Annotated in this window: 108 protein-coding genes, 1 tRNA gene and 2 riboswitches (1 of these 111 only partly in view); of the genes, 54 read left to right on the top strand and 55 right to left on the bottom strand. The window is 65.8% G+C overall.

Going from position 1 to position 111,708, the window contains the following annotated elements; translation table 11 throughout:
- On the bottom strand, positions 1-441 hold the beginning of the coding sequence (locus tag ACFC25_RS16295) for a hypothetical protein (protein WP_376046928.1). It extends 1,137 nt beyond the left edge of the window; only the first 441 of its 1,578 coding nucleotides appear in the window; its start codon is at positions 439-441; the stop codon falls past the left edge of the window.
- 212 nt (positions 442-653) lie between these two features.
- Here ACFC25_RS16295 and ACFC25_RS16290 point away from each other — a divergent pair, with 212 nt between their 5' ends.
- Positions 654-1,502 (top strand): DUF1206 domain-containing protein, encoded by an 849-nt coding sequence (locus tag ACFC25_RS16290; protein WP_376046925.1) that lies wholly within the window; start codon positions 654-656, stop codon positions 1,500-1,502.
- A gap of 31 nt (positions 1,503-1,533) precedes the next feature.
- Positions 1,534-2,019, top strand: a complete 486-nt coding sequence (locus ACFC25_RS16285; protein ID WP_376046922.1) for an SRPBCC family protein — start codon at positions 1,534-1,536, stop codon at positions 2,017-2,019.
- Positions 2,020-2,051: 32 nt separating this feature from the next.
- Here the strand turns inward: ACFC25_RS16285 and ACFC25_RS16280 are convergent, their stop codons facing one another.
- Both ACFC25_RS16280 and ACFC25_RS16275 read right to left on the bottom strand, forming a co-directional pair.
- Entirely contained in the window at positions 2,052-2,717 is a 666-nt protein-coding gene (locus ACFC25_RS16280; protein ID WP_337347372.1) for a zf-HC2 domain-containing protein, read from the bottom strand.
- Positions 2,714-3,214, bottom strand: coding sequence for a sigma-70 family RNA polymerase sigma factor (locus ACFC25_RS16275; protein ID WP_376046919.1), 501 nt, complete (start codon positions 3,212-3,214; stop codon positions 2,714-2,716). The genes ACFC25_RS16280 and ACFC25_RS16275 overlap by 4 nt, the downstream gene beginning before the upstream one ends.
- A gap of 267 nt (positions 3,215-3,481) precedes the next feature.
- On the opposite strand from ACFC25_RS16275, the gene ACFC25_RS16270 reads away from it, so the two are divergent.
- The gene (locus tag ACFC25_RS16270) at positions 3,482-4,018 is read left to right on the top strand and encodes a hypothetical protein (protein WP_337347374.1); all 537 of its coding nucleotides are present in this window, start codon (positions 3,482-3,484) and stop codon (positions 4,016-4,018) included.
- Between the two features lie 34 nt (positions 4,019-4,052).
- Here ACFC25_RS16270 and ACFC25_RS16265 read toward each other — a convergent pair whose 3' ends face one another.
- The 3 genes from ACFC25_RS16265 to ACFC25_RS16255 form a co-directional block, all read right to left on the bottom strand.
- Positions 4,053-4,811, bottom strand: a complete 759-nt coding sequence (locus ACFC25_RS16265) for a hypothetical protein (RefSeq protein ID WP_376046916.1) — start codon at positions 4,809-4,811, stop codon at positions 4,053-4,055.
- Entirely contained in the window at positions 4,804-5,382 is a 579-nt protein-coding gene (locus ACFC25_RS16260; protein ID WP_337347376.1) for a sigma-70 family RNA polymerase sigma factor, read from the bottom strand. Before ACFC25_RS16260 ends, ACFC25_RS16265 begins: the two co-directional genes overlap by 8 nt.
- A gap of 156 nt (positions 5,383-5,538) precedes the next feature.
- Complete coding sequence (locus ACFC25_RS16255) at positions 5,539-6,186, bottom strand: protein tyrosine phosphatase (protein ID WP_337352066.1); 648 nt, start codon at positions 6,184-6,186, stop codon at positions 5,539-5,541.
- Positions 6,187-6,330: 144 nt separating this feature from the next.
- On the opposite strand from ACFC25_RS16255, the gene ACFC25_RS16250 reads away from it, so the two are divergent.
- Entirely contained in the window at positions 6,331-6,969 is a 639-nt protein-coding gene (locus ACFC25_RS16250; protein ID WP_376046912.1) for a DUF5655 domain-containing protein, read from the top strand.
- 153 nt (positions 6,970-7,122) lie between these two features.
- Here ACFC25_RS16250 and ACFC25_RS16245 read toward each other — a convergent pair whose 3' ends face one another.
- Positions 7,123-7,977 (bottom strand): hypothetical protein, encoded by an 855-nt coding sequence (locus ACFC25_RS16245; RefSeq protein ID WP_337347379.1) that lies wholly within the window; start codon positions 7,975-7,977, stop codon positions 7,123-7,125.
- 190 nt (positions 7,978-8,167) lie between these two features.
- On the opposite strand from ACFC25_RS16245, the gene ACFC25_RS16240 reads away from it, so the two are divergent.
- From ACFC25_RS16240 to ACFC25_RS16230, 3 genes are all read left to right on the top strand, one after another.
- Positions 8,168-11,710, top strand: coding sequence for an SNF2-related protein (locus ACFC25_RS16240; RefSeq protein WP_376046908.1), 3,543 nt, complete (start codon positions 8,168-8,170; stop codon positions 11,708-11,710).
- Positions 11,711-11,844: 134 nt separating this feature from the next.
- Complete coding sequence (locus tag ACFC25_RS16235) at positions 11,845-13,953, top strand: DUF222 domain-containing protein (RefSeq protein WP_376046906.1); 2,109 nt, start codon at positions 11,845-11,847, stop codon at positions 13,951-13,953.
- 145 nt (positions 13,954-14,098) lie between these two features.
- Entirely contained in the window at positions 14,099-15,121 is a 1,023-nt protein-coding gene (locus tag ACFC25_RS16230; protein ID WP_376046903.1) for a glycoside hydrolase, read from the top strand.
- 211 nt (positions 15,122-15,332) lie between these two features.
- Here ACFC25_RS16230 and ACFC25_RS16225 read toward each other — a convergent pair whose 3' ends face one another.
- Positions 15,333-16,622 (bottom strand): ammonium transporter, encoded by a 1,290-nt coding sequence (locus ACFC25_RS16225; protein WP_337347382.1) that lies wholly within the window; start codon positions 16,620-16,622, stop codon positions 15,333-15,335.
- Positions 16,623-16,947: 325 nt separating this feature from the next.
- Positions 16,948-17,622, bottom strand: a complete 675-nt coding sequence (locus ACFC25_RS16220; RefSeq protein ID WP_376046900.1) for a helix-turn-helix domain-containing protein — start codon at positions 17,620-17,622, stop codon at positions 16,948-16,950.
- A gap of 87 nt (positions 17,623-17,709) precedes the next feature.
- Here ACFC25_RS16220 and ACFC25_RS16215 point away from each other — a divergent pair, with 87 nt between their 5' ends.
- Entirely contained in the window at positions 17,710-18,270 is a 561-nt protein-coding gene (locus ACFC25_RS16215; protein ID WP_376046897.1) for a dihydrofolate reductase family protein, read from the top strand.
- An 18-nt stretch (positions 18,271-18,288) separates the two neighbouring features.
- On the opposite strand, the gene ACFC25_RS16210 is transcribed toward ACFC25_RS16215, so the two are convergent.
- The 8 genes from ACFC25_RS16210 to ACFC25_RS16175 all read right to left on the bottom strand — a co-directional run bounded on the left by ACFC25_RS16210 (position 18,289) and on the right by ACFC25_RS16175 (position 27,956).
- Complete coding sequence (locus ACFC25_RS16210; RefSeq protein ID WP_376047029.1) at positions 18,289-19,584, bottom strand: allantoate amidohydrolase; 1,296 nt, start codon at positions 19,582-19,584, stop codon at positions 18,289-18,291.
- 72 nt (positions 19,585-19,656) lie between these two features.
- The gene (locus ACFC25_RS16205; protein WP_376046894.1) at positions 19,657-20,826 is read right to left on the bottom strand and encodes an FAD-dependent oxidoreductase; all 1,170 of its coding nucleotides are present in this window, start codon (positions 20,824-20,826) and stop codon (positions 19,657-19,659) included.
- Positions 20,827-20,835: 9 nt separating this feature from the next.
- Entirely contained in the window at positions 20,836-22,197 is a 1,362-nt protein-coding gene (locus ACFC25_RS16200) for an FMN-binding glutamate synthase family protein (protein ID WP_376046891.1), read from the bottom strand.
- A 9-nt stretch (positions 22,198-22,206) separates the two neighbouring features.
- Positions 22,207-22,947, bottom strand: a complete 741-nt coding sequence (locus ACFC25_RS16195; protein ID WP_376046888.1) for a protein glxC — start codon at positions 22,945-22,947, stop codon at positions 22,207-22,209.
- Complete coding sequence (locus ACFC25_RS16190; protein ID WP_376046885.1) at positions 22,935-23,843, bottom strand: glutamine amidotransferase; 909 nt, start codon at positions 23,841-23,843, stop codon at positions 22,935-22,937. The genes ACFC25_RS16195 and ACFC25_RS16190 overlap by 13 nt, the downstream gene beginning before the upstream one ends.
- A 42-nt stretch (positions 23,844-23,885) precedes the next feature.
- Complete coding sequence (gene glnT, locus ACFC25_RS16185; RefSeq protein WP_376046882.1) at positions 23,886-25,262, bottom strand: type III glutamate--ammonia ligase; 1,377 nt, start codon at positions 25,260-25,262, stop codon at positions 23,886-23,888.
- 198 nt (positions 25,263-25,460) lie between these two features.
- Positions 25,461-25,910, bottom strand: coding sequence for a hypothetical protein (locus ACFC25_RS16180; protein WP_376046879.1), 450 nt, complete (start codon positions 25,908-25,910; stop codon positions 25,461-25,463).
- Between the two features lie 9 nt (positions 25,911-25,919).
- Positions 25,920-27,956, bottom strand: coding sequence for a primary-amine oxidase (locus tag ACFC25_RS16175; RefSeq protein ID WP_376046876.1), 2,037 nt, complete (start codon positions 27,954-27,956; stop codon positions 25,920-25,922).
- 121 nt (positions 27,957-28,077) lie between these two features.
- On the opposite strand from ACFC25_RS16175, the gene ACFC25_RS16170 reads away from it, so the two are divergent.
- From ACFC25_RS16170 to ACFC25_RS16160, 3 genes are all read left to right on the top strand, one after another.
- Positions 28,078-28,668 (top strand): TetR/AcrR family transcriptional regulator, encoded by a 591-nt coding sequence (locus ACFC25_RS16170; protein WP_337352054.1) that lies wholly within the window; start codon positions 28,078-28,080, stop codon positions 28,666-28,668.
- A 78-nt stretch (positions 28,669-28,746) separates the two neighbouring features.
- Positions 28,747-29,844, top strand: coding sequence for a D-TA family PLP-dependent enzyme (locus tag ACFC25_RS16165; RefSeq protein ID WP_337352053.1), 1,098 nt, complete (start codon positions 28,747-28,749; stop codon positions 29,842-29,844).
- A 153-nt stretch (positions 29,845-29,997) separates the two neighbouring features.
- Positions 29,998-30,954, top strand: coding sequence for a helix-turn-helix domain-containing protein (locus tag ACFC25_RS16160; RefSeq protein WP_337352052.1), 957 nt, complete (start codon positions 29,998-30,000; stop codon positions 30,952-30,954).
- A gap of 120 nt (positions 30,955-31,074) precedes the next feature.
- Here the strand turns inward: ACFC25_RS16160 and ACFC25_RS16155 are convergent, their stop codons facing one another.
- From ACFC25_RS16155 to ACFC25_RS16145, 3 genes are all read right to left on the bottom strand, one after another.
- On the bottom strand, positions 31,075-32,553 hold the full coding sequence (locus ACFC25_RS16155) for an APC family permease (protein WP_376046871.1): 1,479 nt from the start codon (positions 32,551-32,553) through the stop codon (positions 31,075-31,077).
- Between the two features lie 146 nt (positions 32,554-32,699).
- Positions 32,700-34,016 carry a flavin monoamine oxidase family protein gene (locus tag ACFC25_RS16150; RefSeq protein ID WP_376046868.1) on the bottom strand — a complete coding sequence of 439 codons (1,317 nt, stop codon included), beginning with the start codon at positions 34,014-34,016 and terminating at the stop codon, positions 32,700-32,702.
- 10 nt (positions 34,017-34,026) lie between these two features.
- On the bottom strand, positions 34,027-34,371 hold the full coding sequence (locus tag ACFC25_RS16145; protein WP_337352049.1) for a cupin domain-containing protein: 345 nt from the start codon (positions 34,369-34,371) through the stop codon (positions 34,027-34,029).
- 180 nt (positions 34,372-34,551) lie between these two features.
- Here ACFC25_RS16145 and ACFC25_RS16140 point away from each other — a divergent pair, with 180 nt between their 5' ends.
- Both ACFC25_RS16140 and ACFC25_RS16135 read left to right on the top strand, forming a co-directional pair.
- On the top strand, positions 34,552-35,139 hold the full coding sequence (locus ACFC25_RS16140) for a TetR family transcriptional regulator (RefSeq protein WP_337352048.1): 588 nt from the start codon (positions 34,552-34,554) through the stop codon (positions 35,137-35,139).
- A 144-nt stretch (positions 35,140-35,283) separates the two neighbouring features.
- Positions 35,284-36,693, top strand: a complete 1,410-nt coding sequence (locus tag ACFC25_RS16135; RefSeq protein WP_337347399.1) for an aldehyde dehydrogenase family protein — start codon at positions 35,284-35,286, stop codon at positions 36,691-36,693.
- Positions 36,694-36,730: 37 nt separating this feature from the next.
- Here ACFC25_RS16135 and nagB read toward each other — a convergent pair whose 3' ends face one another.
- Genes nagB through ACFC25_RS16120 form a run of 3 tightly spaced genes read right to left on the bottom strand, consistent with a single transcriptional unit; the run spans position 36,731 to position 40,074 of the window.
- On the bottom strand, positions 36,731-37,543 hold the full coding sequence (gene nagB / locus ACFC25_RS16130; RefSeq protein WP_337347400.1) for a glucosamine-6-phosphate deaminase: 813 nt from the start codon (positions 37,541-37,543) through the stop codon (positions 36,731-36,733).
- Positions 37,524-38,831: an N-acetylglucosamine-6-phosphate deacetylase gene (locus ACFC25_RS16125; protein WP_376046863.1), complete on the bottom strand. Its 1,308-nt coding sequence runs from the start codon at positions 38,829-38,831 to the stop codon at positions 37,524-37,526. The genes nagB and ACFC25_RS16125 overlap by 20 nt, the downstream gene beginning before the upstream one ends.
- Positions 38,821-40,074 (bottom strand): PTS transporter subunit EIIC, encoded by a 1,254-nt coding sequence (locus ACFC25_RS16120; protein ID WP_337347402.1) that lies wholly within the window; start codon positions 40,072-40,074, stop codon positions 38,821-38,823. Before ACFC25_RS16120 ends, ACFC25_RS16125 begins: the two co-directional genes overlap by 11 nt.
- 186 nt (positions 40,075-40,260) lie before the next feature.
- Between ACFC25_RS16120 and ACFC25_RS16115 the strand changes: the two genes are divergently transcribed.
- From ACFC25_RS16115 to ACFC25_RS16095, 5 genes are all read left to right on the top strand, one after another.
- On the top strand, positions 40,261-40,491 hold the full coding sequence (locus tag ACFC25_RS16115; RefSeq protein ID WP_337347403.1) for a PTS glucose/sucrose transporter subunit IIB: 231 nt from the start codon (positions 40,261-40,263) through the stop codon (positions 40,489-40,491).
- Positions 40,488-41,012: a PTS glucose transporter subunit IIA gene (locus tag ACFC25_RS16110; protein ID WP_337347404.1), complete on the top strand. Its 525-nt coding sequence runs from the start codon at positions 40,488-40,490 to the stop codon at positions 41,010-41,012. The genes ACFC25_RS16115 and ACFC25_RS16110 overlap by 4 nt, the downstream gene beginning before the upstream one ends.
- Before the next feature lie 5 nt (positions 41,013-41,017).
- On the top strand, positions 41,018-41,737 hold the full coding sequence (locus ACFC25_RS16105) for a GntR family transcriptional regulator (RefSeq protein ID WP_376046858.1): 720 nt from the start codon (positions 41,018-41,020) through the stop codon (positions 41,735-41,737).
- 54 nt (positions 41,738-41,791) lie between these two features.
- A complete protein-coding gene (locus ACFC25_RS16100; RefSeq protein ID WP_376046855.1) occupies positions 41,792-43,705 on the top strand; it encodes an alpha-amylase family glycosyl hydrolase in 1,914 nt (637 codons plus the stop codon).
- A gap of 105 nt (positions 43,706-43,810) precedes the next feature.
- Positions 43,811-44,668: a prephenate dehydratase gene (locus ACFC25_RS16095; protein WP_376046853.1), complete on the top strand. Its 858-nt coding sequence runs from the start codon at positions 43,811-43,813 to the stop codon at positions 44,666-44,668.
- Here the strand turns inward: ACFC25_RS16095 and ACFC25_RS16090 are convergent.
- Positions 44,650-46,581: an FAD-binding monooxygenase gene (locus ACFC25_RS16090; RefSeq protein ID WP_376046850.1), complete on the bottom strand. Its 1,932-nt coding sequence runs from the start codon at positions 46,579-46,581 to the stop codon at positions 44,650-44,652. The two genes, ACFC25_RS16095 and ACFC25_RS16090, sit on opposite strands and share 19 nt — an antisense overlap.
- Before the next feature lie 224 nt (positions 46,582-46,805).
- Between ACFC25_RS16090 and ACFC25_RS16085 the strand changes: the two genes are divergently transcribed.
- The 6 genes from ACFC25_RS16085 to ACFC25_RS16060 are packed head-to-tail and all read left to right on the top strand — an operon-like array spanning position 46,806 to position 53,252.
- Complete coding sequence (locus ACFC25_RS16085; protein ID WP_376046847.1) at positions 46,806-48,308, top strand: fumarylacetoacetate hydrolase family protein; 1,503 nt, start codon at positions 46,806-46,808, stop codon at positions 48,306-48,308.
- Positions 48,301-48,993, top strand: coding sequence for a GntR family transcriptional regulator (locus ACFC25_RS16080; protein WP_337352040.1), 693 nt, complete (start codon positions 48,301-48,303; stop codon positions 48,991-48,993). The genes ACFC25_RS16085 and ACFC25_RS16080 overlap by 8 nt, the downstream gene beginning before the upstream one ends.
- 43 nt (positions 48,994-49,036) lie before the next feature.
- Entirely contained in the window at positions 49,037-50,551 is a 1,515-nt protein-coding gene (hpaE, locus tag ACFC25_RS16075; RefSeq protein ID WP_376046844.1) for a 5-carboxymethyl-2-hydroxymuconate semialdehyde dehydrogenase, read from the top strand.
- Positions 50,552-50,580: 29 nt separating this feature from the next.
- Complete coding sequence (hpaD, locus tag ACFC25_RS16070) at positions 50,581-51,663, top strand: 3,4-dihydroxyphenylacetate 2,3-dioxygenase (protein WP_376046841.1); 1,083 nt, start codon at positions 50,581-50,583, stop codon at positions 51,661-51,663.
- Between the two features lie 3 nt (positions 51,664-51,666).
- Positions 51,667-52,452: a 2-oxo-hept-4-ene-1,7-dioate hydratase gene (hpaH, locus tag ACFC25_RS16065; RefSeq protein ID WP_337347413.1), complete on the top strand. Its 786-nt coding sequence runs from the start codon at positions 51,667-51,669 to the stop codon at positions 52,450-52,452.
- On the top strand, positions 52,437-53,252 hold the full coding sequence (locus tag ACFC25_RS16060) for an HpcH/HpaI aldolase/citrate lyase family protein (protein ID WP_376046837.1): 816 nt from the start codon (positions 52,437-52,439) through the stop codon (positions 53,250-53,252). Before hpaH ends, ACFC25_RS16060 begins: the two co-directional genes overlap by 16 nt.
- Positions 53,253-53,306: 54 nt before the next feature.
- On the opposite strand, the gene ACFC25_RS16055 is transcribed toward ACFC25_RS16060, so the two are convergent.
- The 7 genes from ACFC25_RS16055 to ACFC25_RS16025 all read right to left on the bottom strand — a co-directional run bounded on the left by ACFC25_RS16055 (position 53,307) and on the right by ACFC25_RS16025 (position 59,355).
- Positions 53,307-53,678 (bottom strand): hypothetical protein, encoded by a 372-nt coding sequence (locus ACFC25_RS16055; RefSeq protein ID WP_376047026.1) that lies wholly within the window; start codon positions 53,676-53,678, stop codon positions 53,307-53,309.
- 273 nt (positions 53,679-53,951) lie between these two features.
- Positions 53,952-54,377 (bottom strand): heat shock protein transcriptional repressor HspR, encoded by a 426-nt coding sequence (locus ACFC25_RS16050; RefSeq protein WP_376046834.1) that lies wholly within the window; start codon positions 54,375-54,377, stop codon positions 53,952-53,954.
- 15 nt (positions 54,378-54,392) lie between these two features.
- Positions 54,393-55,364: a DnaJ C-terminal domain-containing protein gene (locus tag ACFC25_RS16045; RefSeq protein WP_376046831.1), complete on the bottom strand. Its 972-nt coding sequence runs from the start codon at positions 55,362-55,364 to the stop codon at positions 54,393-54,395.
- Positions 55,365-55,461: 97 nt separating this feature from the next.
- The gene (locus tag ACFC25_RS16040; RefSeq protein WP_376046828.1) at positions 55,462-56,169 is read right to left on the bottom strand and encodes a nucleotide exchange factor GrpE; all 708 of its coding nucleotides are present in this window, start codon (positions 56,167-56,169) and stop codon (positions 55,462-55,464) included.
- A 2-nt stretch (positions 56,170-56,171) separates the two neighbouring features.
- Positions 56,172-58,049 (bottom strand): molecular chaperone DnaK, encoded by a 1,878-nt coding sequence (dnaK, locus tag ACFC25_RS16035; protein ID WP_376046825.1) that lies wholly within the window; start codon positions 58,047-58,049, stop codon positions 56,172-56,174.
- 221 nt (positions 58,050-58,270) lie between these two features.
- Entirely contained in the window at positions 58,271-58,501 is a 231-nt protein-coding gene (locus ACFC25_RS16030) for a hypothetical protein (RefSeq protein WP_337347419.1), read from the bottom strand.
- Between the two features lie 122 nt (positions 58,502-58,623).
- Positions 58,624-59,355, bottom strand: coding sequence for a WHG domain-containing protein (locus tag ACFC25_RS16025; protein ID WP_337347420.1), 732 nt, complete (start codon positions 59,353-59,355; stop codon positions 58,624-58,626).
- 129 nt (positions 59,356-59,484) lie between these two features.
- On the opposite strand from ACFC25_RS16025, the gene ACFC25_RS16020 reads away from it, so the two are divergent.
- Positions 59,485-60,414 carry an NAD-dependent epimerase/dehydratase family protein gene (locus ACFC25_RS16020; protein WP_376046820.1) on the top strand — a complete coding sequence of 310 codons (930 nt, stop codon included), beginning with the start codon at positions 59,485-59,487 and terminating at the stop codon, positions 60,412-60,414.
- Positions 60,415-60,452: 38 nt separating this feature from the next.
- On the opposite strand, the gene ACFC25_RS16015 is transcribed toward ACFC25_RS16020, so the two are convergent.
- Positions 60,453-62,663 (bottom strand): MMPL family transporter, encoded by a 2,211-nt coding sequence (locus ACFC25_RS16015; RefSeq protein ID WP_376046817.1) that lies wholly within the window; start codon positions 62,661-62,663, stop codon positions 60,453-60,455.
- A gap of 211 nt (positions 62,664-62,874) precedes the next feature.
- Between ACFC25_RS16015 and ACFC25_RS16010 the strand changes: the two genes are divergently transcribed.
- The 5 genes from ACFC25_RS16010 to ACFC25_RS15990 all read left to right on the top strand — a co-directional run bounded on the left by ACFC25_RS16010 (position 62,875) and on the right by ACFC25_RS15990 (position 67,856).
- Complete coding sequence (locus ACFC25_RS16010; RefSeq protein WP_376046814.1) at positions 62,875-63,399, top strand: MarR family winged helix-turn-helix transcriptional regulator; 525 nt, start codon at positions 62,875-62,877, stop codon at positions 63,397-63,399.
- 109 nt (positions 63,400-63,508) lie between these two features.
- Entirely contained in the window at positions 63,509-64,327 is an 819-nt protein-coding gene (locus tag ACFC25_RS16005; protein WP_337347424.1) for a methyltransferase domain-containing protein, read from the top strand.
- A gap of 109 nt (positions 64,328-64,436) precedes the next feature.
- The gene (locus ACFC25_RS16000; protein ID WP_376046810.1) at positions 64,437-65,060 is read left to right on the top strand and encodes a LysE family transporter; all 624 of its coding nucleotides are present in this window, start codon (positions 64,437-64,439) and stop codon (positions 65,058-65,060) included.
- 136 nt (positions 65,061-65,196) lie between these two features.
- Positions 65,197-65,754: a low molecular weight protein-tyrosine-phosphatase gene (locus ACFC25_RS15995; RefSeq protein WP_376046807.1), complete on the top strand. Its 558-nt coding sequence runs from the start codon at positions 65,197-65,199 to the stop codon at positions 65,752-65,754.
- The gene (locus tag ACFC25_RS15990) at positions 65,751-67,856 is read left to right on the top strand and encodes a chorismate-binding protein (RefSeq protein ID WP_376046804.1); all 2,106 of its coding nucleotides are present in this window, start codon (positions 65,751-65,753) and stop codon (positions 67,854-67,856) included. The genes ACFC25_RS15995 and ACFC25_RS15990 overlap by 4 nt, the downstream gene beginning before the upstream one ends.
- 8 nt (positions 67,857-67,864) lie before the next feature.
- On the opposite strand, the gene cls is transcribed toward ACFC25_RS15990, so the two are convergent.
- Entirely contained in the window at positions 67,865-69,340 is a 1,476-nt protein-coding gene (cls, locus tag ACFC25_RS15985; protein ID WP_376046801.1) for a cardiolipin synthase, read from the bottom strand.
- A 93-nt stretch (positions 69,341-69,433) separates the two neighbouring features.
- On the opposite strand from cls, the gene ACFC25_RS15980 reads away from it, so the two are divergent.
- From ACFC25_RS15980 to ACFC25_RS15970, 3 genes are all read left to right on the top strand, one after another.
- Entirely contained in the window at positions 69,434-70,378 is a 945-nt protein-coding gene (locus ACFC25_RS15980; RefSeq protein ID WP_376046798.1) for an aminodeoxychorismate lyase, read from the top strand.
- 209 nt (positions 70,379-70,587) lie between these two features.
- A complete protein-coding gene (locus ACFC25_RS15975) occupies positions 70,588-71,628 on the top strand; it encodes an NAD(P)-dependent alcohol dehydrogenase (RefSeq protein ID WP_376046795.1) in 1,041 nt (346 codons plus the stop codon).
- Between the two features lie 149 nt (positions 71,629-71,777).
- The gene (locus tag ACFC25_RS15970) at positions 71,778-72,242 is read left to right on the top strand and encodes a pyridoxamine 5'-phosphate oxidase family protein (protein ID WP_337347430.1); all 465 of its coding nucleotides are present in this window, start codon (positions 71,778-71,780) and stop codon (positions 72,240-72,242) included.
- A gap of 38 nt (positions 72,243-72,280) precedes the next feature.
- Here the strand turns inward: ACFC25_RS15970 and ACFC25_RS15965 are convergent, their stop codons facing one another.
- The gene (locus ACFC25_RS15965) at positions 72,281-72,988 is read right to left on the bottom strand and encodes a TetR/AcrR family transcriptional regulator C-terminal domain-containing protein (protein WP_337347431.1); all 708 of its coding nucleotides are present in this window, start codon (positions 72,986-72,988) and stop codon (positions 72,281-72,283) included.
- A gap of 290 nt (positions 72,989-73,278) precedes the next feature.
- On the opposite strand from ACFC25_RS15965, the gene ACFC25_RS15960 reads away from it, so the two are divergent.
- On the top strand, positions 73,279-73,533 hold the full coding sequence (locus ACFC25_RS15960) for a hypothetical protein (RefSeq protein WP_376046791.1): 255 nt from the start codon (positions 73,279-73,281) through the stop codon (positions 73,531-73,533).
- Positions 73,534-73,538: 5 nt separating this feature from the next.
- Complete coding sequence (locus ACFC25_RS15955; RefSeq protein ID WP_337347433.1) at positions 73,539-73,787, top strand: hypothetical protein; 249 nt, start codon at positions 73,539-73,541, stop codon at positions 73,785-73,787.
- Positions 73,788-73,946: 159 nt separating this feature from the next.
- Here ACFC25_RS15955 and ACFC25_RS15950 read toward each other — a convergent pair whose 3' ends face one another.
- The gene (locus ACFC25_RS15950) at positions 73,947-74,615 is read right to left on the bottom strand and encodes a Rid family hydrolase (protein ID WP_376046787.1); all 669 of its coding nucleotides are present in this window, start codon (positions 74,613-74,615) and stop codon (positions 73,947-73,949) included.
- Between the two features lie 53 nt (positions 74,616-74,668).
- On the bottom strand, positions 74,669-76,273 hold the full coding sequence (locus ACFC25_RS15945) for a flavin monoamine oxidase family protein (protein WP_376046784.1): 1,605 nt from the start codon (positions 76,271-76,273) through the stop codon (positions 74,669-74,671).
- A 245-nt stretch (positions 76,274-76,518) separates the two neighbouring features.
- On the opposite strand from ACFC25_RS15945, the gene ACFC25_RS15940 reads away from it, so the two are divergent.
- Positions 76,519-77,745 (top strand): acetyl-CoA C-acyltransferase, encoded by a 1,227-nt coding sequence (locus ACFC25_RS15940; RefSeq protein WP_376046781.1) that lies wholly within the window; start codon positions 76,519-76,521, stop codon positions 77,743-77,745.
- 28 nt (positions 77,746-77,773) lie between these two features.
- Here the strand turns inward: ACFC25_RS15940 and ACFC25_RS15935 are convergent, their stop codons facing one another.
- Positions 77,774-78,277 carry a hypothetical protein gene (locus ACFC25_RS15935; RefSeq protein ID WP_337347435.1) on the bottom strand — a complete coding sequence of 168 codons (504 nt, stop codon included), beginning with the start codon at positions 78,275-78,277 and terminating at the stop codon, positions 77,774-77,776.
- Between the two features lie 106 nt (positions 78,278-78,383).
- A riboswitch (SAM riboswitch) is annotated at positions 78,384-78,497 on the top strand.
- A gap of 13 nt (positions 78,498-78,510) precedes the next feature.
- On the opposite strand from ACFC25_RS15935, the gene ACFC25_RS15930 reads away from it, so the two are divergent.
- Genes ACFC25_RS15930 through ACFC25_RS15920 form a run of 3 tightly spaced genes read left to right on the top strand, consistent with a single transcriptional unit; the run spans position 78,511 to position 80,384 of the window.
- Complete coding sequence (locus ACFC25_RS15930; protein WP_337347436.1) at positions 78,511-78,768, top strand: DUF1737 domain-containing protein; 258 nt, start codon at positions 78,511-78,513, stop codon at positions 78,766-78,768.
- Entirely contained in the window at positions 78,765-79,175 is a 411-nt protein-coding gene (locus ACFC25_RS15925) for a rhodanese-like domain-containing protein (protein ID WP_337352024.1), read from the top strand. The genes ACFC25_RS15930 and ACFC25_RS15925 overlap by 4 nt, the downstream gene beginning before the upstream one ends.
- Positions 79,176-80,384 carry an O-succinylhomoserine sulfhydrylase gene (locus ACFC25_RS15920; RefSeq protein WP_337347438.1) on the top strand — a complete coding sequence of 403 codons (1,209 nt, stop codon included), beginning with the start codon at positions 79,176-79,178 and terminating at the stop codon, positions 80,382-80,384.
- Between the two features lie 11 nt (positions 80,385-80,395).
- Here the strand turns inward: ACFC25_RS15920 and ACFC25_RS15915 are convergent, their stop codons facing one another.
- The 3 genes from ACFC25_RS15915 to ACFC25_RS15905 form a co-directional block, all read right to left on the bottom strand.
- Positions 80,396-81,172 (bottom strand): hypothetical protein, encoded by a 777-nt coding sequence (locus ACFC25_RS15915; RefSeq protein WP_376046777.1) that lies wholly within the window; start codon positions 81,170-81,172, stop codon positions 80,396-80,398.
- 28 nt (positions 81,173-81,200) lie between these two features.
- Complete coding sequence (locus ACFC25_RS15910; RefSeq protein ID WP_376046774.1) at positions 81,201-81,503, bottom strand: DUF1905 domain-containing protein; 303 nt, start codon at positions 81,501-81,503, stop codon at positions 81,201-81,203.
- 66 nt (positions 81,504-81,569) lie between these two features.
- Positions 81,570-82,472, bottom strand: a complete 903-nt coding sequence (locus tag ACFC25_RS15905) for a LysR family transcriptional regulator ArgP (RefSeq protein WP_376046772.1) — start codon at positions 82,470-82,472, stop codon at positions 81,570-81,572.
- 69 nt (positions 82,473-82,541) lie between these two features.
- On the opposite strand from ACFC25_RS15905, the gene ACFC25_RS15900 reads away from it, so the two are divergent.
- Together ACFC25_RS15900 and ACFC25_RS15895 are read left to right on the top strand one after the other, a co-directional pair.
- Positions 82,542-83,165, top strand: coding sequence for a LysE/ArgO family amino acid transporter (locus tag ACFC25_RS15900; RefSeq protein WP_337347442.1), 624 nt, complete (start codon positions 82,542-82,544; stop codon positions 83,163-83,165).
- A 111-nt stretch (positions 83,166-83,276) separates the two neighbouring features.
- Positions 83,277-83,930, top strand: a complete 654-nt coding sequence (locus ACFC25_RS15895) for a hypothetical protein (RefSeq protein ID WP_376046769.1) — start codon at positions 83,277-83,279, stop codon at positions 83,928-83,930.
- Here the strand turns inward: ACFC25_RS15895 and ACFC25_RS15890 are convergent.
- Positions 83,910-85,139 carry a glutamate--cysteine ligase gene (locus ACFC25_RS15890; protein ID WP_337352018.1) on the bottom strand — a complete coding sequence of 410 codons (1,230 nt, stop codon included), beginning with the start codon at positions 85,137-85,139 and terminating at the stop codon, positions 83,910-83,912. The genes ACFC25_RS15895 and ACFC25_RS15890 overlap by 21 nt on opposite strands.
- Before the next feature lie 263 nt (positions 85,140-85,402).
- Between ACFC25_RS15890 and ACFC25_RS15885 the strand changes: the two genes are divergently transcribed.
- The gene (locus ACFC25_RS15885; RefSeq protein ID WP_376046766.1) at positions 85,403-86,218 is read left to right on the top strand and encodes an endonuclease domain-containing protein; all 816 of its coding nucleotides are present in this window, start codon (positions 85,403-85,405) and stop codon (positions 86,216-86,218) included.
- 100 nt (positions 86,219-86,318) lie between these two features.
- Here ACFC25_RS15885 and ACFC25_RS15880 read toward each other — a convergent pair whose 3' ends face one another.
- A complete protein-coding gene (locus ACFC25_RS15880) occupies positions 86,319-87,842 on the bottom strand; it encodes a UDP-N-acetylglucosamine 1-carboxyvinyltransferase (protein WP_376046764.1) in 1,524 nt (507 codons plus the stop codon).
- 178 nt (positions 87,843-88,020) lie between these two features.
- Here ACFC25_RS15880 and ACFC25_RS15875 point away from each other — a divergent pair, with 178 nt between their 5' ends.
- Entirely contained in the window at positions 88,021-88,908 is an 888-nt protein-coding gene (locus ACFC25_RS15875; RefSeq protein WP_376046762.1) for a hypothetical protein, read from the top strand.
- Positions 88,909-88,962: 54 nt separating this feature from the next.
- Here ACFC25_RS15875 and ACFC25_RS15870 read toward each other — a convergent pair whose 3' ends face one another.
- The 3 genes from ACFC25_RS15870 to ACFC25_RS15860 are packed head-to-tail and all read right to left on the bottom strand — an operon-like array spanning position 88,963 to position 91,918.
- Positions 88,963-89,757 carry an energy-coupling factor transporter transmembrane component T gene (locus tag ACFC25_RS15870; protein ID WP_337347447.1) on the bottom strand — a complete coding sequence of 265 codons (795 nt, stop codon included), beginning with the start codon at positions 89,755-89,757 and terminating at the stop codon, positions 88,963-88,965.
- Positions 89,754-91,298 (bottom strand): ATP-binding cassette domain-containing protein, encoded by a 1,545-nt coding sequence (locus tag ACFC25_RS15865; RefSeq protein WP_337347448.1) that lies wholly within the window; start codon positions 91,296-91,298, stop codon positions 89,754-89,756. Before ACFC25_RS15865 ends, ACFC25_RS15870 begins: the two co-directional genes overlap by 4 nt.
- Positions 91,298-91,918, bottom strand: coding sequence for an ECF transporter S component (locus tag ACFC25_RS15860; protein ID WP_337347449.1), 621 nt, complete (start codon positions 91,916-91,918; stop codon positions 91,298-91,300). The genes ACFC25_RS15865 and ACFC25_RS15860 overlap by 1 nt, the downstream gene beginning before the upstream one ends.
- A gap of 64 nt (positions 91,919-91,982) precedes the next feature.
- A riboswitch (TPP riboswitch) is annotated at positions 91,983-92,125 on the bottom strand.
- Positions 92,126-92,198: 73 nt separating this feature from the next.
- Between ACFC25_RS15860 and ACFC25_RS15855 the strand changes: the two genes are divergently transcribed.
- The 3 genes from ACFC25_RS15855 (at position 92,199) to ACFC25_RS15845 (ending at position 95,415) form a co-directional block, all read left to right on the top strand.
- Entirely contained in the window at positions 92,199-92,741 is a 543-nt protein-coding gene (locus ACFC25_RS15855; protein ID WP_337347450.1) for a heme-degrading domain-containing protein, read from the top strand.
- Between the two features lie 150 nt (positions 92,742-92,891).
- A complete protein-coding gene (locus tag ACFC25_RS15850) occupies positions 92,892-95,033 on the top strand; it encodes a hypothetical protein (protein ID WP_376046759.1) in 2,142 nt (713 codons plus the stop codon).
- Between the two features lie 118 nt (positions 95,034-95,151).
- Entirely contained in the window at positions 95,152-95,415 is a 264-nt protein-coding gene (locus tag ACFC25_RS15845) for a DUF4235 domain-containing protein (protein ID WP_337347452.1), read from the top strand.
- Positions 95,416-95,438: 23 nt separating this feature from the next.
- Here the strand turns inward: ACFC25_RS15845 and mnhG are convergent, their stop codons facing one another.
- From mnhG to ACFC25_RS15815, 6 genes are read right to left on the bottom strand one after another with little or no spacing between them, the layout of a single operon-like run.
- Positions 95,439-95,849 carry a monovalent cation/H(+) antiporter subunit G gene (gene mnhG, locus ACFC25_RS15840; RefSeq protein ID WP_376046755.1) on the bottom strand — a complete coding sequence of 137 codons (411 nt, stop codon included), beginning with the start codon at positions 95,847-95,849 and terminating at the stop codon, positions 95,439-95,441.
- Positions 95,839-96,117: a monovalent cation/H+ antiporter complex subunit F gene (locus ACFC25_RS15835; protein ID WP_337347454.1), complete on the bottom strand. Its 279-nt coding sequence runs from the start codon at positions 96,115-96,117 to the stop codon at positions 95,839-95,841. Before ACFC25_RS15835 ends, mnhG begins: the two co-directional genes overlap by 11 nt.
- Entirely contained in the window at positions 96,114-96,659 is a 546-nt protein-coding gene (locus ACFC25_RS15830) for a Na+/H+ antiporter subunit E (RefSeq protein WP_376046752.1), read from the bottom strand. The genes ACFC25_RS15835 and ACFC25_RS15830 overlap by 4 nt, the downstream gene beginning before the upstream one ends.
- On the bottom strand, positions 96,656-98,260 hold the full coding sequence (locus ACFC25_RS15825) for a Na+/H+ antiporter subunit D (protein ID WP_376046749.1): 1,605 nt from the start codon (positions 98,258-98,260) through the stop codon (positions 96,656-96,658). Before ACFC25_RS15825 ends, ACFC25_RS15830 begins: the two co-directional genes overlap by 4 nt.
- Positions 98,257-98,850 (bottom strand): Na(+)/H(+) antiporter subunit C, encoded by a 594-nt coding sequence (locus tag ACFC25_RS15820; protein WP_376046747.1) that lies wholly within the window; start codon positions 98,848-98,850, stop codon positions 98,257-98,259. The genes ACFC25_RS15825 and ACFC25_RS15820 overlap by 4 nt, the downstream gene beginning before the upstream one ends.
- On the bottom strand, positions 98,847-101,852 hold the full coding sequence (locus tag ACFC25_RS15815) for a Na+/H+ antiporter subunit A (protein ID WP_376046744.1): 3,006 nt from the start codon (positions 101,850-101,852) through the stop codon (positions 98,847-98,849). Before ACFC25_RS15815 ends, ACFC25_RS15820 begins: the two co-directional genes overlap by 4 nt.
- 194 nt (positions 101,853-102,046) lie before the next feature.
- Here ACFC25_RS15815 and ACFC25_RS15810 point away from each other — a divergent pair, with 194 nt between their 5' ends.
- The 3 genes from ACFC25_RS15810 to ACFC25_RS15800 all read left to right on the top strand — a co-directional run bounded on the left by ACFC25_RS15810 (position 102,047) and on the right by ACFC25_RS15800 (position 105,219).
- Positions 102,047-103,447, top strand: a complete 1,401-nt coding sequence (locus tag ACFC25_RS15810; protein ID WP_376046741.1) for an MFS transporter — start codon at positions 102,047-102,049, stop codon at positions 103,445-103,447.
- A 102-nt stretch (positions 103,448-103,549) separates the two neighbouring features.
- Complete coding sequence (locus ACFC25_RS15805; protein ID WP_337352003.1) at positions 103,550-104,032, top strand: TrkA C-terminal domain-containing protein; 483 nt, start codon at positions 103,550-103,552, stop codon at positions 104,030-104,032.
- 5 nt (positions 104,033-104,037) lie between these two features.
- Positions 104,038-105,219: a cation:proton antiporter gene (locus tag ACFC25_RS15800; RefSeq protein ID WP_376046738.1), complete on the top strand. Its 1,182-nt coding sequence runs from the start codon at positions 104,038-104,040 to the stop codon at positions 105,217-105,219.
- A 65-nt stretch (positions 105,220-105,284) separates the two neighbouring features.
- On the opposite strand, the gene dcd is transcribed toward ACFC25_RS15800, so the two are convergent.
- Together dcd and ACFC25_RS15790 are read right to left on the bottom strand one after the other, a co-directional pair.
- The gene (dcd, locus tag ACFC25_RS15795) at positions 105,285-105,860 is read right to left on the bottom strand and encodes a dCTP deaminase (protein WP_337352001.1); all 576 of its coding nucleotides are present in this window, start codon (positions 105,858-105,860) and stop codon (positions 105,285-105,287) included.
- A 114-nt stretch (positions 105,861-105,974) separates the two neighbouring features.
- Positions 105,975-106,418 carry an SRPBCC family protein gene (locus ACFC25_RS15790; protein ID WP_337352000.1) on the bottom strand — a complete coding sequence of 148 codons (444 nt, stop codon included), beginning with the start codon at positions 106,416-106,418 and terminating at the stop codon, positions 105,975-105,977.
- 241 nt (positions 106,419-106,659) lie between these two features.
- On the opposite strand from ACFC25_RS15790, the gene ACFC25_RS15785 reads away from it, so the two are divergent.
- A tRNA-Gly gene (locus ACFC25_RS15785) sits at positions 106,660-106,733 on the top strand.
- A gap of 41 nt (positions 106,734-106,774) precedes the next feature.
- On the opposite strand, the gene ACFC25_RS15780 is transcribed toward ACFC25_RS15785, so the two are convergent.
- Positions 106,775-107,152 carry a hypothetical protein gene (locus ACFC25_RS15780; RefSeq protein WP_337351999.1) on the bottom strand — a complete coding sequence of 126 codons (378 nt, stop codon included), beginning with the start codon at positions 107,150-107,152 and terminating at the stop codon, positions 106,775-106,777.
- A 249-nt stretch (positions 107,153-107,401) separates the two neighbouring features.
- Between ACFC25_RS15780 and ACFC25_RS15775 the strand changes: the two genes are divergently transcribed.
- Both ACFC25_RS15775 and ACFC25_RS15770 read left to right on the top strand, forming a co-directional pair.
- Complete coding sequence (locus ACFC25_RS15775) at positions 107,402-107,542, top strand: hypothetical protein (protein ID WP_165478350.1); 141 nt, start codon at positions 107,402-107,404, stop codon at positions 107,540-107,542.
- Positions 107,539-108,693 carry a N(5)-(carboxyethyl)ornithine synthase gene (locus tag ACFC25_RS15770; RefSeq protein WP_337351998.1) on the top strand — a complete coding sequence of 385 codons (1,155 nt, stop codon included), beginning with the start codon at positions 107,539-107,541 and terminating at the stop codon, positions 108,691-108,693. The genes ACFC25_RS15775 and ACFC25_RS15770 overlap by 4 nt, the downstream gene beginning before the upstream one ends.
- Positions 108,694-108,747: 54 nt before the next feature.
- On the opposite strand, the gene ACFC25_RS15765 is transcribed toward ACFC25_RS15770, so the two are convergent.
- Positions 108,748-110,115: an MFS transporter gene (locus tag ACFC25_RS15765; protein WP_337347466.1), complete on the bottom strand. Its 1,368-nt coding sequence runs from the start codon at positions 110,113-110,115 to the stop codon at positions 108,748-108,750.
- A gap of 167 nt (positions 110,116-110,282) precedes the next feature.
- Between ACFC25_RS15765 and ACFC25_RS15760 the strand changes: the two genes are divergently transcribed.
- Complete coding sequence (locus ACFC25_RS15760) at positions 110,283-111,137, top strand: LysR substrate-binding domain-containing protein (protein WP_337347467.1); 855 nt, start codon at positions 110,283-110,285, stop codon at positions 111,135-111,137.
- A 176-nt stretch (positions 111,138-111,313) separates the two neighbouring features.
- On the top strand, positions 111,314-111,628 hold the full coding sequence (locus tag ACFC25_RS15755; RefSeq protein ID WP_337347468.1) for a hypothetical protein: 315 nt from the start codon (positions 111,314-111,316) through the stop codon (positions 111,626-111,628).
- Positions 111,629-111,708 lie beyond the last annotated feature (80 nt).

Genomic DNA, 111,708 nt, shown 5'->3' with positions numbered 1-111,708 from the left:
CCACCACTGCGCCTGCTCTTCGGGGCTTGCGTCCAGCATTTTGTCCAGGCCCTGCTCGAGTTCCTGCCGGTGGGCCGCCGCTTCGGCTGCCTTCTCGGTCTGCACCCTGAGCCATTCTTTGGCCTGGCTGGCCAGGGATTGGAGCCTGTCCCAGATGCTGCCGGAGCCAGCGCCCTTGCCGCCAGAGGCATTCTCCTGCTCTTCGGCATGCTTCAGAAGGATTTTGGAGTTCTCCCGGAGGCTCGACACCACGCGTTCCAGGCTGGGGCGGTGGTTGCTCGTCCAGTCCTGGCGGAAATGTTCGCCATCGGCGCCTTTCCACGGTGCCGCCTGGATCTGGCCCTGCAGCGATGTTGCCCTGCTGCTGAGGAGCGAGGCTGCCCTTTCCACCGCTTTGGCCAACTCGCGCAACTGGCTGACGTCAGCGCCGTATATGGTCATCGTGTCTCCCCAACAGAAGTGTGCGGCCCAGGGCCTGCGGTTGACCATATCGTTCCACAGCATCCCTCACGCGGCGATGGGGATCACTACCCATCGCCGGGTCGGCTTCAGCAGCGTCTCTTCCAGGGCAACCAACGGGCTGTTCGGAAGCGGGTTGACATGGCACGATTGGCCTTGTGGTGGGGGCACGCACATTCGCGCTCCCTGGGCGCTTGCACAAAGGAACGGCCATCAAAAAAGAACTAAGGCAAGCCGCAGATGCCGCGGAGGATGTCACCAATTCACGCACGTTCGAGCTGCTGGCGAGGGCCGGTTTTGCAGCCAGCGGAGTCCTTCACTTCCTTGTGGGCCTCATCGCCATCCGGCTGGCCACGGGTGGCAGCGGAAGCGCCGATTTCAGCGGCGCCGTGGCGGAGCTCGCCAGCCAGCCGGCGGGGCCTTTCCTGTTGTGGGGGAGCTTCGCGGCCTGTGCGGCATTGGCCATCTGGCAAGCCAGCGACGCGATCTTTGACTATGGCCACCTGCCCACCAAGGAAAAGGCTGGAAAAAAACTCAAGGCAGCAGCGCAGGCCTTGGTGTTTGCGGGACTTGCCCTGACGCTCGCTTCCTTTGCCCTGGGAACCGGATCCGGCGGGGATAACCAGCAGTCTGCGACCGACCTGACGGTCGGCCTGATGAAGGCGCCCGGCGGTGTGGCGGTCCTGGTCCTGCTGGGCGTGGGAATCGCAGTTACCGGTGTGATCTACGGGATCCGCGGCGTTAAGAAGTCGTTCGAAAAGCACCTCATGATGCCGGCCGACCCCCGGGCCCGCACCGCAGTCACCGTGTTGGGCGTGACAGGCTATGTTGCCAAAGGAATTGTCCTGGTCCTGACCGGACTGCTGATAGCCATCGCCACCCTGCGGGCGCACCCGGAGGAATCCACCGGCCTGGACGGCGGGCTCAAGGCGCTGCGGGACCAGCCCTTCGGCGTATACTTGCTGGCCGCGGTGGGCGCCGGGCTGATCTGCTACGGCGTCTACATGGTGGTGCGGGCCAAACTGGCCAAGATGACACAGTAACGCCATTACCCGGCCGGGCTAGGGTGGGAGCATGCCCCAGGTACGCGCCGAACGCCTCATCCGCCTCGATCCGGAGACAGCCTTCGCTTTCTCCCAGACCACCGGCGACTTCCGGCTTAAGTGGGATCCCTTCATTTCCGCCCAGGGGTGGCTCGACGGCGCGGCCGCGGCCGGAAAAGGAGTCCGCACCCGGACGGTTTCCCGCATGGGCCTGGTCATGGTCAGCGAGTACGTTTCCTTTTCCCCGCCCAGGAATGTGGGGATGACCATGGTCTCCGGGCCGTGGTTTTTTGAAAACTTCGGCGGAGGCTGGCGTTTTACTCCCGACGACGGCGGCACCCGGGCCGTCTGGAAGTACACCTTCTCCTGCCGCCCGGCATGGCTGCGCCCGGTGGCCGAAAGGATCGGCGCCTGGCTCCTTGGCAAGGAGATCAACAAACGGATCGAAGCTTTTGCCCGGGCGTGCGAGGACCCGGAGCTCGTGGCCGAATTCCACGCCTCTGCAGGGAAACCGTAGCCGCCGCCTTTTGCCCGGTTAACTGACAGCCGTTAGGGCACCGTGATCACGGCGACCGGTTGCTGGGTTGCATCCCGCAGTTCCACACTGGCGATGCTCCCGAGCTGGACGGGCGTGGCACCGGTGACCCGAATCCTGCCGCTTGGCGTGGCGGTCCACGCGCACGCCCGGTCCTCCCCGCCGTCGCGGTCCCGGATCCACAGCGACAGCGTCCCGTCCAGCGGCATGCTGCTGCCGCTCACGGCCAGCTCGGTTCCCCACGTTTTCCGTGCCAGGTCCACGCTCAAACGCAGGCCGTCCCCGGACTGGACCGAGTAACTGGCGTCCGGCTGCGGCGGACGGTTGAGAACAGGCCCGGCGGCGAGGCCGAGGGCAAGGCAGGCGGCGGCCACGGCGCCCACCAGCGCCGACCACCGCCGTCGTGATGTCCGACGGCGGGAGGCGAGTTCGTCCAGAATGGCCCGGGGCGGGGACGCAGCAGGTTCCTTTGGCGCGGCAGTGCGTTGGGCTGCGGTGAGCGCCACTGCGTCCGGGACGGGGACTGCATCCAGCAAGGCGGGCAGGCTTTCCAGCTCGGCAAGTTCCGCCCGGCAGTCGGCGCAGTTCTCGAGGTGGGCTTCGAAGCGCTGCGAATCGGCCGGGTCGAGGCCGCCGAGGAGGTAGGCGCCCAGCAGCTGGTGCGGATCGGCGGCATTCACCGTTCCACCCCCATTTCATCAAGGATTGTCCGGAGGGCGCGGACCGCATAGAAAGCCCGGGATTTCACGGTTCCGCTGGGAATGTTCAGCTGCAACGATGCCTCGTTGACGGTGAAGCGTCGGTAATGCAGCGCCACCAGGACGTCGCGGTGTTCGGCGCTGAGGCGCAGGAGGGCCTCCTCCATCAGGACGCGGTTGAGCAATTCATCCACCCGCTCCGCTGCTTCGGCGGGATCGGTGAGTTCACGTTCCAGCGCCTCGGCCGGCCGTCGCTGGGCCTTACGGTAGTTGTCGATCATGATGTTGCGGGCTGTCCGGAACAGGTAGCTGCGAAGGCTGCCGGTGATCTCCGGGGCCTGCTGCCAGACACGGAGCACCGTCTCCTGGACCACATCCTCGGCCAGCTGCGGATCGCGGGAAGCACTGAGGACAAAGCGGCGCAAGGCCGAGCCGTGGTCGCGGTAGATCGCGGCCACTACGTCCTCATCGAGGGGCATGCCGGCGCCTCCTGTCCCTGATACTCGTCGCCAGTTAGTGTCCGTGATCCCGGCCCTGAAACGCGGAACGGTCTCTCCATGTGCAGATTCACGCTTGCACATTCGGCTGATACGACGTCCGCAGTCCACAAACGGTTCATCGCTGGCGGACACCCTGCCGGCGGAACCGAGGAGAGTATCTGCCTTTTGAACCATTCTTCACCTTGGCGCGTCTTACGGGTTAGCGTCCGGTGATCCGACGCCGGGCCCCAGCCGAGGAGCATTCCCATGAAACAGCATCTGGGCACCGGTCTTGCCGCATTGGCCCTTGTGGCCGCCCTGGCAGGCTGCGGGGGCAGCCCGGGAACTACCAGCACCACAGCCGCGGCTACTCCCTCGGCGACCAGCCCCGCTCCCGCCTCACCCGCGGCGACCGGCAGCCCAACCGCGGCGGCCGCCGTCGACCTCAGGACAGCAACCTCCAGCGCCGGCACCATCGTTGTGGACGCCAAAGGCATGAGCGTTTACTTCTTCACCAAGGACGTCAAGGATTCCGGCACCAGCGCGTGCACGGGAGCCTGCCTTACGATGTGGCCGCCGGTCCTCAGCACCGCGGCAACGCCGTCGGCGGAGGGCGTCAGCGGAACCCTGGGCACTATCGCCACGCCGGACGGTGCGAAGCAGGTGACCCTGAACGGACTGCCGCTGTATTACTACGAGCAGGATAAGAATCCGGGCGACATCCTGGGGCAAGGCGTGAGCGACGTCTGGTACCTGGCGAATCCGGCAGGCGAAATGATCAAGACGGCGTCTACAGGCTATTGACGCTTTCGCCGCTTCGACGCGCTGATTCCGGCTGCTACGGATGAACGGTGGGTACTGGGACCGGAGGCGTGGCCGGCACCGGCAGGGTTGCCGGCTGATCCTCACTTTTCAGCGGTCCACCAGGAACACCCGGCGTGACATTCTCCGGCACGGGAAGGTTCGGCAGCGGAACTGACGCCGGATTCGTCGGAGCAGGTGTGTGCTTCGGACCCTTGCCGTCCCCTGATTCCGGGGCAGGAGTTGCGGACGCAGCGCTGGTTGCCGGCGCGGCGGGCGCCGATGCGGGAGGGCCCTGCTGTGCGGGAGCAGGAACCGGCGTCCCAACCGGAACGGGTGCGGGACCGCCACCCGCGTTAGCCATGAATGATGTCACGGCGTGGTGAAGCTGGCCAAAGGAATCACGAATGCCCTGGTCGGCGGCAACGGCAACCGCTCCGCCTGCCGCCAAGGAGGCCGCCAAAGACAGCGTCGTAAGGGTGATCCTGCGCTTGGCACGACGGCGGGCGGCCAGCTCGTCGGTGACAGCTGCTGGAGATGCTGCTTGCGGCTCCGGACGTGCCGCCGCGTCGGGGACTGCCGCCAGGAGTGTGGTGGCAGCCTGTTCAGCCCCCTCAACCTTTTCAGCCGGCGGCGCCATCAGTGCTGCTACCGCGGCGGACGCCTGGGGCTGTGCGGCGGCGAGGCCGCGGAGGTGAAGCAGTGCAGGGCGGAGATCAGTGTCGTCGTCGAACCCTGCTTCCCGGAGCAGCCGGTCGACCGTTCCGTCGTTGCGGGAGCCTGCGGTGTCACTCATGATCTGCCTGGTTTCTTTTCAGAGTCTGGTCCTTGAGGTTTTGCAGGGCCCTGCGCTGGAGCTGCTTGATGGCACCTGGGGACTTGCCCATGATGCCGGCCACCTGTTCGATGGAGAGGTCGGCCACCACCCGCAATGCCAGGACTTCGCGGTGGTCCTCGGCCAGTCCTTCCAGCAAGTGGGCTGCGCCGTCGCCGTGGCCCAGCACGTGGTCTTCCGCCGACGCAGTGCTGCGGCCGTCCTGCAGGGGGTCGTACGGGGTGAAGTCGGGCCTGCGCTCAACGCGACGGTAGTAGTCAACCATCCGGGCGTGCGCAATCGAGAAAACCAGCGATTTGGCGCCCTGCAGCCCGCCGGTCAACTCACCGATCTTGGGGTAGAACGCCAGGAAGACGTCCTGGGTGACAGCTTCGGGATCATCCACGCCCCGGGCCTTGAGGTAGCCGAGCACAGCGCCGGAAAAAGTGCGGTAGACAGCGCCGAAGATCACGGCCGGATCAACGCCGGCTGTGTCTGCGAATATCTCGATATTTTCTTCGGCCAAAGTGTCTAGCACCAGTGGCTCCTCCATCCCGGGCGGTGGACCACTACATCCCGGTTTCCGGAGCGGACGGTTCCGCTGCCTCTGTGGACTGCCTCTCGGACTGCCGTTTGAACGGCGTCATGGACTGCGGGAAATCCGGCCCAAGGGGCGCGATTCCCGCAGTCCAGACTAGCCGACCAGGTCCTAGCGGGCCGAAACGGCGGGTGCGTCCGCAACGTCGCCGGGCACGGCGGGCACGGCCGGTACGGCCGGAACTGCGGGCTCGCCGTCGACACCGGGAACAGCCGGAACCGCAGGAACGGCGGGAAGCTCGGGACGCTCAGCCTTGACGGCGGCGGAACCCTCTGCTGCCGCGGCGGCGTCAGCGGAAGCAGCACCCTGCGCGATGACGTCGGCGCAGAAGGCGTCAACGTTGGCTTCGCCCTCGGCGGCGATCACCAGCGAGGAGAAGCCTTCGGAGGCTTCGTTGAGCCCACCGTTGGTGAAGGCGGTGCAGAGGCCGAAGGCTGCGGCGCCGGCTGCGTCCACAGCGGTGCCTGCCGCGGCGGAGACCTTGGCTTCAGCGGCGATCTCGTCGTCGGACACGGCTGCTTCGCCGGTCACTGCTGCATCGCCGGAAGCGTCGAGGTCTGCGCCAGCGGCAGCTGACTCCACAGCGTCGGCTGCCAGCTTCGGGGCCGGGGCGCCAAGCAGCTCATGGGCGGTCTGCTGGGCTTCCGCCGGGAGGGCGCCGGTTGCAGCAGCAACGCCGGTTCCGCCGACGGCCAGGGTGCCTGCTGCCAGGACTCCGGCGGCGACTTTGCTGGTGGCGAGAACAGTGAACAACGACATAGAGATACTCCAAAACCTAGAGAACAATTCAGATCCGGTTCCGTGGGGAACCCATCACCCCCTACATCGCTGGCCGGAACGAAAAAGTTACGGCTGCCCCAAAGTTTTTCCTCGCGCCCCGCTGACCAGCACTACGATCGAAGCATGCCCAACGCCCAGGAACCCCGGAAAACCGCCAAAACCTGGCAGACCATGGTGGACAGCAATCAGGCTCTGTTGCTTCGGAAGACTGGCCAGGACGTTGGCTATTGGGCTGGGCAGGCACGCAGCGCCGGAATACAGAACGACGCCCAGCTCCGCGCCTGGATGCGCGATGAGCACGGCGTCACCGGCTATGCCCAATACGCCGTGTCCTGGGAGCTGTTTGGATACCCGGATTTTATGCTCCGCGACGCCGACGAACTGATCGAGGGCCAGTACGCCAACCACCCGCAGCTGCGGCCCATCGCGGACGCCATCCTTGCCTGGGCTTCCGCCACCGAGGGCGTAGAGATCCAGATGCGCAAGGGCTACGTCTCGCTCCACAGCCCGCGCCGGAAGTTCGCCCAAGTCACCCGGACCACGAACACGGCCGTGGATGTGACTCTGCGGCTGGACACACAGCGGCTGGAGTCAGCGGCCCTGGACGCTTCAGGCCTGGACGCCGCCGCTGGAGGCCGTTTGGAAACCGTCAAGGTCCGCGCCGACGACGCGTTCGACCACCGCGTCCGCCTCACGTCCGCGGACCAGGTGGATGAGGAACTCCTGCAGATACTGGCCGGGGCCCTGGAGCAGAACCGCTAGGCAAGCCCGACGGCGGGTTCCCGGCTCGCTCTGGCACCGCACCCGCCGTCGAACTCGCGGGAACGGCGCGAGTTCGCGGGATCGTTCCCGCGAACTCGGTCCGTTCCCTCGAACTGGGCGAACCCAACCAGCCCCGCGCCGAGGGCGAGAGTCCTACGCGTCGACCATCTCGTCGTCGTCGGCCTCTTCAAACTCGACGGCGGCGACGATTTCCTGAGTCACGGGGTCGATCATGAAGGCTTCGTCGTCGTCTTCGACCATGATGAAGTCGCCGTGGTCCGTGCTGAAGTGCCAGGCCAGCGTCTTCTCGCCCTGGTGCAGGTAATTGGGGTCCCCCATGGTGATCTTCTGCAGCGCGTAGCCGACAATGTTGCACAGCTCGCGGATGATGATTTCGAAGTCCGGCGCATCCTCCAAGGCCTCGGCGTCGGCCTTGGCCTGGCGTTCGGCAAGGTTAGGGATGGACGCAACGCGCTCCGCGATGTAGGCAGTGAGCCCGTCTTCGTCCAGCACCAGCAATGACTCCTGGCCGCGGAGCCAGGCAGCGTTCAGTGCGGTGATGTTCTCGGTTTCCAGGAGCTCCTCGAACTCGCCGTCGAGCTCTTCCAGGGCAAGCACGCCTTCGGTCGGCTCCTCGTCGTCATCCAGGGCGCCATCGAGGTACCGCTCAACGTCCTCCTCGGACAGGGCATCGAACGCCTCAACGGTCCGGTTGAACAGGTCCAGGTGGGCAGTGGCACCCATGCTGGCCATGCCTTCGCGGACCAGGGTGTCCGTTTCGTCGCGGTTCAGGGAAGTGAATACGTACTGCGCGAAGCCACCCTCAAGGGACTGGGTGAGGTAGAAATCCACGTAATAGCTGCGGATGGCCACGGGAGAAATTTCGTCAGTCTGGAGGAGTTCGCGGTGCATGGCGTCAACCACCAAAACGTTCGCGTCCACCACCTCCTCATCAGCTGCTTCGATGCTGCCGGTGGTCAGAACAACGGGTTGCTGGCTCGCGGTCATGGTAATCCTCACTGCGTAAGCGGGTGGTGCTCGGAACACTTTTCACGCTACGTGGGCGGGGTGCGCGCCCGGTTGAGGCCAAGGTGAACGTCAGGCGAAGTTTGGGCGCCCGTTCCGGCGAACTAAGATGGATCAGATAACCATCGATCGGACACGGGTCCACCGTGGCCAGCTGAAAGTAGCGCGCACCATGCCATCCCAACCGGACGAGAGTGCGGCACTGGCAATACAGACACCCGCCATTAACGACCGCTCCCTCGCGGCCGGGCTGGCGTATGCCATGGGCAGCCGTGTTTCCGGGATTTCCTTCGACGCCGCCACCGGACTGATGCTGGGCAAAGTCCGGGGTGGCTCCGACGTCCCTTACTCCACCACGGCCAAGCTAGTCCGGAAAACAGGCGGCTGGAGCTGCACCGTTGGGGTCTGTAGTTGTCCCGTCCGCAAGGATTGCAAACACGTGGCCGCGCTGCTCTTCGCCGCCGAGGACAACCCTGCCATACGCGTCCAGCTCCTGGCCCCGGCGGAAGTTTCCCGCCTCTCCCGCCAACCCGCCAGCCTCGACCTGGCCGACTGGGAGCAGGCCCTGAGCCCGCTCATTTCCCAGCCAGGCATCACCCAATCAAGCAACGGCATCCCGTTGGCCCTCCAGTTCGAGATCGAGGAGCCTGCTCCGCACTTCTCCTACACAGGCCGCCGCGACCCGCTGCGCAGCGTGCGCCAACTCAAGGCCCGGCCCGTGATTATGGGAACCAAGGGCAAGTGGATCCGCGGCGACGTCTCCTGGAACACCCTCAGCTACCTGAATTTCCGGCGCGAATGCAACGAGGCGCATATCGAGTGGATGCAGACGTTCCTCGCCGCGCACACCGCTGCCGCCAACCGGCTGCACAACTCCTCCGCCCTGTGGCTGGGCCTGAATACCTTCGCGGGCAAAAACATGTGGGGCCTGCTCGCCGACGCCAAGAAGATCGGCCTCGCCCTGGTCCACAGCCGCGGCACCGAGCCGGTGCGGCTCGCGGAGTCTCCCGCCGCCGTCGGGCTTAACCTGAGCCGCTACGGCTCCCCGGTGAGTGGGGATGCTGTTTCCGGGCCCAAGTCGGGAACTGACGACGACGGCGGGCTGGAACTTGCGCCCACCATCACCGTTGAGGGGGAAGAGGTTGATCCGGCGTCGGTGGGAACCATCGGCCGCCCTGCGCACGGCATCTTCCTGACCACGGGCGGCGAAACGCTGCCCGGAGCGCCGGCGGACAGCGTGATCACCCTGGCCCCGCTGGAAAGCGGGCTCAGCGAGGAACTGCTGACGTTCGTCACTGCCGGCAGTACCCTGCATATCCCGGCCAAGGACGAGACCCGCTTCCTCACCGGTTTCTACCCGAAGCTCAAGCAGGCCGCCCGGGTCACCGCGAAAGACGAATCGGTGGAGCTTCCTGCCCTGGCCATCCCCACCCTCTCGCTGCTGGCCAATTACGGCGCCGACCACCGGGTCCGGCTGCACTGGGAGTGGCATTACAAGACCGGAAACCTGGTCACCGCCCAGCCTCTGTGGCGGCACCCCGGCGACCACGGCTACCGCGACGACACCGCCGAGGCCCGCATCCTGGAGGGAATCGGCCAGCCGTGGAACGTGGTCCCTGCGCTGGGCGAGTCGGCCACCGCCGGCTGGGGAACCCCTCGCCTCGCCGCATCCGTTGAGCTGAGCGGCCTGGACACGCTGGCCTTCACCGAGGACGTCCTGCCCGTGCTGCGGCAGGCCCCTGACGTGGCCGTGGACACCGCCGGGGACATCGCCGACTACCGCGAGGCCGAGGAAGCACCAGTGGTTTCCATCTCCACCAAGGCCACGGAGCAGCGCGACTGGTTCGACCTTGGCATCCAGATCTCGCTGGAGGGCCAGCCGGTGTCGTTTGCGGCGGTGTTTTCCGCGCTGGCAGCGGGCCAGACCAAGATGCTCCTGCCCAGCGGCGCGTACTTCTCGCTGGACCTTCCGGAACTGCATCAGTTGCGTGCCCTGATCGAGGAAGCCCGCTCGCTGCAGGACAACAAGGATGCTCCGCTGCAGATCAGCCGGTTCCAGGCCGGGCTGTGGGACGAGCTCGCGCACCTGGGCATAGTGGACCAGCAAGCCGCGGCCTGGCGCTCGGCGGTTGGCGGTCTGCTTGAGGGCGGGATCGAAGGCCTGCCGCTTCCTTCATCGCTCAATGCCGAACTGCGGCCGTACCAGCTTGAGGGTTTCAACTGGCTTAGCTTCCTGTACAAGCACAGCCTGGGCGGTGTCCTCGCGGACGACATGGGCCTGGGCAAGACCGTGCAGGCCCTTGCGCTGATGTGCGCGGCGAAGGAGCACGGCGCTCTGTCTGGAGACGGGGTGCCCTCTGGCGGCGCTTCCGCTGGCGTCGGAACCATCGCGGCCGACGGAACTCCCACCGTTTCCGGAACTCCCGCGGCCTCCGGAACACCCACCGTTTCCGGAACTCCCGCGCCCGACGGCGGCACTCCCTTTTTGGTGGTTGCCCCCACCAGCGTCGTGGGTAACTGGGCGGCGGAAGCCGCACGTTTTGCGCCAGGCCTGACGGTTCGGACCGTGAGCGAGACTTTTGCTAAGAATGGCCAGGACGCGGCCGTTGAACTGGGCGGCGCGGATATCGTTATCACTTCGTACGCCCTGTTCCGGATCGACTACGACTCCTACGCCTCCAAGACGTGGGCTGGGCTGGTGCTCGATGAAGCCCAGTTCGTGAAGAACCACCAGTCAAAGGCTTACCAGTGCGCCCGGAAGCTGCCCGCGGTATTCAAGCTGGCCATCACCGGTACTCCGCTTGAGAACAACCTCATGGAGTTCTGGGCTCTGACGTCCATTGTGGCGCCTGGTCTGTTCTCAAGCCCCAAACGGTTCGCCGAGTACTACCAGAAGCCGGTGGAAAAGAACGGCGACAAGGCGCAGTTGGACAAGCTCCGCCGCCGGGTCCGTCCACTGATGATGCGGCGCACCAAGGACCAGGTCATCCAGGACCTGCCGCCCAAGCAGGAGCAGATCCTGGAGGTGGTGCTGAACCCGCGGCACCAGAAGGTCTACCAAACGCATCTGCAGCGTGAGCGGCAGAAGATCCTGGGGCTGATCGAGGACGTGAACAAGAACCGCTTTACGATCTTCCAGTCGCTGACCTTGCTGCGGCAGCTCAGCCTGGACGCGTCACTGGTAGATCCGTCGCTTTCGGGGGTCCGATCGTCGAAGCTGGACGTGCTGTTCGAGCAGCTGGAGGATCTCGTGGCCGAGGGCCACCGTGCGCTGATCTTCAGCCAGTTCACTGGTTTCCTCGGCAAGGTCCGGGAACGGCTTGTGGAGGAGAAGATCGAGTTCTGCTATCTCGACGGCGGCACCCGCAACCGTGGCGACGTCGTGAATGAATTCAAGAACGGCACCGCGCCGGTGTTCCTGATTTCGCTGAAGGCCGGCGGATTTGGACTCAACCTGACCGAGGCTGACTACGTTTTCCTGCTGGATCCGTGGTGGAACCCGGCGTCCGAGGCGCAGGCCGTGGACCGCACGCACAGGATCGGCCAGGCCCGGAACGTGATGGTGTACCGGCTCGTTGCCAAGGACACGATCGAGGAAAAGGTCATGGCTTTGAAGGCCCGGAAGTCGCAACTGTTCGCGGATGTCATGGAGGGCGACGCGCTGTCCGGCGGTTCGATTACAGCCGAGGACCTCGCCGGGCTGTTCAAGGACTGATCCAGTTTCGGGGACTGGGCCTGTTCGAGCCCGTCCGACAACCTCCCCGTCTCCTTTAGGAAGGGGCTGGGAGGTTATCCACATAGCGTGATTGCTGGGCTGTTTTTGTTGGCGGGTCGCTGGATGATGGGGGTATGGGGATCCCGGGTGTTGAGGAGGCGGTGGAGGCTTTCGAGGCTGCTGCTGCGGAGTTTGCTGCCTTTGTGCGCCGGGGGCTGGGTGGCCGCGCTTCCCAGACGGATTCCGGGACGGGTTCCTTGATGGGTTCCGGGGGTGGTGATCCTTTGCGGGGGCAGGCGGATGCGTGTCTGGACGGGCTGGGCGGTTCGGTCCGGGTGGACGCGATGGTGGCGGCGTTCAGGGTGCGCCTGGCCGCCGCGTATGCGGGGAAGGCTGCGGCCCTGGACGGCCCGGTCAGGAGCCCTGGGGAACACACGGCCCAGGAGATGGGTGTGGTGTCCGAGGTCGCCTGCGCCCTGACGGTGAGTGAACGCTCGGCTTCTGCGCTGTTGGCGCAGGCCCATGAACTGACCACTGCCCTGCCGCTGACGCTGGCCGCCTTGCAGTCCGGGGACGTGTCGTGGCAGCACGCGCGGGTCATGGTCGATGAAACCACCGGCCTGGATGCGGCCGGGGCGGCGGCGTTGGAGGCCCGTTTCCTGGGCCCGGACGTTCCGGACCGTGCCCGGGAGTGCCCGGCCGGTGAGCTGGTCCCGTCCCGGTTCCGGGCCAAGGCCAGGACCTGGCGGGAACGGCACCATCCGGTGAGTATCGAAAAGCGCCACGCCAGGAATGTGTTGGACCGGCGGCTGGAGTACGTCCCGGACCGGGACGGCATGGCCTGGCTTTCGGCCTACCTGCCCGCGGACCGGGCAGCCGGGATCTGGAACGGCATCACCGCCACCGCACGCACCCTCCAAGGCCCGGCCGAGACCCGCACCATGACCCAGCTCCGCGCCGACATCGCCGCCCAACTGCTCCTCAGCTCGGGCACCGGCACCACGGCCAGCCCGGCCGAGGGCAGCACAGACACAGCAGCCGGCAGCCCCAGCACCAATAACGTCGGGGCGGGCACCAGCGGCTACTCCAGCACGGCAGGCAGTACCCCGGCCCGTGATGCCACCGCAGGCAGCCGCGCCCCGGACCGCGACGTCTCGGCAGGCAGCCGTGCCCCGGACCGCGACGTCTCGGCAGGCTGCCCCGCGGGCCCCGACCTTACCGCTGGTAGTTCCCCGGACAGCCATGGCGGCGCTGGAAGCGTCCTGGCCACCGGGACCATGGCGGGCATCGACGTCCTGGCGGGCCGTGTCGAAACCAAGGGGACAGCGGCGGGCAACGAAGCCGTGGAGGGCCGTGCCCCTGTCCCGGACGGGATCGACGGTGGCCGGGTCCCGTCGCCGGCGGCGCAGGTCCTCGTGACCGTGCCGGTGTTCGCGCTGATGGGCCTCACGGACGAACCAGCCACCCTCGACGGGTACGGGCCGATCCCGGCGTCGATGGCCCGCCACCTGGTCGCCGACGGCGCCGGCTCGTTCCACCGCGTCCTGACCGACCCCCGGAACGGGGCACCACTGGAGATCGGCCGCCAAAGCTACCGGATCCCCGCCGCGATGCGCCAATGGCTGAGAATGCGCGACGGCAAATGCCCCTTTCCCGGCTGCTCGAACCAGTCCCTGGACAACGAAGCAGACCACCTCCTGGCCTGGGCCGACGGTGGCACCACCGGCATCAGCAACCTTGGCCAACCGTGCCCTAAGCACCACCGGCTGAAACACACCACCGCCTGGACACCCACCGAAGCCAGCATCGATAAACCACCCGGCTGGACCTCACCCACCGGCCGCCACTACCAAAGCGAACACCAGGACTGGGAACCACCCCAATGGCCACCCCAGATGCTGAATCAGCTTCCTAATCAAGCACTCAGCCCTGCCCTGTCTGGAGAAATCCTGTCAGGAGAAATCGGGCCTGGCGAAATCCTGCGGCCTGACGAACTCCCGCCCTCAGACAACCCTGCCTCAGATGTCCCGCACCTCGGCGCCGTCCCCGAATGTCCGCTGCCTGAAGGGCTGTTCCCTGACGGGACGTTACCTGAAGGGCTGTTACCTGACGGGACGTTACCTGACAGAGCCAGGCTCAAAGATCCCATGCCCGTGTGGGGCTCGGCAGTGGTGCCCGCCGAACTAACCAGGCCGATCGAACCGGGCCCAACTAACCGGGCCGGACTAACCTTGCCGAACTAACCGGGCCCGGATTCGGACCCGGAGGAATGCGGCCGGGACGGTGCATCCCGCTACGAGGACAAACCATGAACCCCTAGCTACGGGAAAGCACTTTCCCGCATATGCTGTACGGAAATCCGACCCGCCCGTCCACCTGGAGACTGCCGTGCGCCCCGAATCAACAACCTGTGGCTCAATCAGCCACCCTGAAGCCCCTGACGTCGTCGCCCTCAACCCTGACGCCTTCAAGACCCCTTACCGGGATCCTGTCTGGGACGGCCCCACCGATCCCGTCCTGGTTCCGGACCACCTGACCGGCGATTGGGTACTCTTCTATACCCAGCGCCGGGCCACGCAAACAGGGCTGACTGGCGTCGAATGGGTGCACGGCACCGAAATCGGGATGGCCCGCTCGTCCGACGGTGGACTCACGTGGGCCTATCAGGGCACCGTGGATGGACTCGTCCCGCCGGGAACGGAACGGCCGGCAACCCTGTGGGCGCCCGACGTCGTACGGATCGGCGACCAATGGATCATGTACCTGACAGTCTTGGGCGGCCGACGGACCGACTGGACCGGCAGCGCCGCCATCGTTCAGCTCGCCAGCAACGACCTGGTCACCTGGGAGTACCTAGGTGCTATCGGCTTGGACTCCCCGCGCGTCATCGACGCGGCGGTCGCCCTGTGCGGCGACGGCCGATACCGGCTCTGGTACAAGGACGAAGCCCGGGGATCCAACACCTACAGCGCCGTTAGCAGCACGCCTGCCGATCCGTCGTCGTGGGTTCTTGAGGGGCTGACCATTCCCGGGAGCCCCCACGAAGGACCCAAAGTTTTCAAGCTTGAGGACCAGTTTTGGATGATCGTCGACGAATGGCGTGGGCAGGCGATCTACCGCTCGGAGGACGCCGCTGGCTCCTGGACCCGGCAGGAATACCTTGACGGCCTCATCCTGACCGATCCAGAAACGGCCGACGGCGGTCCAGTAGCGGGCAGGCACGCCGACGTTGTGCCGCTGGAACCGTCAGCTGAAGGCAAGGAGCGCGCGCTGATCGTGTACTTCACGCATCCCCACTGGAACGGCGAGGACATCGACGCCATGACAGCGGACCCCAAGACCCACCTCAGCCACGTCCGCGCTGCCGTTTTGGAGGTCCACGACGGCAACCTGGTCTGCATCAACGTCTGAGGCAGTAACGCCTGAGGCAATAAACGACTAAGGCAATAAACGACTAAGGGCCGAACTGCGGAACTATAAGCCAGCAGCTGCTGACACCGGTCCACTGTTCGGCCCATCGCCGGACTCGCGTTCCGGGCGGTGCCGATGGCACCACCCGGACTGCTGTTAAGGGATAACGCGTGCTAGGGACGCGTCCCCTGCTTATCAGGCCCGCTGGCGATCAGGCCCGCTGCGGCGAGCCGAGTTCCACGGGGTCTTCGTCCGTGAGGTACGCGAGTTCCGAGTGGGCAGCGAGGTCAATGCCGCGCATTTCGTCCTCGGGCTTGATCCGCAGGCCGATGATCCGGTCGAGAATCTTAGCCAGGATCCACGTAATGCCGAACGAGTACACGAGGACCGTAACCGTGGCCAGCGCCTGGACGCCCAGCAGTTCAACGCCGCCGCCGTAGAAGAGTCCGCTCACCCCGTTCGGGGCTGCATCGGTGGCGAACAGGCCGATCAGCAGGGTGCCGATGATGCCGCCCACGAGGTGAACGCCCACGACGTCGAGCGAGTCGTCAAAGCCGAGGCGGAACTTCAGCTCGATGGCCAAGGAGCAGACAGCGCCCGCGATGGCGCCGATGGCAAGTGCGCCAAGCGGGCTGACAGCACCACAGGCCGGCGTGATGGCAACGAGGGCCGAGATCAGGCCGGACGCTGCACCCATGCTGGTGGCCGCGCCGTGGCGGAGCCGCTCGACAAGTGCCCAGGCGAGGAGCCCGGCAGAAGCTGCGACTGCTGTGTTGAGGAAAACCACCGAAGCGGACTGGCCGGCGGAGAGCGCCGAGCCTGCGTTGAAGCCAAACCAGCCAACCCAAAGCAGACCGGCGCCAACGAGCACCAGCGGCCTGCTGTGCGGCTTCGTGTGTTCCATCTTGGGCCAGCCGGAGCTCTTGCCCAGGACCAACGCCAGAGCCAGGGCTGCCGCGCCGGCGTTCATGTGCACCGCGGTGCCACCGGCGAAGTCAATCGCCTTGATCCCGCTCGCGATCCAGCCGCCCGTGACGCTGCCGTCAGCCGAGGAGAAGGCAAAGACCCAGTGCGCGATGGGGAAGTAGACGATGGTTGCCCAGATTCCGGCAAACAGCATCCAGGCGCCGAACTTCATACGTCCGGCTGCCGCTCCCGCAACCAGGGCCGTAGTGACACACGCGAAGAACAGCTGGAACGCGGCAAAGAGGATCACCGGAATAGAGGCTGCCTCGTCGGCGGCGAGCAGCTGTCCCATGCCCGGGAATTCCGTGACGTCCCCGATGAGCCCCAGGCCGCCTACCGAATTTCCGAAGGCCATCGAATACCCGAAGAGCGCCCAGAGCACTGCCACCAGGCTCGCGCCGCCAAAGCACATCATCATCATGTTGAGAATGCGACGAGACCCCACCATGCCCCCGTAAAACAGGGCCAGGGCGGGGATCATCATACAGACCAGCGCAGAGCTGGCCAGAATCCATGCGACATTTCCCGAATCCATGGGAAACCCCTTTCGTGATGCGAAGAGAGAACGGAAATTGCCCGTGAGAGCCGCTCCGAAAGGAGGGACGCGGAGTCAGTACCACGTTCATCGGAGGGCAGCTATTGCCGTCTGGTTCCAACTGTATGGCGGGACTTTCGCCGTGGGTTTCCGGCCGGTTAAATCAACGTTTCAGTCACGGGCACGTGAGTTTCACACGTCTCATGAACGCACTTTGGATCGAACGCGCTGTGGATTCAGGAATGCTGCCGTACTTCGCTGCCGGAAATCGGACGGCAACATGGGCCGGAATACGTGCGGGATCACGGTCCGAAACACGGGCGGATTACTTGGCAGAAATGGCCAGGAACTTGATGGGCAGCTCAAGCAGTTCCAACGGCCCATGAGGGCCCTCGCCGTCCAGCAGGAGTGAGTCGCCGGCTTCCATCGTGTACTCGTAGGCGCCGTGCCCGTAAACCATCTTTCCGGCCAACATGTAGATGAATTCCGTGCCCGGGTGCTGGAACAGCGGAAACACGTCGGATGCATCGGTGAGGGTGACCAGCGTCGGTTCGAGCGCGTCCGTCCGCCCCTTGAGAGCGCCCAGGACCCGATACTCATGGCCATGCTGGGTGCCGCTGCGAACAGTCAGGCTGCCCTGGCCGTTCTTGGTGAAGGTGGCGTCGCGGTCGGTGTCCGCCCCGCGGAACAGCGCCGTAACGGGAATTTTGAGGCCGTCCGCCAGCCGCTGGAGCGTAGTCAGCGAACACGACGTGGTTGCCGTTTCAATCCTGGAGATCATCGCCTTGGACAGACCAGTCCGGGCAGCGAGCTCGGCCGCGGACAGGCTGTTGGCGGTGCGGTAGTGCCGTACTTGCGTGGCGATGACCTGTTCGAGCTTGCCTGAAACGGCGCCAGGATCAGCTGGAGCGCCCGGGTCTACGACGGCGGCCGTACTGCCGGCAGCGGCACCGCCGGCGGTCTGTGCGGCGTCTGTTCCCTCCGGGGCGTGATTGGTCATAGGAGCCATCATAGGTGGCGGCGCCGTAGCCAAAGTCCTGCTCCGGGCCTACTGTTTTTAGGGGGCATGGAAGTGAAGGGAAGACCAATGCGGACCGTGACCTACGGTGCGGCGTGCAGCCTCGATGGCTTCATCGCCGGCAGCGACGGTGCTATCGACTGGCTGCACTTCAGCTCAGACGTCGAAAAGGTAATGGGCCAGTACTGGTCCACGGTGGATACCGTCCTGATGGGCCGAAAGACCTGGGAGTTCTCGGCCGGCCAGGATTTTAGCGCCGAGGACACCAAGGGCAACGAGGCCACCCCGGACCTGAGCGGCACCCCACCCATGACCACGTACCTTTTCTCCCGCACGTTGACAGACGCGCCGGAAGGGGTGGAGCTCGTCTCTTCCGACGCCGGCGGCTTCGTCAACCGGCTCAAAGAGCAGCCCGGCAAGGGCATCTGCCTGATGGGCGGCGGTGACCTCGCCAGCTCGCTCTTCGAAGCTGGCGCAATCGACGAGGTCAGCCTCAATGTCCATCCGGTGCTGCTGGGCTCCGGTGTCCCCTTCTTCAAGCCCCAGGCACGCCGCATTGCCCTTGAGCTGACAGAATCGCGCACCATCGACGGCGGCTGCGTGCTGATGACGTACCGCGTCAGGCACTAAGGGCGGGCAGGACAACCACTATCCGACGGCGCGTGCTTCCCCCAGCAACCCGGCCAGCGAGTCCGCGAGCGCCATGGCACCGGCCTCGGCGTCCCAGTCCTGCACCAGCTCATCAGGGGAGTGCGATACCCCTGTGGGGTTGCGGATGAACAGCATGGCGGTGGGAATCTGCGAGCTAAGGACGCCGGCGTCGTGCCCTGCTCCAGTGTCCAGGACGGGCGCGGCCGGCAGAAGCTCCTTCAGCCGGTCCCGCAGCGATGTATCGAAATGCGCCGTGGGGCTCAGTGACTCCACGGTGAGGCTGGCGGTGCAGCCTTCCTCGGCGGCCATCACCTGGGCGTTGAGTCCGATGGCTTCCACGAGGGCCGCGGTGATGGAGTCGTCCGGATGCCTGACGTCGATCCACAGGTCCACACGCGAGGCGATGACGTTGGTTCCGCCCGGGACGGGCTGGATCCGCCCCACGGTGGCCCGCGCGTCACGGTACTTCCGGGCGGTGTCGCGGATGCCCACGATGACTTTCGCGGCGGCAATCATGGGGTCCTTCCGGTCTTTCATGAGGGTGGTGCCCGCGTGGTTGCCCTCACCGGTGACCGTCAGCTTCCACCGCCCGTGGCCAAGGATCGATGAACCGATCGCCACAGGCTGGTTCAGGTCGATCAGGCCCCTCCCCTGTTCAACGTGCAGCTCCACAAACACGCCCAGCTGCTGAAGGGTCTTGTAGTCGGCACCGATGAGCCGCGGGTCCTGCCCGTTGGCGGCGGCGACGTCGGCATACGTGTTCCCGTCCGGGTCTTTCAGACGGCGGGCCTTGTCCGGATCCAGTTCGCCGGTCAGCAACCGCGACCCCAGGCAGGCCACGCCAAAGCGTGATCCTTCCTCTTCGGGGAACACGGCAATGGCAAGCGGGCGTCGGGGCCGCAGTCCGCGCGCCTTGAGAAGGTCGACGGCGACCAGCGCCGAGGCGACCCCCAGCGGTCCGTCGTACTCACCGCCGCCCGGGACAGAGTCGAGGTGGCTTCCGGTGACCACGGCGTTTCGCCGAGTGCCGGCGGCGGTGTCCCACCACGCCCAGATGATGCCGTTGTGGTCCGTGTGGACGTCCAGCCCGCGGCGCCCGGCCTCGGCAATGAACCAGCTCCGCAGCTCAGTCTCGGCGTTGGAGAACACCGGCCGGGAGTAGCCTCCGCGGGCCCTGTCGCGGCCGACGTCGGCGATATCCCTGAGCAGGCCGCTCACCGTTGCGGCGGACGGCTCTGCCGTGACAGAAGTTGCAGCGGCTGGCCGCGGCAGTGCCTGGGATGGCAGTGCCATCGCTGAGGGGGTGAAAGAAGAGATGGGGGCAGTCACGGGGGTCCGTTTCTCGAGTTGAGTGCTGGGGTGGGATCAGCGGGAGCTGACCGCCGCCGTCGCCGTCCGGAAGCGCAGCGGCACGTTCGCGTCACCGGTGGCAAGGTCAGCCGCCCATTGGCCGACTAATGGCGCAAACTTAGCCCCGTGCCCGGAGCACGGCGAGAGGATGGTGACGTTGTTGACGCGGTCGACGATGAAGTCCTCGTTGGGCGTATTCGTGAACAGGCAGGTGGTTTCTGCGTACGGCTCCGGAACCAGGCCGGGCAGGAAGCGGCGGACGTAGTCGACCACGCGACCGCGGTTGGCGGGGTCCACTTCACCGGTCTGATCGGCTGCGCTGGGGAGGAGCCGTCCCCCGTTGTATTCGGCGACCTTCTGGCCGGCAAAGCCTGCGTCCCGGCCGCCGGGAAGGCCATAAACCTGGATATCCGCCCTCTTGTGGATGAACGTGGGCCAGGAAGTGCCGACGTCGGCAACAGAGCCGGGTCCGCCGTCGTGATCCCTGTAGCGGAAGTGGAATGCCTGCTCCTGCCGCACGGTGATTTGGGGAAGCCCGGCCAGGAAGCCTGAGGGAAGCGACAACTCCCCCAGCAGCCCGGGCAGCCACCCGCCCGCGCTGATCACCACGTTTCCGGCGTCGAACGTTTCTCCCGTTGCCGAACGTAGCCGGTAGCCGGCAGCGGTCCTGTCTAGCCCTTGCAGCGGCCATCCCGTCAGCAGCCGGGCGCCGTGCCTGACCGCCTGCTCCACCATGGCGTTGACGGCGGTCTCGGCGTCGATCACTCCCGCAGCCGGGTGCCAGAGCACCTCGGTGTCGAAGGCGATCTGCGGCCAACGGCCCATGGCTTCCTCCGCACTCAGCAGCTCGTGCTCAATTCCTGCCTGCGCCAACACTCCGGCGAGCAGCCGCGGATTGCGTTCGGAACCGAAGTCGGCAGCCCCGGAGGGAGTGATCAGTTGCGAGCCGCTGTCCACGGCAAGGCCGTCCCACAGCGCCTTGGCTTCCTGCACCGCCCGGGTATAGAAGGGGTCCGGGTAGGCGTAACGGAAGATCCGGGCGGACCCGTGCGAACTGGCGTCGTGGCTTGCCGGGACGTTGCGTTCCAGGATGGTGACCTGGTGCCCGCGGGCCGCGAGCTGCCAGGCGGTAGCGGCGCCGGCCAGGCCGGCGCCCACCACTACATAGTCAGAAGAATCAGGCATGGAGCATCCCTAACCCGCGCCGGGGATCCAGCTGGTGCCGGCCAGCGGGACGCGGGCCATGGCCGAGGCCTCGATGGTCAGCGCCACGAGGTCCTCGGGTTCGAGGTTGTGCAGGTGCGACTTTCCGCAGGCCCGGGCGATGGTCTGGGCCTCCATGGTGAGGACGCGCAGATAGTTGGCCAGCCGCTTGCCCGCAGCCACCGGGTCCAGCCGGGAGGCGAGTTCCGGGTCCTGGGTGGTGATGCCGGCGGGGTCTCGGCCGTCCTGGAAGTCGTCGTAGAAGCCGGCGGCGGAACCGATGGCGGCATACTCGGCGGCATAGCGGGGATCGTTGTCGCCCAAGGCGATCAGCGCCGCGGTGCCGATCGCCACGGCGTCCGCACCCAGTGCCATGGCCTTTGCGACGTCGGCCCCGGTCCGGATGCCGCCGGACACGATCAACTGGACTTTACGGTGGACGCCGAGTTCCTGGAGTGCCTGGACGGCCTGCGGGATGGCGGCGAGGGTGGGGATGCCCACGTTTTCGATGAACACCTGCTGCGTTGCGGCGGTACCGCCCTGCATGCCGTCCACCACCACAACGTCGGCGCCGGACTTTACCGCGAGCGCGGTGTCGTAGTAGGGCCGGGACGCGCCGATTTTGACGTAGATGGGCGTCTTCCAGTCTGTGATTTCACGCAACTCGCCGATCTTGATCTCGAGGTCGTCCGGGCCGGTCCAATCCGGGTGCCGACTGGCCGAGCGCTGGTCGATGCCCACCGGAAGGGTGCGCATGCCGGCCACGCGTTCGGTGATTTTCTGGCCCAGGAGCATGCCGCCGCCGCCAGGCTTGGCGCCCTGGCCCAGGACGATTTCGATCGCATCAGCCTTGCGGAGGTCATCGGGATTCATGCCGTAGCGGGACGGGAGGTATTGGTACACAAGGTGCTTGGACTGGCCGCGCTCCTCAGGGGTCATGCCGCCGTCGCCCGTGGTGGTGGAAGTGCCCACCTCCGAAGCGCCGCGGCCCAGTGCCTCTTTGGCGTTGGCGGACAGGGCACCGAAGCTCATCCCGGCGATGGTCACCGGGGTCTGCAGGTGCAGCGGCCTGGACGCGTGCCGGTCGCCGAGGACGACGTCGGTATCGCACTTTTCGCGGTAGCCCTCCAGCGGGTAGCGGGACATGGAGGCGCCGAGGAAGAGCAGGTCATCGAAGTGCGGGACCTTGCGCTTGGCGCCCCAGCCGCGGATGTCGTAGACGCCGGTGGCCGCGGCACGCTGGATGTCCGCGATCGTGGCCCGGTCGAAAGTGGCTGATTCGCGGAGGCCGAGTTCAGCGATGTTTTGGGTGGGAGCGTTCTGCGTGTGGATCGGCTCGGAGGTGATGGTCATGGTGGGCTCCTAGTACGACGTCGAGTTGTCGACGTGGAAGTGGTAGAGGTTCCGGGCTGAGCCGTAGCGCTTGAAGTCGGCCGGGTTGTCGGTGCGACCGGCTGCGGCCAGCAGTTCGCCGAGTTCGGCCAGGTGCTCCTCTCGCAGGGGCTTCTCGATGCAGTCCGCGCCGAGCGATGCCACGGTGCCCTTGACGTAGATCCGGGCCTCATAGATGGAGTCGCCCAGGGCATCGCCGGCGTCGCCGCACACCACGAGGCGCCCGGCCTGGGCCATAAACGCGGACATGTGGCCGATGTTGCCGCCCACCACGATGTCCACGCCCTTCATCGAGATTCCGCAGCGTGCGCCCGCGTTCCCGTCGATGACCACCAAACCGCCATGGCCGGTGGCTGCCGCTGACTGGGACGCGTCGCCCTTCACATGGACCCTGCCGGACATGATGTTCTCGGCCAGTCCCACGCCGGCGTTGCCGTTGATGGTCACCTCGCCTTTTTGGTGCATCCCGGCGGCGTAGTAGCCGGCGTGCCCTTCGATGGTCACCGTCACGTCCGCATCGATGCCGACGGCGAGGCTGTGCTTGCCACCGGGGCTGGTGACGGTCCAGGACTGCCCTTCAACAGCGTTGTGCAGGGCCTGGTTGAGTTCCCGTACCGGGCTGCCGGTGAGATCGACACTGAAAGAGTCCAGGACTGCGTTCGTGCTGACGGCTGCTTCGATGCTGGCTTCGGGGGCTGTCAGAGTGTCCATGTGTAGACCTTTCCGGGTTCCGGTTCAAAGATGCGGGCGCTTTCGATGCCGGGCAGGCTTGCCAGGGCACGGTATTCGGAGGCCATAGCTACGTAGTCGTCCGTTTCGGCGATGATGGCGGGCTTGCAGGCGATGGGGTCCCGGACTATGGCCATGCTGTCAGCGGTGGTGACCACCAGGGTGTAGAAACCGTCGAAGACCTTGCCCAGGTTCACCAGCGCTTCTTCGAGGGTGTCGCCCTGCTGCAGGCGGGAGGCGACATAGCGGGCGCCCACCTCGGTGTCGTTGTCGGAGTCGAACACCACACCTTCGCGCAAGAGGCCCCGGCGGATGGTGGCGTGGTTGGAGAAGGAGCCGTTGTGCACCAGGCAGAGGTCGTCGGCCACGGAGAAGGGGTGTGATCCCCCGGCCGTCACCGCGGACTCGGTGGCCATTCGGGTGTGGGACAGTCCTTGGCTTCCGGGCATGGCTTCCAGTCCGTGCTCGGCGGCGATATCCATGGGGTGGCCAACGCTCTTCATCACGGCAACGTGCTCGCCGCGGCCGATGATGGTTGCCTCCGGGAGGGTTTCTCTGACTGCCTTCACCAGCAGGTCGGTCCCGACGGCGGCGCTCACGAGGGTGGTGTCGCCCACGACGCGGACAGAGGCGGCCGCGTCGGGCGGGAGCATTCCGTCCAAGGCAAGCTGGATCTCCGCGACGGGCAGGCCCTGGTCCTTGCCGAGGAGGCTCAGGGTTGAGGCCCCTTCCGAGACCAGGCCGGGGGTGTTGTAAACGGCCAGGCCGGCGGAGTCCGGGCCGCGGTCCACGATCTGGCACATCATGGAGGACAGGAGGCTGCCCATCCGGGGGCGCAGCAAGGGGTTGCGCAGCTGCAGCGCGGCAATTCCACACATGGTGTGTCCTTTACTTACTAGGGTTTCTCAGATCGAACGCGGTCAGATGGAGGTCAAATACGTGCGGATTTCCCAGTCGCTGACCTGGTTGTGCCAGGTGAGGAATTCCTCTTCCTTGGCATCCGCGTAGTACTTTCCGATCTCGGCGTCGCCGCTGAGGCTGGCGAGGATCACCGGGTCGCGGCGCAGGGCTTCCACGGCGTGGAGCAGCGTGGCCGGCAGCAAGTGGGCATCGGGCTTGGACTCTCCGGGACCGGACGGCATGCCCGGATCGGCAGCCTTTTCCACTCCGTCCAGGCCTGCCGAGATCGCAGTGGCGATGGCGAGGTAGGGGTTGGCCGAGCCGTCGCCCGAGCGCAGTTCGATCCGCTTGTTGTCCGGGACGCGGATCATGTGGGTGCGGTCGTTACCGCCGAACGAGGCCTTCCGCGGCGACCAGGTGGCACCGGATGAACTGGTGGTGGCACCCGAGCGCTTGTACGAATTCACCGTCGGCGCCAGGAAGGCCTGCAGTGCAGGCGCATGTTCCAGGATGCCGGCGATGAATGAGTAGGCGAGCGCTGACAGCCCAAGGCCGCGGCCGCCGTCGTCCGTTTGACCGTCATTGCCGGGGAACAGCGCCTCGACGCCGGACCACAGGGACAGGTGGAAGTGCAGGCCCGTTCCGGTCCGGTCAGTGAACGGCTTGGGCATAAACGTGGCCGTCATCCCGCCCTGTTCCGCCAGGATATTGAGGATGTAGCGGAGGCTGACTACCCGGTCCGCGGTGGTGAGCGCATCCGCGTAGTTGAAGTTCTGCTCGAACTGGCCCGCTGCGTCCTCGTGGTCGTTGGCGTAGTTGCCCCAGCCCAGCGAGTTCATCGCCTCGGAGATGGAGGTGAGGTGGTCATACATCCGTGTGACGCCGCGGGCGTCGTAGCAGGGGCGGGGGGAATCGTCGCGCGCGTCCGCGGTACTCAGCGTCCCGTCGTCGTTCTTGTGGACCAGGAAGTACTCCACCTCGGCGCCAATTTTTGCCTGCATGCCCTGCCCGGCCAGGCGGGCGAGGGTGTTCTTCAGGATGACCCGCGGCGCGTACGGCCAAGGCTGGCCGTTGACGTGCGGATCGCAGTGGACGATGGCCAGGCCCTCCTTGATGAAGGGGACCGGGGTGAAGGAAGCAAGGTCCGGGACGGCGATAAGGTCCGCGTCCTGCGGTTTCTGGCCGATGAGCCCTGCCGCGTAGCCGGCGAAGCCCATGGCCCCGGATTCCAGTTCGTCGGCCGCTTCCACGGGAACCAGCTTGGCGCAGGGCTTGCCGGTCATGTCCACGAAGGTGGCAAGGATGAAGCGGACATCGTGCGCGCGGGCGATGTCCGCCAGGGAAATTCTGTCAGTAAGGGGCGAAGCGGATACAGCAGGGGTTGCGACACTTGTCATCGAAACATTCCTGTCCGGTTGGTGTTAGCTACTAGTAAACCTTGTTGAATCACAGTAGCCAAACCGGCATTACAGGCGTCGGACGGGAATGTTAAAAGCACGTTTCGCCCAGGACCGCTTACTCAGACCCGTCTCCGGCCGCGCCCTCCCAACTAAGTAGCAGCAGATGTCGTTATGAGCGCAAAACGACATCTGCTGCTACCTACATGGGTGGGGGACGGATCTTAGGCGGGCGACCAGGGTTGCGGCAAGCAAGGCCGTCGTAAGTTCCAGGGCTATGACCAGCAAGAGTCCGCCGGCGCTGCTGACGCCCGCAACGTTCGACGCCGTAATGTTCGACGGCGGCACTCCAGCATGCGCGTGACCTGCGGTTCCGCTGCCCACCAGCAGCAGTCCATGGACAGCACCCATGGATCCGGCACACACCATGACCCTGCGCAGCGCAGCCACCCGACCGTGCCGCCAGATATGCAGGGCGCACGGCAGGCAGACAGTTGCTAGCGCCAGCATGAGCATGCTCAACCATGGTCCGTGCTGGTTTTGGACGGCAAGCCAAACGTGCGCGGCGCTGGAGCCTGCCACCACCGCGGCGCAGAACCGTGAATGCAGGACGGGCCCGCGACTGCGGGCCCGTCCTGTAAAGGTCATCGGGTTTACCTAGCCGTGGCAGCTGGCAGAGCTGGTGCCGGAACCGGCACCAGCGTCACTGTGGCAGCTGCCGGCCGTGCCTGATCCGGCGGTGCTGGCGGGAACGTCCAGGACGGGGCTGCGGTCGAAGAAGCCTTCGGGCCGCAGCTTGAAGCCGGCCGTGTCCACCGGCATGATCGGCCAGTCCTCCACGCGCGGGAAATGCGTGAGCCCGAAGGTGTGCCAGACGACAATGTCCTGGCCGTCGATCTCGCGGTCCTGGGCGACGTACGCCGGAAGCCCGGCGCCGCCGGGGTGCTGGTTGACGAAGTCGCCCGTGGGGTAGCGCTCGTCGTCGGCGTAGCGGGTGACCCAGAGGTCCTTGGTGGCAAAGGCGGCGCGCCGTGAAATGGACGAATCCGGATCTGCCAGCAGCGTGGGCTGGTTCTGGGAGTGGAGCTTGTAGCCCACGGGTTCGCCGAGCCGGTTGCGGGATTCCGGGTTGGAAATGATCCAGGTCCGGCCAGCCCGGGCATCGGCCTCACGGACCGCTTCCGATTCGCGGGTGAGCAGCGTCCGCTTGCGGGAGAAGGCGTTGCCCCGCTCGTTCCCCTCCCCCAGGGGCTGGCGGACCACGTCTTCTTCTTCCACGCGGTTGGTGAAGCCGTCAATGGCCATGTCCAGCCGCGCACTGAAAAGATGCTGATGGAAGGGCGCACCCAAGCCCGGGGCCAGTTGGGAAATGTTGTCCGAGCCGCCCTCGGGGAACGCGCTGGTGAAGACGACGCCGGTGGCCTTGGCTTCGAATTCGATGGTGCCGTCCAGGTACAGGTACCAGTAGAAGCCGTAATCGTAGTTGCCGATGGTGGTGAAGAACGAGATCACGAGGCGGCGGTTGCGCCGGGTGTAGTTGATCCCGGTCCAGAGATCGCTGTGCTTGGCCAGGATGCCCCAGTCCTCCTCGTGCATGCAGATGCCATTGCGGATCTCACGCGGGTTGCCGAAGGAGTCGGAAATGACGGGGCTGAGGTAGGTGATGTCGCCGAGGCAGTCGCAGCCGAGCTCCAGGGAGTTGGCGTACTGGCCGACTAGGTATTCGCCGGTGTCGAAGTAGTTCTGCCAGGACCGGATCGGCGACGGATCGCCATACGGAACCACCATCTCGGCAATAGAGGCCCGGTTGATGATGGGCCTCAGCCGGTCGCCGTCCTGGAACGCGATATTGTGCAGCACTACGCCTTCGCGGACGTCGAAGCCGACGTCGAGGCTCCACTTTTCCCATTCCACATGGTTGCCGCCGGTGACTGTGAAACTGGGACCCTCGGGCTGGGTGACGCTGATGGGTTTTTGGGTAGTGCGGAGCGGGCCGGTCAGTTCGGGATCCGTGTAGTTGCCGTGCTCTGTCGGCACCGGCATGGCCCCGAGATCCAGCACCCGGGTGACCTCCTTGTTGACCACGTCAACATACGCCACGAGCCCATCCACGGGGTGCGCCCAGGCACTGTCCTCTGGGAAGTCCTGGACAAACGCCAGGCCACGAAGGATGCGGCGGCCCTTCTCCTCCGGGTACTCGAAGACACCGGCCGACAGCGGGGCAACCCGGACTTTGCTGACGTCGAGCCCCCGCTCTGAGAGAGCCTTCAACCAGCGGTCGTCTGTTGCCAGTAGCGCCTCCACCACTTCGAATTCCTCTTCAAGGACGGGAAGCTCGCCGGTGACGGCAGTGTCCAGTTCGACGGCGGACACCACTTCCTGCCGGGTCACGGAGACCACCGCATCCGTCGGCGCACCGCCGGTGATGTCGTGGATGAAGATCCGGAACCTGCGGTCCTCGGTGGGGCTCCCGACGGCGGCGGTACTGGCGGCGGCAGCACCGCCGTCGTGCGTCCCCGCGTTGCGGTTCGCGACGGCGGTAGTCCCCCGGGCGGGATCCAGCAGGCCCAGGTAGGCGATACGCTTCTCCGGACCCAGGTGGCCGGCAGCCCGCAGGATGGCTTGGACATCGGTGATTTCGCCGTCCGATGCCAGGCGGTACGGGGTAGCTGTGTCAGCTGTTGCAAGTGTCATGGGTGACCTTTGTCCGGGACCGTGGCTGGTCGGAATTTTTATTTTCTATAGTTGTAGAGAATAAGCGTCCGTAAGATGGCTCACAAGAGTCTGAGCGAAATATTTCCGGGGAGCGGCAGCCGTGCCAAAGATTGTTGACCATGACGAGCGCCGGCTGGAACTGGTGGATGCCACGTGGCGGATCATCGCCCGGCTGGGCATTGAAGGCGCCACCATGCGGGAGATCGCCCTGGAGGCAGGCTTCGCCAACGGGGCACTCAAACCGTATTTCCCTACGAAGGACACCCTCCTGGAGTTCGCGTTCGGGCACGTCTTCAACAGGACCAACCAGCGCATCGCCGAAGTGACCGAAGGCAGAACCGGACTCCCGGCACTGCGGGCATTCTGCCTGGAGGTGCTCCCGCTGGACGACGAGCGGGTCAATGAAGCGCGGATCGTCATCCCGTTCTGGCAGAAGGCGATCAACGATCCGCAGAAAGCCGAGATCCACCGGCAGTCCATGGAGGAGTGGCTTGCAGCCATCCGGCAGTACCTCGCGGAGGCGCGTGATGCGGGGGACGTCCGCTCCGCCGTCGACGACGCCACGCTGGCGAGCCAGCTCCTGAACATGCTGCTGGGCGCCCAGATCGGGGCAGCTCTGGCCACCACCCCCGGCGCCGATCCGGGGCTCGCCGATCAGCTTGAGGGCTATCTGGCCCTGCTGGCCGGATAGCTGAGCCCAGCCAAAATCCGCCCATCCCAAATCCAGCCCGCCCGGCACAACCCGGACCCCAGCCAGGAGAGCTCTGCCATGACCATTCCCCCTGAGATCGACACACCAGACATCATGATCGACATCGACATCCTCGAGAGGAACATCGGCCGGATGGCAGCGGCTGTCCGGGAGAAGGGCCTCGCCCTCCGCCCCCACGCCAAGACGCATAAGATCATCGAGATCGCCGCCCGCCAGTTGGACGCCGGAGCAGCAGGCCTGACGGTGGCAACCATCGGCGAAGCGGAAGTGTTCGCCGCGGCAGGGGTCGGCGACATTTTCATCGCCTACCCCCTCTGGATCTCGCCACAAAAGGCCGACCGGCTCCGGCGCCTGGCGTCAACGGCAACCATCGCCGTGGGAGTGGACTCCGCGGCGGGGGCAACCATGCTGGGAGCCGGCCTCGGCGAAGCGGCCGGGAGCGTCAGCGTGTTGGTGGAAATCGACAGCGGCCACCATCGCAGCGGCGTCAGTCCGGAGGCCGCTGCCCCGGTTGCAGAAGCCGCATCGCGGGCCGGGCTGCAGGTTGCGGGGGTTTTCACGTTCCCGGGCCACAGCTATGCCCCCGGGATGCCGGCGGAGGCAGCCGTGCAGGAACAAGAGGCGCTGCGCTTGGCCGCGGCATCCCTGGCGGCGGCGGGCTTCGAAGCGACTCGCCGCAGTGGAGGTTCCACCCCTACGGCGCTCCTGACCGAGGGATCCGCGGCAACCGAAGTGCGCCCCGGCGTCTACGTCTTCGGCGACGCGCAGCAACTGGAACTCGGACGCTGCGCCGTGGAGGATATTGCGCTGACGGTCGCAGCCACCGTGGTGAGCCACCATGTGACTGCCCCGGACGCCCCCGCGCGTTTCATCATCGACGCCGGCACCAAGATCCTGGGGAGCGACCGGCCGGCCTGGGCCACCGGCTTCGGCCGCCTGATCGACCATCCGGATGCCCGGATCACCGCCCTTTCGGAGCACCATGCCACGGTTGAGTGGCCCGAAAGCGGGACCCGCCCGCCCCTCGGTGAGCGGCTGCGCATTGTCCCCAACCACGTCTGCCTGGCGATCAATCTGGTGGACGACGTCGCGGTGACCAGCAACGGCGTCCTGATTGACCGCTGGACCGTCGCTGCAAGAGGCAAGAACAACTAGACAGTCACTGGACGCCGGCGCCCCATAAAAGGAAATCTTTTTTCGCCCACTGTTGAAAAAAGATCGTCTCCGGCGTTAACCTGATGGGACTGTGTTCCAGGACACAGCCATCGGGGAACCCACGTTTGCGGCCATCCGTCGTCAGGAACATCCATGCCAGCAGCAGTCCAGCCCGCCAGCCAGAACCTCACGTCCAGCGTTGCGGAGACGTTCGACCACTGGAAACACCTCGTGGCAGAGTCCTTCGTGCCGCTCGCGGCCCGGACAGCAGACGTTGACGGGTTCCGCGGGCAGATGCGCGCCCGTGTGCTGGACCGGATGTCCGTCGTCGAAGTCTCGGCAACCTCCCACGAGGTCCACCGCACGCCTGCCCTGATTGCGCAGGCCGGCGAACGCTACTTCAAGCTCAACCTCCAGTTGGAGGGCACGGGACTGCTGATCCAGGACAACCGCGAAGCCCTGCTCCGCCCAGGCGACCTGGCCATCTACGACACCAACCGCCCGTACACCCTCGCCTTCGAGGACGAGGCGCGGATGATGGTGGTGATGTTCCCGTGCGATGCCCTCTCGCTGCCCACGGATTACGTGGGCCAGCTCGCGGCAGTCCGGATGGCCGGCAGTACCGGACTGAGCGGGATCGTGGGGCAGTTCATCCGGCAGCTGTCGGAGAACCTTGAGGTCCTGAGCGGTCCCAGCGGCTCGCGGCTGGCCACGAACGCCCTGGACCTCGTGTCCACCATGCTGCACGCCGAAATGGATATCGCGCCGGACCGGATGAAGCCGCAGGCGCTCCTGGCCGTGTCGGTACGCGAATACATCGAGGCCAACCTGTCGGATCCCCAGCTGTCCCCGGCGAGCATTGCCGCGGCACATTTCATCTCCACGCGGCACCTGCACAATGTCTTCCATGAGTCGGGGACCACTGTGGCCAGCTGGATCAGGAGCCAAAGGCTGGACGGCACGCGCCGCGAACTGCGGGATCCGCTGCATGCCGGGAAGTCCGTGGGCACTGTTGCTGCCCGCTGGGGGTTCCTCGACGCAGCGCATTTCAGCCGCATTTTCCGCGATGCCTTCGGCGTTTCCCCCAGCGACTGGCGCCGCGGCGCCTGAACAGAGTGCCTGAACAGAGTGCCTGAACAGCACGCGGAGGCCCGGCGCGGATTGATTCCGCGCCGGGCCTTTGCGCTCCCCCGTCCTCGCCGGAGGCTGCTGCTGATGTGAGGCGGCGCCTCAAACGACCCGGTGCCCGAGGGCGGCAGCACCGCGGCGGCGCTCAACGCGGGCTTCCACCAGCACACCGGCCGCGAACACCACCGGAACCGCCACCAGCAGGGCAACAGCGGTTTCTGCGCTCCCGCCGATCAGCGACGTGAAGTTGCTGAGCACGAGGTACAGGACCCACGCCAGCAACACGGACGCCAGCAGCGGCGCCAGGAGTGTCTGCCAAAGCTGCCCGTCGACCCGTTCGCGGCGGAAGAAGCCGACGACGGCGATGGAGCAGAGCATGTAGAGCACCAGGAGTGCCGCGACGGCCAGCCCGCTGAACCACGAGAACAGGGTCAGGACCGGGTCCAGCGCCAGCAGCGCGAAGGGCGCCACGAGTACGACGGCGGTGGTGGTCTGGATCCACGCGGCCGCGGCGGGTGCGCGGTGCCGGTTGGTCCGGGCAACGATCGCGGGCAGCGAACCGCGGAGCGCCAGCGAATGAAGGTAGCGGTTGATGCCATTGTGGAAAGCGATGATCCCGGCCAGCAGGGACGTGACCAGCAGGATGCCCGTGGTGATTCCTGCCCAGGGGCCGAACAACTCCACCATGGGCGTGAGCACAAAGGCGGTGGAGTCGCCGGATTCCAGGGCAGCGCCGGCGGCGTCGACCACCTGCGACGGACCGTAGTAGCTGACCAGCATCCAGGAGATGAAGGAGAAGAAGACGGCAATAACGCCGACGGACAGGTACGTTGCCCGGGCCACCGTCTTGTGGGCGTCCTTAGCCTCGGCGGAATAGATGGCCGTGGACTCGAAGCCGAACATTGATGCCACTGCGAACATAATGGCCACCCCTGGAGCGCCGGAGGCGATGGCCTCGGGCGAGAAGGAGGCTGCCAGGCTGAGGCCTTCGGGACCGCCGCCGCGGAACAGGACGGTGAAGCCGAACATCAGCAGGACTGCCACTTCCAGCCCCACCAGGAGGGCCAGGACCCGGGCGCCAAGTTCGATGTTCAGGGAACCAAGCACCTGGACACCGGCCATCGTCACGAGGGCCAGGAGCCACCAGGGAATACCGACACCCACAGACGCCAGGAGGCCGGAGAAGGCGGCGCCGTAGAGTCCGTACATGGCGGCCTGCACCGTGCTGTACGCCAGCAGCGCCAGCCATGCAGCACCGGCACCGACCTTGCGCCCGAAGGCTGCGGTGACGTAGGCGTAGAAGGCGCCGTTCGCCTGGATTTTGCGGCTCATCGCCACGAAACCGACCGCGAAAACCACAATCACGATGCCGACAATCAGGTAGGCACCCGGGGCACCGGCGCCATTGCCGAGTGCGGCCGCGAGCGGCGAAGCGCCGACGATCCCGGTGAGGGGCGCCTGGGCGGAGAGGACAAAGAACAGGATGCCCATGACGCCGATGCTGCCGGCGCGGAGGGCGGTTGAGTGCTCCGTGCGCGGAGCGGCTTCAGTGGTCCGGGACTCGGAATTCGAAATACTCATTGGATCCTTCTTAACGGTCATGAGCTCTGGGGAAGGGACGCTGCGCGAGGGGGCAGGCGCCGATGAATCCAGCATCGCAGCGGAGCCGGCCTGCGCCTTGTCCTGTAGCGATCAGTTGTTGTGCGTGAGTGCAGTGACGCCCAGGGCTACACGGGCCGGGGTTCACGATCCCGCAGGATTGCGGCGGCGGTGAGGGCCGCCTCCATGCCGCTCTCAATGGCGCCGTCGATGAATCCGCCCCACCCGTTGGCGATGTCTGATCCGGCGAAGAGGACAGCGCCGTGGGCCTCCTGCATGGCGTGCAGATGCCGGGACAGAAATCCGGTGGCGTGCATGGGCCAGGTTTCACCGGACAGCGGATCGTCCACCCAGTTGTGGCCGGCCACGCCTACCACTTCAGCATCCGGGACAAGTCGCCGAAGCTGTTCCTGGACGGCAGCCGGGTCTTCCGAGTCGATGTTTGCGGCGTCCGGACCGAATCCCACCACGATGGTGTCGCCGTCGATACCGTATTCAGCCTGGAAGAAATTCAGGGGCCAGTCGGCGCCGCCAAGGGCAACAAACGGCGGGTGGTTTCCCTTCAGCCTGATCCAGACCTTGGCCCCCTTGGACACCTGGCCGAGGCTGAGTCCTTCGTTCTTGGCTGCGGACAGGGGCGGCTCGAAGCTCACCGCGTGCATCGCGTGCAGGGGCACGGTGACTATTGCCGTCCCCGCGCTGACGCTCCGCCCGTCGGTGCTGTAGACGCTCACGGAGGTGCCGACGTCGTGGATGCGGTCCACCGTGAAACCATGTTCGACGCCGGCACCTGAGTCCGCGAGGATCGCCGCGGCCAGCGCTGCGGTGCCGCCCACGACTTTGTAGGTGGCGCAGGCCTCGAAGTTCACGGCCCAGTCGCCATTGGTCAGGGCAACCCAGCGGAGGGCCTGGGTCAGCGCCGCGTTTTCCAGCGGACCGTTGAAGTTCAGGGCCCAAAAGGATTCCAGGAGGTCGCGCTGCGTACCGGCGGGGAACTGCTCCCGGATGCGGTCCTGGACGGACACGTGGTCGATGGCTTTGAAGTCGTCGCGGGACAGTGGGCGGAAAGGCTCCGGGAAATACTTCCGGGAGTCCTGGACAAACTCCCCGTTCATTCCGCCGATGAGCCCGAGCAACTCGTCCGGGCTGCCCTCGTGGCGGCGGCCGCCTGCCCACCAGATCGCGCGCTCCGGCTCGGGGCTGGGCGTCGTGTCCAGGCCGTAGCGCTTCAGTTCGGCCCAGACGTAGGGCTGGGTCCAGTGCACCCAGGTGCCGCCGATTTCCAGGTCGCGCCCCAGCCGGCGGTCCAGCCATGTCCGTCCCCCAATGCGGTCGCGGGCCTCCACGATACGGACGGACAGGCCCTGCCTCCTGAGCTCGCGTGCTGCTGTGAGACCCGCGAAGCCGGCCCCGACCACCACAACGTCGTGCAGTTCGTTGTCCATTGCCGGCCCCTTAGGAGTAGACAAAGAATTCGACGGTGGGCGCCATCACTTCCCACCTTGTCCGGGCGCCCTTGTTGAAGGAGGCTGCGCCGCCGGCGGTGAGGTCATACGTGTCGCCGCCCTCCACCTCGATCCGGAGGTGCCCTTCCACGATTGAAATCGTCTCGTCGGCGTCGATCAGGAGGTCAAAAGGCTCCGGCGCCTCCAGCGGGGTAACGTGCCAATATCCGCAGGCGAGGGCGGGGCGGTCGCCCTCGCCAAACCGGCGGACCCATTGGACCTGACCGAGTTCGAAGGGTTCATTCTTGTTCGCGTCAAGGGCTGAGGAAGTACTGAAAGCAGGGGTTTCTGACACGTTGGCTCCTGGGTGAGGGGACCGGCGGCTGAGCCGGGCGGTGAGGGGTTTCGGGGTGAGGCAGTGGTGCGAAACGCCAACGAAGTGACCCGCGTCACCACTAAGATGAATCTAAGCAGTTGCTTAGTTTAAGTCAAGAGGCGCTGCCGGGAAGCTGGCAGCACTGGCTAGACTCGGCATATGAAAACGCCAGCCGCTCCCGCCGCACCGTCCAAGTACGGGACCGGCAAGGAAGCCCTCCTCCGGGCCGCGATCGGCGTGGTGGCGGCCAAGGGGCTACGTGGGCTCACGTACCGATCGGTGGCGGAAGCCGCTGGCGTGAACAACACACTGGTGGCCCACCACTTCGGCTCCCGCGATGCCCTGATCGCTGCGGCCCTGGACTGGGCGGCCGACCAGTCCATCAACGCCTCCCAGCTGCGGGAAGCCGCAGCCGCGGGCCATTCCTTCACGGATTCGCTCCTGGAGCTGCTGCTGGCCGAGCCTGAGCTGCAGGTCTTCCAATACGAGATGATCCTCGAGTCCCGGCGGCGGCCCGAGCTGGCTCAAGCGGTCACGGGCCTGTACCAGAACTACGTCAGCGCTCTGGCCGACGGACTCAGGGCCTCCGGGGTGACCGAAAACGTGCAGGTGGTGGCACGCACGCTGTTTGCGGCCCTTGACGGCCTCGTACTCCAATACCTGGCAGGAGTGGACCGGGCCCTCATCGCGGCGTCCCTCGATGAGGTCCACGAAGTGCTGCTCCTGCGGACCGGTCCGCAACACTGACAGGACCCCCGGGGCATCTGTTCGCCTCGCGTCAACCGCCGTTCGCGGATACACAAGACGGCCCGAGGGCGGCAGGGCAGACTCGAGGCATAGCCCCAGGCCACGCAGGCCAGTGCGCATTGCCTACTCGAAGTGGAGTAACCCATGGAAACTTACGACGCCCTGCTGGCCTCGATCACCCCGGAGTCCGGCGATACCCGGACCATCATTGACCCTGCCACCGGCACCGTCGTCGGCCACGCCCCGGTCCACACCATTGCAGACCTTGAGAATGCCGTTGCCGCCGCCAGGGCAGCCCAGCCGGCTTGGGCTGCGCTGGGCCACGACGCCCGGTCCGCCGCGCTCCTCAAAGCCGCCGACGCCGTCGAACGCTCCGCCGAGGAACTCGCCCGGCTGCTCTCCCGCGAGCAGGGCAAACCCCTCAATGGTCCCAACGCACGGTTCGAAGTGGGCGCCTGCGCCGCCTGGCTCCGGGCCGCCGCCACCATCCCCCTGAAACCCGAAACTGTGGTGGACGACGGCGAAACGCATGCCGAACTGCATTACCGGCCCATCGGCGTCGTCGGCGCCATCGGCCCGTGGAACTGGCCCATGATGATCACCGTCTGGCAGATCGCCCCCGCCCTGCGGATGGGCAACTCCGTGGTGGTCAAACCCTCCGAGATGACCCCGTTGTCCGTCCTGGCACTGATCAAGGTCATCAACGAAGAACTTCCCGAAGGCCTGCTCAACGCCGTCTCCGGCGACCGCGAGGTAGGCGCCCGCCTGGCAGAACACCCCGCCGTCGGGAAGATCATGTTCACCGGCTCCACCTCCGCCGGCCGGCAGATCATCAAATCCTCAGCCGACACCATCAAGCGGCTCACCCTCGAACTCGGCGGCAACGACGCCGGCATCGTCCTGCCCGACGCCGACCCCGCCACCATCGCCGAAGGCCTGTTCTGGGGCGCCTTCATCAACACCGGCCAGACCTGCGCCGCGCTCAAGCGCCTCTACGTCCACGACGACATCTACGACGCCGTCTGCGACGAACTCACCAAGGTCGCCGCCGCCATGCCCATGGGAGTCGGCCTGGACGAAAACAACGTCCTGGGCCCGCTGCAAAACCGGGCCCAGTACGACGTCGTGGCCGCCCTCGTGGAAGCTGCCCGCGACTCCGGCGCCCGGATCCTGCTCGGCGGAAACCCCGAGAAGGACCAGCCCGGCCACTTCTACCCCACCACCCTCGTGGCCGACATCGACAACAACAACCCCCTGGTGGCCGAGGAGCAGTTCGGCCCGGCCCTGCCGATCATCCGCTACAGCACCGTGGACGAGGTGGTGGCCATGGCCAACGGGCTCGACGTCGGGCTCGGCGCCTCCGTCTGGTCCCCCAACCTCGCCGAAGCCCGCAAGGTCGCTGCCCGCCTCGAAGCCGGCACCGTCTGGATCAACAAACACGGCGCCGTGGACCCCCGCGTCCCCTTCGGCGGAGCCAAGCAGTCCGGCTACGGCCTGGAATTCGGCGTCGAGGGCCTCAAAGCCCTCGGTATCCCCCAGGCCATCAACGGCTGACCCGAAAAATCCAGCTCAGTTCCTTAATGCGGCAGCCCTAATGCAGCGCCGGTTCCTGCATCCACGGCCTGGTGGGGGTCTGGCCGAGCTGGTCGTTGAACTCCTGGGCTTCGCGGTAGTACTCGAGCATGGAGAGCCGGGACGCGGCCGCGGGGTCCAGGAGGATCACCGCCCTGCGGTGAAGCTGCAGCACCGACGCCGGGCAGTTGGCGCTGACCGGGCCCTCCACCATTGCCTGGACGGCGGCGGCCTTGTTCTCTCCCATCGCCACCAGAACCGCCAGTTTCGCCTCACGGATGGTTCCCAAACCCTGGGTGAGGCACAGCCGGGGCACGTCGCCGTCGGGGAAGAACCGCGCGTTGTCGGCCCGGGTGGCCCCCGCCAGGGTCTTCACCCGGGTCCGTGAGGCAAGGGACGACGTCGGCTCGTTGAACCCGATGTGGCCGTTGGCCCCGATGCCCAGGATCTGGATGTCCACTCCGCCGGCGGTGGCGATCGCCGCGTCGTAGCGCTCGGCCTCGGCCACCAGGTCCGCGGCGTCCCCCTGCGGGGTGAACAACCGTTCAAGGGGCAAGTCCACGTGGTCAACGAACTCCCGGCGGATGGTGGTGCAGTACGACTGTTCGTGGTCCTTCGGCAGCCCGGCATATTCATCTAGCGTGAAGCCGGTGACCTGGCTGAAGCTGAGCCGTTCCTCGCGGTGCCGCCGGATCAGCTCCTGGTACGTGGAACTCGGCGAGCCCCCGGTGGCCAGTCCCAGGACGGCCGGACCCTGCCGGACCCTCGCCTCGATGATGTCTGCCGCCCGGGCTCCTACGTGGTCCGTGGACTCACACAGAACTATCTGCACGGTCATTCCTTTCCTGCGTTTGTGGTGTGCCTGCCCGATAGGCCTGCACGAGTTCAAGTTCTTCGTTGACTGCCAGGACGTCGGCCCGGTATCCCGCGGCGATGGCTCCCACCTGACGGGCGCCTGGGCTGTCGAGGCCCATCAGCCGGGCCGGAGTGGACGTCGCGGCGGCCACCGCATCTGCGAGCGGGATCCCCCATTCAACGCAGCGGCGGACGTTTTCCAGCAGGAAACTCGTGGCTCCCGCGATCGCTCCGGGCTCCTCCTCGTCGGCAGCAACTGCCCCTGGCGCCGGCAACAGCCGTGCCACCCGGTCCTGGACCAGCACGTCCAGGCTGCCGAGGGTGTAGTGGCCGTCGGACATACCCGCCGCGGCCATCGCGTCCGTGATGAGGGCAATCGAGCGGGGCCCCACCAGGCCGAAGACCATCCGCACGATTTCCGGGTCAAGGTGCACGCCGTCGGCAATAAGCTCCAGCACCATCTGCCCGGGCGACTGTTCGGCAGCCTGCAGCATCACCGCGACCGGCCCGGCCGCCCGGTGGCCCAGCGGCGGCATCCGGTTGAACAGGTGCGTGGCTGACCACGGGCCTGCCTGGCCGGCGCCAGCACCAGCACCAAGGACTCCCCGGGTCTGCGCCGCGGTCGCGGCGGTGTGGCCCAGCGAGGGCACCACGCCGTAGTCACGGCAGAGCCGCACCAACTCATCAAAATGAGGGGTCTCCGGGGCGAGGGTCAAAGACCGTACCGTCCCACGCCCCGCCTCCAGCCATTGCTTCAGGAGGGCCGGGTCGCCGTCGATAATCGCCGCGGGGTCCTGGGCCCCGCACATGCTCTTGGTGATGAACGGCCCTTCCAGGTGCAGGCCGGCCAGGGTGCCGTCCTGCACGAGGTCCCGCAGCACCCCGATTTGTTCCAGCAGCACGTTGGACGGCGCCGACACGAGCGAGGCAAGGACCGACGTCGAGCCTTCCGCGGCGTGATGGGCCGCGGCCATCCTGGCCCCCTCAACGTCCGCGGAGAACGTGTGCCCCACGGCACCGTGGCAATGCACATCCACGAGCCCGGGCAGGATCAGCGGCACCTGCCGGATGTCGGCGTCGAAAGTTTCCGGCAGGTCCGACGTCGGGCCGCACCACTGGATGGTCCCGCCGGCCATCATCACAGTGCCGTCGTCGATCACGGAATCCCCGGGGAGGCCGGTGACGAGGCGGCCCCGCAGCCCCACCCCGCCACCGGAGCCGCCGGAGCCGCCCGAGCTTGTGGCCGACGAAAAATCAGCTTGCATCGGCTTTGGCCATGGAGCCGTTCTCGTCGGTTTCGTCTTCGCGACCCATGGTGCGCAGGTTCCAGCGGCGGATCACAAAGCGGAACACCACGTAGTAGATGGCGGCGTAGACCAACCCGATGGGAATCAGCCACAGCGGATTTTGCGCGATGCCGAAGTTGAGGACGTAGTCGATGGCCCCGGCGGAGAACCCAAATCCGTGGTGGATTCCCAGGAAGTTGACCAGCATCATGGACGTTCCGGTCAGGAAGGCGTGGACGATGTACAGCGGCCAGGCCACGAACATAAACGAGAACTCGAGCGGTTCGGTGATGCCGGTGAGGAACGCGGTGAGGCCGGTGGAGAGCATCACGCCGCCCACGATCTTCCGCTGTGAAGGTTTGGCTTCCTGCCAGATGGCCAGGGCGGCGGCGGGCAGGGCGAACATCATGATGGGGAAGAAGCCGGTCATAAAGACGCCGGCAGTCGGGTCGCCGGCGAAGAACCGGTTCAGGTCACCGTGGGCGCCGTTGTAGTCGCCGATGATGAACCACACGATGGAGTTCAGGATGTGGTGCAGGCCCAGCGGGATCAGCAGCCGGTTCAGGGTGCCGTAGACGCCGCTGCCCACCACGGTGTTGTCAGCCACGGTGTTGCCCACGGCGGTGAGGCCGGTGTTGAAGTACGGGTAGATCAGGGCCATCACCACGCCGATGACGATCGCGGCGAAGGACGTCAGAATGGGCACCAGCCGGCGGCCGGCGAAGAAGCCCAGCCAGTCCGGCAGGGTGGTGCGGTGGAAGCGCTGCCAAAGCAACGCCGTCGTCAGGCCCATCACGATGCCGGCCAGCACGCCGTAGTTGATGACCGGATCCTTGCCGCCCTCGGGCGCGGCGCCCAGCACGAGCGGTGCCATCACCTTGAAGACGTTGGTCAGGACGAGGTATCCGACGACGGCGGCGAGGGCCGTGGATCCGTCGCCTTTCTTGGCGAAACCGAAGGAGATGCCGACGGCGAAGAGCAGCGGCAGGTTCTCGAACAGGGCACCGCCGGCGGCGCCGATGACCTGCGCGACCGTGGTCAGGGATTCGAACCTGCCCAGAAGGTCGTCCTGGCCGAGGCGCAGCAGGAGTGCGGCCGCGGGGAGGGCAGCGATGGGCAGCATCAGGCTGCGGCCGAAGCGCTGCATGTTCTGCAGGGCCTTGCCACTGCCCTTGGTCTTGCCCGGCGCCGGCGCGCCCGCTGTGGGATTTTCCGTGGTCATGATGTTCCTCGTCTCGAAGAGGGTGGTGCTTGTGCGGGGATGCTTGTTTCAGTAGAGTCTTGCTAACTGGTTATAACCAGTGACAACCATCACTGTGAAGGGCGCCGGCCTCAGTTGTCAACCTCAAGCTTCAAATTGGCTTCTGGAACCGCCGCCTTTCACCGCTTACCAACACCGGGAGTGGACATGTCCAAAGCTGAAATCATCCTCGCCGCCCTTGGCGGCGCAGAAAACGTCGAAGAGATCGAAGGGTGCATCACCCGCCTGCGTACCGAAGTGGTGGACGCAGGCCGCGTGGACGAGGCTGCCCTCAAGGCCGCCGGCGCCCACGGCGTCATGATGTCCGGCACGGTGGTCCAGGTAGTTGTGGGCCCCGAAGCCGAAAGCCTGGCCGAAGACATCCAGGACCTGATGTGAGCACGGCAGAAGTGGGCAGCCCGGACGTGAACACCCCGGAAGCAGCGACGGAAGCACCCGCCATCAGCGTCGCATCCCCGCTGCCCGGCCGGCTCATCCCGCTCAGTGAAGTGCCGGACCCGGTGTTCGCCAAGGGTCTGGTGGGCGGCGGCGCCGCCGTGATCCCCGACGACGACGCCGGCGTGGTCACCGCCGTCGCACCGCTGGACGGCAAGGTGGTCAAGGTCATGCCGCACGCCTACATCGTCCAGCATGCCTCCGGCCCTGCCGTTTTGGTCCACGTCGGCATCGACACCGTGGGACTGAAGGGCGAAGGCTTTACGGTGATCGCCCAGAAGGGCGACCAGGTCCGCGCCGGCGATCCCATGATCACCGTGGACGTGGCCCTGGTCCGGTCCAAGGATCTCAGCATGTGCAGTCCCGTGGTGATCCTGGACAGTGCCGCGGATGCCATCGAACCCCCGGCCACCGGTGGCCGGGTGGAAGCGGGCGCGCGCCTGTTCGACCTTCCCGGAAAATAGGAGTCATGGATACAGCAGGGGAACTGAAACACGTCTGGGTCAGAAGGCAACTCCAGGACCTGGTGTCCAGCACTCTGCGGCCCGGCGATGCCCTGCTGGGTGAGCGCCAACTGGAGGAGCAGTTCGGGGTCTCGAGGATCACGGTCCGGCGGGCCATCTCGGACCTGGTCCAGGACGGCGCTCTGGTCCGGATCAAGGGGAAAGGCACCTTCGTCTCCCACGGGCTGGTGCGGTCCACCCTGCATCTGGCCTCGTTCAACGAAGACATGCGGGCCGCCGGCTTTGAGCCCAGCACCCGGGTCATCAACGTGTCCACTGCGCTGCCGCCCGCGGCGGCCGCCGAGCATCTGGGGCTGGCTCCGGAAGAGCCTGCCTACCGGGTCCGGCGGCTTCGCCTGGCCAACGGAGCACCGGTCAGCGTGGACGAATCCTGGCTGCCCCCGCGGCTGGTGCCGGACCTGCTCTCCTCGGACCTGACCGGCTCCCTCTACCGGGCTTTGGCCGCCGCAGGACATCCAGTCCAACAGGCAGAACAGACGGTGGAGGCCGCCGCGGCGTCGGAGGAAACGGCTGCCCTGCTGGATATCGGGCCGGGGTCACCCGTCCTGCTGTTCAAGCGGCGGTCCTTCACGGGAACCGACGAGCCCGGCACGCCCATTGAGTACTCCATCTCGACATACCGCTCGGACCGTTACCAGGTATCCATGCGCCTGGCGCTGGGCTGACAGCGGATCCGCCCGGTTGGGGTGGCTGCAGCCGCCGCTGGTAGGTTGGCTTTCATGCATGAAACCGTCGATCTGGAAGAAGCCGCCAAGCAGCACGTCCTCAGCGTTTTGGGGGCCGATGACGGCATTCAGCGCGCCGATCCGGACTGGCAGGAGTTTGCTCGGCGGCTGGACGTTCACTTCCCTGATCTGTGCGGGCTGTTCCGTTCGCTGTATGGGACACGGCCTGACTGGCAAGACCAGTTAGGCGCCCTCGTCCTGCAGTGTGCCCGCTCGTGGCAGGAACGTTCTGCGGACCTCAAAGCGCTGGACGCCGAGCGCGAAGGAAACAGCGGCTGGTTCCAGTCCAACCGGATGCTCGGCGGGGTCTGCTATGTGGACAGGTACGCCGACAGCCTCGACGGCATCCGCGACCGGATCCCGTACTTCAAGGAGCTGGGCCTGACCTACCTGCACCTGATGCCGCTGTTCCTGGCACCGGAGCCGTTCTCCGACGGCGGGTATGCCGTTTCCAGCTACCGGGAGGTCAACCCCAAGCTGGGCACCATGGAGCAGTTGCGGGCACTGGCGTCGGAGCTCCGCGAGAATGGCATCTCCCTGGTGGTGGACTTCATCTTCAACCACACGTCCAACGAGCACCACTGGGCCCGCCGTGCCGCCGAAGGCGACCCCGAATACAGCGACTACTTCTGGATCTATCCGGACCGGACCATGCCGGATGCGTTTGAGCAGACCGTCCGGGAAATCTTTCCGGACGACCACCCCGGCTCCTTTGTCCCGCTGCCTGACGGACGGTGGGTCTGGGCCACCTTCCACACCTACCAATGGGACTTGAACTACGCCAACCCGGCCGTGTTCCGCGCCATGGCCGGGGAAATGCTGTTCCTGGCCAACCAAGGCGTGGATATCCTCCGCATGGACGCCGTTGCCTTCATCTGGAAGCAGCTCGGGACCCCGTGTGAGAACCTGCCCGAAGCACACCTGCTGCTGCGCGCCTTCAACGCCGTGTGCCGGCTCGCGGCGCCGTCGTTGCTGTTCAAGTCCGAGGCGATTGTGCACCCGGACGAGGTTGCGCTCTACATCGATCCGGCCGAGTGCCAGCTTTCCTACAACCCGCTGCAGATGGCACTGATCTGGGAGTCGCTGGCGACCCGCAACGTCTCGCTGTTGCAGCAGGCGCTCGAGCGGCGCCACAACATTCCTGACGGCACGTCCTGGGTGAATTATGTCCGCAGCCATGACGACATCGGCTGGACGTTCGCCGACGAGGACGCCGCAGAGCTGGGAATCAACGGCTTTGACCACCGCCGGTTCCTCAACGCCTTTTACGTCAACCGGCACCCCGGCAGCTTCGCCCAGGGCGTGCCGTTCCAGGACAACCCCCGTACCGGTGACTGCCGCATCTCAGGGACCACGGCTTCCCTCTGCGGCTTGGAGGACGATCCGGACCACGCAGTGGGAAGGATCCTGTTGGCCCACTCGGTCGCGTTCAGCACCGGGGGCATCCCGCTCCTTTACCTCGGCGACGAGGTGGGGCAGCTCAATGACTACCAGTACGCCATGGAAGACGGCCACGAGGCTGACAGCCGTTGGGTGCATCGGCCGCACTATCCGGCGGAGCGGTACGCCCGGCGCCACGACCCCGCCACCCCGGAAGGCGCCATCTTCGCCGGGCTGCGGCGAATGATCGAGGTACGCGCAGGGACGCCTGAGCTGGCTGGCACGCGGCTCATCGATTTCCACACCAACGCCCCGGGAGTCCTGGGCTACCAACGCCCTGGCGACGCCGGCACCATCCTTGTCCTCGCGAACTTCGGCGACGGACCGCAGCAGCTTCCGGCGGTGACGTTCTCCGGGTTCTCGGGTGCCGCCGTCGAACTTCTTACGGGTGCTGCGCTCAGCCTGGCCGATGGCGTCACGCTGGCCCCGCACCAGTACCTCTGGCTGCGCGTCTCCCCGGCCGCGTAGCCCTTCCCCAACTAGGTAGCAGCAGATGTCGTTTTCAGCGCTCAAAACGACATCTGCTGCTACCCAGTTGGGCGGGTGGGCGCGGTGCATGACACCATACGGTTCATGGTCCAGAAGATTGCGTACCAGGGTGAGCCCGGCGCCAACTCCAATATCGCGTGCAAACAAATGTTCCCCGAGCTGGAAAGCGTCCCCTGCGCCAGCTTCGAGGATGTCTTCGAAGAAGTGTCCAGTGGCGCCGCAGACCTGGCCATGATCCCCATCGAGAACTCGATCGCCGGCCGGGTGGCCGACATCCACACGCTGCTCCCGCATTCCGGGCTGCAGATCGTTGGCGAGTACTTCCTGCCCATCCACTTCGACCTGATGGGGATACCCGGCAGCACCATTGAGGCCGCCACCGAGGTCCACAGCCACATCCACGCCCTGGGCCAGTGCCGCCGTTTGATCCGCGACGCCGGCCTTCGCCCGGTCATTGCCGGCGACACCGCCGGCTCCGCCCGGGAAGTCCGGGAATGGAACGACCCCACTAAGCTGTCCCTCGCACCGCCGCTCGCAGCGGAGCTGTACGGTCTGGAAGTGCTCGCCTCCCGGGTGGAGGACGACCCATCCAACACCACCCGGTTTGTGATCCTGGCCCGCGAAAAGGAATTGCCGGCCCGGGATGAGTTGCCCGGACCGGCAATAACCAGCTTTGTTTTCCGCGTGCGGAACGTCCCCTCAGCCCTCTACAAGGCATTGGGCGGCTTCGCCACCAACGCCGTGAACATGACCCGGCTCGAGAGCTACATGGTGGGCAACGAATTCTCCGCCACGATGTTCATGGCCGATGTGGAAGGCCACCCCGAAGATCTGCCGCTCAGCCTGGCCCTGGAGGAACTGGACTTCTTCACCACGGAAGTGCGGATCCTTGGCGTCTACGCGGCCGCCGAGTACCGGGCGGTTCAGGCCGCGGCCGCCTGACGCCGCTTCAGCAGCGGCGCGAAGAAGTCGGCGAGTTCCGCCGTTGCCGTCAGGGGAAGCACGTTGGCTACGTACTGGTCCGGCCGCACTACCACCACAACGCCGCCGCGGTCCAGGCCGCGGAGCTCGAAAATGTCGGCGTTGGGGTCAGTGCCGAAGACCTTCTCGAGGTAGGTGAGCCGGAAAGGACCCACTGTGGGCTTGAACACCGCCGGAACAGCGTTGATATCGATCTCCGTGTGCGGCTGCTGGTAAATCACCTTTACGTCGAACCACGCGTCGCGGTCAGCGCCCGACGGCGTGGCGGCCAGCGGTGAGTCGGGTGCGTTCGCGATCCACTCGGCAAAGTCCGCGGTGGGCGACGGAGCGCCGTGCTGTTCTGTTCCGGGCTGTCCCGATTCCGGAGCTGCCGAGTCGGCGAAGACATAGATTCGCCACCGCCCGTCCGCCGTGGCATGGTGGCCCAGGTGCATCGGATTGGTGTCGCAGACCCGCACCACCGGCGCGGACTTGAAGCGTTTGCCGACAGTAAAGCCGGTGGCGAGGTCCTGGTGCTTCGGCTCTGCGACCAGCATGGAGGGGGCGTACTGCGTCATGAAGCCCGCAGGGAACTCGGCCGTGCTGACGTAGAAGTTCTCCAACTCCGTGGGGTCCTCGAACTCTTCAGGCTTCTTCGCCATTAGCGTGGACCACTCTTTGTCGAAGTCGATAAGGTTCTTTGCCACCACCTGGCGCTCCGCGGAGTAGGTGTCCAGCAGGCTTTCCGGGCTGCGGCCCTCAAGGACGTGCCCCAGTTTCCAGCCAAGGTTGAAGCCGTCCTGCATGGAGACGTTCATACCCTGGCCGGCCTTGGCGCTGTGCGTGTGGCAGGCGTCGCCGGTGATGAACACGCGCGGGGTGCGGCTGCCGCGCTCGTCCGGGAGGACGTCGTCGAACCTGTCCGTCAGGCGGTGGCCCACCTCGTAGACGCTATGCCAAGCCACATTTCGGACGTCCAGCGTGTACGGATGCAGGATCGCATTCGCCTTGGCAATGATCTGTTCAATGGTGGTGCTCCGGACGGCGCCGTGGTTGTCCGGATCAACCTCGCCAAGGTCCACGTACATGCGGAAGAGGTGGCCGCCTTCGCGCGGGATCAGCAGGATGCTGCCGCCTGAGCCGGACTGGATGGCGCACTTGGTGCGGATGTCCGGGAAGTCGGTGACGGCGAGGACGTCCATGACGCCCCAGGCGTGGTTGGCCTGGTCACCGGCGAGGTGGCACCCGATCGATTCCCGCACTTTGCTCCGCGCTCCGTCGGCACCGACCACGTACTTGGCGCGGACAGTGCGCTCCTTGCCCTCGTTCGGCCCAGAGGTGTGCAGGAGCGTCACGGTGACGGGGTAGTCGCCCTCCCCCGTGACCGTGAGGTTGCGGAACTCGTAGCCGTAGTCGGGGGTCATGCGGGTGGGGGAGTTGGCCATGAACTCGGCGAAATAGTCCAGCACGCGGGCCTGGTTCACGATCAGGTGCGGGAACTCGCTGATGCCCGTTTCGTCGTCGACCGCCCGGGCGGCGCGGACAATGCGCGAATGATCTGCGGGGTCCGGCTTCCAGAACGCCATCTCCGTGATGCGGTAGGCCTCGGCGGTGATACGCTCGGCAAAACCGAAGGCCTGGAAGGTCTCCACGCTGCGGGCCTGGATGCCGTCGGCCTGGCCGATGGCGAGCCTGCCGGCCCGGCGCTCCACGATGCGCGTGGTGACGCCGGAGAACTGGGAAAGTTGCGCGGCGGCCAGCATGCCGGCAGGCCCGGAGCCGACGATGAGCACGTCGATTTCGTCGGGAAGTTCGGCGGGACGGTCAATGCCGACGCCGGCGGCCGGCTGGACCCGCGGGTCACCGGATACGTAGCCGTGGTGGTGGAACTGCACGGGATGTCCTCACTTCGTTGTGTGGCTGTTTGTCGCCGATCAGATGTTCGATAATAGAATTTTACGTTCGATAATAGAAAAGTGATCCTGTGATCCAGAACTCTACGCCACGTTTGAGGCGCCCGACAAGTGCCAATTCCGGGCGAAGGGAAGGTGTTGACGGATGCGGCGGTCCGGGTCCATAGTGATTCGTATACGATTTCGTACTCGATGAGGAGTAGCTCTTGGACCAGGTCACCGACCACCTCCTGGCCGCGGCCCGCAAGGTCATCGCGGTGCATATCAACTACCCCAGCCGGGCAGCCCAGCGCGGCCGCACGCCGGAACAACCCTCCTACTTCCTGAAGCCGCCGTCGTCCCTGGCCACCGGCTCAGAACAAACCCCTTCCATCGTGGAGCGCCCCGCCGGCTGCGAACTCCTCGGCTATGAAGGCGAGATCGCCCTGGTCATCGGAAAGCCCGCCCGCCGGGTCGGGCTGGAGGACGCCTGGAGCCACGTCGAATGGGTGACGGCCAGCAATGACCTCGGCGTCTACGACCTCCGCTACGCGGACAAGGGCTCCAACCTGCGGTCCAAGGGCGGCGACGGCTTCACTCCCGTGGGCCCGGGCCTGATCGCGGCAGACTCGGTGGACCCCGCCGGCCTCCGCATCCGCACCTGGCACAACGGCGAACTCGTCCAGGACGACACCACCGAAGACCTCCTCTTCCCCTTCGCACGGCTGGTTGCCGACCTGTCCCAGCTGCTCACCCTTGAAGAGGGCGACATCATCCTCACCGGCACCCCGGCCGGCGCCTCCGTGGCCCAGCCGGGCGACGTCGTCGAGGTTGAAGTCAGCACTGTTGAAGTCAGCGCCGGAGCCGTCACCAGCGGCCGGCTGGTCACTCGGGTGGCGGAAGGAACGACGCCGTTTGCGGACTTTGGTGCCCGGCCCAAGACCGATGACTTACAGCGGGAGGAAGCGTACGGTTCGCGGGAAGCGGCGGGCCTTCCGGCAGACGGAACTGCCGCCGTCGGACCTGTCCTCTCCCCGGAGCTGAAGGCCAAACTGGAAAGCGTCTGCACCGCCACCCTGTCCTCGCAGTTGCGCAAGCGGGGCCTGAACAACGTCAGCATCGACGGCCTGACCTCCACCCGGCCGGAGAAGCGCATTGTTGGCCTGGCCCGGACCCTGCGCTACGTGCCCAACCGCGAGGACCTGTTCAAGACCCACGGCGGCGGCTTCAACGCCCAGAAAAAGGCCATCGACTCCGTCAACGAGGGCGAAATCCTGGTCATGGAGGCCCGCGGCGAAAAAGGCACCGGCACCATCGGCGACATCCTGGCCCTCCGAGCCCAGGTCCGCGGAGCCGCGGCCATCATCACCGATGGCGGCGTCCGCGACTTCTCCGCTGTCGCGGCCATGGACATGCCCACCTACTACTCCAACCCCCACCCCGCCGTGCTGGGCCGGCGGCACATCCCGTGGGACACCGACATCACCATCGCCTGTGGCGGCACCACCGTCCAGCCCGGCGACATCATCGTGGCGGATTCGGACGGCATCCTGGTGATCCCGCCGGCCCTCGCCGAGGAACTGGCGGACGACTCCATCGTCCAGGAAAGCGAAGAGACGTTCATCGCCGAAATGGTCCAGCGGGGCCACAGCGTGGACGGCCTCTACCCGCTGAACACTGAATGGCGGGCCAAGTACGAGCAATGGGAAACGGATAAAGCCGATGACTGAAATAGCCACCGCAGCGGGCACTTCGTCCGGGAACGGGACTGTCGGCAGCAAGTCCGAGCAGGCCTACCAGGCCGTCAAGACCCGGATTGTGGAGGGCACGTACACCCCTGGGTACAGGCTGGTCCTTGCCAAGATCGCCGAGGACCTCGGCGTCAGCGTGGTCCCGGTCCGCGAAGCCATCCGCCGGCTCGAAGCCGAAGGCCTGGTGAAGTTCGAACGGAACGTCGGCGCCACGGTTTCCGGGATCGACCCCACCGAGTACCTCTACACCATGCAGACCCTGAGCATCGTGGAGGGCGCCGCCACAGCGCTGTCCGCCCCGCTCATCGGAGCGGCGGACATCGCCCGGGCCCGTGCGGTGAACGAGGAAATGCGCGAATGCCTCCAGCACTTTGACCCGATCCGTTTTACCCGGCTCAACCAGGACTTCCACAGCGTCCTGTTCGAACACTGCCCCAACCCCCACATCCTGGACCTGGTCCACCGAGGCTGGAACCGGCTCGCCTCGCTTCGGTCCTCCGTATTCCGTTTTGTGCCCGGCCGGGCACACAACTCCGTGGACGAACACGAGGCGCTGCTCCGGCTCATCGAGACCGGCGCCGACGCCGACACCATCGAAAAAGCGGCCCGGCTCCACCGCTCCGCCACCCTGGACGCCTACCTCGCCCAGGCCAAAAACCTCTGACCCCTCCCCGGCCAACAGACCGCACAGCAGTAAGGAAACAACAATGACGTTCACTGCCCCGGAAACCAAGACCCACTACATCCCGCAAGAACTCCCCCGCCACATCCAGCACTACATCAACGGCCAGTTCGTTGACTCCGTGGGCGGGAAGACCTTCGATGTCCTGGACCCGGTGTCCAACACCAATTACGCCACTGCCGCTGCGGGCCAGAAAGAGGACATCGACCTTGCTGTCGCCGCTGCCCGCGAAGCGTTCACTTCCGGACCGTGGCCGAAGATGAAGCCGCGCGAACGCGCCCGGATCCTGAACAGGATTGCCGATGCCGTCGAAGCCCAGGAAGAGCGCCTTGCGGAACTGGAGACCTTCGATACCGGCCTTCCCATCACCCAGGCCAAGGGCCAGGCCCTCCGTGCAGCCGAGAACTTCCGGTTCTTCGCGGACCTGATTGTGGCCCAGTTCGACGACGCCATGAAGGTCCCCGGCTCCCAGATCAACTACGTGAACCGCAAGCCGATCGGCGTCGCTGGCCTCATCACGCCGTGGAACACCCCGTTCATGCTGGAGTCCTGGAAGCTCGCCCCGGCCCTGGCCACCGGCAACACCGTGGTCCTCAAACCCGCCGAGTTCACCCCCCTTTCGGCTTCGCTGTGGGCCGCGATCTTCAAGGATGCCGGCCTGCCGGACGGCGTGTTCAACCTGGTCAACGGCCTCGGCGAGGAAGCCGGCGACGCGCTGGTCAAGCACCCTGACGTGCCGCTGATCTCCTTCACCGGCGAGACCACTACCGGGCAGACGATCTTCCGCAACGCCGCTGCGAACCTTAAGGGCCTGTCCATGGAGCTCGGCGGCAAGTCACCGTGCGTGGTGTTCGCCGACGCCGACCTGGACGCCGCGATCGACTCCGCCTTGTTCGGGGTGTTCTCCCTTAATGGTGAACGCTGCACCGCGGGCTCCCGGATCCTCGTCGAACGCGCTATCTACGACGAATTCTGCGAGAAGTACGCGGCCCGGGCCAAGAACATCGTGGTGGGCGATCCCCACGATCCCAAGACCCAGGTGGGTGCCCTGGTCCACCCGGAGCACTACGAGAAGGTGGCCTCCTACGTGGAGATCGGCAAGTCCGAAGGCCGGCTCCTGGCCGGCGGCGGCCGCCCGGACCACCTGCCCGAGGGCAACTACATCGCCCCGACGGTGTTCGCCGACGTCGCCCCTGACGCCCGGATCTTCCAGGAGGAGATCTTCGGCCCCGTCGTGGCCATTACTCCGTTCGAGAACGACGACGAAGCGCTGGCTCTGGCGAACAACACCAAATACGGCCTGGCGGCCTACATCTGGACCCAAAACCTGACCCGCGCGCACAACTTCTCCCAGAACGTGGAAGCCGGGATGGTGTGGCTGAACAGCCACAACGTTCGCGACCTCCGCACCCCGTTCGGCGGCGTCAAGGCCTCGGGCCTCGGCCACGAGGGCGGTTACCGCTCCATCGACTTCTACACCGACCAGCAGGCCGTGCACATCACGCTCGGCTCCGTCCACACGCCCAAATTCGGCGCCTGAGCCACCCCTTTCAAAGAAGAGAGACCATCATGACGAACTTCGTTCCCACCCCCACGGTCCCGGCTCCGGATATTGTCCGCTGCGCCTACATGGAAATCGTGGTCACCGACCTCGCCAAATCCCGCGAGTTCTACGTGGACCTCCTGGGACTGCACGTGACCGAGGAAGACGAGAACGCGATCTACCTGCGCTCCCTCGAGGAGTTCATCCACCACAACCTGGTGCTCCGCAAGGGACCCATCGCCGCCGTCGCCGCCTTTGCCTACCGGGTGAAGTCCCCCGCCGAGGTGGACGCCGCAGAGGCCTACTACCGCGAGTTGGGCTGCCGGGTGGAGCGCCGCAAGGAGGGCTTCACTAAGGGCATCGGCGATTCCGTCCGCGTCGAGGACCCGCTGGGCTTCCCCTACGAGTTCTTCTACGACGTGGAGCACGTCGAACGCCTCACCCAGCGCTACGACCTCTACTCCGCCGGGGAACTGGTCCGCCTGGACCACTTCAACCAGGTCACCCCGGACGTCCCCCGCGGCCGCAAATACCTTGAAGACCTCGGCTTCCGGGTCTCCGAGGACATCCAGGATTCCGACGGCGTCACGTACGCCGCGTGGATGCACCGCAAGCAGACCGTCCACGACACCGCCCTCACCGGAGGCAACGGCCCGCGCATGCACCACGTCGCGTTCGCCACGCACGAAAAGCACAACATCATCCAGATCTGCGACAAGATGGGCGCCCTGCGCATCAGCGACCGGATCGAACGCGGCCCCGGCCGGCACGGCGTTTCCAACGCCTTCTACCTCTACATCCTGGACCCGGACGGCCACCGCATCGAGATCTACACCCAGGACTACTACACCGGCGACCCCGACAACCCCGTCATCACCTGGGACGTCCACGACAACCAGCGCCGCGACTGGTGGGGCAACCCCGTGGTCCCGTCCTGGTACACCGAAGCCTCCCTGGTCCTGGACCTCGACGGCAACCCCCAGCCCGTCGTCGTCCGCGAGGAAAAGTCCGAAATGGCCGTCACCGTGGGCGCCGACGGCTTCTCCTACACCCGCAAGGACGACGCCTCCGGAGACGTCGAAGGGTTCAAGCTCGGGGCGCAGGTCTAGGACATGCTGGACGCGAAGACGATCGAAGCCATCGCCGACGAACTGGTCGAAGCCGGGCGTTCCCGGACTCCGGTGCCCCGGCTGACCGCCCGCTACCCGGAGATGACGGTGGAGGACTCCTATGCCGTGCAGCAGCTCTGGCGGCGGCGGAACGAGGAGGCCGGACGGACGCTCGTGGGCCGGAAGATCGGCCTCACGTCCAAGGCCATGCAGGCCGCCACCGGCATCACCGAACCGGACTACGGCGCGATCTTTGACGACATGGTGCTCGAAACCGGCTGCTCTGTGCAGTGGGATAAGTACACGCACCCGCGCGTGGAGGTGGAGCTCGCCTTTGTCCTGAAGGATGCGCTCAAGGGCCCGGGCTGCACCATCTTCGACGTCCTCAACGCCACCGACTACGTGGTTCCGGCCCTCGAGATCCTGGACTCCCGGATCGAAATGGAGGGCCGGACCATCGTGGACACCATAGCGGACAACGCCGCGATGGGGGCCATGGTGATCGGCGGCAACCCGGTCAAACCCGACGCCGTTGACCTCCGGTGGGTCTCGGCCATCCTGTACAAGAACCAGACCGTGGAAGAGACCGGGGTCGCCGCCGGCGTCCTGGACCACCCCGCCAACGGGGTGCACTGGCTGGCCAACAAGATCGCAGCCCACGGAGACGGCATGAAGGCCGGCGATATCATCCTCGCCGGCTCCTTTACCCGCCCGCTGTGGGTGTACAAAGGCGATACCGTGCACGCCGACTACGGACCCCTGGGGAGCATCACATGCCGCTTCGAGTAGAAGACACCTTCCGCGATGCTTTGCGGAATCAAAAAGGTGAAGCGGACCGCCCGCTGGCCGGCATGTGGGTGTGCTCCGGCAGTCCGCTGATCGCCGAGCTCTGCGCCGGGTCCGGGCTGGACTGGCTCCTGGTGGACGCCGAACACAGCCCCAACGGCCTCGAATCCATCCTCGCCCAGCTCCAGGCCATCCACGGCTACCCGGTCCAGGTGATGGTCCGGCCGCCCGTCAATGACACCGTCCTGATCAAGCAGTACCTGGACCTGGGCGTGCAGAACCTGCTCATCCCCATGGTCAACTCCGTCGCCGAGGCCGAGGCAGCGGTGGCCGCCACCCGCTACCCGCCCCACGGGGTCCGCGGCGTAGGTTCAGCCCTCGCCCGCGCCGCCCGCTGGAACCGAGTTCCGGACTACCTCACCCGGGCGTCCGAAACCGTCAGCGTCACGGTCCAGATCGAATCCACCGCTGCCGTTGACGCCGTCGAGAAGATCCTCGCCGTGGAGGGCGTGGACGCCATCTTCCTCGGGCCCTCGGACCTCGCCGCCTCCATGGGGGTGCTGGGGCAGCAGGAACACCCGGACGTCCGTGCCGCCGTCGAACACTGTCTAGCCGCCGCCCAGGCTGCCGGGAAACCGGCCGGCGTCAACGCCTTCAACCCCGCCATCGCGCGCAGCTACCTGGCGGCCGGGGCCTCCTTTGTCCTGGTGGGCGCCGACGTCGCCATCCTGGCCCGCGGCTCCGAAGCACTAGCCGCCGAGTTCATCAAGCCAGCCGACGGCGGCTCCCCCATCAGCTATTAGTCACCCTGCTGGGTGGAGGCGTCCGACAGCGGCGCGTTTGACGTTCACGATCCCCTAGCCCATCGCGGGGGCCACCGCCGTGCGGGAGCTGAACTGGCGGCGGGCCCAGCGGGCGAGCTTCTTGCCCTTGCCCTTCCACCAGTTGTCCTCGTCGGTATCGTGGTGGAGCCGGAAAATGATCATCACCATCACGAACATGGACATCACCACGTCCATCCAGGACCAGGTCACAGCACCGATCAGGACGCCCGACCCCGTGGAAACAATCGACGGAATGGCCAGCGTCCTGAAGACTGTGGAGGCAACATAGCGTCGGTGCGACCTCGGTACGGACATCTCCCGCACCATGTCGAAGCAGACGCAAACCACCACTACCACCTGCCCGATGGCCAGCAGGATCTGCCCCGGCACTGACCCGGCGAACATGATGAATGAGGAACCGAACACTCGAATGCACCCCCAGAAGGCTTGAAACCGCGCTGTGAGACCCAGCTGCAGGTTCCATTCAAGCCAGTGGCACGCACCCCGTCACGAGTAGTGGGTACTCGAATTGATCGCTGACCCTCGCCCCGAATTACTCGCCCGGAGGCGCGTCGCTGCTGAAACAGCCCAGTTTTGGTCGGCTTGCCCGCAAACCACAGGGGGTTGCTGTGCGCCAGGGCTTCAAAGCTGGGCTGTTTCAGCGTTCGCCAGGAGGAATTAGTTGCCCAAGGCGCGCGGCCGCCAAACCACCACGGCCTGCGACCTTGCACGGGGGCGCTGGCCACGGGCGAGGCTCACTACGTCGCCGGCCGCGCCGGCCGCGAAGATCCTTGAGTCCAGGGGATCACGACGGCGGCCCAGTTCCTCGGTCAGTTCGGTCACCCTGCGCTGCAGTGCGGCCACCTGGTTCTCAAGGTCAAGGATCCGCTTGATGCCTTCGAGCGAGACCCCTTCGTGCGAGAGCCGCTGGACCTCGCGGAGCATGTTGACGTCCCGCTGCGAATAGCGGCGCGACTTACCTGGAGCCCTGCTGGGTGAAACGATCCCGAGCCGGTCGTACTGCCGCAGCGTCTGCGGGTGCATGTCCGCAAGTTCGGCCGCCACCGAGATCACGAAGATCGGCTGGTCAGCATTGATGTCCACGGCTTCGCTCCGCTGCTAGAGCCGGGCCTTGGCGGCCAGGCCCTGCCGGACATCGGCGTCAGCCGTGGCTTCGGCGAACGCCTTCACCGCGGCCTCCGCCTCTTTGTTCAGGTTCTTGGGAACCGCGACGTCGATGGTCACCAGGAGGTCGCCAGTAGCCTTGGACGTCTTCACGCCCCGGCCCTTGACCCGGAGGGTGCGGCCGGACGGGGTACCGGCCGGAACGCGGACCTTCACCTTTTCGCCGTCGATGGTGGGAACCTCAATGTCGGCGCCCAGGGCAGCTTCAGGGAAGGTGACCGGTACGTGGATGCGGAGGTTGTCGCCGTCGCGCGTGTAGAAATCGTGGGGCCTGACCGAGACGGCCACCATGAGGTCGCCGTTGCCGGCCGGGCCGGGCTGGCCCTTCCCCCGGACGCGGACTTTCTGGCCGTCCTTGATACCGGCGGGAACGCGGACATCAATGACTTCGCCGCTGGGCTCCCGCAGGCCGATGGTCGTGCCGCGGATGGACCCGGCAAAGGAGATGCTGGTGGTGGCGGTGCGGTCGGCGCCCTTGGCTGGCGGGCGCTGGAAGCCGGGCTGGCCACCGAAGCCGCCGCCGAACAGGTCGGCGAACTCGGGCGGAATACCGCCGGAGGTACTGAACCCGCCGGCGTGGCGTCCCGCGTTGCCGGTGAACAGGCCACCGAACATGTCCTCGAAGCCACCATTGGCCGCGCCGGCGCCGCCCGGGGCGAACCTGGCCCCGCCGCCCATCGCACGGATGGCGTCGTACTGTTGGCGCTCGTCCGGATCCGAGAGCACCGAATAGGCCTCGGAGATGTCCTTGAACTTCTTCTCCGACGCAGAGTCCCCCGAGTTGGTGTCCGGGTGGTGCTGGCGGGCAAGTTTCCGGTAGGCCTTCTTGATGTCGGCGTCGGAAGCGTCCTTGGCGATACCAAGGATCGCGTAAAAGTCCTTGTCCACCCAATCCTGGCTAGCCAATGGCGTTTCCTTTCAAAAATCTGTGCCGAGATGACAGTTCGCGCCAATGTTCTGTCGAATCACTGCCGCGAACTGTCATCTCGATATGGGGCTAATGCTACGCAGGGACTGCCACAATAACCTGCGCTGCGCGGAGGACGCGTTCGCCTGACTTGTAGCCGGAGCGGAGCACCTGGCTGACGGTGTCAACGTCGATGTCATCGCCCGGCTGCTGGATGAGGGCCTCGTGGATCGTGGGATCGAACTCCACTCCGGTCTCATCGATGCGGACCAGGCCGTACGTCTTCAGCGCGTTCTCCAGCTTGGTGGCGATCGCGGCGAACGGGCCGTCGGCCAGGTCACCATGCTGGCGGGCAGCATCGACGTCGTCCAGCACGGGAAGCAGGGAGTTCAGGACGCCGATGACGGCCATCTCCCCTGCCACGGCGCGGTCGCGTTCGACGCGCTTGCGGTAGTTGACGTACTCAGCCTGGAGGCGGAGGAGGTCGTTCTTCAGCTCAGCCGCTTCAGCTGAAGAGCCCCCGGGAACGCCCTGGGCCACGGATTCCTCGGCAGGCACCTCAACGCCGTTGAGGATTTCCTCGGCCTGGGCCAGGGCGTCGCCGTCGGTGTCCGCCGGCTCGGCGGCCGGGGAACCAGCCTTGGCGGCTGCTTCCCCTTCCGGGTGCCGGGCCTGCCCGGTCACCGGGTCAACCTTACGGTTGTCCCGGATGACCGGCTCCTGGTGGCCGTTGCCGTTCTGCCCCGCGCTGCGGTCGTGGCCTGATGAAGAGTTGTGCTCTTCCTCGTTACCGTGGTGCGGCATGGCTACTTCTTCGCTTCGTCTTCGTCGACAATCTCGGCGTCGACGATGTCTTCATCCGCAGCCTTATCACCGGCAGGGGCGCCCGTTGCGCCTTCGGCACCTGCGGCACCGGTGGCGCCGTCGGGGGAACCGGCCTGGGCGTAGATGGCCTCGCCGAGCTTCGTCTGGGAAGCCTGCAGCTTCTCGAACGCGGTCTTCACGGCGGCGTCATCCGTGCCTTCGAGGGCCTTCTTGAGGGCGTCGACGTCGGCCTGGACCTCGGCCTTGACCTCTTCAGGCAGCTTGTCGGCGTTGTCGGCGATCAGCTTGTCCACGGAGTAGGCCAGCTGCTCAGCCGTGTTGCGGGTGTCGGTCGCCTCGCGGCGGGCCTTGTCCTCGGCTGCGTGCTCCTCGGCGTCCTTGACCATGCGGTCGATGTCTTCCTTGGAGAGGCTGGAACCGCCCGTGATGGTCATGGACTGTTCCTTGCCGGTGCCCTTGTCCTTCGCGGAGACGTGGACGATGCCGTTGGCGTCGATGTCGAAGGTGACCTCAACCTGCGGGACACCGCGCGGAGCCGGCGCGATGCCGGTCAGCTCGAACGTGCCCAGCGGCTTGTTGTCGCGGGTGAATTCGCGCTCGCCCTGGAAGACCTGGATCGCCACGGACGGCTGGTTGTCGTCAGCGGTGGTGAAGGTCTCGGACCGCTTGGTGGGGATGGCGGTGTTGCGCTCGATCAGGTGCGTCATGACGCCACCCTTGGTTTCGATGCCGAGGGACAGCGGGGTGACGTCGATCAGCAGGACGTCCTTGCGCTCGCCCTTCAGCACGCCGGCCTGGAGTGCTGCGCCAACGGCCACAACCTCATCCGGGTTGACGCCCTTGTTGGGTTCCTTGCCGCCGGCGAGTTCCTTGACGAGGTCGTAGACGGCGGGCATACGGGTGGAGCCACCAACGAGCACGATGTGGTTGATGTCGGAGAGCTTGATGCCGGCTTCCTTGATGACATCGTGGAACGGCTTCTTGGTGCGTTCCAGCAGGTCCTTGGTGAGGTCCTGGAACTTGGCGCGGGTCAGCTGCTCGTCCAGGTGGACCGGGCCGTCGGGGGTGACGGACAGGTACTGGAGCGAGACGTTGGTGCTGGTGGAGGAGGAGAGTTCCTTCTTGGCCTGCTCGGATGCCTCACGAAGGCGCTGGAGGGCGATCTTGTCCTTGGAGAGGTCGATGCCCTTGACCTTGAGCTGGTTCAGCAGGTAGTCCACGACGCGCTGGTCCCAGTCGTCGCCGCCGAGGCGGTTGTCGCCGGCGGTGGAGCGGACCTGGATGGTGGAGAAGTTATCTTCGTCCTTGCCAACTTCGAGCAGGGAGACGTCGAACGTACCGCCACCGAGGTCGAAGACCAGGATGAGTTCGTCTTCCTTGCCCTTGTCCAGGCCGTAGGCGAGTGCTGCAGCGGTGGGCTCGTTGACGATGCGCAGGACGTTCAGGCCGGCAATCTCGCCGGCTTCCTTGGTGGCCTGGCGTTCGGCGTCGTTGAAGTACGCGGGAACGGTGACCACTGCGTCGGTGACCTTTTCACCCAAGTAGGCCTCGGCGTCGTTCTTCAGCTTCATGAGGATACGCGCGGAGATTTCCTGCGGGGTGTACTTCTTGTCGTCAATGGCGACGCTCCAGTCAGTGCCCATGTGGCGCTTGACGGAGGTGATGGTGCGGTCGATGTTGTTGACGGCCTGGCGCTTGGCGATTTCGCCGACCAGGACTTCGCCGGACTTGGAGAATGCAACGACCGACGGCGTGGTGCGGCCACCCTCGGCGTTGGCAATAACGGTGGGCTCGCCACCTTCGAGAACGGAGACGACGGAGTTGGTGGTTCCGAGGTCGATACCTACTGCACGTGACATGTGTTGCTTCCTTCTTTCCTTGGAAACTTGCTGGCGCCCCAGGATTGAGCGTTCTACACTCAACTTTACTCAGGGCGGCACCGATGTCAATCTAACTTGAGCGAAGTACGCTCAACTTTGGATGCGGCTGCAGGCACAGAGCCGCGTTTTCCGCGTCTTTGCAAGCATTAAGCCCGACGGCGGCGGCTCGCCGTTTCGCTGTAGGAGAACCTTGAGGAGGCCTACCGAGAGTTCGGATCGCCGTGCAGGGGACCCCGCTCCTCGTCCGTGGTGTTGACCTGGCCATCGATAAGCTCCTCGCGAATGGCATCCGCCGGGTCGTCGGCAGGGGCTTCCACGCTGCCAACGTCCCCATAGTCCCCCTCCGCGTACTGCCCGCCCTCGCCCTCCATCCCCGGCGCTGAACTACCTTTCCGGGACTCCTCACCGGGGATTTCCTGGTTCTCAGTCATGGCGCACCTCTCCTTTGAGTTCCGCGTCCAGGGGGGCGCATTTTGGAGTCTACCCAGCGGCCCGCCGGCAAAACAGGGGTGGTTTTTTGGCGGCACCGGCGCCCGCCGGAGGCGCAGCCACGTCAGGCTTCGAGCCCCACCAGCTTCGCCAGCACGGCCAGATGATGCTCAAAGAGTTCATCACGCGCACTGAAGGTGTCCGCTCCGTACTGGCCAAAAACCTCGAAGCTCACCGTTCCAAAGAGTGACGTCCACACGAGGGCACCGTTCGCCAGCAGCCCCTCCGGGACGGCAAGCCCCAGTTCGTTTCGGATGGTTTCCAGGTCAGGAGACAAAGCGGAAGGCACGACGGCGGTGGGCGCCGCCGTCATCAGCCCACCCGCGCGGTAGGCGGCCTCGAGAATGCCGATCAGGCTGTAAACCACGCGGGTTCCAGACGTGGTGGTTCGCCCGGCCGGTGCCTGGTAACCGGGCACCGGACTGCCGAACAGCAGCCCGTAGCGGGCCGGCTCACGCAACGCCCAGTCCCGGACGGCCCTACCCAGGGCTTTGAAGCGCCCGGCATGGTCCCGCGGGGGCACCGCTTCCACCGCCATATCGACGGCGTCGCCAAGTTCATCGTAGGCATCCACCAGCAGGAGGGTGAGGAGTTCGTCGCGGTTGGCCACGTAGCGGTAGACGGCAGAGGAGACCACGCCCAGGTCCCTGGCGACGGCGCGCAGGGACAGTGCTGCCGCACCATGGCTGGCCAGATGCTCCCTGCCCAGCCGGACAATGTCCGCAACAGTCTGGGCCCGCGCGCGTTCCCGCGGCGTCCTGGGCATGGTTTGCATCTCTGCTGCAGCGTCACTCATGGATCCAAGCATCGCACAAGGCAGAGCACTGTCAACAAATGAGAGCACCGCTCTTGACAAGGCGTACCGAGTGGATGCAGGCTTATGCGAGAGCAGTGCTCTCGAAGCCCATACCTTGAAGGAGAAGTCATGAGCAATGTCTACGTTGTCACCGGGGCCGGCCCCGTAGGCTGGACGGTGGCTGAACAGCTCGCCGAGCAGGGGAAGAAGGTCAGGATCCTTACCCGCTCGGGCACCGGACCTGAGCATCCCCTCGTGGAGCGCGTCAAGGCAGATGTCCAGGATGCCGCACAGGTGCAGGGCGCCTTTGCGGGTGCCGTCGCCGTCTTTCATTGCGTTCACGGCTCTTCTTACACCGTTGACGCGTGGCAAGCCGAACTGCCCCGGGCCGAGCAAACGGTGCTTGCGGCGGCAGGCGAGGCGGGCGCCGTCGTCGTCTTTCCCGAAAGCCTGTACTCGTACAGCGAACCCGAGCGCCCGATGACCGAGGCAGGTCCGCGGACCGCCCAAGGCGGGAAGCGAGGCGTGCGGACGCAACTGTTGAAGGCGCGGGATGCCTCACCAACGAACACCGTCAGCGTAGTGGCCGGCGACTTTTTCGGACCGCGCGTCAGGACCTCCCACGCCGGTGAGCGAATGGTCCCCGCTGTTCTGGCGGGCAAGAGGATTTGGGTGATCGGGAGCACCAGCCAGCCCCATTCGTTCACCTACGTCCCGGACCTGGCCGCGGCGATGATCCATGCCGCGCAGACGCCTTTGCTGTGGAACCAGGTATGGCACGCCCCCACCTTGCCGGCAGTCACTCAGCGGCAACTGGCGACGGCCTTCACCGAGGCCGGCGGAGTGGAATCACCGAAGATGGTGGCGGTGCCGGGCTGGGCGCTCCGTGCTCTCGGGGCCTTCTCGAGGGATGTCCGCGAACTCGCCGAGATGCTCTACCAGTTCGAGAAGCCGTTCGTGATGGATTCGACGCCGAGCCAAACGGCCCTAGGCCTTCGCCCCACGCCACTTCCGGAGGCAGCCGCGGCCACGGTGGCCTGGTGGCGCGCGCAGAGGTGAAGTCCCAAGCCGGCCGGCCGCAACGCGCCCCTGCAGTCCTAGCGGCGACCGGCACCCTCGGGCTCCAAGGCGTCACTGCCACGCAGGCCGGCAGCGTCCAGTTCCGGCTTCCCCAGCCTGGACGGCCACCAGATGCGTGGACCAATGTCGTACACCAGCGCCGGAACCAACAGCGAGCGCACCAGGACCGTGTCCAGGAGGACGCCGAAGGCCACAATGAACGCCAATTGCACGAGGAACATGATGGGGATGACCCCCAGGGCAGCAAACGTTGCAGCGAGCACCACACCAGCCGAGGTGATCACTCCTCCGGTCACGCCAAGCCCGCGCAGGATGCCCGGCCTGGTCCCGTGCTTGAGGGACTCCTCCCGCACGCGGCTCATCAGGAAGATGTTGTAGTCCACGCCCAGAGCCACCAGGAACACAAAGCCGAACAGCGGCACGGTGGCGTCGGCGCCCGGGAAGCCCAGCAGGTTATTGAACACCACGGCCGACACGCCCATCGCGGCCCCGTACGACAGGACGACGGAGAGCACCAGCAGGACCGGCGCCAGTACCGAGCGAAGCAGCAGCATCAGGATGAACAGGATGACCACCAGCACGATGGGGATGATGATCACGAGGTCGCGCTGGGCGGTGGTGTTGGTGTCCAGGGCCGTGGCCGTCACGCCGCCAACCAGGGCGCCGTCGTCGACCGTTTTCACGTCCTCGCGCAATACCTTGACGGCCTCCTCGGCCTCGATGGAATCGGCGGCGAAGTTGAGCGTGGCGTTGATCAGCACTTTCCCTTCGCGGACGTCCGGCTCGCTGGGAGTGCCCGGGACACCTGGCTGGCCGGAAATGATCGGCACGCTTCCTTCAGCCAGGAGGTAGGCATCCCCCACGCCGTCGGCTGCCTTCACCTTCTCCAGCACCTCGTCAGCTCTGCCTTCGTCCGCCACCACGACGGCGGGGCTGCCGCTGCCGGCGTCGAAATGGCGCGCCAGCGCGTCTTGGCCGTCCACCGCGTTGGAGGCTGACAGGATGACGTCCGTTTGGGGCACGCCGTTGGCCTTCAGCTGCAGCACTCCGGCCGAAGCCACAAGCAGCAGCATGACTGACGCGATCCAGACCGTCCGTGGGCGGCGCGCCACCAGCGAACCGGTGGCCCGCCAAATACCCTTCTGCCCCTCCAAGCCGGTGACCAGGTCAGGCTCGCGCTCGCCGGCCGGGACCAGCTTGGGACGGAACGGCCAGAATGCGGCCCTGCCCAGGAGGGCCATGATTGCAGGCAGCAGGGTCAGGGCGGCGAAGAGTGAGCAGAGAATGCCAGCCGCGGCCACGGGGCCAAGTGCCTTGTTGGAATTCAGGTCCGAGAAGAGCAGGCAGAGCAGTGCGATGATCACGGTGGCGCCGGAGGCCAGGATCGGTTCGAAGGACGCTTTCCAAGCGGTCAGGACGGCGGCAGTCCTGTTGGTGGTGTGGGTCAGCGCTTCCCGGAAACGTGCCACGTAGAGCAGGGCGTAATCGGTGGCGGCGCCGATCACCAGGATGGACAGGATGCCCTGGCTTTGGCCGTTGAGCTGGATCCAGCCGAGCTTTGCCATGCCAAACACCAGCAGGATGGCGGCGCACAGGGCGAAGACGGAGGTCAGCAGCACTGCGACAGGGAGGAGGAGCGAACGGTAGACGATCAGCAGGATGACAAAGACAGCCCCCAGTGCCACCAGCAGCAGGATTCCGTCAATGCCCGCGAAAGCACTGACCAGGTCGGCGGTCAACCCAGCGGGCCCCGTGACGAAAGTCTGCATGCCCTCAGGCGCGGCGTCCGCGAGGAAGTCCCGCAGCTCCAGAACCGATTCCTTGACCTCGCCGGAGGACCCGATCGGGGCGATGAACTGCACGGCCTCGCCATCCTCCGACGGGATGGGCCCGATCACGGCACTCCCCAGCGCCAACTCCTCCAGCCCGGCCTTCAGGGACGCCAGCTGGCCAAGTTCTGCGGGGCTGATGGCGGCGCCGTTCTCAATGACGATGACCGCCGGGATCTCGTCCGAGTCGCGGAACTTCGCTTGCCAGTCCTGCGCGGCGGTGGCCTCGGCGCCGGCGGGAAGGAATGAGGCCTGGTCATTCGAGGAGACTTCGTCGAGCCGGCCGAACGTGGGGCCGCCCACCCCGGCGATGGCCAGCCACGTGAGCACCAGCAGCACCGGGATGAGCCAGCGCAGCCAGAACGGGACCCGCGCACTGTGTTGGGGACTGGATTTCATGGTTCCTTCTGGGCTGGGGGACGGAAGAGTACAATTGATTCCATCATAGAGTATCTCCACCATGGAGAGATATAACACTGGAGATATAAGCCTGGAGATATGGACATGGGGAAATACTGCCCTGGAGCAGTTCTCCGGCGGACTCCGCTCATCGGGCTGCGCTGCAGTAATATCCGTCAGGGCATCAAGCGGCGAGCGAAGGAGGCGGAACATGGCAGACGAAGCATTCCAGCGCCCCACAAACGCAGGCCCCCAGTCGCTGGTTCGCCTGCTTCAGGACTTCACCCTCGAGGCCAACCGCTATGTGGATACGGCGGGCGGACGGAACGACATGCACCGCACGGACCTCAATGCCCTCGCCGTCATCATGCGCCACACTGCCAAGGGCACCGTGGTCACCCCAGGCATCCTCCGCAAGGAACTCAACCTGAGTTCACCTGCAACCACCGCGCTGATCGACCGGCTGGACCAGTCCGGACACGTCGTCCGGGAACGGCTCGGCTCAGACCGGCGGCAGGTCCAGCTCCGCATGACGCCCAAGGCGTTCCAGGACGGCGGAGCCATGTTCATGCCGCTCTCGCGCCACATGGGCACGGCCATGGCCGAGTTCTCGCCCGAAGAGCTGGAGCTCGTGACCCGTTTTATGACCGCGATGGTGGAGGCCACTATCGCAGCCCGCCAGGAAGCGTCCAACGGCGGCTCGGCCCAGTCTCCCCCGCCTCGCCCAACTGAGTAGCAGCAGATGTCGTTATGAGGGCTCAAAACGACATCTGCTGCTACTTAGTTGGGTGAAGGCACGACGGCGGTTCCTCCCATTCGAGCTACCGCGGCGGTAGCGTTTGGTTATGAGTGCGCAGCAGCCTGAAGACGACGTGTACACCCACGGCCACCACGAGTCGGTGGTCCGCGCCCATGCGTCCAGGACGGCGGAAAATTCAGCGGCCTTCGTCCTTCCGCACCTCACCCCCGGAACTTCAGTACTCGACGTCGGCTGCGGCCCCGGGAGCATCACCTGCGACTTCGCAGACCTGGTGGCACCGGGAAAGGTCACTGGCCTGGACCGGGCACCGGACATCATCACCCAGGCTTCGGCGCTGGCCGCTGAACGCGGGGTGGCAAATGTGGAGTTCCTGGCCGGGAACATCTACGACCTCGATTTCGAGGACGAGACGTTCGACGTCGTTCACGCCCACCAGGTGCTGCAGCACCTCACCGACCCCGTGGAGGCCCTGCGCGAAATGCGCCGGGTCGCCAAGCCGGGCGGGATCGTTGCAGTGCGCGACGCCGACTTCCACGGCATGAGCTGGTACCCCGCCTTCCCGGAACTGGACGAATGGATGGAGCTGTACCAACGCATCGCCCGCCGCAACGGGGCCGAGCCCGACGCCGGACGCCGGCTGGTTTCGTGGGCACAGTCCGCCGGCTTCACCGATGTTGCGCCCACCAGCAGCAACTGGCTCTACGCCACCGGTCAACAGCGAAGGTGGCAGGCCCGGGTCTGGGGCGAGCGCGTGCTGCATTCAGCGTTCGCGGAACAGGCCTTGGAGTACGGGTTTGCCAATGCCGCGGACCTGGCCAGGATTTCGGCGGGCTGGCACCGCTGGGGATCCACCGACGACGGCTGGTTCCTGATCCCGAACGGCGAGGTCATCGCCCGGGCGTAGGACCATGGGCTGTCGTTGTCCGCATGCGGCGCTTAACCTGTTCCGGCCACCACGAGCCGCCAATACAGCCCGTGACAGCACTGTGGTGAACCGGCACTAAACTTGGGAGGTGCAATTCTCCCTTTGGCTCGCCCTCGCGGGTGCCGGCGTCCTGGTCAGCTTCACACCGGGAGCCGGTGCGATCAACACCATGAGCAACTCCCTGACGTCAGGGTTCCGCCGTTCCATCTGGGGGATCCTGGGCCAGCAGGCAGCCCTGGTCATCCACGTGATGGTGGTTGCACTCGGAGTGGGCGTCCTGGTGGCGAGTTCCCCCGTCGCCTTCAACGTGATCCGCTACGCGGGAGCGGCCTACCTGGTGTACCTGGGCATCCGCCAGTTCCTGAGCAAACCCCAACCCGACCAGGAGGCTGCCGAGTCGCTCCGGAACGAGCCCGCGGGGTCCATGTTCCGGCGCGGTCTGTGGGTCAACCTGCTGAACCCCAAGGCCATCGTCTTTTTCCTTGCATTCATGCCGCAGTTCATCCGGCCCGAACAGCCGCTGCTCCCGCAGTATCTCGTGTTGACGGCGACCGTCGTAGTCATTGACATCCTCGTCATGTGGTTCTTCTTCGCCACTGCTGCCAAGTCGTTCCAGCGATTTACCCACACCGCCCGCGGACAGCAGATCCTCAGCCGGATCTTTGGCATTTTGTTCGTGGCCGTGGGCATTCTCCTCGCCCTGATCCACTGACCAACCGCTTGATCGTGGTTCAAAAGAAGCACACTGCAACCGCATCGTGACCATTTATGCAATTCTCTTTACGAATCCGTGAAACATGCCGAAAACCGGCTAGCCAAGAGCGGCGGTATCCCGCATGCTTAGCACCATGAACTCATCGTCGAGCCCATACCGGATCATTGCCGTCTGCACCGGGAACATTTGCCGGTCCCCCATGGCCGAGCTGATGCTGGCTGCGGCGCTTGAAGCGTCCGGGCTTGACGGCGAGGTGACGGTGGACTCTGCAGGGACCACAGGCTATGAGGCCGGGCGCCCCATCGATCCGAGGGCAGCCCGCCGGCTCGCAGCCACGAAGCTCACCTCCGACCGGCACATTGCCCGCGAGTGGCAGGCCGGCTGGTTCGGCGAACGGGACCTGATCCTCGCCCTGGACATCGACCACTACGCCTGGCTGCGCGAAAACGCTCCGGACCAGGAATCCATGAATAAAGTGCGGATGCTGCGCAGCTTCGACCCGAAAGTAGCCAGCAAAGACCTGCTGGACCAGGGCATCGAGGACCCCTGGTACGGCGGCCAGGCTGACTTCGACGTCGTGTGGCACCAGATCCAGACCGCCCTGCCGGGGATCATTGAGCACGTCCGGTCCGTCATCCGGAGCCGCGACCGGAGCAGGCAGCAGGAGCAGCAGGTACGCTCTATTTCATGACCCCCGTACCTGTGATCATCGCCGTCGACGGGCGATCCGGCGCAGGGAAAACCACACTAGCCATCGAACTGGCCGCGCGGCTCCGGAACCACCACAAGGTCTCGCTCTTCCACCTGGAGGACATCTACCCCGGCTGGAACGGCCTCGCAGCCGGTATCGAGCGCTATGTCTCCACGGTCCTCACCCCCCTGAGCCGCGGCGACCGCGCCACGTGGACAAGCTGGGACTGGGAAAGACATTACGACGGCGACACCCGGGTCACGCTCCCCGCCGAGATCGTCATCATCGAGGGAGTCGGCTCCGCGGCAGCCGAAGCCCGCCTCATGCTGGACGCCGTTGTCTGGGCCGATTCGCCGGACGATGTCCGCCGGACCCGGGCGCTGGACCGTGACGGAGGAACGTACGAGCCGTACTGGGATCAATGGGCGGCCCAGGAAGACGCCTGGCTTGCTGGCGACGACGTCCCGGCCCACGCAGACATCCGCGTCCTGAACGAGGCAGACGGCTCCGCGCCCACCGATGTCCTGCAGCTCCTGCCCTACCTCCCCTCGCTGGCAACCGTGCTGGTCCCCGAACTGTCCGCAAGGCGCGGCCTGAGGCTCCGTACGGAACGGCTGGACTGCCGGCCAGACGCGGCCGCGCTGTTCGCGGACTTGTACGGCAGCTCTCGCAACGCCGTATGGCTGGACTCCTCGAACGCCCCGTCCGCCCCGCCGCTTGGGCCTTCCCCGGCAGCGGAGCGCAGCCGCTTCAGTATCCTGGCGGACGACGGCGGCGTGTTCGGCCAGGTGGTCACGCACCGGTCAGGCGAGAGCCTCATCGCCGCCGGCAGCGCCACCGCACGCGTGCCGGGCCCGTTCTTCCGCTGGCTGGACACGGTTTGGGGCCGCCGGGCGGTCCGCACCCCGGACGATTATCCCGGTGACTTTGCGCTCGGCTGGCTGGGATGTCTGGGCTACGAACTCAAGCGCGAGACGGGCGGCACGGATGTTGCCGCTCCAACCCCGGATGCCGCCCTGATCTTCGCCGGAAGGGCTGTTGTCCTGGACCACGCCGAGGGCACAGTTTGGCTGCTCGCCCTCGAGTCCCCGGATGCAGGCAGCTGGCTCGCATCGGCACGAGCCGCCGTGTCCACGGCGGCTCCGGCAGCAGCGCCGGAAGCAGCCCGCGACGACGCCGGGATGACGGACCGCGCCGGCGGCAGCAACGCCGTCGTCCGTCCACCGGTGTTCAGCAGCCGCGACACCGAACTCGACTACAAACACAAAATTGCGTCCGCCCAGCACGAGATCGGGGAAGGAAACTCCTACGAGGTCTGCCTCACCACCACGCTCACGGCACAGGTGCCGGCGGCTGAGGCTGCGCCCTGGGCCACCTACCTGGCCCTGCGCCGCAGGAACCCCGCCCCGTTCGCCAGCTACCTGCGGTTTGGCGGGTTGACCGTGGCCAGCACGTCGCCGGAACGGTTCCTGAAGATAGCTTCCGACGGCGGCATGCGGGCCGAGCCGATCAAGGGCACCCGCCGCCGGGCATCAGATCCCGCGCGGGACGCGCAGCTGCGGCGCGACCTGGAAACCTCACTCAAGGACCGGGCAGAGAACATCATGATCGTGGACCTGCTGCGGAACGACCTCAGCCACTTCGCCGAACCCGGGTCCGTCACGGTCAGCAGGCTGTGCGCGATCGAAAGCTACGCCACCGTGCACCAAATGGTCAGCACTATCGACGCCCAGCTGCTGCCTGGATCGCCGCGGGCCGAAGCGGTGGCGGCGTGCTTCCCGGCGGGGTCGATGACCGGCGCCCCGAAGATCAGCACCATGGCCATCCTGGACCGGTTGGAGCAGGGGCCGCGGGGCCTGTATTCCGGGGCCATCGGCTACTTTTCGCTGAATGGCGCCACGGACCTGGCCGTTGCCATCCGCACCTTGGTGATCAATTCCGCCGCCGGGGACGGCAGCGGTGATGCGGCGACGGCGGAACTGACTCTCGGTGTCGGCGGTGCCATCACCTCGGACTCCGTTCCGGACGAGGAGTACGACGAAATCCGGGTTAAGGCCTTCGGCGTGCTGTCCGCGCTGGGCGCCGACTTCCCCGATTCCTGAACCTGGAGTTACTGGACAGTTGCGGTCAGCCTGGCGACGTTATCGATGTAGCGGGCGGCGAGCGGCCGGTTCAGCCAGTCCTCGAGCCTGAGCTCATGGGAGATGTCGCGGTAGGTGTCCTCCACCGCGCGCATCTCATTGACGATTTCCGCGCCCAGGAGCATCACCGACACTTCCATGTTCAGCGAGAACGAACGCATGTCCATGTTGCTCGAGCCCAGGACCGCCACTTCGTCGTCGATCGTGAAGTGCTTGGCGTGGAGCACAAAAGGAGCCCTGTAGAGGTAGATCTTCACTCCAGCTTCCAGCAACGCCTCATAGTAGGACTGCTGCGCGTGGTGCACCAGGAACTGGTCCCCCTTCTCGGAGACGAACAGTTCCACGTCCACGCCCCGCTGCGCCGCCGTCGTGATGGCGTAAAGCAGCGAGTCGTCGGGCACGAAGTAGGGGCTGCAGATGGAGATCCGGTGCTGGGCGGAGTAGATCAGCGTGGTGAACAGCCGCAGGTTGTTTTCGGTGATGAACCCCGGCCCGCTGGGAACCACCTGTGCGGTGACGTTTCCGGGAGCCGGGTTGGCCGGAAGCTGCAGCTGGTGTTCCAGGGACTCGTCGGTTTCGCTGAGCCAGTCGGTGGCAAAGACCACGTTGAGCGTGGTGACGATGGGACCGCGCAGGCAGGCCATCAGCTCCACCCATTCGCGGCCCGCCTTGCGGTGCTTGGGGTTGTTGTAGGAGGGCTCGATCAGGTTCTGCGAGCCAGTGAAGGCGAGTTCGCCGTCGATCACCATGATCTTGCGGTGGTTGCGCAGGTCCGGCCGGCGCCACTGACCGTGGATGGGCAACAGCGGGAGCATGCGCTTCCACTGGATTTTTCCTGCCCGAAGCCGTTTGAGCAGCTTGCGGTAGCCCTTGATCCGCAGGGTGCCGATGTGGTCGAAAAGCACCCGGACTTCAACGCCCCGCTCAGCAGCTTCTTCCATCGCGGTGAGCAGGTCATCGGTGATGTGGTCCGTGCTCATGATGTAGAACTCGGCGTTGATGAACTTTTTGGCTTTGCTCACCGCCTCTGTCATGGCCAGGATCGAGTCCGGATAGCCGGGAATGAGGTCCACCGAGTTGCCGTCCACCATGGGAAGGGAGCCCAGCCTGCGGTTCAGCTCTCCGGCGGAGGTGACCCATTCCGGTCCCGGGTATTCACTTTCGACGTCGGCGAGCGCGGAGATGCCCGAACGCACCCTGGCGTTGACGGTCTCCTGCTGTTCGCGGCGGCGGCTGGAGAGCTTGAAGTTGCCGAACAGCAGGAACAGGACCAGTCCCACGAAGGGGACAAAGAAGATGACAAGCAGCCAGGCCATGGCGGTGGTGGGACGCCGGTTGCCGGGGATGATGCCCAGGGCCGCCACCCGGATCACCAGGTCGGCGGCGGCCAGCAGCAGGGTCAGCCAACCCGGCACGGTGCCGGCAAGGGAAAACGGCCACAACACTTCAGAACCCCCGGACTGTGTGCGCCCTCCGGACGGGTTCCGGCCAGGGCGATGACCACAGCTTAGCCGCGGGCGCCGGACTAAGCTGGAGCCATGACTTCTCCTGCTTCCGTGGTGCTCGTTTTCCTGGATTCCGAGTTCCCTGCCGGCCGGCTGGCCGACGCCTCACAGCCCCAACTGATGGCCACTGACCAGGGGGCAACGCGCGGTGACGGTGTTTTCGAGACCATGCTGGCCGTGGGCGGAGCAGTGCGGAAGCTCCAAGCGCATTTGAACCGGCTGGAAGGTTCGGCGGAGGCACTGGACCTGGTGATTCCAGGCCAGGACCAGTGGCGTGCGGCCATCCGAACTGGTGTGGAGGAACACCGGACCCAGCATCCTCCATCCTCACCGGCGGAGGACGAACTCGTGGTGAAGCTGGTGGTGACGCGCGGAGTGGAGGGCGCCGCCACTCCCACATGCTGGGTCCAGGTGTCCCCCGTAGGCGCCGCCAGCCGCCGCCAGCGCGAAACCGGGATCGACGTCATCCTGCTGGACCGCGGTTATGACAGCGGCGTTGCCGAACGCGCGCCCTGGCTGCTGATGGGCGCCAAAACCCTGTCCTACGCGGTGAACATGGCGGCGTTGCGGCATGCCCACAAACTGGGCGCCGACGACGTCATCTTCACGTCCTCCGACGGACGCGTCCTGGAGGGTCCCACTTCCACCGTGCTGCTCGCGCACGTGGAAACGTCCGACGACGGCGGTGCCGCAGGCAGCCGCACCGTCAAGAGGCTCATCACGCCGCAGCTGGACAGCGGCATTCTTGCCGGGACATCCCAGGGTGCGCTCTTCACCGCCGCCAAAGCCGCGGGGTGGGAACTTGGCTACGGACCCTTGGAGCCGCAGGACCTCCTGGATGCCGATGCCGTCTGGCTCATTTCCAGCATCCGGCTGCTTGCTCCCGTGAACCACATTGACGGCAAGGAAATTGGAACGCCAGCCGTCCAGAAGCAACTGACGGCCGAACTGAGCGAGCTGTTCGCCGGGATCCAATAGGCCTGCCTGCGTGCCTGTCTGCGTGCCTGCCTGCCTGCCAGGACGGCCGCGCACTCTTTCAGGCGAGGGCTGCCCCGTGTTCCCGTGGGAGGCTCTGCCAGTACCTGTACCAGCAGGGCCTTCCACCCAGCTGTGCCAGAGGGTTTGCTGATTAAGTAGCGACATCTTCCACCCAACGAAGCGATCCCATACCCAACTTACGGAGAACAATGTTTACCGCTAATGCTTACGCTGCCCCGTCCGCAACGGGCGACCTCATCCCCACCACCATCGAACGCCGCGATGTCGGCGCCCATGACGTCCTGATCGAGATCAAGTTTGCCGGCATCTGCCACTCAGATATCCACACCGTCCGCGGCGACTGGGGACCCCAGCAGTACCCGCTGGCGCCCGGCCATGAAATCGCCGGCATCGTCACGGAGGTCGGTTCCGCCGTCACCAAGCACGCCGTGGGCGATCGGGTGGGCGTGGGCTGCATGGTCAACTCCTGCCGCGAATGCGTCAACTGCCAAAAGGGTGAGGAGCAGTACTGCCTCAACGGCATGACCGGCACGTACGGCGCCGTGGACCGCGACGGCACCATCACCCAGGGCGGCTACTCCACGCACGTGGTGGTGACCGAGGACTTCGTAGTCACCATCCCGGAAGGGATCGAGCTCGACGCCGCCGCTCCCCTGCTGTGCGCGGGCATCACTACGTACTCCCCGCTGCGGCACTGGGGCGCGGGCCCCGGTAAGAAGGTCGCCGTCGTCGGCCTTGGCGGCCTCGGCCACATGGCCGTCAAACTCGCGCATGCCATGGGCGCGGAGGTCACGGTGCTCTCCCAGTCGCTGAAAAAGCAGGAGGACGGGCTGAGGCTCGGCGCGGACCACTACTACGCCACAAGCGACGAAACCACGTTCACGGACCTGGCCAACACGTTCGACCTGATCATCAACACCGTCAGCGCACCGATCGACATCAGCGCCTACCTGCAGCTGCTGACCCTCGACGGCGCCCTGGTGAACGTGGGCGCTCCGGCCGAGCCGCTCCCGGTCAACGTCTTCTCACTGATCCTGGGACGGCGTTCCTTCGCCGGATCAGCGATCGGCGGCATCCGCGAGACCCAGGAAATGCTCGACTTCTGCGCCGAACACAGCCTCGGCGCCGAGATCGAGGTCATCCCGGCGAGCAAGATCAACGACGCCTACGAACGCGTGCTGGCGTCCGACGTGCGCTACCGGTTCGTCATCGACACCTCAACGCTCTAACCCTCGGATGCGGCGGGGAGCCTGCGTCTTTTTGCAGGTTCCCCCGCCGCGCCCGCGGAACCGGCCGCTGCCGGAAGCGGGGCGCAGCTCCCAACCGGGCGGGCCCAACCCCCTTTTGGACCGGCCGCAGGAGCCGTAGGGTGTGGTCCATGACCTCCACCGAAGTGCCTGATGACAAATTGACGTTCGACGAGTGCTGGGAACTGCTGGCCGATGAGACCCTGGGGCGGATCGCCGTCATCGTGGACGACCATCCTGAGATCTTTCCGGTGAATTTCGTGCTGGACCGCCGGAGCCTCGTGTTCCGGACCTCCGGGGTTACCAAGCTTTGGGCAGCGCTGACGGAGAAGCCGGCAGCGCTGGAATGTGATGGTTATGACCCGCACACAGAAACAGCCTGGAGCGTGGTGGCCCGCGGCGACATTGAAGTGATCGAGGACCCGGAAGACAAGGCCGCCGTGGACAACCTCAACCTGGAGCCCTGGCACCCTGGCGCGAAGAACCACTACGTACGGCTCACACCGCGCGCCCTGACCGGGCGCCGTTTCAAGGTCAACAAACCGGACGTCTGGAACACAAGGCTGTCCGACCGCCGTCGCGCTTCATTCGAGTAGTACGACGGCGCGTTGCCGAGTTCATTGGCGCCGCAAGCTCATGGTGTTGCGGCGATTGCCCGGGAAAGTTGCGTCTCCAGCCCGGACAGCAGAATGGTGATCCCCTGATCGAGTTCCGCCTCGCCGTCGTAATCAGCCAAGACCGGCGCCAATGCCCGGAGCCGGGGGAAGTCCTTGGCCGGCAAGCGATGCAGCCCCAGCCGTAGGAGGGCTTCGTTTTCCTCCGGGTCCACGATGAACTCCTGGAGCTCGTTGAGGATGTGGCCGTAGAGGAAGCCGTAGTACGCCCGGTACACGTGCAAGGCATCCGTGGGCGTGAACCCGGCGTCGATCAGCAAGCCCAGGATCTGCTCCAATGGCCGCACGGTACCCAACGGCCGCAGGCCCAGGGGCGTGGAGAGCGGCCGTGTCACCAGCAGGGGAATAACGTTTGGGTGGCGGAGTGCCAGGAGCCGCAGGTCGTGGGCAATGCGGCGCAACTGCGCCTTCCAGTCGGGATCGGCCGGGAAGATGGCGAGCTCATTGAGGACCATCTCGGACACCCCGTCCAGCAGGGCGGCGCGGTTCTCTGCGTAGCGGTAGAGGCTCATTGGATCGCGTTCCAGCACCTGCCCCAAGCGGCGCATAGTCAGCGAGTCGAGACCCTCGGAATCCACGAGTTCCAAGGCCGCGGAGAGCACCAGTTCCCTGCTCAGGCGCGGCTTGGGGCTCGCCATTTCATTCTCCGGACTCTTCGGGGAGGGCATGGAATTCCATCCTGTGCGTTGTAGCGTCGGCTGGGATAAGAAAAAATAAAGACGCTTGCCTAATACGTAGTCTACGCGTAAAGTCTACGTTGTAGAGCAAAATGTAGGCGCGGGTTTCAGACAAGGGACCGCGTTGCTGGCTGGACAGGCCAGCCAAATCAAACTCTTAGCCAGTCCGGACTCCGTCCTGGCAAACGAATACCCTGAATGCCCACGTGCACGGCGTTGAGGTTCGCGCTGCTGTAGCCGAACGGCGGCACCAACTGCACCTGGCGAAAGAGAAGCCGATCATGGCACATTCGCAGTTCGACAAATTCCTCCGCGAAGCTACAACGTGCGTCGGTGAGCCTGATGTCACCCTTGCCCGGGATCCCCTGTATGGCCTTTACACCAGCTGGTGTTTCCTCAATCAGCAGACCCCCCGCGCCGAAACCACTTTCTGGGCTGCCATGTCCCGCCGGATCGACCCCGACCAAAACGGCTTGCGCATGAAGGGCCCGGCAGCAGCTGATTACATCCTGACCAGTTATCCCGGCCTGGTCTAGGCCCCATGGAGAAACCCTTCTGCACTTACCTGCCACGGGATTCTTTCCAGCCACGGGGCGGGCGGCCGTGGTGCGCAGACTGTGACACCGATTCCTACCTGGCGGTGGACTCGGTGGTGGTTCTCGATGCGCGCAAGAACACTTTGGCGGCCGCCGTCAGCTGCTCGCAGTGCCGGGGCTCCCGCGTCCTGGCAACCACCTCTGAGCTCATGGCCGCCGTGCTGGCGAGGGCATCACACCAGGCTGCGACGTGAACAGCCTCACCGCCGAAACAGCCACCTGACAACGTCCATCCCGCCTAGATCCTGCGGTCCCGAAGAAGCGGGCGCAGGCGACCGGCTGGCTGGCAGCACTGGAAGGGCCGGGACCACCCGGCCCTTCCTGCGTTCCATTCCTGGAGTTACTGACCCGGCCTACTTCCCGGAGGCGGCGGGATACGCCGCGTCAACCTCCACCTCAACCAGCCATCCGTTCACCGGCAGGTTCTCGATCTCCAGCGCGAACCGCGACGGCCTGGCCGGGTTCACCACAAACGGATCGGCCGGCGCGGCCGAACCCAGCGGAACCTTGACCGGGGCGCCGTCGGAGAGGCTGGTGTTTGCGAAGTACTGCCGGTACGCGCGGTTCCAGCCGTCAAAGTCGGCCTTCTCAGCACCCGCAGCATTCTGGAGGAAGACGCGCATAGTGATGACGTCGTCGTAATCCAGACCCGCCTGCGCGAGGTTCTCGCCGATCCGGCGCAGGGCGTTGATGCCCTGCGCCTCGGTGACTGTCACGCCGGCGGGGAGCACCCCGTCCGGAAAGACGGCCGTGTCGATGTACCGCTGTTCGCTGCCCGCGGGCGCTGCAGTATTCAAGGCCGAGGGACCGAGGCCGCTGGTCTTGTAGATGGCCGTGTTCGCCCCGATGGCCACCCCTGAAGCGATCATCGGGTTGTCCTGGCCAGCCGGCAGGTTGGACACCGTGGTTCCCGGTTTGGGTGATGTGAGGTCCTGGAAGACTGCCGGCCCGGCAAAAGCGGCGGTGGCCGTGAGGCAAAGACCGGCAACGCCTGCGGCGATCAGGGAAGTGCGGCGGATCATCGGCTTCTTTCTGGGATTCGGGGAATTGTTGGTGTGATGTTCCTGAAGCGGGTTCAACCGGCCACCGCCGTTGCCACCCGGGTGTGCAGCGCCGTGACGGCCGCGCGGGCGGAGGTCATGGCTCCGTGCTGCCAGGCGATGGCATGACTCAGGTGGTCACCGGCGAAGTAGATGTTGCCGGTGGGCTCCAGCAGCTTGGCGTACTTGGCGTCCGTCTGCGAGGGCCATCCCACCCACGCGCCTTCCGAGAACTCGGTGCTGCTCCAGTCAACCGAGAACGACGCCGCAACGTCCTTCCGGTACACGTCACCATGGATCCGCGCACCCTGGTCAAGGGCACGACTGAGCCTTCTTTCCGGAGGCAGCGCCTGGTAGATGCGGGCGTTGGCGCCGGTGTTGTAGTAGCCGACCATGGTGCCGCGCTGGCCATGGAAGCCCGTGGACGGGTACCACATGTTGCCCAAGTCGATGTTGGTGTTTGTAATGCCGCCGTAGATGCGGTGGTCCTCTTCCCACCACCGGCGCGAGTACTCAATGCCGATCTTTCCCGCGTCGCTGGGGGTAGCGAACTTCAGCGCGTCAATGACGTCGGCCGGCAGGTTGCCTGGGATCTTGGCGGCAATGTGCGGCGGCAGCGTGCAGACCGCGAAATCGGCCTGCAGGGTCTGGGTCTGGCGGCCCGGATTGGTGTAGTCCACGGAAACGCCCGCCGAAGTGTTGTTCAGCGACAGGACCTTGGCACCGTAGATAATCTTGTCCTTCCCGATGGCCGCTTCGAAGGCGTAGGGGATCCGATCCATGCCGCCCACCGGCTGGAACATCATCATGGCCTGGTCCCAGCCAAATTCGAACGAGAAGTAGTTGCCCACTCCGCTGGCGAACACATCGGTCAGGGCAGCGGGCGCCAAAGGTGTGCCCGCCTCCATGCCCGCGCCCGGCGCGACGGAGTAGCCCTTCCTGCCGCTGCCGGAGTATTTGAAGCTGGCGGCGGCGTCACCGGGGACCTTGGCGCCGATGGCACCGAAGTTGCCTAGGAAGGAGATGAGATTTTCCTTGTCCGTGGGACTCAGGTAGCTGTCCAGGGAGCCCTGGTCGGTGGCCTTCGCGAGGAGCTCGGAGACATAGCCGTACACGTCCGCCTTGGCCGCACGGTGCCGGACCGGAGTATTGGACAGTTTGGTGCTGCCTTCGCGGAACAGGTAGCCGTCAGCGTTCTGGTTGGTGAAGGGCTCGATGGCGACGCCGAGTTCCTTGCAGTAGTCCAAGGTGATGTGGTGCTGCGGAATCCGGCCCGGCCCGGCATTCATGTACTGGTCTTTGGAGAACGTGGCGCGCTGTGCGATCCCGCCGAGGTCGGTCTCCTCCGTGCCGCCGCGGACTGTCCAGTTGCGTCCGCCCGGCCTCATCCGGGCTTCCAGGATGGTCACTTTGTAGCCCGCCTTGCCCAGCTCATAGGCGGTAGTGAGCCCGGCGATGCCGCCACCCAGCACCACCACGGACTTCCCTGCCCCGTTCAGGTCGCCTGCCCGCGGAGCGGCGAAGGCCGGCGTCGCCGAATCGGGCGCAAGGCCCATGGCCTCCATGGTCTGGTACATGACACCGGCGCCACCCACCATGCCCACATAGCGGAGGAAATTCCTGCGAGTCGCACTTTCCATATTGTTTTCCCTTTTCTGTCGGACGTTACGAAGGGAGCGTATTGATTGAGTGTTTCGTCAAATAGCGTGACAATTTCGTGGCGGTGCCGTTCATATTTCGGTAAAGTAAACAGACTTTACGCTGGGTAAACGCCATGTCAGCGTTCCATTCCCCGCCGCCACCGCCCGTGACATACTTGAGGAAAATGCACCGCGGGCGCGCATAGACGTCGCCCCGAGCCTCGCCTCCACCGAAAGGCAGCATCATGGTCAACGACGCCACGGCCAACACTTTCCCGGCCCACGAGGACCGCACTGCCGTCATCCTCGGAGGTGCCCGCACCCCTTTCGGCCGTTTCCGCGGCAGCCTGTCTTCCCTCTCCTCCAGCGAACTGGGCGCACATGCGATCCGCCATGCGCTGGAACGCGCAGGTGTGGCGCCGGGGCACGTACATGCGGTAATCGTGGGGCAGGTCATCCAGGCAGGAGCCGGCCAGGGACCGGCCAGGCAGGCAAGCCTGGGGGCAGGCATCGGCTGGGATGTCCCCACGGTCACCATTAACAAACTCTGCCTCTCCGGGCTGACCGCCGTGATCGACGCGGCCCGGATGATCCGCGCCGGGGAGGCTGATTTCGTCGTGGCCGCCGGCCAGGAATCCATGACCAACGCCCCGCACCTACTGCCCCGCCTGCGTACCGGCGTGGCCATCGGCGATACCCCGCTGGTCGATTCCCTGAACCACGACGCCCTCCAGGATCCCATCTCCGGAATCCTGCAGGGCGCCGCCACCGATGCCGGCAATGCCGAGCGCGGCATCAGCCGCGGGGAGCAGGACGAAGTTGCCGCCCGCTCCCACCAGAGGGCCGAAGCAGCGCGGAATGCAGGACTGCTCGCCGAAGAGATCGTTCCCCTGGATATCCCGCAGCGCCGCGGCCCTGCCGTCACCGTCGATGCCGATGAGGGGATCCGGCCGGGCACGACGGCGGAGGCCCTGGCGGCGCTTAAGCCCGCCTTCTCCACGGCCGACTCAGCCACCATCACCGCAGGTTCCGCCTCTCCCCTCTCCGACGGCGCGGCCGCCGTCGTGGTGGCCAGCAAGGCGGCCGCCGAACGGGCGGGGCTCACCTGGATTGCCGAGATCGGCGCCCACGGGCAGACAGCCGGGCCGGACGGCTCTTTGCATTCCCAGCCGTCGCGCGCCATCGAAAGAGCACTCCGCGCAGAAGGGATTTCGGTGGAGGACCTGGACTTGGTGGAAATCAACGAAGCGTTCGCCTCGGTGATCATCCAGTCAGCCCAGGACCTTGGCATTTCTGCGGAGAAGATCAACGCCGAGGGCGGGGCGATCGCGCTGGGCCACCCCGTCGGCGCCTCGGGGGCACGGCTGGTCCTGCACCAGGCCCTGGCGCTGAAACGGCGCGGCGGCGGCATCGGCGTCGTGGCCTTGTGCGGCGGCGGCGGCCAGGGCGAGGCCCTCATCCTCAGGGCCTGACGCCCGTCCCCACGGGCGTCGCCGCTGCTCAGGCCCCGGTACCCGCCAGTATTAGCAACGGCACCAGGCGCTCGGCACACGAGACCAGGACAAGCGTCCTGGGCCCCGCGCCGGCCCGGTTGTTAACCCCGGTGTCGTCGCACCAATCCAGGTTGTACGGGTGCGCCCCCACTGCCGCCTTGCCGGGAGCCGCGCCCGGCGGGACGGTGAACACGAAAGTAAACGCGCCGTCGTCGCTCATGGGTGCGAGTTCCTCCAGCATCAGCGATCCAAAGGCGTCCCGCACCGTCACCTGGACCTGCGCGTTTTGCCCGTAGCGGGCATCGCAGTTGGTGTCCTGCGCGCTGACCGTAACCTGCTCACCGGGTTTGGCTTCCGACGGCGTGACTGTGTACGCGGGCGGCATGCAGGGCGGCGGCGCGAAGACGTCCCGGCACCCACTCAACCCCGTGGCCACCGTGGCCAGTACGAGGAATGCAGCGGCAGTCCTCAAACGCGCGAATACAGCCAGTCCCCGCCCAGATTTCCCCATGGACTGATTGTCCCGTCCGCGTGACGGCCGCGGAAGCACGTGTTGGTTACGGAACATGACGACGGCGGCGGTGCGGCCAGGCGGGCCAAGTGTTACGTTTTTGAGGAGTAATGAGAACCGGCGCCAAGCCCTGACTGGCCGGTCGGCAACCCTCCCTTTCGCGGCGGGGTGCCTCAGGTGAATACTCGGCATATCGACATTCGAGTTGCAAGCGTGAGAGAAGGAGATCCGTCGTGTCTGACGCACCTGCCCCTGAAGAAAAACTGTCGTACCGGCTCATCACAGGCCCGGACGACCGTAATTTCTGTGAGCGGATTTCCACCGCCCTGGCCGAAGGCTATGTCCTGCATGGCAGCCCGGCTGCCACGTCCAACGGCGGCCAGGTGATTGTGGCGCAGGCACTCATCCTCCCGGCCGCCATCGCCAGTGCGGACGCCGCCGTCGCCACCGCTGTGGAAGACCTTGAGTTCGAAGGCGAGGGCCACGCGTGAGCTACGCCGGAGACCTCACCCCGCAGGAAGCCTGGACCAAGCTGGAGCAGGGCGCCATCCTGGTGGATGTCCGCACCGAGGGTGAGTGGGCGCACATCGGCATCCCTGACACCAAGGCAACCGACAACGACCCCCTGTTCATCCAGTGGACGTTCCCCGGCGGCATTCCCAACCCCGAGTTCCTCACCGACCTGAGGCAGCAGGCGCCGGAGGACACCGGCACCGAACTCCTGTTCATCTGCCGCTCAGGCCAGCGCTCCATCTCCGCTGCCATCGCCGCAACCCAAGCCGGCTTCACCTCCTACAACGTCCTGGAGGGCTTCGAAGGCGAACCGGACCGCTACGGCGAGCGCACCGTCAACGGCTGGAAGAACCGCGGCTTGCCAACCAACCTGGGAAAGAACTAAGTGACCTTCAACGAAGATGCCGCCGGCTGGAGCCCTGACACCCAGGCCGTCCGCGGCGGGCTGGACCGCACCAACTTCCAGGAAACCACCGAACCGGTGTTCCTGAACTCCGGATTCGTCTACGAGTCCGCCGCCGCAGCGGAGCGCGCCTTCACCGGCGAGGACGAGCGCTTTGTCTACTCCCGCTACGGCAACCCGTCCGTGGCCACCTTCCAGGAACGGCTCCGCCTGCTCGAAGGCACTGAAGCGTGCTTCGCGACGGCGTCGGGAATGTCCGCCGTGTTCACCGCCCTGGGTGCCCTGCTAGCCGCTGGCGACCGCGTAGTGGCAGCCCGCTCACTGTTCGGCTCCTGCTTTGTGATCCTGAACGAGATCCTGCCCCGCTGGGGTGTTGAGACGGTGTTCGTCGACGGACCGGACCTGGAGCAGTGGCGTGCGGCCCTGTCGGAGCCCACCACGGCAGTGTTCTTCGAATCGCCGTCCAACCCGATGCAGGAAATCGTGGACATCGCCGCGGTCAGCGAACTGGCGCACGCCGCCGGCGCTACCGTCGTCGTCGACAACGTCTTTGCCACACCCCTGCTGCAGCGCTGCGGCCAGCTCGGCGCGGACGTGATTGTGTACTCGGGCACCAAGCACATCGACGGCCAGGGCCGGGTCATGGGCGGCGCCATCCTGGGCACCAAGGAATTCATCGACGGGCCGGTCAAGCAGCTCATGCGGCACACCGGCCCGTCGCTGTCCGCCTTCAACGCCTGGGTACTTACCAAGGGCTTGGAAACCATGGCCCTGCGCGTGAACCATTCCTCAGCCACGGCGCTGCGGCTGGCCGAATGGCTCGAACAGCAGCCTGCCGTCAGCTGGGTCAAGTACCCCATGCTGAAATCGCACCCGCAGTACGAGCTCGCGGCCAAGCAGATGAAGGCCGGCGGGACCGTCCTCACCCTGGAGCTCGCGACGACGGACGGCCGCTCCGGCAAGGACGCCGCCTTTGCGCTGCTGGACGCGCTGCGGATCATCGACATCTCCAACAACCTGGGCGATGCCAAGTCCCTCATCACGCACCCGGCCACCACCACCCACCGTGCCATGGGTCCCGAAGGCCGCGCCGCCATCGGCCTCAGCGACGGCGTGGTGCGGCTGTCCGTGGGCCTTGAGGACGCGGACGACCTCATCCGCGACCTGGAACAGGCGCTCAAGCAGATTTGATCGGCGCCTGCTTACGGGGCGGAATTGACCACTGAGGTCTCAACCGAGGTCCAAGCGGTCGCTGTTCCGGCTGGGAAGGTCTCGCCAGCTGTTAGCGTGACCACTCGTTCTCCGATCAGCAGCCCTGTGTCGGGATCAATGATGATGTCCGTCCGCGTTTCCCTGTCCGGATGCTCGATCCCGATCGCTGTGCCTACCTTGCCGTCTAGGTTCGCCTCCTTGTCTACGACGGTGACTCCGGGAATGAGCGCGGCCGCTTTGTACAGTGCAGCGCGAAGGTCCGCCGGGACGACTCCGGTCTGCAGGGCGGCGGCGATGCTTTCCAGCGTTTCGGCTTCCGGCCTGCCTTGTTTGCCTCGCTGTCGAATGGTGTCCAGGAGTGCCTGGGGGTCGCGGGGCAGATTCTTCACGCCTTCCTCCAGGGGCAAGCCGGCGAACAGCAGCCGCGGTACTCCGTAGAAGTTACCTCCCGGTGCCCGGAGCAGTTCTCCCGCGCCGTGGGGGTTTTCAGACTGGGATTGCTGGTATTTGGTGGCCTCTGCTTTGGATTCCTCGGTGAAGAACGTCGTTGGGATGCGGGCTTCGCGGTTCCAGATCCATTCGGAGGCATGGTCGGCTGGGACATAAAGCTGGTCCGAAGATTTGTCCAGCCACTCCACCGAACGGCCGCCTGCTCCGGGGTCCCCCAAAGCGACTCCGGCGGCGTAGACCGCTGTGGTCTCGATCTTCAGGTACTGGCCGGGTCCCACTTCCGGGTCAGAGGTCTGGATGGTTGCTTCGGCCGGCACCAACAGTCGATCCCCCGCTACGTTCCTGCTACCCTGGCTGGATTTCGAGGTTAACACCTACTGTGTCCCCTGCGGTGATGCGGGCCGCAGTCCTGATCGCTTTCTTCACCGGCAGCAGGTAGGAGCCGGACTTGCTGTCCGGGAAGACTGAGGTTTGCCACGTGTGGCCGGAAATTTCGGCTGTGACTTTGACCGAGCCGAAGCCCTTCCGGAGCGGGGCCGCTTCCTCGCGGAGGTCGTCGGCAATGACCTCCGGGAGGGTGAGGAAGTGCCATCCGGCTTCTCCCGGGTAGAGCCACAATTCGGCACGGAACGAGTACGACGACGTCACGGCCTGAGTATGGCATGGCACCTTTCCCAATGCAGCAGCTGTTGTGGGCACGGCGGATGCGGCTGGTCAGGCCCCGGGTTGGCGGAGTTGCCGGAACGCCGTCTCCCGGACTGCGTCGGAGAGCTGGTTGAGCACCGGGGAGTCGATCTTCCACCGCTGCCAATACAAGGCCACATCGACAGGGTGCGCCGGGGCCAGTTCGATGAGTGCGGCGCCCCGAATGTCGGCCAGGCACTGCTGCTCCGGCAACAGCCCCCACCCCAATCCCAGGCGGATTGCCTGCGCGAACTCTGCCGACGTCGGCACATAGTGCCGCGGTGCGTTCAGTTCCGTTCCGGTCAGGTTGCGAAAGAACCCCTCCTGCAGGTCGTCCTTGCGGTCAAAGTCCACCACCGGGGCAAGGCTGCCGGCCCTGAGGTCAGGGCCGTCCGGCCACCATCGCCGGACATAGCCGGGACTGGCGACCGCGCGGTATCTCAAGGCTCCCAGCAGTGCCACGCTGCAGCCCTGCACCGGGTCCGGACTAGCGGTCACAGCGGCCATCACCGTCCCGGCGCGCAGTAGCTGCGTGGAATGCTGTTCGTCTTCCCTGTGGATTTCAAAGAATGCGCCGAGCTCCGGTGGAAGGCCTGCGAGCGCGGGCAGGAACCACGTGGACAGCGAATCTGCGTTCACCACCAGGGGAATGGGCGTGCCCGGCCTGTCGCTGCTCTCGCCGAGCTCCCGCGACGCATCCCACTCCAGTTGACGGACCTGCCGGGCGAACCGAAGAACCGCTTCCCCTGCCGGGGTGGGCCGCACGGGACTGGTCCGCTGGAACAGGATCTGCCCGGCCGCATCCTCCATTGCCTTGAGCCGCTGGGAAACTGCCGAGGGCGTGACAACCAGGATCCTGGCTGCGGCCTCCAGCGTTCCTTCCTCCACCACCGCGGCAAACGTCCGGAGCTGTTCCAGCTGAAAGGTTCTCATTAGCAATCCTTAGGACGCGTAAAAATGTTTAGCTGGAGTAATCATATGGTCCGCCGTACGTTGGATGACATGGATCTGACTGCACTTCTGGCCCCCATCGTGCTCGGCTTCGGCACCGGGCTTGCCCTCATCGTGGCTATCGGCAGCCAAAACGCGTTTGTCCTCCGGCAGGGCATCCGGGGTGAGCACGTAGCCGCCGTCGTGCTGGTCTGCAGTGTCTCCGACGCGCTGCTCATCGCCGCTGGGATCGCCGGGATCGGGGCACTCATTCACGCTAACCCGGTAGTAGTGGACGTGGCGCGCTACGCCGGCGCCATTTTCCTGCTGGGATACGGTGCCATGGCCGCCCGCAGGGCGATCCGCCCCGGCGCGCTCACAGCTTCGGGACAACATCCGGCCCTCAGCGCCGGGGCGGCCATCTCCACGGTCCTGGCCCTGACCTGGCTCAACCCGCACGTCTACCTGGATACCGTCCTGCTGCTCGGTTCGGTGGCCAACCAGCAGGCCCAGGATCTGCGCTGGTGGTTTGGGGCCGGTGCCATCGTCGCCAGCATTGCGTGGTTCAGCGCGCTGGGGTTCGGCGCCCGGGTCCTGCGCCCGTTCTTTGCTCGCCCGTCCTCCTGGCGCGTCCTCGACGGCCTGATCGCCGTCGTGATGCTGGGCTTGGGCGTGCGACTGGCGATCGGTGCATGATGGCGGGCCCCGCTGGCCTTAACCCTGTTGACCACGGCGGCACGTCGGCGTAGCTTCATGGTCACTACGCGCTGAGCTGGGCCATCGCATCCGCCGGACCGGGAGGCAGCCATGCACGGGAAGCAGGCACTGCGGGGCAACAGGCCGTATCAGAAGGCCGGAACAGTCATCGTTGCGGCCAGCTGCTGTTGGGGCGTGGGCATTTCCTTCGTGGGAATGGTGCACGCCACCCAGGACCCGGCAGCGCGGCTGGCCATGCTGCAGCGCAGCCGGGGGCCATGGATCGCCGGGCAGTTCCTCGCCGCCGCAGGGACCGCAGCGGTGCCCATCGGCTTCGTCCGATTCGCCCAGGCCCTCAGATCCGGCCCCGCGAAGACCCTCGCCACCGGTGCAGCGGCCGCCCTCGTCGCGGGCGCACCCCTGTTCGTTGTTGCCCTTGCGGACCGGGCATCGGATTTGGACAAGTTCGCGTACCGGAGGGGTCCCAGCTGGCCGTTCCTGACCTGCTCCGGCCTCCACATCGGCGCGCTGGCCGCCTTGGGTGCAGGCCTCCTGCTGTCGCCGTTGAAACCCTGGACCGGCATCACGGCGGCGGCGAGTGCTCCCGCCTTCGGCGCCATCCTGGCAGGGACAAAGGACATCCCGCCGTTTGTTTTCTACTTGGTGGAGGCCGCGGTGGGCGCCCAGCTCATGCGTTATGAAGAACCCGCTGCCCCGGTTGCGGACACAGCGGACGCCGGGAGGCTAGGACTGGCGCACCCTTAGCAGTTCGGGGGCAGCATCGACCTCGGGCAGCCCGGAAGTTCCGCGCATTGTGATGCCCACGGCGTAGGAGACTACCGCAGCCAACCCGCCGTCGTCGGGCGGTGATTTTTCCAGCACCGAGTCCCAGACCCTACGCTGTTCAGCCGACCCGGTACCGCGGGCAATGATGTCCTCAACGCCCTGCCGGGCCAGGGACAGCTCGCCTTGTTCCTGGAGGACCGGCGCGAGGTAATCCACCAGGGATCGCACCACATCGACGGCGGGGGCAGGTCTGAACGTACCGAAATCCAGCAGTTCACCACCCAATCCGCTGCTGCTTGCCTGCCACGCGGCCATCCGGAGAAGGACGGTGGGGACCGGCGCCGGCTCGACGCCGTCGCGCCATTCCCTGCTGGCCGATTCAACCATGGCCCGCACCAGTACCGCGATCAGGGCGGCGTCCTCCGCGCGCAGGCAGACGTCGGCCACGCGGACCTCCACAGTGGGGTGGTTCCGGGACAGGCGGGCATCAAAGTAGAGCATGCCCTCGTCCAGCATCACGCCACTGTCCAACAGGCGCGTCACCACTCGCCGGTACGCGGAGTACGTGCCGTAAATGCCCGCGGGACCGGACGTGGGCCACCTGTTCCAGGCCTGCGTCCGGTAGCTCTCAAATCCTGTAGGCATCCCATTCCAGAAGGGCGAGTTGGCACTCAAGGCGGTGAGGACGGCCAGCTTGTCCCGGATCCTGTCCAGCACGGCTACGCCCTCATCGGGCGATTCGATGAAGGTATGGACGTGGAATCCGCACGTCAGCTGCTCCTGAGCGGTCAGGCCGTACCGTTCCAGCATCCGTGCATAGCGCGGGTCCGGGGTGGTGTGGGTGGTGGAGCCGAGCGGCGACGTGGCCAGCGCGGCAACCCTGGCGCCATTCTTGAGCGCGGCCTGATCGGCCAGCAGCCGACCCGCCCGGATCTGCGGCAGCAGTTCGGAGTACTGGAGGCACGGCCGCGTCTGGGTCTCGATCTGCTCAAGCTTGAGCTCGGCGCTCAGGCCCAGCTCGTCGTCGTCGTATACGGTCTTGTCTTGGGTCTCCAGTGCATGCGGATTCTCCGGCGCGTCGTCGGCCGCGAGCCGCCGGCCGGACAGCAGGGCATCCGCCAGAGCAAGGGGCGCCCCTGTGTCCGGATCAACGATCAGGAGCTCTTCCTCGACGCCGAATGTTCGCATGCCTCTATTCTGCTTCAACGCCGCCACGCTTGGCGGGGTTGGGGCCGATCATGACGAACCGCGAACTATTCGACGCATTCTGCTCCATCATTCCTGCTTTGGGACAACGAGGGCCCTGAAGGCCGGGCGCGTTGTCCTGGTCCCGCGAATGATGGTGCAAAATCCCCGGGGGGACAGCTCCTCCACAGTTGGGGTTGTCCACATAGCGACGCTCCACCGGCCAGGCGCGGGCAAAACCGTGGCTAGCTCAATCCATGGATCCTTTGGACTTTTTGATATCCCTGGGCGGCGTGGCGCGGGTTGGCACGCTGCGGCGGGAAGGGTACTCAGCCCGCGACGTGCGGAGCCTGGGAACGGCCGGGGCCATCCAGCCCAGAAAAGGGGTCTGGGCACTACCGGATGCGAACCCCGAATTCAGGCAGGCAATCATCGACGATTCGCTCCTGACTTGCGCCTCGAGCGCGTCCTACTACGGGCTATGGCTCAAGGACAGGCCCGGCGGGCTGCACCTGGCCAGCCGACACAGGCGCAGCAAGTGCCGCCCCAGGCACGGCCGCCTCCGCTTCGAACAACACCAGCGCCTGCCCATCGCCAGCCCTGAAGACACGGTCATCCACGCGTTGACCTGCCTCCCGGAAGTCGACGCTGTGGCAATCGCGCAGTCCGCCATGCAACAGCACGGGATTGACCGCGCACTCCTCGAATCCGAACTGACAGCCAAGTATTTCGGAACAGCGCGGAAACGTTTGGCGAAGGCAGACGGCTTGTCCGAGTCGGTACCGGAGATCAGTGCCAGACTTCTTTTCGAATCGGCAGGGCTAGCGTTCCGCAGGCAGGTCCAGATACCAGGTGTAGGGCGCGTGGACATCCTGATCGACGGCTGGCTGATTGTCGAAATCAATGGCTTCCAGTTCCACAGTTCACGTGCGGCCTGGCGCAAGGATATGTCCCGGTCCAACGTCGCCCAGGTCCAGGGCTACTCTGTCCTGAGCTACGCTCCGGAGCAGATCTGGAACAGTCCGGAGACGGTCCTGAAGGAAATCCGCGCTGTGCTGGAACGCGGGCGTCCCCGCGGGTGACGGATCCTGCCCCATCATTTCGTCTGCGCGGGCCCGCAACCCCGGGGTTCCGCAGCCTAACGGACAGGCGCCCCGAATGATGGAGCAGAATCGTTCACAATCAGTCCTGGAAGTATTCGATTTTCGCCCCGATGGTGTTCAACCGCTCAGCCAGGTCCTCATAGCCGCGCTCGATCACGTAGATGTTCCGCAGCTCGGAGACGCCGCGGGCCGCCAGCATGGCCAGCAGCAGGCAAGCGGCCGGGCGGAGTGCCGGCGGGCAGCCCACCTCCGCGGCGCGCCAACGTGTGGGTCCCGTGACGTAGATCCGGTGCGGGTCCAGGAGCTGCACCTGGGCACCCAACCGGTTCAGCTCCGTGAGGTAGATGGCCCGGTTCTCGTAAACCCAGTCGTGGATCATGGTTTGGCCCTCGGCGTTGGCCGCGATCACCGCAAAGAACGGCAGGTTATCGATGTTCAGCCCGGGGAACGGCATGGGGTGGATTTTGTCCTCCGGCGCCCGCAGCTCGGACGGCTTGGTTGTGACATCCACCAGGCGGGTTCGGCCATTGCGGGCCATGTACTCTCCGGAAACCTCCAGCTTCTGGCCCATCTGCCCCAGCGTTGCCAGCTCAATTTCCATGAACTCGATGGGGACGCGGCGGATGGTCACCTCCGAGTTGGTGACGATGCCGGCCGTGATCAGGCTCATCGCCTCGATGGGATCCTCGGATGGGAAATATTCAATGTCGACGTCGATGTGCGGCTGCCCGGTGATCTTCAAGGTGGTGGTGCCCACGCCGTCGATGCTCACTCCCAGCATCTGCAGGTAGAAGCAGAGGTCCTGGACCATGTAGTTGGGGCTTGCGTTCCGGATCACGGTAGTGCCGCGGCGGTGGGCCGCTGCCATGATCGCGTTCTCGGTGACCGTGTCACCGCGCTCAGTCAGCACGAAGGAGCGGTCGAGGGTGTCCTCTTCCGGTGCCTGGACCGTGTAGAAACCAGCGGTGGCCTCCACCGAAAGCCCAAACTGGCGCAGCGCCTGCATGTGCGGCTCCACTGTGCGGGTGCCCAGATCACAGCCGCCAGCGTAGGGAAGGCGGTATTCAGCGGCCTCGTCCAGGAGCGGGCCGAGCAGCATGATGACGCTCCGCGTGCGGCGTGCCGCTTCCACATCCATGGCCGCCAGGTCCAGGGCGGCGGGGCGGCGGAGCTGGAGGTCGGTGTCGTTGAGCCAGGTGCACTCGACGCCGATGCTGCTCAGAACCTCGACGATTCGATTGACTTCCTCAATCCGGGCCAAGCGGCGCAGGACCGTAGTGCCGCGGTTGATGAGGCTGGCACAGAGCAGCGCGACGCCGGCGTTCTTGCTGCTGTTCACGTCCACCGACCCGGACAGCGTGCGGGCACCCTCGACCCGCAGATGCGTCATCTGGGATGTGCCCACTTTGACAATGCTGAGACCGAAAATGGCCTCCAGCCGCTGGATCATTTTCAGGCTCAGGTTCTGTTTCCCCTGTTCCATCCGTGCGACGGCACTTTGGCTGGTTCCAAGCTCGGCGGCCAACTGTCCCTGGGTCCAGCCTTTCTGGCTGCGGGCCTCCCGGAGCGTTGCGGCAACGTGTTCAGCAGTTTCCTGAGTCATATGAAAAAAATATCATAAATGAGCTATTTTGCCACGCACGCAGTCTGAGTTGGGAGGTCAGGATCGTAAAGTACCCACCTCATGCGATAGCCTTGGCTGCCCGCGGACGCCCTTGACCCGCGTCGCCGGGGAAGAGGAGACTGAAAAGACCTGCCCGCCGGGCTAGGACGGAGGTCCCATGCACAGAGCTGTGCCGGGAACGTTACCCACCTCAACGGGTGCGCTGAGGCTGATTCCTTGCGCCCTGGCGATCGGCCTGGCCCTGGTGTTTGGCATGGTGTTCGCGCCCCCGGTCGCCGCAGTGCAATCCCCCGGCGAAGGCAGCCCATCGCTGCTGGGCAACGACGTCTCCTGGCCACAGTGCAACAAACAACTCCCCAGGGGCGCGGCCTTCGCCATTGTCGGGGTCAACAACGGCCGTGCCAACGCAACGAACCCTTGCCTCGCGGAGCAGTTGAAGTGGGCGAACGCCATCGACGCCAACGGGGACCGCGCAGAAAACCCCACCGCCCAGCCAACCGTTGCGCTCTACGTCAATACAGCCAATCCCGGACTGACAGGCTCGTGGTGGCCCACCAGCAATGACTACCCCGCCGCAAAGCCGGTCCACAATCCGTACGGTGACTGCGCAAGGAACAGCACTGACGATCCGGAGGTTACCGAAGCCTGCTCCTACATGTACGGCTATGCCAAGGCCTACGACGACGCATACCTCCGCGGCATCAGCAAGCCCTCGGAGTATGTATGGTGGCTCGACGTCGAAACCGGCAACTCATGGTCGGGCAACAGGAACTGGAACCGCGCAGTCCTCGAGGGTATGACCGATTTCTTCCACGGCATCGGCGCCGACGTCGGCATCTACTCCAGCGGGTACCAATGGGGACAGATCGTAGGCACTGTCAGCAACTCCAGCAGCCTTTACACCCTGCCCAGCTGGCTGGCAGGTGCCCGCACCGCAACAGGGGCCAAGGCGATCTGCTCGGATGCCCCGCTCACCGCCGGCGGCAAGGTCGCACTCACCCAGTTCGTGTCCGGGGAATTCGACTACAACCACTCCTGCATCTGAGCGTCGCGCTGACGGCGGCTACTTCCCGATGAACGCCACACGTTCTCTCCAGAACTAGCCGCCGACGAAACTCCACGTGCCGGCAAACACCGCGGCGGCCACGGCCGCCGTGGCCATTAGGGCCCCGCCTGCCAGGACCCACACGTCGAGCCTGCTGTAGGTGGATTCACGTGCCCAAGTCCGGTCCCCGCCGCCGAAGCCACGCGCCTCCATGGTGACCGCGAGCCGTGACGCCCTGCGGATGGCCTGGACCAGGAGGCCGAAACTCTGGCCCAGGGTGGCTTTCATCCGTTGCGCCGGGTTGCCGCGCGAGCCAACGCCGCGGGCGCGGCGGGCCATCCCAATGGTCTGCCACTCCTCGGCCATCAGGCCAACAAGCCGCATGGCCGCGAGCGTCCCCAGCACGAACCGGTGCGACAGCCGGGCCTTCTGGGCCAGCGCATCGGCGAGATCGGTAGGATCGGTGCAGCTCATGAGGAGGACTGCCGGCAACGCGATCGCCAAGCCGCGGAGCATAAAGCCCAGCCCCAGCTCCAGGGAGCCTTCGCTCATGGACCAGATGCCGACGTCGAGCAGTATCCTTCCGCTGTCCGGAGCCAAAATCGAGGTGCTCCAGCCACCCACGGCGGCCGCCAGGATCAGCGGCCAGCCGCGCTGCCACAGCAGCGTCAGGGTCAGTCCTGCGAGCGGGAAGAGCAGCAGTTCGCAGAAGAGCGCCACGGAGGCGGAGACCCAGTCGATGGACAGCGCCAGCACCACGGTCATGAAGACGACGGCGGCGAACTTGCTCAGCGGATTGGCACGGGTCAGCAGTGCTTGGTTCCCCCGCAGGGTCAGTTCCTGCCTCATGGGGCCACCGCTTCGGTGGTGCCCAGCCGGAGCTCGGCGCCGCCCAGGGCCGTGCTGAATTCGGCATCGTGCGTTACGGATACCACGGCGGTGCCGGCGTCGAGCAGTTCGGAGAGGAAGGACGCGAGCTCGGCCCAGGTGTTGGCGTCCTGGCCGAAGGTTGGCTCGTCCAGGACCAGCACCTGCGGGTGGGCGGCGAGCACCGTGGCCACGGACAGCCGGCGCTTCTCACCGCCGGAGAGCGTGTAGGGGTTGGCGTCCACGAGTTCGGTCAGCCGAAGCCGCTGGAGGAGCTCATCCACCCGTTCCTCGCCGTGGCCAAGATGCCTGGGGCCGAACATCAGCTCGTCCAGGACATTGCCGGTGACAAACTGGTGCTCTGGCTCCTGGAAGACGGTTCCGATGCGGGCGATCAGCTGGTCCGCCTTCCATTTGTAGGGGTCGATGCCTGCGCCCTGGCTCAGGTCCACGGTGGCCGAAACATTTCCCCCTACGGGTGCCAGCAGGCCGGCCAGGGTCAGCGCGAACGTGGATTTTCCCGCACCGTTCGGACCTGTGATGGTGAGCGCCTGCCCGGCGCGAACCTGCGCCGAGATGCCCTGCTGGACCGGAACCGGAGGGATCGCTTTGAAGCGGCGGCGGCGCGGCCGTTCCCGCGAAACGGCAAGGTCCTCGGCCGCCAGCAGCAGGTCCCCCGAGCCGCCGGAAGTCCGGTTCCGCGTGGCCGGAACAAAGCCGGGGACCCACACACCGGCAGCAATCAGCATGTCCCTCGCTTCGGCGAGGACCTGGTCCGGCGGCCCGTCCAGCAGCACTGCGGGATCGGTTGCGGAGCCTGGCTGCAGCACCACGATCCTGTCCACGAGGTCCTTCCAGACGGACACGCGGTGCTCCACCACAACCAGCGTGGCCCCGGTCTTGTCCAGGCAGCGTCCCACGGCGTCGCGGACCTCGAGGACCCCGGTGGGGTCCAGGTTGGCCGTGGGCTCGTCCAGGAGAATCAGCCCCGGCCGCATGGCCAGGATGCCGGCGAGCGCCAGGCGCTGCTTCTGCCCGCCGGAAAGGGCCGACGTCGGGTGGTCCAGCGGCAGGTGGGAGAGCCCGACGTCGTCAAGCGCCTCGTGCACGCGCGCCCAGATCGCATCGCGCGGCACGGCGAGGTTCTCGGCACCGAAGGCGACGTCGTCGCCGAGCCGGGAGAGGACCACCTGCGTTTCGGGATCCTGCTGCACCAGCCCGGCGCGGCCGCGCCGCTCACGGGGGGATGCGCCGTCGATCCGCAGCGAACCGGATTCGTCGGAATCGCCCGCTTCGCCGTCGTCGTTCACATCCCCCAGCACCCCCGCGAGGGCGTGGAGGAGCGTGGATTTGCCCGCCCCTGACGGGCCCAGCAGGAGCACACGCTCCCCGGGCTTGATGTCCAGGTCCAGGGCGTGGACCGCAGGCCGGGACCGGCCGGCGTGCCGCCACCCCCAACCGCGGGCAGTGACGGCGGCGGGCCGCATCGCAGCGGCTGTGCCGTCGTCGTAGGCTGCGGGCATTAGGAGAAGACGGGCTCCGACGCAGCCTTGCGGGACGCGAAGGAGCTCAGCACACCGGTCCTGGCCAGGCCGCGCGTGGCGATCCAGGACAGCGCGCCGGCGATGATCGCGCCCGAGATGGCGGTAAATACGATGTACGCGAGCTTGTCACCGGCGGCGTAGGCGATGTTCCAGCCCCAGGGGGCGAAGGAGTCGTTCAGGCCGCAGAACAGCCCGGCCGCAGCGCCGGCCAGCAGCGCGACGGGCAGGTTGAACTTCTTGTAGACGAAGATGGCGAAGATGATCTCGGCACCCAGGCCCTGGACGAAGCCGGAAAACAGCACGGAGGCGCCGTACGGCGAGCCCATGATCAGTTCACCCATGGCGGCCACCGTTTCGCAGAAGAGCGCGGCGCCCGGCTTGCGGATGATCAGCATGCCCAGCACGGCGGGGATCATCCAGCCGCCGGCGATGAGGCCGGTTAGCGGCGGGTAGACGGCGTTCATAGGCGGCGAAACCGCGGCGGCGCCCTGGGACCACGCCCAGAAGATCACGCCGCCGGCGATGGCGATGAGGGCGGCCACCACGATGTCAACGATGCGCCAGGTGTAGCCGGTCTTTTTGATTGCTGCAGTGCTCATGTGATCCTCCTGAGGAACAGGAGGGGAAAGTGTTCCGGCGGTCGGCTTGCCACCGGTTACCGCACACTTCGAGAACTCGACTCCCTTGCGCCGGTACTAACCGGATCAGGTTCGAGGGTCTGCGGCTGTCCCGCACTCTCAGCGCCCACCTGCGGTTCCCTGGCAATGCCAGTGATGCCCGACGGCGGCGCTCCCCTGTCGTTAATAAAGCTGGTCTTTGAATATTCTGCCCTGATGGGCGTGGTCCAGTTTACACCGCTGGGGCGGTAGATTGTGGGCCATGACTGCCAACAACCCGACTGTGACTGCGTTCAATCCCGACTCAAGGCTGCCCCAGCCATCAGGCCTGCTCGAGGCCCTGATTGACCGGATCGAGGCCGAGATCACCGAGCTGCAGTTTCCGCATTTCACCAAGGACGATTCCCTCAATCTGGGGTTGCTCCTGGTGGAGCTGGGGAAGACGCGGCGGCTTCCCATCGCGATCGACATCACCAAGGGCGAGCAAGTGCTCTTCCACGTGGCCTTGGATGGTGCCACCCCGGACAACGAGCACTGGATCCGGGCCAAGCAGCGCACCGCCGCCCGGTATGAGATCCCGTCATTGCTGGTGGGACTCCGCGGCAGGCTGCACGGCGGCCGGATCGAGGACCACGGCTGGTTCGACGAGTCCACCTACGCGCCACACGGCGGCTCCTTCCCGGTGTACGTGGCCGGAGTGGGTGCGGTAGCCACTGTCACCGTTTCCGGGCTGCCTCAGCAGCAGGACCACGACCTCGTGGTGGAGGCCCTGCGCGAAATCCTGGGGTCCATGCGGGCCGAGTAAGCGTGCCCCCGGGCCGGGCTTCCTGACACTCCCGAAGTTGACACGCTCCCCCTGACGACACGAGGATGAAGTCGATCCGGAAAGCGTTTTCTCACTGGCGCAGCCGTGGAAGCCGCCGTCAGATCCGGCAGCCTTCAGGAGGGCGGGCATTTGAGCAGCCAGCACACCATCGACCGTCAAGCCCTGGTCCGCCGGCACAACGTGGAGCAGCGGAGCCTTGATCCCCGCAGCCCGGTTTCCGTGGGCAACGGCGAGTTCTGCTTCACGGTAGACCTCACCGGGCTCCAGAGCCTCCCGGCCGAGTACCCCGTAGGAGGGCCGCCCGGCACGCTGCTCGGCTCGCAGTCCCAATGGGGCTGGCACTCCATCCCCGCGTCCGAGGAGTACAGCCTGGCCAGTTCCACGGTTCTGTACGATTCCGCGCGGGGCCCGGTCCCTTACCTGGACATGGTGGGCGACATCGTGGACGGCCGGGAGACCAAAGCGTCCCGCGCCGAGACCTGGCTGCGGGCGAACCCGCACCGCCTGGACCTGGGCCGGATCGGGTTCGCGTGGACGGATCGGGCCGGGGCCGGGGCGCCACGGCCGCTCACCGCGGCAGACGTCGTCGACCCCGTCCAGACCCTGGACCTCTGGACCGGGACGGTCACCAGCACGTTCAGCCTCCGGGGCCATCCCGTCAAGGTCACCACCGCCTGCCATCCGGACCGGGACCAGATCGGCCTGATCGTGGAGTCCGCGGCCCTCCAGCACGGGCTGGTGGTCACGTTCGCCTTCCCCTATGGGTCCGAGGCGTGGCATGACGCCGCGGACTGGAACCGTCCCGCGGACCACACCACTACCTTGGCGGAACCAGCGGGCGGAGCGGACGGCCTCCAGCATTGGACGGTGGACCGCGACCTGGACGGATCGGGGTACCAGGTGACGGTGTCCGGGAGGAACCTCCGGCTGGACCAGTCGGGGGCCCATAACCTGCTGCTTGGCGCCGACGCCGGCCAGGACGTCCTTGACCTGGCCGTCCAGTTCACCAGCACCGGGCAGGGCGAATGCATCCTGCGCAGCTCTGGCGGCGCACCCTCGACTGGGACTGGAACCGCCGTCGCCCAGGCCTCCCGCGACCACTGGCCGAAGTTCTGGCAGTCCGGCGGCGCCGTCGAACTCCATGGCACACCCGACCCGCGGGCGGCTGAACTTGAGCGCAGGATCGTCCTGTCCCAGTACCTCACGGCGATCAACTGCGCCGGGTCCCTGCCACCACAGGAGACCGGGCTGGTGTGCAACTCCTGGCGGGGACGCTTCCACCTGGAGATGCACTGGTGGCACGCCGCGCATTTCGCCCACTGGAACCGCACGGAACTGCTGCTCCCCAGCCTCCGCTGGTACCGAACCATCCTTGAGTCCGCGCGGCAGACGGCCAAGGCCCAAGGGTACGACGGCGTCCGCTGGCCCAAGCAGGTGGGACCGGACGGGCGCGAAAGCCCCAGCCCGATCGGCACCTTCCTGATCTGGCAGCAGCCGCACCCCATCCACCTGGCCGAGCTGGCGTATCGGGCGGTGCCCTCGCGGGAATTGCTGGAGGAATTTTCGGAGATCGTGTTCGAAACCGCCGAGTTCATGGCAAGCTTCGCGCACCCCACGGCACGTGGCTTTGAGCTTGGGCCTCCGCTGATCCCCGCCCAGGAAAGTTATGAAGCCATCCGCGGGACGGTCACCAACCCCACGTTCGAGCTGGCGTACTGGCAATGGGCGCTCCGCACCGCCAACACGTGGCGTGAACGCCTCGGCCTTCCCGGCCGCCCGGACTGGCAGGCCGTTGCGGACGGCATGGTCCGCCCGCGGACCGTCAACGGCGTCTACGCCGCGATCGACGTCGAACCCTTCACTATCCGCACGGACCACCCGTCCATGCTGTGCGCACTGGGCGTGCTGCCGCAGACAGGCCTGATCGACCCGGAGATCATGCGCGCCACGCTCGCCGACGTGCTGGCCACCTGGGACTGGGACAGCACCTGGGGCTGGGACTACCCCGTGATGGCCATGACCGCCGCACGGCTGGAGGACCCGGAAACCGCCGTCGACGCCCTCCTGCAGGAGGCCGGGAAAAACACGGTCCTGCCGAACGGACACAACCGGCAGACAGATTCCCTTCCCCTCTACCTGCCAGGAAACGGCGGACTCCTGGCCGCCGTCGCCCTGATGGCGGCGGGGTGGGACGACGGCCCGGACGGGCACGCCCCGGGCTTCCCGGCAAGCTGGACCGTGGCCTGGGAGGGCCTGGTCCCAGCTCCGTAGCAAACCGCCGGAGGGGCTTCAGGCGGGCCCGGCAGGCGGGGCCGAAGGCGGGCTGTCACGCTGGCCGATGACGCTAGGCTAGGAGAAGTCCTGAATTCACGACGCAAGGAGCACAGGAATGAACTTCTTCATCAAGCTGCTGGGCACGGGCATCAGCCTGCTTGCCGGGTTCGCCGGCACCAAGGCCGTTGACGCGATCTGGGAAAAGACCACCGGCAAGAAGCCACCAAAGGGGGGCAAGGACGATGTCCCCACCACGCTGCGGACCGCGCTGACCTTCGCGCTGGTGTCCGCCTCTGTCAGCGCCATCATCCAGGTCCTCGCCAACCGCGGCACGCAGCGGGCCATCACGCGCTTCGCCAAGAGCCAGGACATCGTCTAGGCGCAGGAAAAACCGGGCTGTGATCAGTCCGGCCGGCCGCCGTCGGAAGCATCCTCCCGGGAAGCTTTGGCGGCGGCTTTCTGCACCACGGCCTCGAGCTCGTCGGAGCTGAGCAGCTCGCGGTGCAGGTGCTTGGTCCGGTAACCGGCCCGGCCCACCATGTGCGCAGACACAGGCACGGTCAGCAGCTGGAAGATCCAGGCCACCAGCAGCACCGGCCACACCCACCAGGTGCGCAACTGCAGGCCGATGGACGCCAGCAGCAGGAACAGGCCCAGGACCTGGGGTTTGGTGGCGGCGTGCATCCGGCTCAGGAGATCAGGGAACCGCAGCAGGCCTATTGCGGCGGCCAAGGACATCAGCGCGCCCACGATCATAAAGACGGCGGACACGGAGTCAATGACGATGTCCAGCACGGCGGGCTCAGGACTCATGGGGTTGCTCCCGCCGGTCGGCCACGAAGCGGGCCACGGTAACCGAGCCGATAAACCCGATGATGGACAACGCCACCAGCAGCATGAGGTTGTTCAGGTGCCGGTTCACGGCCATGTCGATGCATAAGGCCGCACCGAGGATGGCCAACAGCACGTCCGAGGCCAACACCCGGTCCAGCAGTGAAGGCCCCCGCGCGATCCTGATGATGGCTCCGGCGGCCGCCAGCGAAAGGATGACTGCCGTGACGGCCAGGACGATCTCCATCATGCTGCAGCCTCCGCTCTGATTGCATCCAGTTCTTCCTGGCTTCCCATGATCCGAATGAGCCCGGCTTCGATGTCCCTGACTTCCCGGCGGAGACCCTCCACCTCTTCCGGGGTGCCGATGTTCAGGCAGTGGAGGTAAAGCGTGGATGTCGAGCGATCCACCTCCACCACCAGGGATCCGGGAATCAGGGAGATGACGTGCCCGGTGGCGGTCACCATCAGGTCCTCATGGCTCCGTAGCGGAACGGCGACGACGGCGTTCCGCACCGAAGGGCCTCGGACGGCCGCCAGGTACATCACTTGGAAGCTCGCGGCCATCACTTTCCCCAAGAACATCAGCGCGAAGGGAACCGCGTGGAGGACATTAAATCGGCCGCTCAGTTCCACGGGGGGAAGGTAGAACATCCTGGCCACAGCCACAGCGAGGATAGCCCCGAAGAGGAGGTTGCCCGGGCTGAAGTCCTGCCAGAGCGCGCCCCAGACGATGACCAGCCAGACCAGGAGCGGGAGTTCCTGGCGCAGGGAGATCCGCCGGCGGCTCACTTGCCGCCCCCGGAGGTCAGGATGAGGGGAACCGCCGTTTCTTCGCCCAGGACAGCCTGGATGTAGGAGGACCTGTCCAGCATGTCAGCGGCGGCCTGATCCGAGACCTTGAACAGCGGACCGGCAAAGACCGTGAGCGAGACGCCCAGCAGCACCAGTCCGAGGGTGGAGCCCACCATGGTGCGCGGCAGCAGGGTGACGTTGTTGCGGCCTCCCCGGCGCCCGGTATCGGAGGTCTCGCGCGGGGCGAGGAGCACGGGGTCGGGGTGCTCGGCGTCGGACGGTTTGCGCCAGAAGGCGCGGTTCCATACCCTGGCGACGGCCAGCAGGGTCAGCAGGCTGGTGAGCACGCCTCCGATCACCAGGGTGTACGCCAACGGCGTGCCGAGCTCGATGCCGGCCTGCATGAGGCCCACTTTCCCCAGGAATCCGGAGAACGGCGGGATCCCCGCCAGGTTCATGGCCGGGATAAAGAACAGCAGCGCCAGCAGGGGCGACAGTTTGGCCAGCCCGGCCAGCCGGTCAATGGAGGAGCTCCCGCCGCGGCGTTCGATGAGGCCGGTGACCAGGAAGAGGCTGGTCTGGATGGTGATGTGGTGCGCCACGTAGAACACGGCCGCGCCCAGCCCGGCCACTGAGGACATGGCCAGGCCGAACACCATGTACCCGATGTGGCTGACCAAGGTAAAGGACAACAGACGCTTGATGTCGCTTTGCGCCAGGGCGCCGAGGATACCCACCGCCATGGTGAGCAACGCCGCCACCATTAATGGTGTGTTGAGGGAGTCGCCGGGGAACAGGAGCGTCTCGGTGCGGACCATCGCGTAGACGCCCACTTTGGTGAGCAGGCCGGCGAACACTGCAGTGACCGGCGCCGGGGCGGTGGGGTAGGAGTCGGGCAGCCAGAAGGACAGCGGGAACACGGCTGCCTTGATGCCAAATGCCACCAGCAGCATCACGTGCAGGAGGGTTTTGGTGCCCTGGTCCAGGTCCGCGAGCTTGATGGCGAGGTCGGCCATGTTCACCGTTCCGGTGGCTCCGTAAACCATGGCGATGGAGATCAGGAACAGCACCGATGAGACCACGGACACCACCACGTACGTGACGCCCGCACGGATCCGGGGGCCGGTGCCGCCCAGCGTCATCAGGACGTAGCTTGCCGTCAGCAGGATCTCGAATCCCACATACAGGTTGAAGAGGTCACCGGACAGGAAGGCGTTGGACACACCGGCCACCAGGATCAGGTAGGTCGGGTGAAAGATCGAGACGGGGGCGTCGTGGTCGCCGTCGGCCATGCCCTGCCCGGTGGCGTACACGAGCACCGCAAGGCTCACGGCCGACGAAACCACCAGCATCAGGGAGGAGAACTGGTCCACCACCATCACGATGCCCCAGGGCGGCAGCCAGCCGCCGATGTTCACCGCGGCGGTACCGCCTTCCCAGACGGAGGCGAGGAGAAGGCACTCGAGCGCGAGGGTGAGGGAAAGCAGCGCGATGCTCACGGTCCGCTGCGCCCGTGAGTGCCGGATCAGCACAAAGGTCAGGGCGGCGCCAAGGATGGGAAGTACGACGGCGAGCGGGGCAAAGCTTGCGATGTTCACTTCACACCTCCTTCGGGGCCTGGGGTGACGTTTTGGGAGCCTGGCTGCTCTTCGGCCGCGGCGTCGATGGCATCAATCCTCTTGGCACCGGCCGCGACGGTGCTCCCGGCCGATTCCCCGCCGGAGCGGGTCAAGGCCTGGTCAGACACCGAACGGCCGTCGCCGCCGACCATTGTCAGGGGAAACTCGGAGGTCTCCATGGGGATCTCGGCGTCGTCCTCGGCGTCGAAACTGGGCGTCTCGGCGACGCGGAGGTCTTCGACGTCGTCCTGGATCTCATCCTGCCGGGCCAGGACCCAGGTGCGGTAGATGATGCCCAACATAAAAGCCGTCACCGCGAATGAGATGACGATGGACGTAAGGATCAGCGCCTGCGGAAGGGGGTCGTTGTAGTCCTGCGCGGGCGTGTCCTTGGCGTAGAACGGCGCCAGGCCGGCATATCCGCCAGTGGCGAGGATCAGCAAATTCGTGGCATTGGCGAGGAGCATCAGGCCCAGCAGGACGCGGGTAAGGCTGCGTTCCAGGAGGAGGTAGATCCCGCAGGCGTAGAGTGCCCCCATCACGGCAAGGAGGGTCAGGTTGACGCTCATGACTGGCCCCTTGCTGTGGTTTCGGCAGGGACACCCAGTGGTTCCTGTTCCTCAGCCGGGGCCGTCGCCTGGGTTTCGACGTTCTCATCGATCTCGGCGCCCAGGCTGCGCAGCACGTCCAGCACCAGGCCCACCACCACGATGTAGACGCCGATGTCGAAGATGGTGGAGGTGACGAACTTGATGTCGCCGAAAACGGGCAGCCACAGTTCGATGATGGCCGTCTGGAAGACCTGGCCGCCCAGCAGGAGCGGCACCACGCCTGAGGCGGCAGCAGTCGCAAGTCCGATGCCCAGGAGGGTTCCGGCGCTGATGGGGGTGGCTTCCCGCAGTTCAAAACGGCCTCCGGCCAGGTAGCGGATGGTCAGCGCCAGGCCAGCGGTGAGTCCGCCGGCGAAACCGCCGCCGGGCAGGTTGTGCCCCGCCAGCAGCAGGTACAGGGAGAAGATGATCATGGAGTGGAAAATCAGTCTGGTGACCACTTCGAAAATGATCGAACGCCGTTCCGGGGCCAGCGTCCTGCCGGCCACAATCCAGGCGTCCCGGGTGGACGCGGCGAACTTCCTACTGATGGCCAGCGCGGCGGCGTCACGGGAGCCAGGATCGACGCCGGGGTGCCTGCCCACGGTGCCCTCGGCAACATCGGCGGACATCAGGATGCGGTCTCCGCGGCTGCGGACGAAGATCAGGCTGGCAACACCGGTGGCGGCGAGGGCAAGGACCGAAATTTCGCCAAAAGTGTCCCAGACGCGGATGTCCACCAAGGTCACGTTGACGATGTTCAGCCCGCCGCCGCCCTCGTAGGCGAGGCGGGGGAATTCCAGTGAAACGGGCGTGGCAATGCGGGCGCCCATGGCGTAGATGGCGGCAAAAATCATGGTGACGCCGAAGCCCAGCCCGATGATGACGCGCACCACCCGGTATTTGCCGCCGGTGCGGTCCCGGAGCTCTGCCGGCAGGCTGCGCATGGCAAGGACAAAGGCCACCAAAATGATGGTTTCCACCAGCATCTGGGTGAGGGCCAGGTCCGGGGCACCCTGCAGGGCGAACATCAGGGCAATGCCGTAGCCCGTCACCGAGACCATCAGCACCGCAAGGAACCGCTTGTTTGCCTTGACGGCCGCGAGGGCGCCGATCACGATGCCCGCGGCCGCCACCAGCTGCAGCGGCGAATTGGGATCGATGAAATACAGGTTGTCCGGGAGCGGTTTGTTGGAGGCCAGCATGGCGGCGAGCGGCAGGACGCAGGCCACGGAAAGGATGACCGCCAAGTAGAAGTAGAGCGAACCACGCTGGGTGCGGCCGGTGATCCAGACAGCGGTGTCGTCCAGCGCGCCGATGGTGTACTGGTAGGCGCGGTCGGCGTCGATCCAGCCCGGCACCCGGTCCTGCACCCGCGCCACAAGGGTATGGCCAAAGTACATTGCCAGGCCCAGCACAAACGTGACAGCCGTCAAGCCCAGGGCCGGGGTCATGCCATGCCACAGCGCAAGGTGCCCCGCCTGCTCGGCTGGAGTCCCGGCGTCGGGCGCGGTGGAGGCAAACAGCGCGGCGTACGGCTGGATCCACGCATCCACCGGTGCCGGCCACAGGCCGTAGACGATGGTCAGGAGGCTCAGGAGGGCAGGAGCGGCGAGGAAGGATGGCCGGACGGCCTTGAACGGGGTCCGGTCAACTCCGGGCTTGGCGGCAAAGGCGCCCCACATGAACCGGGCGCTGTAGGCGAAGGTCAGGATGGAGCCCAGGACGATGCCCGCGAGCACCACCATGCCCCACGGACCGCTCTGCGCGTGGTGGACGAAGGCTTCCAGGACCGATTCCTTGGCCACGAACCCGGCGAGCAGCGGGACGCCGGCCATGGAGGCGGCGCCGATGCCGGCCACGATCCCCAGGGCCCGGGACGAGGTGAAGACGCCGGACAGCTTCCGGACGTCGCGGGTCCCGGACTGGTGGTCGATGATGCCCACCACCAGGAACAGAGTGGCCTTGAACAGCCCGTGAGCGAGCAGCATCGCAAGTCCGGCCAGCGCGGCGTCGGGGGTGCCAAGGCCCACCACCATGGTCAGGAAGCCCAGCTGGCTGACGGTGCCGTACGCAAGGATCAGCTTGATGTCGGTCTGGCGGAGCGCCCGGTACCCGCCCACCAGCATGGTGGCCAGCCCGAGCCCAAGGACAACCGGCTGCCAATAGGGGGTTTCCGCGAAGCCGGGCGCCAGCCGTGCCACGAGGTAGATGCCGGCCTTGACCATCGCCGCGGCATGCAGGTAGGCGCTGACCGGCGTGGGGGCTGCCATGGCACCGGGAAGCCAGAAGTGGAAGGGGACCAGCGCGGATTTGGTGATGGCACCCACCAGGATGAGGACGACGGCGGCACCCACCGCTGAGCCGGTTGGCCCGGCTACCAGCTCGGGAGCCTGCGCCAGGATGGCTGAGATACGGTACGTGCCCGCGCTGTAGCCGAGCATGATCAGGCCCACCAGCATGGCGAGGCCGCCGGCGGTGGTGACCATCAGTGCCTGCAGCGCGGAGCGGCGGGCCGCAAGCCGAGTGCGGGCGAATCCAATCAGCAGGTAGGACAGGATGGTGGTGAGTTCCCAGAAGATGAACAGCAGGAGGAGGTCGTCCGCCACCACCAGGCCGAACATGGCTCCGGCGAAGGCCAGGAGCTGGGCGCCGAAACCGCCAAGGTCCTGGTCTTTTTTCTTGAAGTACCGCGCACAGTAGACCAGCACCAGGGCACCGACTCCCAGCACCAGGAGCGACATCACCCAGGCAAGGGCGTCCATCCGGAAGGCGAACTCCAGCTTGAGGCCCGGAATCCAAGGGAACACCTCGTCAACCGGGCCGGAGTTCGAGTAGACGGCCCCGTGCTGCAGCAACAGCCAGAAGAACGACGCCGCCGGGACAGCAGCCAGCGCATAAAACGCGTTCCGCCCCCAGGCCCTGAACAGAAACGGCGCCACAGCAGCCACCGCAAAGTGCACGGCAAGGACTGTGATCACTGGTATCTCCGCAACGTCAGGGATTCGATTGTCAAAAGTAAGAGCAGGCGGTCATTCGTAAGATTTCAGTGCCCACAGTTTATCAAGGTGCAACAGGCACTCCTGCCGCACGGGGTTGGCCGGGTGGAAGGATTCGGCGGCTGTCCGGGTTATCGTCCACCGGTTGTTCGCCACGGGCGGATACGATTCAGCCTATGAACACCGCCAGCGCTCCTGAGGCCATGCAGCCATCGGAACTCGAAGCAGGAAACAAGGCGACCAGCAAGGGCCGCGTCCTCGCCTGGGCCGCCTGGGACTGGGGATCGGCCGCCTTCAATGCCGTGATGACCACCTTCGTCTTCACCGTGTACCTGACCTCCAACGCCTTCGGCGGCGAGGACCAGGCCTCGGCGGTCCTGGGCGGTGCGCTGGCCATAGCCGGCTTCGCCATCGCCGTGCTCGCCCCGGTGACCGGGCAGCGTTCGGACGCAGGCGGACGCCGGAAGCTGTGGCTGGGAGTCAACACGGCCGCCGTCGCCATCCTGACGGCACTGTGCTTCTTTGTGTTCCCGAGGCCGGAGTTCCTGTTGCTTGGCGTGTCCCTCATTGCACTGGGCAACGTGTTCTTCGAGTTTGCCGGCGTCAACTACAACGCCATGCTCGCGCAGGTTTCCACCCCGAGGAACATCGGAAAGGTTAGCGGCTTCGGCTGGGCCAGCGGCTACCTCGGCGGCATCGTTGCCCTCCTTGTTGTCCTGCAACTGTTCGTCCAGCCGAGCTTCGACTGGTTCGGGGCGTCCACCCAGGACAGCCTCAACATCCGCCTGGTTGCCGTGTTCTCCGCCCTGTGGTTCTTCGTCTTCGCGCTGCCGGTCCTGTTCGCCGTTCCGGAACTCCCGCGGCCCAGGCAGGCCAAGTCCCTGGGTTTCCTGGCCTCCTACAACCTGCTGGTCCGCCGGATCAAGGCCATCTACGCCACCAGCCCGCACACCATCTATTTCCTGCTGGCCAGCGCGGTCTTCCGTGACGGCCTGGCCGCGGTGTTTACCTTCGGCGGGATCATCGCCGCCGGAACCTTCGGCTTTGAACTCTCCCAAGTCATCTTCTTCGCCATCTTCGGCAACGTCGTGGCGGCTGTCGGTGCCGTCATTGGCGGCTTCCTCGATGACCGGGTGGGGCCAAAAGCCGTCATCATCGGTTCCCTGGTGGGGCTGCTGATCGCCGGGACCGCCATCCTGGTGCTCGGCAACGGAGACTATGTCTTCTTTGGCATGCAGTGGGCGGGCAGCACCACTTTCTGGGTCTTTGGGCTGTTCCTCTGCCTCTTCGTCGGCCCGGCCCAGTCCTCCTCGCGGGCCTACCTTGCCCGGCTCGCACCCCACGGCGAGTCCGGGGAGCTCTTTGGCCTGTATGCCACCACCGGCCGCGCCGTCAGTTTCCTGGCGCCTTCGCTGTTCACGCTCTGCATCGCGCTGGCCACGCCCCTGGTGGCACCGGGTGAGGCGCAGCGCTGGGGCATCCTGGGCATCATGGTGGTATTGCTCGCCGGCCTGCTGGTCCTGCTGCCGGTCAAGTCGCCGGACAAGGCCCCCATCGCCGTCGTCCCCGCCGCCTAGGGCCGCGCCCTTTAACCCGGCGCGAACGAACACTTGGGCCCCCGCGGCCGCGACTTGGGCGGCGCACGCCCCAAAGAGCCGTCCGCGGATTAGGCTGGAGCTATGAACGTGGATGAGACGGACCTCCCCGGCCTTGGCCGGCGGAAGGATTTTATGACTGCTTCAGGGCGCCGCATTGGCGTCGTGGAGCTGCGGGAAGGCCAGACGGAGCTGATCGTCTCCACCTGGGATGACCCCGACACGTGCCAGGCGTCCATTCCCCTCACCGGGGATGAAGCAGCCACCCTGGGCAACCTCCTGGGCGGACAGCACCTGGCCATGAAGCTCACGGAAGAGCACAGGGATGTCCCCGGCATCGTCACGAGGCAGTTCTCCATCGCTCCGGACTCCCCGTTCCAGAACCAGCCGATGGGCAAAGCGTGCATCCGCACGCGCTGTGGTGTCTCCATCGTGGCGATCATGCGTGAAGGCGAGGTGCTCCCGTCGCCGGGTCCCGACGTCGTACTTCACTCGGGTGATTTGCTCATCGCCGTCGGTACGCAAGAAGGCCTCGACGACGCCGCCGAGATCCTCCGCAACGGATAGCCGACATGGACCCGCTGGCCCTGACCCTCATTGAACTGGGGGCCGTTGTGTTCTGCCTTGGCCTGTTGGCCAGGCTGGCCGGACGGATCGGAATGTCCCCCATCCCGCTGTACCTTGTGGGCGGTCTCGCCTTCGGTGCCGGTGGCGTAATGAAGCTCGAAGGCATCCAGGAATTCGCCCACCTCTCGGGTGAAATCGGCGTCATCCTGCTGCTGCTTATGCTCGGATTGGAATATACGGCTGCCGAGCTTTTCACCGGTCTGCGCAGGTCCTGGCAGGCCGGTGTCCTTGACCTGGTCCTGAATTTCGTTCCAGGCGCCGCGCTGGCCCTGCTACTGGGCTGGGGGTCGGTGGGTGCGATGGTGATGGGCGGTGTCACGTATATTTCCTCGTCCGGGATCGCCGCCAAGGTGATCACGGACCTCGGCCGGATCGGTAACCGCGAGACGCCAGTGGTGCTGTCGATCCTGGTGTTTGAAGACCTCGCCATGGCCATCTACCTGCCCATCCTCACCGCCACCCTGGCCGGAGTCAGTTTCCTCGGCGGGCTGACCACGGTGGGAATTTCGCTGGCAGTGGTCACCGTAGTCCTGATGGTGGCCCTGCGGCACGGCCACCGCGTGTCCCAGGCCGTCCACAGCGAAAACTCCGAAGTATTCCTCCTGAACCTGCTGGGTGCGGCGTTGCTGGTTGCCGGCGTTGCATCCGCCATGCAGGTCTCAGCGGCGGTGGGGGCGTTTATGCTCGGCATCGCTATATCGGGCGCCACGGCCCACAGTGCCACCCGTATCCTTGAACCGCTGCGTGACCTGTTCGCAGCGATTTTCTTTGTGGCCTTCGGGCTGAACACTGATCCGACATCCATTCCGCCTGTACTGGGCTGGGCCCTGGTCCTGGCTGTCATCACCGCAGTCACGAAAATGGTCACCGGAATCTGGGCTGCCAAGCGGGCAGGAATTGCCCGCCCGGGACGCTTCCGTGCGGGTGCGGCCCTCATTGCCCGTGGCGAGTTCTCCATTGTTATCGCCGGCCTGGCCGTTGCCTCCGGAGTTGTCCCTGACGAACTGGCCGCCCTGGCCACCGCCTACGTCCTTCTGATGGCCATCATCGGGCCGCTGGCCGCCCGCTACGTGGAGCCGGCGGTCAAGGCCTTTGGCCGCCCGGCCCGCGTGCCCGCACAGGCTTAGGCCGCCGACGCCAATTCCCCGCAGCCCGTCCCGCCCGACCCGAGCCGGCATCGAAGGGTGAGGGGCTAGATCCGGGTGCGGTGGAAGTTCAGGTGGCTGCGGCTGGCGGTCGGGCCACGCTGGCCCTGGTACCGGTTGCCGTACTCACCGGAGCCATACGGGAATTCCGCGGCGGACGTCAGCCGGAAGAAGCACAATTGGCCAATCTTCATGCCGGGCCACAGCTTGATGGGCAGCGTTGCCATGTTGGACAGTTCCAGAGTCACGTGCCCGGAGAATCCGGGGTCAATGAAACCGGCGGTGGAGTGGGTGAGCAGGCCGAGGCGGCCCAGTGAGGACTTGCCTTCAAGGCGTGCCGCAATGTCATCTGGCAGGGTCACAGTCTCGTAGGTTGAGCCGAGCACGAACTCCCCCGGGTGCAGGATGAACGGCTCGCCGTCCTCGACCTCCACCAGGCGGGTCAGCTCCGGCTGCTCTTCTGCGGGATCGATGTGCGCGTATTTGTGGTTGTCGAAGAGCCGGAAAAACCGGTCAATGCGTACATCCACCGAGGACGGCTGGACCATCACCGCATCGTACGGTTCAAGGACAATCCGTTGGGAGTCTATTTCGGCACGAATATCGCGGTCAGAGATCAGCACGCCTCCCAAAATACCGCATGCGCGGTGCCCACTGCTGCCCGCGGGCGGGAAAGCTTCAGGCTGTGACGCCTTGGAATGCCCGACGGCGGAACGGACCCGCCGCCGAAACGCGGACTAAGTGGCCGGCTGGAGTTCCAGGACGTGCTTGAGCCGCTCCAGTTGGGCCACCTCGGCCTTCATGGTCCGCTGGACCATGGTGTTCAGGAGGCCTTTGATGCCCTTGGGCTGGAACTCGAGGGCAAACCTGACCCTGGTTCCGTCCGGCTCAGTGCTGAGGTAATAGCCGCCGGAGGGCCTGGCCGGTCCGGCGATGACCTGGAATTGTATTTCGGCACCCGGCCGGGCCTGGGTGATTTCGAAGTCTCCGGCAACGGGCCGTCCGGACCTGCCGGCCAGGGTCTGCTGGTACACGGCGCCCTTGGTACCGGCTGCCCCTGCGGCGAGGTCGATGTTGCGGATCCCGTCCCGCCACTGCGGAAGGTTCAACCCGTCAACCAGGAAAGTGTAAACGGCCATCGCGTCACGACGGATGAGTACCTCGTGCTCTGCGAAGGCCATGGGAATCCTTTGTTCGACGTCTGACTTTCAATAGCCCGCCTCCCCCATGACACCGCAGCTATCCGGTTCAGAGTAGTCAGACGTTTCGCCGCGAACCTAGCTACGGACGGGTACGTTATTGAAGAGTTACTGGATGACGCCGGCTGCCCTGCAGACACGGGCCGGATCGCGGGCGTCGTTGACAGCGGGGCCGCGCAACTGCGCTAAGCTAAGTTCTGCCCCGCCCAAATCGGGGGCACATGCGGCTGTAGCTCAATGGTAGAGCGCTAGCTTCCCAAGCTTGATACGCGGGTTCGATTCCCGTCAGCCGCTCCACTTCAGGGATTCGCACATACTTGGTGCGGACGACGCCGGGACTAGCCTTTTCTCCCCAGCCTCACCTGGCGCTCCAAAGCCTTCTTGAGCGCAGCCAGCCGGGCCGTCTCCTGTTTCCGGTACGCGCCCTCCTTCGCTCCGGAAAACACCCGCCCGAGTCCCTTGGGATCGTAGTGTGCGGTGACCGTCATGCGCGTGCTGTCGGCCACCGGATACACCACATAGGAACGCGTAATCGTTTCGGTCCGGCTCTCCAGAATCTCTGTCCAGGACCGGTCCGTCACCAGGTCCTCGAAACGCGGCAGTTGATCCTCCTGCCCCGGCACTGCCGCGCGCGCCTGCGGGTCGACGCAGAAAGCGTAAACTTCCGGCCGGCTGCAGGGAATAAGGACGGTGTTGTGGATCTCGATGGTTCCCATGGTGCTGTTCCCGTGATGATTAAGCGGGCCTGCCCTTCCCAGTACCCAGAGCGTCATTTTCACATTGGGAACCCTCGGACGCAATGACCGCCGCGCAATCTGTCGGAGCAACCTGTCGTAGCACTTGTCGGAGCAACCTGTCGGGCCGATGCCTGGGTGTTGCCTGCCGTCCGCACACCGGGGCCCGTTAGGTGCTGCCGTGTATCGTCAGAAGTCAGGAACCTCTTCGGTTCCGCTACAGGAGCAAACATGGCTGACAAGTCCCCGCGTCAAGCAGCATCCAAAAAAGCCGGCAAGTCCATCAAGGAAAAGCGTGCCGACAAGCGGGCAGCCGCAGCGCCGGCCAGCTCCCTGGATATCACGTCCAGCAAGGCCGCCAAAAAGAAGTGAGTGGCCATAAAACCCAGCTGAGCCTGGGCGTCCTGGCATCCACACGGAAACCCGACGAGCGCCGCGTCCCCATCCATCCCCTGCATTTCGAGCGGATTGCCCCCGAAGTGCGTAAGCGCATGATCCTGGAGCAGGGCTACGGCGAGCGCTTCGGCATCTCGGATGACCACCTCTCCACCCTCGTGGGGAAAATGGCCACCAAGGAAGCGCTGCTGGCGGAGGCCGACGTCGTACTCCTGCCCAAGCCGCAGCCGGCGGACCTGGCCGAACTGCGCGATGGCCAGGTCCTTTGGGGCTGGCCGCACTGCGTCCAGGACCGCGCCATTACCCAGCTGGCCATCGATAAGAAGCTCACGCTGATCGCTTTTGAGGCAATGAACCACTGGGCCAGCGACGGCGGCTTTGGCCTGCACGTGTTCCATAAGAACAATGAGCTTGCGGGGTACTGCTCAGTCCTTCACGCCCTTTCGCTGACCGGTTCAACCGGCGATTACGGACGGCGCCTCAGCGCCGTCGTGATCGGTTTTGGGGCCACTGCCCGCGGCGCGGTGACCGCGCTGAATGCCCACGGCATCCACGACGTCCAGGTGCTGACCAACCGCGGTGTTGCCGCGGTGGGCGCCCCGATCCACTCGGTCAACATCGTGCAGTTTGATCACGACGACGAGGCCCCCTTCCTGAGCCAGGTCATCACCGAGCGTGGCCGGGTTCCGCTGGCTCCGTTCCTGGCCGAGAGCGACATCGTGGTCAACTGCACGCTGCAGGATCCCAACAATCCACTCACCTACCTTCGGACAGAGGACCTGGAGGCGTTCAGCCCTGGAAGCCTGATTGTCGACGTGTCCTGCGACGAGGGCATGGGCTTCAGCTGGGCGCGGTCCACCACGTTCGCGGAACCGATGTTCACCATCGGGAATCACATCAACTACTACGCGGTGGACCACAGCCCCTCCTACCTCTGGAATTCGTCCAGCTGGGAGATCAGCCAGGCCGTGCTGCCTTTCCTGGAGACGGTCATCGGCGGTCCGGAGGAGTGGGACGGGAACGAAACAATTTCCCGGGCCATCGAAATCCGCGACGGCGTGGTCCTGAACAAGGACGTCCTGGAGTTCCAGCAGCGCCAGGCGGAGTACCCTCACCTGCCTGCTTAGGTGCCGGGCAGGTTTTAGCAGCCGCAGGCGAACCACGCTGCCGCCGCTGGCTTCTTAAGCCGGCGCCGGACGGCTGACGATCCGCACGGGGTGGCGCCGGTCCTTCAGGTCTACCCGAAGTTTCAGCGCCCCCTTGCGGGCAAGGACAACCCCGACGGTCAACGCGGCGAGTGCCGGTACCCCGCCCGACACCAGCAGAGCTATGTGCGGGTCTGCGTGTTCGGCAATCCAGCCGAGCATGGGACCGCCGATAGCCTGGCCGCCAATCAGCACCATGATGTACAGGCTCATGACCCGGCCGCGGATACCCATGTTCGAGCTGACCTGGACCAGCTGGTTGGATCCGGTCAGGAACATCAGGCACCAGAAACCGGACAACACCATCACCACGCTGAACCAAACCATCGACGGCGCCAGCGCAGCCAGGCACAGCATGAGGCCGTACATTCCGGCGCAAAACACCACCGAGCGAAGCCGCAACTGGCGGCGGCGGGTCGACGCGATGGCGCCGCACAGGGCACCCAGCGCGACCAAGGCGTTCAGCAGGCCGTAGCCGCCGGCGCCAACGTCGAACACGTGATCGGCAAAGGCTGCGAGCAGCACCGGCAGGCTCATGGCGAAAACGGCGATGAACCCGGCCATCAGCCACGGCCAGTAAATAGTGGGTTTGCTCAGCGCGTATCGCAGCCCTTCACGCAGCATGCCCTTCTTCTTGGGCGCCGGGGTGCTGACGAACAGCTGGTCCTTCCGTAGGAGCAGCAGCATGGCCACCGTGGAGCAGCAGGCCAGGGCATTTGCGGCGAAGGCCCAGCCGGCGCCGACGGCGGTCAGCATCAGGCCCGCGAGCGCCGGGCCGATCAGGCCGCCCAACTGGAACGTGGTGGAGTTGACGCTGATGGCATTGCGCAGGTACCTGGGCCCCACCAGTTCGTTGACGAAGACCTGCCGCGCGGGCTGGTCCAGCACCGTAACCAGGCCCAGCACCAGGGCAATGACGTAGACGTGCCAGACCTGCACTGCGCCAGTGAGGGCGAGGACAGCGAGTGCCGTCGCCAGGACCGCGGCCAGGCATTGACAGACAATGAGGATCTTCCGCTTGGCAAACCGGTCAGCCATCATGCCGCCCCATGGACCCAGGATGAGCGAGGGCATAAACTGCAACGCCACGGTGATGCCCACCGCAGTCACTGAACCGGACAGCTCCAGGACCATCCAGTCCTGGGCAATCCGCTGCATCCAGATCGCAATCACCGCCACAAAGTGGCCGATGGCGAAGATGCGGAAGTTGGGGACCCTGAGGGAGATGAATGTGTGTTTCCAGGGGAGCCGTTCGCTGACGACGGCGATGGGCTGGGTTTCGGAACTGGCGGAGTCGATGACGGGCTGGCTGACGGTTGCCGACGATGGCGGTGGGGGTGCCACAGGGGTGTCCTCAAGTAAGCGGGCGGGCTGGAATGCCCTTAACGCTAGGCTGACCGGCCATGATTATGTAGGGTTATTGCGTCTATAACTCGCATTGCGCAACGTAATACTGCTGCTCGGACCTGCCTCGCCCGGCCCACGCACCAGAGACCCAAAAGGAGCCCTTCGTGTTCGAACCCGCCCAGCTCCGCTCGTTCCTCGCCGTCGCGGAGACACTGAGTTTCACCAAGGCCGCTGAACGGCTGGGGTTAGCCCAGCCCACCGTCAGCCAGCACGTGCGCAAGCTTGAAGCGGCCGCCAAGCGGGTCCTGGTCACGCGGGACACCCGCGATGTCCGGCTGACAGATAACGGCGATGCCATGGCCGGGTTCGCCCGCACCATCCTGTCCGCCCATGATGCCGCCTCGCGCTACTTCTCCGGCTCCGCCATGCGCGGGCGGCTGCGCTTCGGCACCGCGGACGACCTCGCCATTACCGGGCTGCCCCGGATCCTGCGGGAATTTCGCCAGATCTATCCGCAGATCAACCTCGAGCTCACCGTCGGGCAGAGCGACCAGCTCTACAGGAAGCTCAATGCCGGCCAGCTGGACCTGGTGTTCGTGAAGTGGGTGGCCGGAGCCAAGGACGGCACAGTAGTGCAGCACGATTCCTTCTCCTGGGTGGGGTTGGACCAGACGTCGCTGGAGCCCGGAAATCCGGTGCCGCTGATCGCCTATCCCTCCCCCAGCCTCAGCAGGAAACTCGCCATCGATGCCCTGGAATCCCATGGCCGGACCTGGCGTATCACGTGCACCACCCGGCAAATCAGCGGCGTTCTGGCGGCGGTCCGAGCCGGCATCGGCGTCGCGGTGATGCCGTCGTCGCTGGTTCCGGAAGACCTGAAAATCATCACCCGGCGCTTCGACCTCCCGCCGGTCGGGGACGTCGATTTCACCCTGATCCGCAACCCGCTGGCCAACGCCGAAGTAATCGACGCCCTGACCCAAGCCATCGTTGGCAGGACCCTCAAGAAGTCGGCCTAAGGGTCTCCGGACACGCCCCGCGGCCCGTTGCATGGGGCACCGGCTTGGCCAAAACCATTGATGCGGAAGCCCGCATCGCCTATGCTGGATTCCCATGGGTCAAGCAGAGGCCGGTTTTGACAAAACGAGCGCGCGCCTGCAACCCATGGGCCGGTCGCGCTCGGGATAGGCAGCCAATGAAGACAGCCAGTAACTCCCATTTCCACTCAGCGCATCCGCATCCGCATACCACCCGGCCACTGGTCACCCACCATTCCCATTTCGGTGGCGGGATGGCCACCACGGAGTCCGAATACGTCGGAAAGCCCACCTGTGACAAGTGCGGAACCGACGAATTCATCTATCTTGAGTCGTACATTCCTCCGGTTTACCGGCGTGACGGGGTGGTCAGGACCCTGGGCGAAGTCGCCTACACCTGCACCCGTTGCGAGGATTTCTCCGCTCACAGCGTTCCTGCATCGTGGGCTCCCCCGGGCTGGTACCTGGGCTAACTTGCTCCCACGGCGCGCTGGGCGCGGCCGATACCACTACTACTAGAACAAAACGGCCCGGCGGCCACCCGAAGGTGGCC

It is taken from the genome of Pseudarthrobacter sp. NPDC055928 (assembly GCF_042270935.1).
Taxonomy (GTDB): domain Bacteria; phylum Actinomycetota; class Actinomycetes; order Actinomycetales; family Micrococcaceae; genus Arthrobacter.
The sequence above is the reverse complement of the archived record's forward strand: the minus strand, read 5'-3'. Positions and strand labels throughout refer to the sequence as shown.

What these genes read in the sequence shown, in the direction of transcription:
- ACFC25_RS15990 (WP_376046804.1), top strand. Translation starts at nt 65,751, where the DNA reads ATGACCCCCGTACCTGTGATCATCGCCGTCGACGGGCGATCCGGCGCA.
- ACFC25_RS15965 (WP_337347431.1), bottom strand. Translation starts at nt 72,988, where the DNA reads ATGCCCTCCCCGAAGAGTCCGGAGAATGAAATGGCGAGCCCCAAGCCG.
- ACFC25_RS15955 (WP_337347433.1), top strand. Translation starts at nt 73,539, where the DNA reads ATGGAGAAACCCTTCTGCACTTACCTGCCACGGGATTCTTTCCAGCCA.
- ACFC25_RS16060 (WP_376046837.1), top strand. Translation starts at nt 52,437, where the DNA reads ATGCCGCTTCGAGTAGAAGACACCTTCCGCGATGCTTTGCGGAATCAA.
- ACFC25_RS16220 (WP_376046900.1), bottom strand. Translation starts at nt 17,622, where the DNA reads ATGACCAATCACGCCCCGGAGGGAACAGACGCCGCACAGACCGCCGGC.
- ACFC25_RS15860 (WP_337347449.1), bottom strand. Translation starts at nt 91,918, where the DNA reads ATGAGCACTGCAGCAATCAAAAAGACCGGCTACACCTGGCGCATCGTT.
- ACFC25_RS15940 (WP_376046781.1), top strand. Translation starts at nt 76,519, where the DNA reads ATGGTCAACGACGCCACGGCCAACACTTTCCCGGCCCACGAGGACCGC.
- ACFC25_RS15755 (WP_337347468.1), top strand. Translation starts at nt 111,314, where the DNA reads ATGAAGACAGCCAGTAACTCCCATTTCCACTCAGCGCATCCGCATCCG.
- ACFC25_RS16245 (WP_337347379.1), bottom strand. Translation starts at nt 7,977, where the DNA reads ATGACCGCGAGCCAGCAACCCGTTGTTCTGACCACCGGCAGCATCGAA.
- ACFC25_RS16285 (WP_376046922.1), top strand. Translation starts at nt 1,534, where the DNA reads ATGCCCCAGGTACGCGCCGAACGCCTCATCCGCCTCGATCCGGAGACA.
- ACFC25_RS15905 (WP_376046772.1), bottom strand. Translation starts at nt 82,472, where the DNA reads ATGAGAACCTTTCAGCTGGAACAGCTCCGGACGTTTGCCGCGGTGGTG.
- ACFC25_RS16260 (WP_337347376.1), bottom strand. Translation starts at nt 5,382, where the DNA reads ATGGAGGAGCCACTGGTGCTAGACACTTTGGCCGAAGAAAATATCGAG.
- ACFC25_RS15975 (WP_376046795.1), top strand. Translation starts at nt 70,588, where the DNA reads ATGTTTACCGCTAATGCTTACGCTGCCCCGTCCGCAACGGGCGACCTC.
- ACFC25_RS16015 (WP_376046817.1), bottom strand. Translation starts at nt 62,663, where the DNA reads ATGAAATCCAGTCCCCAACACAGTGCGCGGGTCCCGTTCTGGCTGCGC.
- ACFC25_RS16215 (WP_376046897.1), top strand. Translation starts at nt 17,710, where the DNA reads ATGCGGACCGTGACCTACGGTGCGGCGTGCAGCCTCGATGGCTTCATC.
- ACFC25_RS16235 (WP_376046906.1), top strand. Translation starts at nt 11,845, where the DNA reads ATGGGGATCCCGGGTGTTGAGGAGGCGGTGGAGGCTTTCGAGGCTGCT.
- ACFC25_RS16195 (WP_376046888.1), bottom strand. Translation starts at nt 22,947, where the DNA reads ATGGACACTCTGACAGCCCCCGAAGCCAGCATCGAAGCAGCCGTCAGC.
- ACFC25_RS16115 (WP_337347403.1), top strand. Translation starts at nt 40,261, where the DNA reads ATGTCCAAAGCTGAAATCATCCTCGCCGCCCTTGGCGGCGCAGAAAAC.
- ACFC25_RS15775 (WP_165478350.1), top strand. Translation starts at nt 107,402, where the DNA reads ATGGCTGACAAGTCCCCGCGTCAAGCAGCATCCAAAAAAGCCGGCAAG.
- ACFC25_RS15855 (WP_337347450.1), top strand. Translation starts at nt 92,199, where the DNA reads ATGACTGCCAACAACCCGACTGTGACTGCGTTCAATCCCGACTCAAGG.
- ACFC25_RS16155 (WP_376046871.1), bottom strand. Translation starts at nt 32,553, where the DNA reads ATGAGTATTTCGAATTCCGAGTCCCGGACCACTGAAGCCGCTCCGCGC.
- ACFC25_RS16010 (WP_376046814.1), top strand. Translation starts at nt 62,875, where the DNA reads ATGGCAGACGAAGCATTCCAGCGCCCCACAAACGCAGGCCCCCAGTCG.
- glnT (WP_376046882.1), bottom strand. Translation starts at nt 25,262, where the DNA reads ATGACAAGTGTCGCAACCCCTGCTGTATCCGCTTCGCCCCTTACTGAC.
- ACFC25_RS15870 (WP_337347447.1), bottom strand. Translation starts at nt 89,757, where the DNA reads ATGAGGCAGGAACTGACCCTGCGGGGGAACCAAGCACTGCTGACCCGT.
- ACFC25_RS16005 (WP_337347424.1), top strand. Translation starts at nt 63,509, where the DNA reads ATGAGTGCGCAGCAGCCTGAAGACGACGTGTACACCCACGGCCACCAC.
- ACFC25_RS16080 (WP_337352040.1), top strand. Translation starts at nt 48,301, where the DNA reads ATGACTGAAATAGCCACCGCAGCGGGCACTTCGTCCGGGAACGGGACT.
- ACFC25_RS16125 (WP_376046863.1), bottom strand. Translation starts at nt 38,831, where the DNA reads ATGCAAGCTGATTTTTCGTCGGCCACAAGCTCGGGCGGCTCCGGCGGC.
- ACFC25_RS16040 (WP_376046828.1), bottom strand. Translation starts at nt 56,169, where the DNA reads ATGCCGCACCACGGTAACGAGGAAGAGCACAACTCTTCATCAGGCCAC.
- ACFC25_RS16160 (WP_337352052.1), top strand. Translation starts at nt 29,998, where the DNA reads ATGCCAGCAGCAGTCCAGCCCGCCAGCCAGAACCTCACGTCCAGCGTT.
- ACFC25_RS16165 (WP_337352053.1), top strand. Translation starts at nt 28,747, where the DNA reads ATGACCATTCCCCCTGAGATCGACACACCAGACATCATGATCGACATC.
- ACFC25_RS15945 (WP_376046784.1), bottom strand. Translation starts at nt 76,273, where the DNA reads ATGGAAAGTGCGACTCGCAGGAATTTCCTCCGCTATGTGGGCATGGTG.
- ACFC25_RS15880 (WP_376046764.1), bottom strand. Translation starts at nt 87,842, where the DNA reads ATGACTCAGGAAACTGCTGAACACGTTGCCGCAACGCTCCGGGAGGCC.
- ACFC25_RS16025 (WP_337347420.1), bottom strand. Translation starts at nt 59,355, where the DNA reads ATGAGTGACGCTGCAGCAGAGATGCAAACCATGCCCAGGACGCCGCGG.
- ACFC25_RS16240 (WP_376046908.1), top strand. Translation starts at nt 8,168, where the DNA reads ATGCCATCCCAACCGGACGAGAGTGCGGCACTGGCAATACAGACACCC.
- ACFC25_RS16020 (WP_376046820.1), top strand. Translation starts at nt 59,485, where the DNA reads ATGAGCAATGTCTACGTTGTCACCGGGGCCGGCCCCGTAGGCTGGACG.
- ACFC25_RS15950 (WP_376046787.1), bottom strand. Translation starts at nt 74,615, where the DNA reads ATGATCCGCCGCACTTCCCTGATCGCCGCAGGCGTTGCCGGTCTTTGC.
- hpaE (WP_376046844.1), top strand. Translation starts at nt 49,037, where the DNA reads ATGACGTTCACTGCCCCGGAAACCAAGACCCACTACATCCCGCAAGAA.
- ACFC25_RS16265 (WP_376046916.1), bottom strand. Translation starts at nt 4,811, where the DNA reads ATGAGTGACACCGCAGGCTCCCGCAACGACGGAACGGTCGACCGGCTG.
- ACFC25_RS15780 (WP_337351999.1), bottom strand. Translation starts at nt 107,152, where the DNA reads ATGGGAACCATCGAGATCCACAACACCGTCCTTATTCCCTGCAGCCGG.
- ACFC25_RS16225 (WP_337347382.1), bottom strand. Translation starts at nt 16,622, where the DNA reads ATGGATTCGGGAAATGTCGCATGGATTCTGGCCAGCTCTGCGCTGGTC.
- ACFC25_RS16250 (WP_376046912.1), top strand. Translation starts at nt 6,331, where the DNA reads ATGCCCAACGCCCAGGAACCCCGGAAAACCGCCAAAACCTGGCAGACC.
- ACFC25_RS16255 (WP_337352066.1), bottom strand. Translation starts at nt 6,186, where the DNA reads ATGTCGTTGTTCACTGTTCTCGCCACCAGCAAAGTCGCCGCCGGAGTC.
- ACFC25_RS16175 (WP_376046876.1), bottom strand. Translation starts at nt 27,956, where the DNA reads ATGACACTTGCAACAGCTGACACAGCTACCCCGTACCGCCTGGCATCG.
- hpaH (WP_337347413.1), top strand. Translation starts at nt 51,667, where the DNA reads ATGCTGGACGCGAAGACGATCGAAGCCATCGCCGACGAACTGGTCGAA.
- ACFC25_RS15845 (WP_337347452.1), top strand. Translation starts at nt 95,152, where the DNA reads ATGAACTTCTTCATCAAGCTGCTGGGCACGGGCATCAGCCTGCTTGCC.
- ACFC25_RS15935 (WP_337347435.1), bottom strand. Translation starts at nt 78,277, where the DNA reads ATGGGGAAATCTGGGCGGGGACTGGCTGTATTCGCGCGTTTGAGGACT.
- ACFC25_RS16055 (WP_376047026.1), bottom strand. Translation starts at nt 53,678, where the DNA reads ATGTTCGCCGGGTCAGTGCCGGGGCAGATCCTGCTGGCCATCGGGCAG.
- ACFC25_RS16205 (WP_376046894.1), bottom strand. Translation starts at nt 20,826, where the DNA reads ATGCCTGATTCTTCTGACTATGTAGTGGTGGGCGCCGGCCTGGCCGGC.
- ACFC25_RS16270 (WP_337347374.1), top strand. Translation starts at nt 3,482, where the DNA reads ATGAAACAGCATCTGGGCACCGGTCTTGCCGCATTGGCCCTTGTGGCC.
- ACFC25_RS16210 (WP_376047029.1), bottom strand. Translation starts at nt 19,584, where the DNA reads ATGGCACTGCCATCCCAGGCACTGCCGCGGCCAGCCGCTGCAACTTCT.
- ACFC25_RS16190 (WP_376046885.1), bottom strand. Translation starts at nt 23,843, where the DNA reads ATGTGTGGAATTGCCGCGCTGCAGCTGCGCAACCCCTTGCTGCGCCCC.
- ACFC25_RS16135 (WP_337347399.1), top strand. Translation starts at nt 35,284, where the DNA reads ATGGAAACTTACGACGCCCTGCTGGCCTCGATCACCCCGGAGTCCGGC.
- ACFC25_RS15800 (WP_376046738.1), top strand. Translation starts at nt 104,038, where the DNA reads ATGGACCCGCTGGCCCTGACCCTCATTGAACTGGGGGCCGTTGTGTTC.
- ACFC25_RS15805 (WP_337352003.1), top strand. Translation starts at nt 103,550, where the DNA reads ATGAACGTGGATGAGACGGACCTCCCCGGCCTTGGCCGGCGGAAGGAT.
- ACFC25_RS16140 (WP_337352048.1), top strand. Translation starts at nt 34,552, where the DNA reads ATGAAAACGCCAGCCGCTCCCGCCGCACCGTCCAAGTACGGGACCGGC.
- ACFC25_RS16105 (WP_376046858.1), top strand. Translation starts at nt 41,018, where the DNA reads ATGGATACAGCAGGGGAACTGAAACACGTCTGGGTCAGAAGGCAACTC.
- hpaD (WP_376046841.1), top strand. Translation starts at nt 50,581, where the DNA reads ATGACGAACTTCGTTCCCACCCCCACGGTCCCGGCTCCGGATATTGTC.
- ACFC25_RS15995 (WP_376046807.1), top strand. Translation starts at nt 65,197, where the DNA reads ATGAACTCATCGTCGAGCCCATACCGGATCATTGCCGTCTGCACCGGG.
- ACFC25_RS15865 (WP_337347448.1), bottom strand. Translation starts at nt 91,298, where the DNA reads ATGCCCGCAGCCTACGACGACGGCACAGCCGCTGCGATGCGGCCCGCC.
- ACFC25_RS15820 (WP_376046747.1), bottom strand. Translation starts at nt 98,850, where the DNA reads ATGAGCGTCAACCTGACCCTCCTTGCCGTGATGGGGGCACTCTACGCC.
- ACFC25_RS16120 (WP_337347402.1), bottom strand. Translation starts at nt 40,074, where the DNA reads ATGACCACGGAAAATCCCACAGCGGGCGCGCCGGCGCCGGGCAAGACC.
- ACFC25_RS16100 (WP_376046855.1), top strand. Translation starts at nt 41,792, where the DNA reads ATGCATGAAACCGTCGATCTGGAAGAAGCCGCCAAGCAGCACGTCCTC.
- mnhG (WP_376046755.1), bottom strand. Translation starts at nt 95,849, where the DNA reads ATGAGTCCTGAGCCCGCCGTGCTGGACATCGTCATTGACTCCGTGTCC.
- ACFC25_RS15875 (WP_376046762.1), top strand. Translation starts at nt 88,021, where the DNA reads ATGCACAGAGCTGTGCCGGGAACGTTACCCACCTCAACGGGTGCGCTG.
- ACFC25_RS15890 (WP_337352018.1), bottom strand. Translation starts at nt 85,139, where the DNA reads ATGCGAACATTCGGCGTCGAGGAAGAGCTCCTGATCGTTGATCCGGAC.
- ACFC25_RS15790 (WP_337352000.1), bottom strand. Translation starts at nt 106,418, where the DNA reads ATGGCCTTCGCAGAGCACGAGGTACTCATCCGTCGTGACGCGATGGCC.
- ACFC25_RS15810 (WP_376046741.1), top strand. Translation starts at nt 102,047, where the DNA reads ATGAACACCGCCAGCGCTCCTGAGGCCATGCAGCCATCGGAACTCGAA.
- ACFC25_RS15895 (WP_376046769.1), top strand. Translation starts at nt 83,277, where the DNA reads ATGCACGGGAAGCAGGCACTGCGGGGCAACAGGCCGTATCAGAAGGCC.
- ACFC25_RS16200 (WP_376046891.1), bottom strand. Translation starts at nt 22,197, where the DNA reads ATGACCATCACCTCCGAGCCGATCCACACGCAGAACGCTCCCACCCAA.
- dnaK (WP_376046825.1), bottom strand. Translation starts at nt 58,049, where the DNA reads ATGTCACGTGCAGTAGGTATCGACCTCGGAACCACCAACTCCGTCGTC.
- ACFC25_RS16030 (WP_337347419.1), bottom strand. Translation starts at nt 58,501, where the DNA reads ATGACTGAGAACCAGGAAATCCCCGGTGAGGAGTCCCGGAAAGGTAGT.
- ACFC25_RS15960 (WP_376046791.1), top strand. Translation starts at nt 73,279, where the DNA reads ATGGCACATTCGCAGTTCGACAAATTCCTCCGCGAAGCTACAACGTGC.
- ACFC25_RS16180 (WP_376046879.1), bottom strand. Translation starts at nt 25,910, where the DNA reads ATGACCTTTACAGGACGGGCCCGCAGTCGCGGGCCCGTCCTGCATTCA.
- ACFC25_RS15900 (WP_337347442.1), top strand. Translation starts at nt 82,542, where the DNA reads ATGGATCTGACTGCACTTCTGGCCCCCATCGTGCTCGGCTTCGGCACC.
- ACFC25_RS16275 (WP_376046919.1), bottom strand. Translation starts at nt 3,214, where the DNA reads ATGCCCCTCGATGAGGACGTAGTGGCCGCGATCTACCGCGACCACGGC.
- ACFC25_RS16095 (WP_376046853.1), top strand. Translation starts at nt 43,811, where the DNA reads ATGGTCCAGAAGATTGCGTACCAGGGTGAGCCCGGCGCCAACTCCAAT.
- ACFC25_RS16150 (WP_376046868.1), bottom strand. Translation starts at nt 34,016, where the DNA reads ATGGACAACGAACTGCACGACGTTGTGGTGGTCGGGGCCGGCTTCGCG.
- ACFC25_RS15980 (WP_376046798.1), top strand. Translation starts at nt 69,434, where the DNA reads ATGACTTCTCCTGCTTCCGTGGTGCTCGTTTTCCTGGATTCCGAGTTC.
- ACFC25_RS15835 (WP_337347454.1), bottom strand. Translation starts at nt 96,117, where the DNA reads ATGATGGAGATCGTCCTGGCCGTCACGGCAGTCATCCTTTCGCTGGCG.
- ACFC25_RS15970 (WP_337347430.1), top strand. Translation starts at nt 71,778, where the DNA reads ATGACCTCCACCGAAGTGCCTGATGACAAATTGACGTTCGACGAGTGC.